Annotated in this window: 75 protein-coding genes, 1 other RNA gene and 1 pseudogene (1 of these 77 running past the window's edge); 35 read left to right on the top strand and 42 right to left on the bottom strand. The window is 39.1% G+C overall.

Annotated elements, in window-relative coordinates; translation table 11 throughout:
- Positions 1-411 precede the first annotated feature (411 nt).
- The gene (locus AC1D0K_RS06670; RefSeq protein WP_477399807.1) at positions 412-819 is read right to left on the bottom strand and encodes a GNAT family N-acetyltransferase; all 408 of its coding nucleotides are present in this window, start codon (positions 817-819) and stop codon (positions 412-414) included.
- A gap of 111 nt (positions 820-930) precedes the next feature.
- Here AC1D0K_RS06670 and AC1D0K_RS06665 point away from each other — a divergent pair, with 111 nt between their 5' ends.
- Positions 931-1,119, top strand: coding sequence for a hypothetical protein (locus AC1D0K_RS06665; RefSeq protein WP_477399805.1), 189 nt, complete (start codon positions 931-933; stop codon positions 1,117-1,119).
- A 53-nt stretch (positions 1,120-1,172) separates the two neighbouring features.
- On the opposite strand, the gene AC1D0K_RS06660 is transcribed toward AC1D0K_RS06665, so the two are convergent.
- The 7 genes from AC1D0K_RS06660 to AC1D0K_RS06630 form a co-directional block, all read right to left on the bottom strand.
- Positions 1,173-2,333, bottom strand: coding sequence for a glycoside hydrolase family 130 protein (locus AC1D0K_RS06660; RefSeq protein WP_477399803.1), 1,161 nt, complete (start codon positions 2,331-2,333; stop codon positions 1,173-1,175).
- Between the two features lie 10 nt (positions 2,334-2,343).
- The gene (locus tag AC1D0K_RS06655; protein WP_477463028.1) at positions 2,344-3,684 is read right to left on the bottom strand and encodes a sugar porter family MFS transporter; all 1,341 of its coding nucleotides are present in this window, start codon (positions 3,682-3,684) and stop codon (positions 2,344-2,346) included.
- A 58-nt stretch (positions 3,685-3,742) separates the two neighbouring features.
- Positions 3,743-4,792 (bottom strand): LamG domain-containing protein, encoded by a 1,050-nt coding sequence (locus AC1D0K_RS06650; protein ID WP_477398875.1) that lies wholly within the window; start codon positions 4,790-4,792, stop codon positions 3,743-3,745.
- Between the two features lie 25 nt (positions 4,793-4,817).
- Positions 4,818-5,375: a RagB/SusD family nutrient uptake outer membrane protein gene (locus AC1D0K_RS06645; RefSeq protein ID WP_477398873.1), complete on the bottom strand. Its 558-nt coding sequence runs from the start codon at positions 5,373-5,375 to the stop codon at positions 4,818-4,820.
- Positions 5,329-6,324 (bottom strand): RagB/SusD family nutrient uptake outer membrane protein, encoded by a 996-nt coding sequence (locus AC1D0K_RS06640; protein ID WP_477398871.1) that lies wholly within the window; start codon positions 6,322-6,324, stop codon positions 5,329-5,331. The genes AC1D0K_RS06645 and AC1D0K_RS06640 overlap by 47 nt, the downstream gene beginning before the upstream one ends.
- Positions 6,325-6,342: 18 nt before the next feature.
- On the bottom strand, positions 6,343-9,642 hold the full coding sequence (locus tag AC1D0K_RS06635) for a SusC/RagA family TonB-linked outer membrane protein (protein WP_477398869.1): 3,300 nt from the start codon (positions 9,640-9,642) through the stop codon (positions 6,343-6,345).
- A 258-nt stretch (positions 9,643-9,900) separates the two neighbouring features.
- Positions 9,901-10,998 carry a FecR family protein gene (locus AC1D0K_RS06630; protein ID WP_477398867.1) on the bottom strand — a complete coding sequence of 366 codons (1,098 nt, stop codon included), beginning with the start codon at positions 10,996-10,998 and terminating at the stop codon, positions 9,901-9,903.
- 142 nt (positions 10,999-11,140) lie between these two features.
- On the opposite strand from AC1D0K_RS06630, the gene AC1D0K_RS06625 reads away from it, so the two are divergent.
- The gene (locus AC1D0K_RS06625) at positions 11,141-11,692 is read left to right on the top strand and encodes an RNA polymerase sigma-70 factor (protein ID WP_295712015.1); all 552 of its coding nucleotides are present in this window, start codon (positions 11,141-11,143) and stop codon (positions 11,690-11,692) included.
- A gap of 124 nt (positions 11,693-11,816) precedes the next feature.
- Here AC1D0K_RS06625 and AC1D0K_RS06620 read toward each other — a convergent pair whose 3' ends face one another.
- From AC1D0K_RS06620 to AC1D0K_RS06590, 7 genes are all read right to left on the bottom strand, one after another.
- Positions 11,817-13,637: a glycoside hydrolase family 35 protein gene (locus AC1D0K_RS06620; RefSeq protein ID WP_477398864.1), complete on the bottom strand. Its 1,821-nt coding sequence runs from the start codon at positions 13,635-13,637 to the stop codon at positions 11,817-11,819.
- Between the two features lie 75 nt (positions 13,638-13,712).
- Positions 13,713-15,053, bottom strand: a complete 1,341-nt coding sequence (locus AC1D0K_RS06615; RefSeq protein ID WP_477463027.1) for a vanadium-dependent haloperoxidase — start codon at positions 15,051-15,053, stop codon at positions 13,713-13,715.
- Between the two features lie 4 nt (positions 15,054-15,057).
- A complete protein-coding gene (locus AC1D0K_RS06610; RefSeq protein ID WP_477463026.1) occupies positions 15,058-18,393 on the bottom strand; it encodes a VCBS repeat-containing protein in 3,336 nt (1,111 codons plus the stop codon).
- 96 nt (positions 18,394-18,489) lie between these two features.
- Entirely contained in the window at positions 18,490-20,346 is a 1,857-nt protein-coding gene (locus AC1D0K_RS06605; protein ID WP_477463025.1) for a RagB/SusD family nutrient uptake outer membrane protein, read from the bottom strand.
- Between the two features lie 10 nt (positions 20,347-20,356).
- Positions 20,357-23,689 carry a SusC/RagA family TonB-linked outer membrane protein gene (locus tag AC1D0K_RS06600; RefSeq protein ID WP_477399316.1) on the bottom strand — a complete coding sequence of 1,111 codons (3,333 nt, stop codon included), beginning with the start codon at positions 23,687-23,689 and terminating at the stop codon, positions 20,357-20,359.
- A 505-nt stretch (positions 23,690-24,194) separates the two neighbouring features.
- A complete protein-coding gene (locus AC1D0K_RS06595; RefSeq protein ID WP_477443344.1) occupies positions 24,195-28,301 on the bottom strand; it encodes a hybrid sensor histidine kinase/response regulator transcription factor in 4,107 nt (1,368 codons plus the stop codon).
- A gap of 383 nt (positions 28,302-28,684) precedes the next feature.
- The gene (locus AC1D0K_RS06590; RefSeq protein WP_477463024.1) at positions 28,685-29,485 is read right to left on the bottom strand and encodes a patatin-like phospholipase family protein; all 801 of its coding nucleotides are present in this window, start codon (positions 29,483-29,485) and stop codon (positions 28,685-28,687) included.
- Positions 29,486-29,716: 231 nt separating this feature from the next.
- On the opposite strand from AC1D0K_RS06590, the gene AC1D0K_RS06585 reads away from it, so the two are divergent.
- On the top strand, positions 29,717-30,406 hold the full coding sequence (locus tag AC1D0K_RS06585; protein WP_477398001.1) for a VIT1/CCC1 transporter family protein: 690 nt from the start codon (positions 29,717-29,719) through the stop codon (positions 30,404-30,406).
- A gap of 52 nt (positions 30,407-30,458) precedes the next feature.
- On the opposite strand, the gene AC1D0K_RS06580 is transcribed toward AC1D0K_RS06585, so the two are convergent.
- On the bottom strand, positions 30,459-31,760 hold the full coding sequence (locus AC1D0K_RS06580; RefSeq protein WP_295711990.1) for an NRAMP family divalent metal transporter: 1,302 nt from the start codon (positions 31,758-31,760) through the stop codon (positions 30,459-30,461).
- A 225-nt stretch (positions 31,761-31,985) separates the two neighbouring features.
- The gene (locus AC1D0K_RS06575) at positions 31,986-33,767 is read right to left on the bottom strand and encodes a hypothetical protein (protein ID WP_477397999.1); all 1,782 of its coding nucleotides are present in this window, start codon (positions 33,765-33,767) and stop codon (positions 31,986-31,988) included.
- 468 nt (positions 33,768-34,235) lie between these two features.
- Here AC1D0K_RS06575 and AC1D0K_RS06570 point away from each other — a divergent pair, with 468 nt between their 5' ends.
- The 9 genes from AC1D0K_RS06570 to AC1D0K_RS06530 all read left to right on the top strand — a co-directional run bounded on the left by AC1D0K_RS06570 (position 34,236) and on the right by AC1D0K_RS06530 (position 43,393).
- A complete protein-coding gene (locus AC1D0K_RS06570) occupies positions 34,236-36,626 on the top strand; it encodes a heavy metal translocating P-type ATPase (protein ID WP_477397997.1) in 2,391 nt (796 codons plus the stop codon).
- Positions 36,623-36,784 carry a cbb3-type cytochrome oxidase assembly protein CcoS gene (gene ccoS, locus AC1D0K_RS06565; protein ID WP_477397995.1) on the top strand — a complete coding sequence of 54 codons (162 nt, stop codon included), beginning with the start codon at positions 36,623-36,625 and terminating at the stop codon, positions 36,782-36,784. Before AC1D0K_RS06570 ends, ccoS begins: the two co-directional genes overlap by 4 nt.
- Before the next feature lie 85 nt (positions 36,785-36,869).
- Entirely contained in the window at positions 36,870-38,996 is a 2,127-nt protein-coding gene (gene ccoN / locus AC1D0K_RS06560; protein WP_295711978.1) for a cytochrome-c oxidase, cbb3-type subunit I, read from the top strand.
- 7 nt (positions 38,997-39,003) lie between these two features.
- Positions 39,004-39,195 carry a hypothetical protein gene (locus AC1D0K_RS06555; protein ID WP_295711976.1) on the top strand — a complete coding sequence of 64 codons (192 nt, stop codon included), beginning with the start codon at positions 39,004-39,006 and terminating at the stop codon, positions 39,193-39,195.
- Complete coding sequence (locus AC1D0K_RS06550) at positions 39,192-40,091, top strand: cbb3-type cytochrome c oxidase N-terminal domain-containing protein (protein ID WP_477463023.1); 900 nt, start codon at positions 39,192-39,194, stop codon at positions 40,089-40,091. Before AC1D0K_RS06555 ends, AC1D0K_RS06550 begins: the two co-directional genes overlap by 4 nt.
- A 10-nt stretch (positions 40,092-40,101) precedes the next feature.
- Positions 40,102-41,475, top strand: coding sequence for a cytochrome c oxidase accessory protein CcoG (gene ccoG / locus AC1D0K_RS06545; protein ID WP_477443536.1), 1,374 nt, complete (start codon positions 40,102-40,104; stop codon positions 41,473-41,475).
- Positions 41,476-41,478: 3 nt separating this feature from the next.
- Complete coding sequence (locus AC1D0K_RS06540; RefSeq protein ID WP_295711970.1) at positions 41,479-41,901, top strand: FixH family protein; 423 nt, start codon at positions 41,479-41,481, stop codon at positions 41,899-41,901.
- Positions 41,898-42,587, top strand: coding sequence for a sulfite exporter TauE/SafE family protein (locus tag AC1D0K_RS06535; protein WP_295711968.1), 690 nt, complete (start codon positions 41,898-41,900; stop codon positions 42,585-42,587). The genes AC1D0K_RS06540 and AC1D0K_RS06535 overlap by 4 nt, the downstream gene beginning before the upstream one ends.
- Positions 42,588-42,658: 71 nt before the next feature.
- Complete coding sequence (locus AC1D0K_RS06530) at positions 42,659-43,393, top strand: YoaK family protein (RefSeq protein WP_477398786.1); 735 nt, start codon at positions 42,659-42,661, stop codon at positions 43,391-43,393.
- 16 nt (positions 43,394-43,409) lie between these two features.
- On the opposite strand, the gene hemN is transcribed toward AC1D0K_RS06530, so the two are convergent.
- The 4 genes from hemN to AC1D0K_RS06510 all read right to left on the bottom strand — a co-directional run bounded on the left by hemN (position 43,410) and on the right by AC1D0K_RS06510 (position 48,133).
- Positions 43,410-44,780, bottom strand: coding sequence for an oxygen-independent coproporphyrinogen III oxidase (gene hemN, locus AC1D0K_RS06525; RefSeq protein WP_477398784.1), 1,371 nt, complete (start codon positions 44,778-44,780; stop codon positions 43,410-43,412).
- 3 nt (positions 44,781-44,783) lie between these two features.
- On the bottom strand, positions 44,784-45,815 hold the full coding sequence (locus AC1D0K_RS06520) for a 2-hydroxyacid dehydrogenase (RefSeq protein ID WP_477398782.1): 1,032 nt from the start codon (positions 45,813-45,815) through the stop codon (positions 44,784-44,786).
- An 81-nt stretch (positions 45,816-45,896) separates the two neighbouring features.
- Positions 45,897-46,949, bottom strand: a complete 1,053-nt coding sequence (locus tag AC1D0K_RS06515) for a response regulator (RefSeq protein ID WP_477398780.1) — start codon at positions 46,947-46,949, stop codon at positions 45,897-45,899.
- Positions 46,946-48,133, bottom strand: coding sequence for a PAS domain-containing sensor histidine kinase (locus AC1D0K_RS06510; protein ID WP_477398778.1), 1,188 nt, complete (start codon positions 48,131-48,133; stop codon positions 46,946-46,948). Before AC1D0K_RS06510 ends, AC1D0K_RS06515 begins: the two co-directional genes overlap by 4 nt.
- 320 nt (positions 48,134-48,453) lie before the next feature.
- Between AC1D0K_RS06510 and AC1D0K_RS06505 the strand changes: the two genes are divergently transcribed.
- The 3 genes from AC1D0K_RS06505 to AC1D0K_RS06495 all read left to right on the top strand — a co-directional run bounded on the left by AC1D0K_RS06505 (position 48,454) and on the right by AC1D0K_RS06495 (position 51,863).
- Positions 48,454-49,740: an acetyl-CoA hydrolase/transferase family protein gene (locus AC1D0K_RS06505; protein ID WP_477398776.1), complete on the top strand. Its 1,287-nt coding sequence runs from the start codon at positions 48,454-48,456 to the stop codon at positions 49,738-49,740.
- 150 nt (positions 49,741-49,890) lie between these two features.
- The gene (locus tag AC1D0K_RS06500) at positions 49,891-50,304 is read left to right on the top strand and encodes a hypothetical protein (protein WP_477398774.1); all 414 of its coding nucleotides are present in this window, start codon (positions 49,891-49,893) and stop codon (positions 50,302-50,304) included.
- 158 nt (positions 50,305-50,462) lie between these two features.
- Positions 50,463-51,863 carry a L,D-transpeptidase scaffold domain-containing protein gene (locus AC1D0K_RS06495; protein WP_477443268.1) on the top strand — a complete coding sequence of 467 codons (1,401 nt, stop codon included), beginning with the start codon at positions 50,463-50,465 and terminating at the stop codon, positions 51,861-51,863.
- 45 nt (positions 51,864-51,908) lie between these two features.
- Here AC1D0K_RS06495 and AC1D0K_RS06490 read toward each other — a convergent pair whose 3' ends face one another.
- The 8 genes from AC1D0K_RS06490 to AC1D0K_RS06455 form a co-directional block, all read right to left on the bottom strand.
- Positions 51,909-54,065, bottom strand: a complete 2,157-nt coding sequence (locus AC1D0K_RS06490; protein ID WP_477395087.1) for a c-type cytochrome domain-containing protein — start codon at positions 54,063-54,065, stop codon at positions 51,909-51,911.
- Between the two features lie 93 nt (positions 54,066-54,158).
- Positions 54,159-55,616: a DUF1501 domain-containing protein gene (locus tag AC1D0K_RS06485; protein WP_295711949.1), complete on the bottom strand. Its 1,458-nt coding sequence runs from the start codon at positions 55,614-55,616 to the stop codon at positions 54,159-54,161.
- Positions 55,617-55,621: 5 nt separating this feature from the next.
- The gene (locus AC1D0K_RS06480) at positions 55,622-57,940 is read right to left on the bottom strand and encodes a PSD1 and planctomycete cytochrome C domain-containing protein (RefSeq protein WP_477395084.1); all 2,319 of its coding nucleotides are present in this window, start codon (positions 57,938-57,940) and stop codon (positions 55,622-55,624) included.
- 257 nt (positions 57,941-58,197) lie between these two features.
- Entirely contained in the window at positions 58,198-59,070 is an 873-nt protein-coding gene (locus AC1D0K_RS06475; RefSeq protein WP_295711945.1) for an OmpA/MotB family protein, read from the bottom strand.
- Positions 59,071-59,193: 123 nt separating this feature from the next.
- Positions 59,194-60,420 carry an RNA polymerase sigma factor gene (locus AC1D0K_RS06470; RefSeq protein WP_477395081.1) on the bottom strand — a complete coding sequence of 409 codons (1,227 nt, stop codon included), beginning with the start codon at positions 60,418-60,420 and terminating at the stop codon, positions 59,194-59,196.
- A gap of 51 nt (positions 60,421-60,471) precedes the next feature.
- Entirely contained in the window at positions 60,472-60,831 is a 360-nt protein-coding gene (locus AC1D0K_RS06465) for a YciI family protein (RefSeq protein WP_295711942.1), read from the bottom strand.
- A gap of 203 nt (positions 60,832-61,034) precedes the next feature.
- Positions 61,035-61,370: a DUF6616 family protein gene (locus AC1D0K_RS06460; protein WP_477395078.1), complete on the bottom strand. Its 336-nt coding sequence runs from the start codon at positions 61,368-61,370 to the stop codon at positions 61,035-61,037.
- Between the two features lie 79 nt (positions 61,371-61,449).
- Entirely contained in the window at positions 61,450-62,655 is a 1,206-nt protein-coding gene (locus AC1D0K_RS06455) for a proline dehydrogenase family protein (protein ID WP_477395076.1), read from the bottom strand.
- 58 nt (positions 62,656-62,713) lie between these two features.
- Here AC1D0K_RS06455 and AC1D0K_RS06450 point away from each other — a divergent pair, with 58 nt between their 5' ends.
- From AC1D0K_RS06450 to AC1D0K_RS06405, 10 genes are all read left to right on the top strand, one after another.
- Positions 62,714-62,920, top strand: a complete 207-nt coding sequence (locus AC1D0K_RS06450; protein WP_295711937.1) for an RNA-binding S4 domain-containing protein — start codon at positions 62,714-62,716, stop codon at positions 62,918-62,920.
- Between the two features lie 3 nt (positions 62,921-62,923).
- Positions 62,924-63,982, top strand: a complete 1,059-nt coding sequence (gene aroB, locus AC1D0K_RS06445) for a 3-dehydroquinate synthase (RefSeq protein ID WP_295711935.1) — start codon at positions 62,924-62,926, stop codon at positions 63,980-63,982.
- Positions 63,983-64,906, top strand: coding sequence for a sterol desaturase family protein (locus AC1D0K_RS06440; RefSeq protein ID WP_477395073.1), 924 nt, complete (start codon positions 63,983-63,985; stop codon positions 64,904-64,906).
- Positions 64,907-64,980: 74 nt separating this feature from the next.
- Entirely contained in the window at positions 64,981-65,829 is an 849-nt protein-coding gene (locus AC1D0K_RS06435) for a PH domain-containing protein (protein ID WP_477443652.1), read from the top strand.
- A gap of 270 nt (positions 65,830-66,099) precedes the next feature.
- Positions 66,100-67,005: a prephenate dehydratase gene (locus tag AC1D0K_RS06430; RefSeq protein ID WP_477395069.1), complete on the top strand. Its 906-nt coding sequence runs from the start codon at positions 66,100-66,102 to the stop codon at positions 67,003-67,005.
- Between the two features lie 100 nt (positions 67,006-67,105).
- A complete protein-coding gene (locus AC1D0K_RS06425) occupies positions 67,106-68,233 on the top strand; it encodes a chorismate mutase (RefSeq protein WP_477395067.1) in 1,128 nt (375 codons plus the stop codon).
- Between the two features lie 10 nt (positions 68,234-68,243).
- Positions 68,244-69,551: a 3-phosphoshikimate 1-carboxyvinyltransferase gene (aroA, locus tag AC1D0K_RS06420; protein WP_477395065.1), complete on the top strand. Its 1,308-nt coding sequence runs from the start codon at positions 68,244-68,246 to the stop codon at positions 69,549-69,551.
- A gap of 200 nt (positions 69,552-69,751) precedes the next feature.
- Positions 69,752-70,846, top strand: a complete 1,095-nt coding sequence (gene aroC / locus AC1D0K_RS06415; RefSeq protein ID WP_477442982.1) for a chorismate synthase — start codon at positions 69,752-69,754, stop codon at positions 70,844-70,846.
- A 91-nt stretch (positions 70,847-70,937) separates the two neighbouring features.
- The gene (locus AC1D0K_RS06410) at positions 70,938-72,164 is read left to right on the top strand and encodes an MFS transporter (RefSeq protein WP_477395061.1); all 1,227 of its coding nucleotides are present in this window, start codon (positions 70,938-70,940) and stop codon (positions 72,162-72,164) included.
- Between the two features lie 14 nt (positions 72,165-72,178).
- On the top strand, positions 72,179-72,805 hold the full coding sequence (locus tag AC1D0K_RS06405; protein WP_477395059.1) for an HAD family hydrolase: 627 nt from the start codon (positions 72,179-72,181) through the stop codon (positions 72,803-72,805).
- 5 nt (positions 72,806-72,810) lie between these two features.
- Here AC1D0K_RS06405 and AC1D0K_RS06400 read toward each other — a convergent pair whose 3' ends face one another.
- Positions 72,811-73,317: a DinB family protein gene (locus tag AC1D0K_RS06400; protein WP_477395057.1), complete on the bottom strand. Its 507-nt coding sequence runs from the start codon at positions 73,315-73,317 to the stop codon at positions 72,811-72,813.
- Entirely contained in the window at positions 73,317-74,255 is a 939-nt protein-coding gene (locus AC1D0K_RS06395; protein ID WP_477395055.1) for a glycosyl hydrolase, read from the bottom strand. The genes AC1D0K_RS06400 and AC1D0K_RS06395 overlap by 1 nt, the downstream gene beginning before the upstream one ends.
- A 305-nt stretch (positions 74,256-74,560) precedes the next feature.
- Here AC1D0K_RS06395 and AC1D0K_RS06390 point away from each other — a divergent pair, with 305 nt between their 5' ends.
- Complete coding sequence (locus AC1D0K_RS06390) at positions 74,561-76,000, top strand: L,D-transpeptidase family protein (RefSeq protein ID WP_477442980.1); 1,440 nt, start codon at positions 74,561-74,563, stop codon at positions 75,998-76,000.
- Positions 76,001-76,049: 49 nt separating this feature from the next.
- Here AC1D0K_RS06390 and AC1D0K_RS06385 read toward each other — a convergent pair whose 3' ends face one another.
- The 3 genes from AC1D0K_RS06385 to AC1D0K_RS06375 form a co-directional block, all read right to left on the bottom strand.
- On the bottom strand, positions 76,050-76,835 hold the full coding sequence (locus AC1D0K_RS06385) for a murein L,D-transpeptidase catalytic domain family protein (protein ID WP_477395051.1): 786 nt from the start codon (positions 76,833-76,835) through the stop codon (positions 76,050-76,052).
- Between the two features lie 219 nt (positions 76,836-77,054).
- Positions 77,055-77,636 carry a nitroreductase family protein gene (locus tag AC1D0K_RS06380; RefSeq protein ID WP_477395049.1) on the bottom strand — a complete coding sequence of 194 codons (582 nt, stop codon included), beginning with the start codon at positions 77,634-77,636 and terminating at the stop codon, positions 77,055-77,057.
- A gap of 156 nt (positions 77,637-77,792) precedes the next feature.
- The gene (locus AC1D0K_RS06375) at positions 77,793-80,225 is read right to left on the bottom strand and encodes an alpha-ketoacid dehydrogenase subunit alpha/beta (protein ID WP_477395047.1); all 2,433 of its coding nucleotides are present in this window, start codon (positions 80,223-80,225) and stop codon (positions 77,793-77,795) included.
- A 136-nt stretch (positions 80,226-80,361) separates the two neighbouring features.
- On the opposite strand from AC1D0K_RS06375, the gene AC1D0K_RS06370 reads away from it, so the two are divergent.
- The 4 genes from AC1D0K_RS06370 to AC1D0K_RS06355 all read left to right on the top strand — a co-directional run bounded on the left by AC1D0K_RS06370 (position 80,362) and on the right by AC1D0K_RS06355 (position 85,111).
- Positions 80,362-80,760 (top strand): DUF1573 domain-containing protein, encoded by a 399-nt coding sequence (locus tag AC1D0K_RS06370; protein WP_295711907.1) that lies wholly within the window; start codon positions 80,362-80,364, stop codon positions 80,758-80,760.
- 136 nt (positions 80,761-80,896) lie between these two features.
- The gene (locus tag AC1D0K_RS06365) at positions 80,897-82,123 is read left to right on the top strand and encodes a pyridoxal phosphate-dependent aminotransferase (protein WP_295711904.1); all 1,227 of its coding nucleotides are present in this window, start codon (positions 80,897-80,899) and stop codon (positions 82,121-82,123) included.
- 577 nt (positions 82,124-82,700) lie between these two features.
- Positions 82,701-83,068, top strand: a transfer-messenger RNA (tmRNA) gene (gene ssrA / locus AC1D0K_RS06360).
- Positions 83,069-83,491: 423 nt separating this feature from the next.
- Positions 83,492-85,111, top strand: coding sequence for a S1C family serine protease (locus AC1D0K_RS06355; RefSeq protein ID WP_477395043.1), 1,620 nt, complete (start codon positions 83,492-83,494; stop codon positions 85,109-85,111).
- 302 nt (positions 85,112-85,413) lie between these two features.
- Here AC1D0K_RS06355 and AC1D0K_RS06350 read toward each other — a convergent pair whose 3' ends face one another.
- The 5 genes from AC1D0K_RS06350 to AC1D0K_RS06330 all read right to left on the bottom strand — a co-directional run bounded on the left by AC1D0K_RS06350 (position 85,414) and on the right by AC1D0K_RS06330 (position 90,093).
- Positions 85,414-86,334 carry a hypothetical protein gene (locus tag AC1D0K_RS06350; RefSeq protein WP_477395041.1) on the bottom strand — a complete coding sequence of 307 codons (921 nt, stop codon included), beginning with the start codon at positions 86,332-86,334 and terminating at the stop codon, positions 85,414-85,416.
- A gap of 6 nt (positions 86,335-86,340) precedes the next feature.
- The gene (locus AC1D0K_RS06345; protein WP_477399034.1) at positions 86,341-87,231 is read right to left on the bottom strand and encodes a rolling circle replication-associated protein; all 891 of its coding nucleotides are present in this window, start codon (positions 87,229-87,231) and stop codon (positions 86,341-86,343) included.
- 281 nt (positions 87,232-87,512) lie between these two features.
- Complete coding sequence (locus AC1D0K_RS06340; protein WP_477399032.1) at positions 87,513-87,902, bottom strand: helix-turn-helix domain-containing protein; 390 nt, start codon at positions 87,900-87,902, stop codon at positions 87,513-87,515.
- 51 nt (positions 87,903-87,953) lie between these two features.
- Positions 87,954-88,862, bottom strand: coding sequence for a hypothetical protein (locus AC1D0K_RS06335; protein WP_477399030.1), 909 nt, complete (start codon positions 88,860-88,862; stop codon positions 87,954-87,956).
- A gap of 1 nt (position 88,863) precedes the next feature.
- Positions 88,864-90,093, bottom strand: coding sequence for a site-specific integrase (locus tag AC1D0K_RS06330; protein WP_477399028.1), 1,230 nt, complete (start codon positions 90,091-90,093; stop codon positions 88,864-88,866).
- A gap of 939 nt (positions 90,094-91,032) precedes the next feature.
- On the opposite strand from AC1D0K_RS06330, the pseudogene AC1D0K_RS06325 reads away from it, so the two are divergent.
- The 5 genes and pseudogenes from AC1D0K_RS06325 to AC1D0K_RS06305 all read left to right on the top strand — a co-directional run.
- Positions 91,033-91,353, top strand: a pseudogene (locus tag AC1D0K_RS06325) (catalase); the annotation flags it as partial.
- Positions 91,354-91,525: 172 nt separating this feature from the next.
- Complete coding sequence (locus AC1D0K_RS06320; RefSeq protein WP_477399026.1) at positions 91,526-91,699, top strand: hypothetical protein; 174 nt, start codon at positions 91,526-91,528, stop codon at positions 91,697-91,699.
- A 15-nt stretch (positions 91,700-91,714) separates the two neighbouring features.
- A complete protein-coding gene (locus AC1D0K_RS06315; RefSeq protein ID WP_477399024.1) occupies positions 91,715-92,833 on the top strand; it encodes an AI-2E family transporter in 1,119 nt (372 codons plus the stop codon).
- A gap of 243 nt (positions 92,834-93,076) precedes the next feature.
- Positions 93,077-93,484: a response regulator gene (locus tag AC1D0K_RS06310; RefSeq protein WP_295711900.1), complete on the top strand. Its 408-nt coding sequence runs from the start codon at positions 93,077-93,079 to the stop codon at positions 93,482-93,484.
- Between the two features lie 14 nt (positions 93,485-93,498).
- Complete coding sequence (locus tag AC1D0K_RS06305; RefSeq protein WP_477399020.1) at positions 93,499-93,864, top strand: response regulator; 366 nt, start codon at positions 93,499-93,501, stop codon at positions 93,862-93,864.
- A gap of 48 nt (positions 93,865-93,912) precedes the next feature.
- Here AC1D0K_RS06305 and AC1D0K_RS06300 read toward each other — a convergent pair whose 3' ends face one another.
- From AC1D0K_RS06300 to AC1D0K_RS06290, 3 genes are all read right to left on the bottom strand, one after another.
- Positions 93,913-95,307: an undecaprenyl-phosphate glucose phosphotransferase gene (locus tag AC1D0K_RS06300; RefSeq protein ID WP_477399018.1), complete on the bottom strand. Its 1,395-nt coding sequence runs from the start codon at positions 95,305-95,307 to the stop codon at positions 93,913-93,915.
- A gap of 72 nt (positions 95,308-95,379) precedes the next feature.
- Positions 95,380-95,823: a GNAT family N-acetyltransferase gene (locus tag AC1D0K_RS06295; protein WP_477443637.1), complete on the bottom strand. Its 444-nt coding sequence runs from the start codon at positions 95,821-95,823 to the stop codon at positions 95,380-95,382.
- A 16-nt stretch (positions 95,824-95,839) separates the two neighbouring features.
- A protein-coding gene (locus tag AC1D0K_RS06290; protein WP_477399227.1) for a glycosyltransferase family 4 protein crosses the window boundary here: on the bottom strand, positions 95,840-96,895 show its 3' portion. It continues 90 nt past the right edge of the window; 1,056 of the gene's 1,146 nt are visible here — the last part of the coding sequence; the start codon falls outside the window, past its right edge — the gene reads right to left on this strand; the stop codon is at positions 95,840-95,842.

Genomic DNA, 96,895 nt, shown 5'->3' with positions numbered 1-96,895 from the left:
CTTCTTAACCTTTCTAAGAACAATCCCCGCTTCCTCGTTTGCGGGCTGCAAAGGTACGCCGATTTTACAATTACGCAAGCTGTTTTTAACAATTACTTAACCTGTAAGCTTAACTCCTTATTAATCAATCTGAAAAACTTTACCAATGGCTATTCAATAGGAATTATGCGGGGAAACGGGGGATTCTTCACAGGATACCATACCGTTATATATATAGTAAAACATTATTTCGCAAAGACGGAAAAGCAAAAAAGGATTGAAAGCTCACAATCCCTATTTCCTAGAGTTATTTTTAACTGCTACAAAATGCACGGATAAAAGCTATCCTTATTAGAGTAGAGTCTTAGAGTAGAGTCATGAAGAGAGCTGTACTGAATTGATTGAGATCAATTCAGTAACTAAGGATAACTACTATAATAATTTTTCCAAAATTATATACGGACCTTTTCTTTCCAATTCAATAAATCCCAACTTTTTACAAGCGTTCAACGCAGCCAGGTTGTTCGCTTTTACCTCAGTAAGGCATCTTTTAAAACCTTTATAAATTAAATCCACAAAACAAAAATCAACCAGCCTTCTTCCATACCCCATTTTTCGCGTTGATGGTGAAACTACCGCCATTGATAAAAAAGCAAGCTTATTTTCATAATCATTAGCGTAGTAGGCTAAAAAAGCAAGTAAAACATCGTTCTCCATTATAGAGATTAAACATCCCTTTTCGATGATTTTATCAATGTAGGCATTTAAATCACCAAGTTCATATGTTCCACTACCATCATTGATCAATGGATACATTAAATCATAAATTTTTGATTTCATTTGCGATTGGGCTTGAAACACAATTTATATCTATTTTTCTACACGATAAAAAAAATGCGAATAATGCACACAAATTGTAAAGTTTGAGCCGTTTTAAAATGCCTATTGCACATGATTACTCTGATAAACAATTCATACGATTTTGGAAGTAATATAAGTGAATTGCCCGAAAACTTTTATGGAGAATACACAAACGGCCTTAGCGATAACGCCAAAGCCGTTGTTGCACCACGGAGAGCGGCACGAAAAAATCTACTGGTAAAAACAGTCTATACTTATTTATATACGTCTGGCCTATGACTCAAAATTAGTGAGGCCGCATCTATCGTTAGTTTAAACCGTTGCCCTTGTTATTACTTATCTTCAACAGGATCTGCAGAAGCTGGCATGGATGGGTTATATATTGCAACAGCTACCCTTGAATCGGCACAGCCGTAGTATAGAAACCATTTCTTTTTAAAATAAACCATGCCTTCTATAAAAACTGTACCGTTAACATATTGTCCGCTTTTTTCAAATGGCTCCATAGGTCGCAGGAAAGGCACATCCAACCTGGTAATATTTTTAGAAGGATCCTTCTTATCAAACAAAGCTTGCCCTGCGCAATACGAATTAGCGTTAAACCTTTTATCCCTATTATCATCTGCTTTGTTTTTACCATTATAAAATAAGATGATACCTTTTTCTGTCATCAAGGCCGGCGGTCCGCATTCCGTTAAATCGCTGTCGAAATAACCATTGCGGGGGGATATCAATTGTTTCAATTCGCCATTTTTATCCACAACCGGCGCCCAGTCAACCAGGTTGGTTGATGTAGCAGCATAAACATGTTGCTCTCCCCAATACAGCCAGTATTTACCATTAATTTTAATCACTACTTGCTTTCCATTTACCACTTTTGTTAAAATGGATGCCGACTTACTTGCAATATTAAAAAACTTACCGTGGTAAGCGGTTTCAAAGATAGGACCATGTTTTTTCCAGTGCACCAGGTCTTTAGAGGTAGCAGCACCCAAACGAGGCAGCTTACGATTCCATTCGGTATAAAACACAACGTATGTTCCATTGGGCGTAACTGCTACACGCGGATCCTCACACCCACCAGGCCATTCATATTGCTTGGCAATATCATTATCCGGATAAAGTACCGGTGTTTTTTTTCGGTTAAAATGAATGCCGTCACTGCTTTCCGCATATCCTAAACGGGATGTGCGAAAACCGATTCCTATACCAAACAGGTCTTCCGCGCGATACATTACAACCACTTTACCGTTTTTTATAGCTGCGGCCGGGTTAAATGTATCATTTGCTTCCCACGGTACCATCTTGTTGCTTACCGGGTCTTTAAACCTCGTGCTGGTATCGGGTGCTATAATAGGGTTGATATTTGCAGGTCTTTCAAACCCGCCAAAAGCCCATGAGGGTAAAATATTTTTATTGGATTGACCTAAGCATGTCTGGGCCACTAATACAAGGGCCAAAATCTTTCCGATCTTTATTAAATTAATCAGCATAAATGGTTTGTTAAATATTGGCATATAATTCTTCAATTTTTTCAAGGGGCACACCTTTTGTTTCAAACACATAACGACTTACAAATAAAATCATGCTGATATTAATTATTCCATAAAGGCCAAATGTGATTACAGGCCCCAGTTGAGAAAGCATGAGCGGGAAAGTTAACGAAACAATGGAGTTTGCTACCCAGTTACCAAATACGGCAATGGAAGTTGCCGTTCCACGAATCTTATTGGGAAATATCTCTGCCACATAAACCCAAAGCACCACACCCCAGGTACAGGCAAAGCCACCGATGTAAATGAATATGGTAAGTAACACAAAATAATTTTGCAACAGATTAAAATAAAATAACGCAGCTAAGATGAACATACATAGCCCCATAATAACTGAGCCCGAAAGTAATAGCTTTTTACGGCCAAGTCTGTCTATCAACGGAAAGGCAAGTAAAGTAAATATCAGGTTAACAATACCTGTTAATATGGTTTGAAATAAAACACTCCCCCCAAAATGTATTTTTTCAAATATCAGCGGAGCATAGTAAAATATAATATTAATACCTGTAAGCTGTGCTATGGAGGCAAACACCAAACCTATTATCACCACCTTTCTGAAGCGTGGTGTAAATACATCCTTAAGTGCCGGAGTACTTTCTGGTTCGATATCATCTGTTACCATTTTTACCTGTGCCAAACTTTCCTCTTCTGAGTAAATACTGCCAAACACCTTTTTGGCATCAGCAATTTTGTTTTTGGATACCAGCCATCGGGGACTTTCCGGCACAAGTAATAAAAGGATAAAAAATATCACCGATGGTATCACGGCGGCGGCAAGCATATAGCGCCAATAATTATCATTATTTAAAAATGTATAAGAGGCATTTACTATCAAATAGTTGGATATAAAGGAAAGCAAAATACCGGTAACAATTGCTAATTGCTGCAACATACCTAACCTTCCCCTGAATGAGGGAGGTGCTACTTCTGATATATAGATAGGCGCAAGGGTTGATGCCATACCTATAGCTATCCCCCCGATAAAACGATAAATAACCAGTTGAACAAAGCTGCCGGCAATACCACTTCCTAATGCGGCAATAATATATAAAAGGGAAGTTACGATCATGAGATTTTTACGGCCGAACTTATCTGCCAAACCGCCTGCAAACAACGCCCCCGGGATACATCCAATAGATGCCATAGCTACAACTAACCCAATTTCCGCATCGTTAAGCTGAAAAAAAGGTTTTAAGTAATGTACTGCACCGGCAATTACAGCTGTATCAAAGCCAAATAACAGGCCGCCTAAAGCTGCTACAATGGATATTAATATGGTATAACTTTTCATAGAAGATTGGTTAAGATCAAAAAAGGGTGGCTTTATATTACCACCCTTTTGATATTAGCTATAAAGTACTTTCAATAGTATAGATCGATAACACCTCGGCATCTGTTAAGGCTCTGTTATAGAAACGGAGATCATCCATTGAGCCATTGAAGAATGAGCCACCATAGTAGGCATAATCACTTGACTGATCTGTGGTAATCAAACTTTTAGGAAGTTGTTGCCCTATTGTAAGATTAACAGGATTGGCAAGAGTTAACGGAGCACCTGTTACAGCTGCGGTTTTCACGAGGGCCCCATTAACATAAAACTTCATAGTGCCGTTGGTATAGGAAACGCTTGCATGAGTCCATACCTCTAATGGTACAGCGCCGGGATTATCATCCACATCATGGTAGCCGTTATCAGCATGAAAAGTCATGAATAAAAAATTATTGCTTTGCAGTTGGAATTTAAAACCGTTCCAACGATTTAAAGACATAATATAGTTGTCGGAGTAAGTGCTATGCCTTTTTATCCAAATACTTATTGTAAACTCCTTAGGGTTTAATGTGATGTCATACGGAACTTCAATATAGGCTCCGTTATTAAAATCGAAGGCCTTGTCTGTCCTGCCAAAACGGTCGGCAATCAACTTTGGCAGCGTATTACCATCTACCGGCGCATTACCGGGACCAATTATACCTGTTTTTAACATTCCGTTATGGCCATTTGTGGTAGCATCATTGGCATTTCCATCAAATTTCCATTGTGCAATAAGGTTAGCTGCAGATACTTCCTGGATAAGCCGGCTTTTAAACTGCGTTAAAACGCGATTAAGATTTGCCTGCGCATTATTTACCTGCTGTTGGGTAAATGTGCCTGTTTTAACACCTGCCGCAAGGTCAATAGCTGTTTTAAGATCGGTTCTTGCACCTACAGCGTACTGTCCTGGTTTACTGCCTTCAACCGTAGCCGTATACAATAAAGTTGCCGAATCAATGGCTAAGCCCAGCTTTGTTTTGTCAGAATTATAATTGGGTTTATCCGCACTTTTTGTACAGGATTGAAATATACTTATCAACGCTATCATCACCATGAAAGCTGCTGACGATTTTTTGAATCTACTCATTTTATAATATTTTTAAGTGTTACCGTTACTTACCTAATTTTAAATTGGTTTGCCTTTCGCTTAGCGGAATAGGGAAAAACTGATTACTGCTAAAGCTAAAGTTAGGCACATCTTTAAGTGCATCGTTGGCGTAAGCTGAACCATAACGTATAATATCAAAAAAGCGATGAAACTCCAGCGCCAGTTCAGAGCGTCTTTCCTTGCGGATAACATCCCGCAACTGACTTTGGTCGGTAATTGTTATATCTGGTAATAAACCAGCCGGAATAACTCCGCCGGCATATCCGGGCAGTGTTTTATCATTTACATAACTCTCACGTGCTCTTTTGCGCACAAGGTTCAAAGGCGCTAAAGCTCCGGCAGCGTCTCCTTTTTCATTTAAAGCCTCAGCCTCAATCAACAAAACCTCTGCAAACCTGATGGCCTGGTAATTTAAGTTACCATCACCTTTTATAGACGTTGGAATTTCGCTTAACGGCTGAATATCCTTTTTACTTAAATATCCGGTAGAAGTCCATGCAGGGTCAAAACTGGTATCAAACCATGGGTGCCCTGCCCACTGTGTAGTCAAGCCTTGGGTCATCAACGCCACCAGTTGATTTTTCAAAATTGTTGACCAGGCTTTGTGTTGGATAGAAAAATCCATAGCCATTTTGCGAACGCGGAGCGAACCATTGATTCAAGGTATTTCCGGCAAATGGCACCAAACCAGTTGCATGCTGAATAGAAAAAACAGCTTCCGCATTGTTTTTTGTCGCTGCCCTAAAGTTATCCGCAAAAATTGGCAGTAAGCTATAAATCCCTAAATCGTTAACTGATTTAGCTGTAGATGCTGCCAAATCCCATTTCTTTTCAAAAAGATAGGTTTTAGCAAGGAGTGATAACGCTGCACCCTTTGTTGCACGGCCCAGATCAGTAGTACCCCAGGTTGTTGGCAAGCTGTTGGCAGCTGCCTGGCAATCTTTCTCTATCTGCGCAAAAATTTGCGCCTGTGGCAATGCCGGGCTTTGTAGCTCCTCGGGAGTTTCTACTTTAAGATGCAATGGGATATCGCCATATGCAACAGTTAAATTAAAATAATAGTAAGCCCGTAAAAATTGAGCCTGTCCAATTACTTTTTTCTTAACATCATCAGATACTGCTTTATTTGCATCTGTTAATCCATCGGTAACTACGTTACATTTAAAAATGCCATCGTAATATCTTTTCCAAACGCCTTCAACTGCTGAGTTTGATGATAAGATGTTAAAATCATTAATGCTTTGAAAATCGGCCTGATCACCAGGGTTTCCTCCTTTTATCGCATCATCAGATGCCACATCGCCCAATACCCATATGGCATTAGAAGAAGCATCTGTGAAAGTAAGCGGATTATAGGCAGCATTTACAGCCAACGTTGCATTAGCATCTGACGTGAAAAATTTATCTGCCTGGTATTGTCCCGAAATAGGTTGCTCCAGATTCTTCTTACATCCCGTATTCATAAAAACAAGGACGGCGGTAGTATATATAATAATATTTTTTGCTTTCATCTCTTAATTAAATTTAGATTAGAAATTTGCGTTAACACCAAAAGTGATTGTACGTGCTGATGGGTAAGTTCCCCAATCAATACCTACCGCCCGGTCACCATCGCCAGAATTGTTGCTGTTGCTATACATTTCGGGATCAAGACCTGTGTATTTGGTAAAAGTGAGCAGGTTTTGAGCACTAACAAATATCCTTAAAGATGATATGCTAAGGCTACTTAAGGCATTTTTACCCAGTTTATATCCCAATTGGATATTTTTAAGCCTTAAGTAAGAGCCGCTTTCAAGGAAACGAGTTGATGGCATCTTATTATTTTGCCCCCCTGACCATGATAAACGCGGAAATTCATTTGTTGAATTTGGTCCTGTCCAGCTTTGGGTTGCTATTCTTTCAGTTATGTTAAATGGTCGGTAAAAACCTTCTATATCTGTAAGTACCTGGTTGTAAATCTTGTTGCCATATACTCCCTGGAAAAACAGGTTCAGATCGAAGTTTTTGTACTGGATATTAGCTGTAAGGCCATATGTGAATTTAGGAATTGGACTACCTACAAATGAGCGATCCTTTTCATCAATAACACCATCATTGTTAATATCCTTGTACATCACATCGCCCGGTTTAATACCAGGTCCCTGGTAAGCATGTGTGAACACCTGTTGAGCATTCTGAAAAATACCTTCTTTTTGTAAAAGGTAGAATGAGCCAATAGGTTGCCCCGCTTCCGTAAGTGTTGCATAATAGTTATTATCTATACGTCCACCAACAATTGGTAGTCCACCAGCAAGCGATGTAACCTTGTTAACCACCGTAGCAAAATTACCGTTTAAGGAATAGCTCCAGTCTTTATTGATATTACCACGATAACCAAGTTCCAGCTCAAGCCCGCTGTTGCGCACTTTTCCAGCATTTACTGCTGGGTTACCGCCATTTCCTGCACTACTTGGCTCAGGCAGCTTCAACAATACATTCGAGGTATTTTTGATATAATAATCTGCGGTAAGTGTTAGTGCATTCTGAAAGAAGCCCAAATCTACCCCCACGTCTTCCTGTGTGCTTGATTCCCATTTGATATTTGGATTTCCTTTCTGAACAATGCTATAACCCTGGTTGGATGTGCCGCCGAAAGGGTAATAAAAACCACCGGATACAAGCGATGCGTATGGATAATTACCGATGGAAGAATTCCCTAACTGCCCAACGCTTGCCCTTAATTTAAACGTTGATATGGGTTTAATATCCTTCATGAAATCTTCCTGATCAATACGCCAGCCTAATGAGCCCGAATAAAAGCTTTCATAGCGCGAAGCGGGAGATAATTGCGAAGACCCATCCCGTCTGTAGTTTACGCTTGCCAGGTACTTGTTATTGTACTGGTAGCCAATCCGTCCGAATAATGAAAAAAGGCCAACATCAGATCTGTTACCACCATTTTGTTGCGTACCGATACCACTATCCAGGTATTGAAAGGTAGACGATTGATCAATAAAGTTGGTACGGGAGGCTGATAAAGCCTGCACATCTGTTTTGATGGTTTCTGTACCTGCTAAAAAATTAATCACGTGCTTACCTAAGGTTAAATCATAGGTTGCTGTATTCGTCCAGTTATAATTCAGTTCGTTTTGATGCGATTGTGCGAGGGAACTTGGAGAATTAAAAGATCGGTCGATACCATAAGTTTCAAAGAATTGCTTATAATCCGTCAGGATCATATTAATACCGATGTCAGACTTAATTCTTAAATTTTTTATCGGCGTCACTTCTGCAAAAGCATCGCCTAAAATGGTATAGTTGTAGAAATTGCGGTTCGTGGCATCGGCCAGCGCTACCGGGTTTATACCATCGCCTAATACATCATAATGAGCGGGTAAATCAACAAATTGACCTGCCGCATTATAAACAGGGGTTGCAGGAGTACGGAATAAAGCATACCGAACAACGCTTGGCCCCGGGTTCCCATCTCCATATCCATCACCAGATGTACCTACCTGCCTCGTTTTAGAATAACCAAGGTTAATATTTGTACCTATTTTAAGGTATTTTGATAATGTGCTGCTTATTGCAGTACGCAGGTTAAAACGGTTAAATGATGAATTTTTTATTAATCCATCCTGGTTAAAATAATTGGCAGATACTATGTATTGCGAATTATCATTTCCACCGCTTACTGAAAACTGCGCATTGGTTACCGGCGCAGGCTTAAGTACCTGCTTTAGCCAGTTCACATCAGAAAATGTTTTGGCAAGACTATCAGAGATAGGTGCCCGTCCGTCATTTTTTGCGGCGGTATTGTAAGCTGTTACATATTGCGATGTATTAGCCATCTTAATAAGATTTTCTGCAGTTTGAACACCAGTATAAGCACTTACAGATAGTTTTGCCTTGCCAGAACTACCACGCTTAGTGGTAACTATTACTACACCATTTGATGCCCTGGCGCCATAGATAGCGGCAGAAGAAGCATCTTTTAAGATGTTAATACTTTCAATATCAGCCGGTGATATTTCATTAATACCATCTTTGGTAGGTACCCCATCAATAATATATAGGGGGTTATTATCATTTATAGTCCCTACTCCTCTTATCCTTACAGATATGGCATCGCCGGGCGCTCCCGTATTTTGGCTCACCGATATCCCGGCAGATTTACCCTGCATGATCTGGTCAACACCACCCACAGGTATCGCGTTGATGTCCTTTGCGCTAATTACCGATACGGCACCGGTCAAATCCTTTTTCTTTTGAGTACCGTAGCCAATAACAATAACTTCATTAAGGCTACCGGCCGCATCTTTAAGTGTAATGGTTAAAGTGGTTCTGCCTGCAACAGCTATTTCCTGTGATTGAAAACCTATATAGGAAATCACTAAAACCGCTGTTTCGGGTACGGTTACAACAAAGCTGCCGTTAACATCGGTAACAGCAATATTTTTACCGTTCTTTAAACCTACAGTAGCTCCTATTAACGGTGCGCCTGTTGCGTCAACTACTTTACCTGTAAATTTAATATCTGCCACGTGTGGTGCAGATAACTGTGTGATGACTACCAGCTTATCAGATAATACCCGGTATGATAAACCGGTGTTTCTTAATGTAAAATCAAGTATCTGCAGAACGGTGTAGTCTTTAACATCAATGTTGACGACTTTATTGGGTATAGCCTGATCGCTATACAAAAAGGTGTAACTACTTCTTTTTTCAAGTAGTTCAAAAAATTTCTCCAGGTTAACGTTTTTAACATTTAAATCGAGTTTTTCCTGAGAATGAACCCTTGCCGAAACATGGATAAGGGTAACTAAAAGCAGAATACATGTTAATTTCACGTACAAAAGAATTTTTTTGACACACGGAGGATTAATGAAAGAACTAAAAGTTTTTTTCATACTTTTGATTTGTTGAGGTTAGTAAAGTTTATAAAATTCCTGAGATCCGTCCAGATATTAGGTTGTATGCACTGGCCCCAATGAAGGAAGTGTTCCCGCACTTCCTTATTTTTTGGGACTAATAAAACATTTTGGTTGGTATGATTTATTTCATCTTATAGTTCCTTTCTTCTCTTTTTAGTTTATTTAATTGGCTGGTTACCATATATGAATCTGATTATTGGCTATTGAATAGTGGAATGGTTCGGTATACTGAAAAGCATGGATAACTTCGTTAATGCCCTGGTTGTTAAATGTTCCAGTAAATTTCTTTGTAGTATATTTATTATTATCAAAAACTATCCTGACGTTATACCAGCGCTCAAGCTGCACAGCAATCTCCTCAAAACTTTTTTGCTTAAATGACAGCCTATTATTTAGCCAGGCCGTTTCATCAATGGCGGTATCCGGTAAAGCAACCGACGCTGGAGTGGATACAATCATTGAATCTTTTATCGTGGCTTTATTGATCAGCAACACTTTTTTAGCCGTGTTTTTAATTGTATTTATAGTAATCTTTTCATTAGGATACATTACTATATGAGCAGATGGCGTGTTCTCGTTTAAGATCTCTACTTTACCCCTTATCAGGGTTGTTTCCACAAACTGGTCGCCATTGTAAGCTTTTACGTTAAAAGCGGTTCCTAAAACAACAACATTAAGTTTGCCGGCATGTACAATAAATGGATGTTGAGCATCATGCTTTACATCGAAATAAGCTTCACCGGTTAAAAAAATCTCTCGTTTACCAAGGTTGTTTAGATTGCTAACAAATTTAATTGATGATGCCGCGTTAAGCCAAACCGATGATCCATCAGGTAAAACAGTGTGTACCCTTTTTCCGTTTGGTGTTACAATGGCTTGTTGCTGGATAGGCGTATCAGTATGACCGGTATAAAATTTAATCCAAAGGCCTGCCATCAGTAAAATAGTCACAGAAGCAGCAATCATCCAGCTTTTACGGGTATTGCGCTGCAGCGGGTCAAGCCGCCCGTGGTAGATCAGTGGCTTTTCGGCGAAACCGCTTTCATTGTTCAGGGCCTCATCAAATTTTTCAAGGCCCCGTTCCATAGCCCGGCGCTCTGCCATAGAAAAACTTCCGGGAGCCGTTGTTTTAAGATTCCTGATACTCTCATGTTCAGCACGTAGTTCTGGCCTGGCCTGGAATATCAATTCCAGTTCATCAATCTCATCAGCAGAAATTTCTCCTGATACAGATCTTGAAATGAGCAGCCAAATCTTTTCTTCTGATGTCATATAATACAAGACACAGAGAAGTTTAAAAACCCCCAAATGAAAAATAAATATTTTATAAAAAAAGGTTTTTACTTGGGGATTAATATATCATTAAAAAAACTCTACCTTTATTAACCAATTATAAACAGGGTATCTCCTACTTATGCAAGTTATTCTCAACAAAAGTTTTGAGCGGACAGACCTTAAGGATGAGCAGGTTTTTAAAGACCTGTACAGGCAATATTTTGTTAAATTATACCGGTTTGCAACATCCCTGGTGCATTGTAATGAAACCGCGGAGGAGATAGTTCATGATGTGCTGATCAATTTGTGGAAGAAAAGGAACACTTTTACTGAGATAGAAAATTTGAATACCTATCTGTATGTATCTGTGAAAAATCTTTCATTAAATCATTTAAGAAACGAGCGCAAATACCTTTATGAGGATATTGAAACGATATTCAATGAAAACAACTACATTACTGTTGATCCGGAAAGTGTGATGATCAGTAAAGAAGGTGTTAATACCCTGAATGGCTTTATCAATAACTTACCTTCCAAGTGCAAACTTATTTTCAGACTTATAAAAGAGGACGGCCTTAAATATAAAGAAGTTGCTGTATTGTTAAACTTGTCTGTAAAAACTGTAGAAAACCAGTTGGCTATAGCACTGAAAAAAATCTCAGAATCTATAAAAAAATCTTCAGCAATATAGGTTCCACGTCCATACTAACGTTTATCATCCAAATATCAGGGCTGATGGATTAAAAACCACACTGCGATTTCTAATCCATCAGCCCTGCACCATCTATAATACCAAGCGAATTGTATTAGTTGAATTACAACAACTGGCTTAGTATGGGCTTACTTATTCCCGAAAGCTGATTTTGGCCGGGTTTCAGTAATTCCAGGATAACAATTTCATTATTCCCTTTTTTAAGCCACTCTGCAGGTAAATACACTGTTTGCTGTGGACCAATATTCCAATACCGGCCCAAATTGTGCCCGTTTACCCAAACTACGCCTTTACCCCAGTTGCTCAGATTTAAATAAGTATCAGCTACGTTGTTCAGGCTAAAAACACCTTTCCTTATTACCGGTGATTGTGAATTAACAGCCGCATTGTTAAATTTAATTTTGCTTAAGTTATTAAACGGAAGCGAATACATTTTCCAGTGGTTTAACTCGCCACCAGCAAAGTGCACTTTTTCGGTAATCCCCTTTTTATTTTGCAACAGGTATTTACCAAAGTTTATCCGCCCCAGGTTTTCAACTAATATTTCTAAAGTCACCTTTCCGGCTGGCAGTGTAAGTGTTAAACTATCCTGGTTTAACCGGCGGTCAAGCGTGCCTGCTTTTTTACCATTTACCATAACAATAGCGTAATCTCTTAAATCCTTAAGCTTAAGCACGCCGCTTTTCCCTCCTTGAATGGTGGTTTTATATAATACAAAACCGTAATCCTGGTGCAAATCTTCAAAAGTTAAGGGAGTTAGGTTTTCTTTCGGCGCTGGCAATGTTGCCAGTAAATTCACTGCCTGCGTTAGTTTAATTGATGGTATACTGATTACCGGCTTAGCCGCAGGAACCGCAGGCAAGTGTACATCAGATGGCAAGTATCTCTGTATAACCTCTCTGAATTTCATAAATTTTGGCGTGGCATTACCCGCCTCATCCAGGGGAGCATCATAATCATAGCTGCTTATTTGCGGCTCATAGGGTGTTCCGTCTTTGTAATTAGCGCCATTCATAAATCCACGGGTTGTGCCTCCATGAAACATATACATATTAATAGATATGCCTGCCGCCAAAACAGAATCAAGGTGACCGGCATAATCTTCGGCGGGCACAGTATGGTGTTTGGTACCCCACCAATCAAACCATGCCGGATACCATTCCGCTATATAATAAGGCCCCTTGCCTTCATGATTATCTTTTATAATTTTTTTGACTTTGGCTGGATTATCCAATCCATTAACAGCCGGAAGCAAGCCTGGTAAATAGCCTTTTACCAAATCGGGGGCAGGATCGCAGGTGTATAATAACCCATCGAAACCAGCCTCCTTAAACAACTTTTGATTAATGGCCAGGTACTCTTTATCACTACCATATGAACCATATTCATTTTCTATCTGCACCATTAATATATTACCACCATGGTTAATTTGTAACGGCGCCAGTTGTTTGCCTATTTGTTTAATATAGTTTTCATACTCTTTCAAATACGTTGCTTCTTTGCTCCGCACTACTAATCCTTTTTCATTTTGCAGCCAGTAAGGGTAACCTCCAAACTCCCATTCGGCACATACATAGGGGCTTGGGCGCAATATTATCCACAATCCCTCCTGTTGTGCTATACGTACAAACTCCGCAACATCATTATTGCCGGTAAAATCAAAAAGTCCTTTTTGCGGTTCGTGTAGGTTCCAAAAAACATATGTACCTATAACATTCAGCCCCATGGCTTTAGCCATTTTCATACGCGCCCGCCAGGCCTCGCGCGGTACCCTGGGATAATGCATCTCGCCAGATATCATCTGGAATGGTTTGCCATCAAGCAAAAAAGACTCATCGCCCATTGCAAACGTATGTGTCTGGGCAAATGTATTGATGACATTTAAAAAGAATATTATAAGTAGTATAAGGTGTTTGAGTTTCATGTTTGGGATTATTAAGGCTCTTTATATTTTACAACAGTGTAGTTGAATTATAATTTGTTAGAAGAAGAATGTCTTTTATTGGTGTTTAGCCTGACCATTATATTTGCTCAATACCCATTGGCCAACTTTAACACCCTGTATTATACCATTATCAATAGCATCTTTAAAATGAATGCCGCCCCAAAAGCGAGACATACCAGCTTCAGTAGCCGCCTGGTTAAATGAACTAAAGTTACGGGGGGTAAGTCCATATTTTACTTCCACATTATCTGTATAATGAAAATTGTCGCCAAAATAGTGGGTAAGAATTACTGCCGACGCTGATGATATCACAGAATGACCGCTGATGTACTCTGGGAAAGGTGGTGTTTGCAGCAGTGGTTTCCAGTTAACATCAATATACTTGCGGATAGCTGTTTCCGGACGGACACGATTAGTTCGGTATTTATCATCCCAGCAACATATAAAACCATCCAATAATGCTGTAGCCACCATGGTATGAATCTCCATTGCTTTTGAAAAGCTGGTTTTTGTTTGTTTGCACGCTATACCCGTGATTCCCATCCAGTGTGCTCCGGGTGAGATCTTTTTTAAGCCTATCAGCATGTGCCCGTTATCCTGAACAGCAAATGGATTGCAATCCCAAAAGCCCGCTATTGTTCGTTGCTCATCTGTTAACCCTTTACCGCTTGCTTTATAGTTCATCATCATGAATTTATAAAAAGCAGACTGTTTATCAGTGGAAAAAGGGATAGGCGGGGCTGGCAAAAATTGAGAGGAAGAATCCAGTGTAAGCGGACGGATGGTATTAAAATAAGGTTCAACCGGAGCCATATAAGCCGGAGGTGTGGGATCCCAGGCACCATCCTTTCCAAGCGGAGTATACCTGGTATAATTACTAATTCTGTTATATCTATCCTTTTTAACATAGGCGAGGATCTGCTTACTAATAGCCTGCCCATAATGTTTGGAGCTATCAATAACTTCATCTGTAAAACCTATTTTTTTGCACGAATCCAAAAAAGCCTGCTCATATTTAATCAACAAGCTCCCCGATGGCTGCAGCTTTCCTGCAGTTTCCATCATTGCTATTAACGCACTTAGCTGATAAGCATAACCGTTTGCAAATGCCGGTTTTTTTATAACCGGATATTCATTTAAAACGCCATGCATGCTTTTAACACTCTTGTCATTTTCTGCTATAACTTCATAACCGGCCAGGCAGGTATAAGAATAAAAACGTGCGGCCAAAGGCGGGTTTGTTACATCATGGATCATAATAACCGTAATATGATCAATCACTTTAGTAATATCGGCGCTCGTTAATGATGGTTGTACCTGTTTCTTATTACTGCAACTGTTATATAAAATAGTCGCCGTAAACAATATAAATGCTAAAAAAGCCTTTCTTTTCATATCCTTAAAATTCTTTATAGGCTTTTACTCCCTGTTGATTGATCCCGAACAATAAAGTGTGGTTAACTTCGATTGCACTTCTTACATCTCCCCATAATTTAAAACCAGATTGTAACTGAGGTATATATTCAAAATGGCCTTTACCATCCCCCTTTAACAAGGTTCCATAATTTGCATCATATTTACCCAAACGTAACCGGGCTTTATTAATGTTACCGCATAAAAGCAAATCCTGCTTACCATCATGGTCATAATCTAAAGAAGTGATGGTAAACACCGGGGAGAACTGCGCCTGTAACGGCAATGAAGATGAATGTAATTTGCCTTTACTATCGCTTAAGAAACAGGTAGTAGCCAGGTTATTAGCCTGTAAATGACCTGCTCCTTTTAACTCCAAAGCGGTGAAGATATCCGTAAGAGATGCATCGGCATAACTTTTATAATCAGGAAAACGCGAACGCATCATACTAATCTGCTCCAAAAGTTCATCCCTGGAAACGTAAGGATAACTTTGATGCTGTATGTAAAAGCAAAAGATAGGATCGACGGCACCGTTATCATCAAAATCTTTAAAGTACATTTCTGAGGGTTCTTTATCACTGGCTTTGCATTGGGTATTTAATCCCTGATTCCCAACAAGCAGATCTGGATGTCCATCATGATTAAAATCTTCAACAAGTATCTTATTCCACCAGCCACTATTGGGTTTATCAAAATAAGTATTAGTGCTGTTTTCCAATTTACCATTTTTATTGATCATGACAGTTACCGGCATCCACTCTCCTACTAAAATCAAATCAGGTACTTTATCCCCATTCATATCTACCCATGCAGCATCAGTTACCATCCCTATATGGTTTAATCCGGAGTTATATTTTATGGTTTCATCAGTAAAATGACCTTTGCCATCATTTACCATGATATAGCTTTGAGGCGCTTCGGGATACCTGCCTGGTATTACTCTACCGCCTACAAATAAATCCGGGTGCCCATCGCCATTAATATCGGCCATCCTTACACAGCTTTTACTGCTGCGCATTACAGGTAATGCATCTTTTGATTTGGTAAAATTACCCTTCCCGTCATTTAAATAAAGCCTGTCCTGTAATAAAGGATCATCTGGTATGTAATTATCATAACCACCAGAACATACATACAAATCTGGTTTTYCATCGCCATTGGCGTCAAAAAATAGCGCATCTGTGTCATTGCTTTTTTTATCAGCATCAAAAGCAGCTTCTGGTTTTGCATTGAAATTACCGCCCGGTTGCTGAAGATACAGCATGCCAGACACTCCATTGCCTCCGCCTATGTAAACATCTTCCAATCCATCGCCATTTACATCTCCTTTTGTAATACATGGCCCCGAAAACGATAGCGGGTTTACCATCAATGGCTGCCGTTTAAAATCATTAAGGCTATTTTTTTCCTGTTTATTAACTATAGGTGAATTAACCTCTGTAAAAATCGGCTTTTCTGTATTCAGTGTTTGATGGCTGTTAGCGGCATCGTTTTCATTTAAAGTTAGCAGCTGATTAGCTTTAATATTCTTTACAACCTGCTCTTTTCCCTGTTGCCATACTATGCGCAAAGAATCTATTACTTTATCTGTACCTAACCCAAAATGCAAAATTGGCGAAACGCTGGATTGAAATCCGCGGCTCGGCATTTGCTCCAGGTATTGCTTTTTATTTTTTATGTATATGGTAACTTTTGCTCCTATTCCTTGCGTGTTTTTTACTGCGCCATTCAATTTCAGTTGCAGGTAATGGTTATTTACTTGTTTATCAGATTCGTTTTGGTAGATGAATGCTGGTTGGTTAATATTGTTAGTTACCAGATCAAGGTCACCATCATTATCCAGATCGGCGTAGGCAGCGCCATTGCTGTTAGATGACTGCGTAATTCCCCATGGTGCACTTGTATTGGTAAAAGTTAGATTGCCGTTATTTTTAAAAAAGTAGCTTTTTACTTCCGATGATGGCATTTGTTGCACCAAATTGTATATATCCTTGCGCATCATTCTTTTATCCTTCAAAAAATCGCCCATATATTTCACAAAATCCATGTTCGTAAAATCGCGGGTATAACCATTGGTTACAAACAGGTCTTTCCAGCCATCGTTATCATAATCGGCAAATAATGGAGCCCAGCTCCAATCGGTATTTGAGATGCCCGATAGTTGTCCTATTTCACTGAAAGTGCCGTTACCGTTATTTATCTGCAGCATATTGCGCATGTATTGATAATAGAAACCTGTGCGAATAGTTAAGCCAAATTTTTCATAATTATCCGGCGCGAACAATAATTTTTGCCGGTGATTATCTTCCGGAAGCATATCAAGCGTAAAAATATCCGGTAAGGCATCGTTATTTATATCAGAAACATTATTCCCCATAGAAAACTGTGAGGTATGCCCCAGGGAAGATTGCAGTTTGTTGGTGAAGGTTCCATCTCCATTGTTGATGTACAGAAAATCGGGGATGGTATAGTCATTGGATATATAAATATCTGGCCATCCATCACCATTGATATCGGCTATTGCCGCTCCCAGACCGTAGGTAAGATCTGAGCTGCTAATTCCAGCCTGTTCCGTAACATTTTTAAAAACGTTATTGTCGTTTTTGTATAGTCGAACGCCGTTTGGCGAATTTGATTTTTTTAAGATAGCAGCCGTATTAACCTCATCTAAAACAGGTAACTGAATAGGACTATGATTTAATAAAAACATATCCAGGTCACCGTCCCTGTCATAGTCAAAAAAAACAGCTTGTGTACTATACCCGGCATCTGCTAATCCATATTGTTGAGCCTGTTCTGTAAAGTGTGGGATACCATCTTTGTCATTTCCGGTATTTATAAACAGTTGATTTTCGCGTTTCTCGGCTCTTACATTTCCAGAATAGCAAACATAAATATCCAGCTTGCCATCGCCATTTACATCAGCCATGGTAACTCCTGTTTTCCAGGGACCGGGTCTGCCTGCAACATCGGCCATGGCGGTAATATCTGTAAACTGCATATGTCCTTTGTTAAGGTACAGTTTGTTATCGGTCATATTGCCGGTAAAATATACATCCAGTAAGCCATCTCCGTTTAAATCGCCTGTAGCTACTCCTCCTCCATTATAAAAGTATTCATACATCAAGACATTAGTATTTAACCCCTCGGTTAAAGTGTTACTAAAGTCTACATGGGTTTGATCTTTTGATAGTAAGGTAAATAATGGGTTGCTGTTGTTTACACCGGATTCGTTATTTTCGGTTGGGTGACCGCAACTTGTTAATGCAATAATTACGATAAAAAGTAGATGTGGAAATAATTTAATGTTTGTATTCACCAGGTGCCGCTTAAATTGATGGACTAAAAATTTAAAAGAATGCCGGCATTTTACTACCGGCATTCTTCATTCTAATATATAAGTTTTTTATAACTTTTAATTATAACCTGGATTTTGGATTAACTTACTGTTTTTGTTAATCTCATCGCGGCTGATAGGTGGGAAATAAATTTTATCATCCCAGGTACGATTTTCAACTCCTGGATCAAGATCCTGAACCGTATATGTGTATTTGTAATTATCGGTACTATACCTATAAACACTTACCGTTTTACCTGGCTTTAAAGTAGCTGTAATTTTTATGATCCTTGCTTTATTGCCCAGCGTTGTTGGCGCAATCATCCAACGGCGTGCATCATAAAACCGTTGTTCTTCAAACATCAATTCTACATTACGCTCGTTTCTGTACCGCTGTAGCAGTGCATCACCGGCATCTGTAATTGCAGGCATTCCTGAACGGAAACGGATTTTATTGAGCCATGTCCTGGCCTCATCCTCCTTATTTAATTCAAGACATGCTTCTACAAAGTTAAATACAACTTCAGTGTATCTAATTAAAGGCGATGGCACTTCTGAACGGGTATTTTGATCAACAATAGCCGGGTTAGGATCCATAAATTTCCTGATGGCATAGCCTGTACGGGTTCCGTTCCAGTTTTCGATAGGGCCATTTCTCGTATCCAAACCAAAATAAGTTACCGGACTGGCGGAGCTGCCGGTTTGATAAGTACCCATTTGTATTTCATTAAAAGGGTCTATCCCTGCTCCATCTGATGTACGTGGTTTCCATGGGGCACCATCATATAAAATAGACGCATAAAAACGGGGATCCCTGTTAGCATAAGGTGCTGCTGCCTGTGCAGGGTTATTCCAGTCGAATTTAACTGCATTTCCAGTCCCATCTAATGCTTCATAATCATCTACCATATTTTGGGTGGGCTCGCTTGATGTCCAGCCATGATATCCGTTGGTACAATTGTTTCTGCCATACCACGCACCCCACTCATCTTTGCTATTGCTATAGTACCGAGCAAAAATTATCTCTTTTTCACCGCCATTTCTTGACAAATATGAATTTTGATAATTTGTAAAGCCATCGGCAGCGCTGGCAGGAGCAGATAAATCAAGGGCATAACCATATCCACCTTTAAGTATAAATGCCTTTGCCAAATCATAAACTTTTTGCCAGTTAGCATCATGAGCGGCGGTTGTATAACCTAAAAGCTCGGGATTTTTAAAAGAACCTAAGCTTTTTAATGAGGCCACTCCAGTAGGGGTATGCAGCTTACTGGCTGCATACATCAGCACCCTTATTTTTAAAGCCACGGCGGCATCGGCTGTAGCACGCCCTTTTGCCTGGGTAAGACCAGTTAACGATGTGTTGGCTGCATCCAACTCGCTCACTATAAAATCAACGCATTCTGCATAAGTATTCCTGGCAAAAGTATAATCAGGAGACGTAAGCGTATATGTATTCTTTACAAGTGGTACACCGCCATAATAGCGCAGCAGTTGATTGTAAAAATAGGCACGCATAAAATGAGCTTCGCCCATAAGCCTGCTAACTAATGCCTTATCCAGTTTAGACACGGTCAACTGTTCTAAAGCAAGGTTAGCTGATCTTATCCGGGCGTACATTTCATTCCACTCATAGGTATTGTTTACCCATCCTAAATGTGAAGGACTTATATTGGCCTCCATAATATCCTGCTTACCAAAATTATAGAGTGCATTATCTGTGATACAATCCATACTTTCCTGGTTAAGTTCGGCATCATGTAAGCCGTTATAAAGCTCGGTAACAAAGGCTTCGGAAAGGTTTGGATCGGACCATGTAAGCTCTGCTGATGCCTGATTCGATGGCTTTGTATTCAAAAAGTCCTTCTTACATGAAGTAAGCAGCACTCCAGACAGCATCGCGATTGTTGAAATATTTCTTATAAATGTTTTCATATCGTTCAAATTAAAATTTTACGCTTACACCCATATTCACGACTCTTGCCTGCGGATAATACTGACCGGATGAATTGGTTGATTCAGGATCGTAAATTTTCTCTTTAGAGAAAGTAAGCAGGTTAAGGCCATTTACATAAAAACGCAAATTGCTTATACCAATTTTTGAAGTTAATGCCGCCGGAATAGTGTAACCTAACTCGGCATTTTTAAGCCTGATATAATTTGTATTAAGTAACCAATAAGTGTTTCCATTGATAAGGGTTCCTGCAGAATTGTAGGATCCTCCAGAAAAATACTGGTTATTTCTATCAACTGTGCGGGGAGACACCGTGCTTGGATTGTCAACCGTCCAGCGATGGTCGTAACTGTATTGCGTGAAGTTACCAATTGTTCCCGACTCGGTTTGAAAGACAATCTGTCCGCCAGCGGCACCCTGGAATAAAACAGTCAAATCGAAGTTTTTATACTGAACCCCAAAATTGAAGCCTCCCTGGAAAGTGGGCTGATTGGTTTTATCACTCCTCACCTGGTCGTCCCCAGTAATTTTACCATCGCCATTTACATCTTTATACATCATGTCGCCCGGGTTAAGTTTACTCCCCCCAACACCGCTGTAATCAACCTTATTGGCATCAACCTGAGCCTGGGTAGAAAATATGCCGGTATATATGTAATAAAGTTGGCTTCCGATAGGATGCCCTGTTGATTTTTGCCAGGCCGGCGCTCCCGGTGCTTCATCCCATTTGTCAATTTTGTTTTTGGAATATCCACCGTTTACACCTACATTATACCTTACTGCACCAATATTATCATGATAATTGAATTGAAACTCCCATCCTTTATTGGTCACTTTTCCATAATTTACAGGGGGCAGCAGGGCATATGGTATAGCTGTTGCAGGCACCGAAGCCGTAGAAGGCCATAATATCTGGGTGCGTTTATTAAAAAATGCTTCCAGGGTAAAATCCAATTTCCCGTTTAAAGTAGTTCCTTCTAACGCTACATCGCTATTGTTGGCTACTTCCCAGGTAAAATTGGGGTTCGGTACGCCATTTTCGGTTAATGTTTGAGCTGGCGCACCATTAATTATATATGAACCAACATTATTTAATGCCAAATAAGCATATTCTGCTAAAGTAGTGGTACCAGGTTTAACAACATTATCGTTACCCATTTGGCCCCATGATCCGCGCAGTTTCAGATTTTGGAAGAATTTTACGTTATTTTTAAAGAAGCCTTCTTCTGAGATTCTCCAACCGGCAGATATACCCGGGAAAAAACCGAAACGACGGCTTTCCGGAAACATATAAGAACCATCTACCCGCCATAAAAACTCGGCTAAATATTTTTCCTTATAATTATATCCCACCCGGCCAAAATAATTTAAACGAGCCCTTTGCCAGGCGGTGCCGAAATTGTCTTTCTCGGAGTTACCACCCCAGTTTAATTGATCGATAGCAACCGAGTTAAAATATTTACGCGAAGCACCAAATTGGCTGTCATTTGATTTTTCTTTAGTTACACCGGCCAACAATACAATGTTATGGCTGCCAAAGCTGTGGTTATAACTCACAATTCCCTCAAGTAAACTACTAAGTTGATCATCAGATGCCTGGTTAAGGGTTGCTTGGGCTGGCCCGCGGGCTACTTTGGTAAGTACCGGGGTGCCGCTTGCATCTTTGGTAACATTGTCCCAACTGTACACATACCACGGCATTTGCCAGTCTTTGGTTTGTTGCATATATTTATTTAAAGCAACATTACCGGTTATTTTCAATCCTTCTACCCCGGGAATCAATATCTCAATTTTGCCATTCGTTTGTACATAATATCTTACATCCTTGCCATAACCGGTTTGGTTTGTAGTAATTAATACCGGCTGCTGGCCATTTTCAATATCCGGTCCGGGCAATCCATTTGGCCAATAAGCAGGCCTGTATGGGTAACCACGCATCAGCATCCTGAATATATCACCTGCACCGGTTCCGGTTGAAAAGAAATTTGTGTTGCTTCCGTTTGGAGATAAACGGTTTTCCTGGCGGCCAGATACACCTATAGAAGTACTCACATACTTATTAACCTTGGCATCAACATTTACACGAAAATCATATTGTTTATAACCTGAAGCCGAGTTTTTGTAGTAGCCCTCCTGGTTTTGATACCCTATTGATGTAAGGTACTTAATGTTTTCGGAACCACCTGATAACTGAATGTTTTGACGTGATTGAGGCGACCAGTCTTTTAATGTTGCTTTAAACCAGTCGGTGTTAGGGTGTCCCCAGGGATCAGAACCATCAGCAAATTTTGTGAAATCAGCTGGCTGAAACGTAGCTGTTGTAGTCGCTCCGTTGTCCGGCCTGGTGAATTTCCCTACTGTTTTAAATGCAGCAGAAGCGGCGGTCCAATAGTTTGAAGGCAAACCATATAGGTCTATCTCGTTTACCATGGTGGCATATTCTGTTGAATTAGCCATTTTAGGTATGGTAGTAGGCTGCCCCCATCCTTTATTATAGGTGTATGATAGCTCGGGTTTACCCGATTTACCACGCTTGGTAGTAATCAGAATAACACCATTAGCCGCCCTGGCGCCATAAATAGCCGCAGATGCATCTTTTAACACCGAGATACTTTCAATATCTGCAGGATTTAAACGGTCAATGTTCGTTTGGCCAGCAGGAGACGGCACCCCATCTAAAACAATTAATGCATCATTATTACCCAGCGTATTAGTACCGCGGATACGAATGCTTGAGCCATCATTACCAGGTTCGCCGCTTGCATTCACGGCAATAACCCCAGGCATACGGCCGGCTATAGAGTTGGAAAGGTTAATAGCTGGCGACTTTACTAATTCATCCCCTTTAACAGATGTTACAGAACCGGTAACGGTTACTTTCTTTTGTACACCGTAACCAACAACCACAACCTCATTCAGTCCTTTGGATGATGACTGTAGCTTAATATTAAGAATACTTTTACCACCTACAGGCACTTCTAAAGTGTTATAGCCAATATATGATACAACTAATACAGCATTATCGGCAGCTGTAACTGTAAATTTTCCGTTTACGTCCGTTACAGTTCCCGTATTTGAGCCCTTAATCAATATTGATACTCCAACCAGCGTTTCGCCTGTTGTTTGATCAATTACTTTTCCCGAAATTTTTATCGGGGCGGTTTCTTTGATTCTCCCCCCGTTTGTCTTTGTAAATTTTGTTTTTTCGATTTTTGCTACGCCGGCGTATGACAAACCAGCAAATATTAAGGCTATTAATATTTGACTTAGCGCAATTTTAAAGACCCTTAACAAGTTTACAGTCTTATGTAAATTGTATTCCATATTATCTTATTTAATTAATTAATATTTAATGCACACTATAAAAGCGAGATAATTTAGGAGCTAATTATTCTTATAATCTACCCCTGTTTGCGGGTTTCTTAAGTTTGTTTTTTTTCCATTTAGCGTTTTGAGGTTTATAATAAATTAAAAATTGGTTAAGTGCAGTAAACATTAAAAAAGCATATACAGGTAGGATTACTTATTGTAACCACTTAGTAATATTACCACGCGGTTACTCCTATAATTAATTGATTAATAAGAGCAACCTTGCAATTCCCGTATTTCATAACAGTATTATAGTTGTTAAACCCGTGTTTAATAACTCAATATTATCATATACTTTTTCTTCAATAAAAATAAATGTGGGTTTTACATTTATACTTGGCAGCACTAAGATGGGTAAAATAAAGGTTGCTAATGAGGGGTAAACTCATACAACTTAAGGGGGTAATTGGTAAAATCGAGTTTTTTTTACCGATGTGTATACTTTTACCCTATAGTTAAATTAAAATTTCCCTGTTTTTAATTTGACTGCGTTCCTGGTAATATTTGCGTGAAAAGGAGCACGAAATTTTTTGACATATTCTGAGGGATTCATTTCAAACAGCTTACTAAACTGTTCTCTAAAATATTTAGGGTCATTAATGCCCACATTGTAAGCTGCTTCAGAAACAGTGCAATTGGTATTAAGAAACATTTCAGCAGCTTTTCTAAGTCGTATAAATCTTATAAACCCATTGGCAGATTGCCCTGAAATCGCTCTGATCTTTTTATAAAGATTGGAATGGCTCATTCCAATTGCATCAGCCAGGGTTTTGATGCAGAAATCATTATCACCCAGGTTATCCTCCACTACTTTTATGCAGGCCACCAAAAATTCTTTATAATCAGGCGGAACCTTAAGGTCATTTGATTTTAAAGTTATCTCGTTATAAAAATATTTCTGAAGGTTATTTTTACTCTTAAGCAGGCCATTAACCCGGGCTACAAGTAATTCCCGTTCAAATGGTTTACTTATATAATCATCAGCCCCACCTTCTATTCCTTTAAGCTTAATTTCGGGTGATGAGCTGGCAGTTAACAACAATACCGGGATATGATTTAGTGCAGGGTCTTCTTTAACTCTACTACATAATTCTATACCTGTTAATCCTTGCATCATTACATCACTAATGATAATATCCGGTAAATATTGATATACCATATCTAATCCCTCTGAACCGTTTACTGCTTCAAAAATTTCAAACTCCGCAGAAAAAATTTGTTTTAAATAGGCTCTGATCTCTGCGTTATCTTCCACAATCAGCATTGATTTTGATTCAAAATTATACGGTTCTGCTTTTTTGTTCTTTACCGCAGTTAAATTTTTATTATTCGCGGGCATCCACTCATGACCATCAGTAAGCTCATCCAAAAAAACCGAGGTTTCTGCAACATCTTCAAAAATATAATTAGCGCCCAAATGGTCTTTACCTTTTAACAAGCTTATCTTAAACGTGGTTCCTTCTCCGCTTGTACTATGATAATTAACATTTCCCTTATGATTATCGATAAACTTTTTTACAAGATACAGACCTATACCAAATCCCCCGTTTAATGGTAGTTCATTTTGCACCTGGTAAAATTTATTAAATAATTGTTCGCCTATATTTTCGGCTATTCCACACCCGGTATCTTTTATTTCAATGTTAACCGAAGATTCAGTTTGGTAAATACAGCAACTTACCTTCCCATAATCTGGCGTAAACTTAAATGCATTTGATATTAAGTTAAATAAAACAATTTCTATCTTTTCCCTATCAGCGAATACTTCTATCGCATCGGTTTCTGAAACAAAATCAAACGAAATGTTTTTGCTTTTGGCCTGATGACTGAAACACAAGAAAACCTCTCTACTTAGATTTACAATATTTAGCCTTACAATTTTAAGTCCATCAGACTCACTTTCAGCTTTTCTGAATAACAATAATTGATCAACCAAACTTAGTAGCCGGCGTGCATTACGAAAAACAATATTCAAGTTACCTCTTTCTATCTCTTTTTCTTCGGGATTAAACAGTAATTCTTTAACGGGATTGATGATTAAAGTGAGTGGTGTACGAAACTCATGAGAGATATTTGTAAAAAAGGATAATTTACGCTCATTAAGCTCCTTTTCATTTTCGGCAGACATGTGGGCTATTTTTACTTCATATTTCAACTTCGCCTGGTTACTGCGATATAGTAAATAGTAATAAATAAGCGTTGCTATCATTAATAAATAGGCTAAATAAGCCCACCATGTTTTATACCATGGAGGTAATATTTTTATTTTTAAGGTAGCATAGTTTTCAAACCAGATACCATCCTGATTGGCTGCTTTAACTTTAAATTCATAGTCACCCGCCGGGAGGTAGCGGTAAGTAACTGACTTTTGATTTTTTGCAGAATTCCAATTTTTTTCTAATCCAACCAATTTATAGGTGAATTGGCTTTTTTCGGCATAAGCATAATTTAGCGCTACATATTGGATAGAAAAAACCGATTGATCGGGGTTTAGCGTAATATTATTTGACTCCTCAATAACTTCACTTAATATGCTATCCTTTTGGCCAACTTCAACCTCTTTACCAAACAACTGAAGGCCTGTTATTAAAACCTTGGGTTTAAACAGATTTTGCTTAACAGTAGCAGGGTAGAAAACATTATAGCCTTCGGTGCCACCAAAAACCATGTACTTGTTTTTACCGCAATACATTGATGAACCCGGGTTAAATTGACCAGTTTGTAACCCATCCGAGCTATCATAATTACTGATTTTGCTGGTATGTACATCAATCCTTGATAAGCCTTTGTTGGTGCTTATCCAAATATCGCCTGCCTCGTCTTTTTGTATTGCATTTACGGTATTATCCGCCAATCCATCTTTTTCGGTATACTTCGTAAACTGTTTATTTTTGATGTCGTATAAAACAAGACCATCTCCTTCGGTACCTATATAGAGATTCTCTTTTTCATCTAAATACAAAGAGTATATGAAGTGGCTTGGCAAAAACTTTTCAACCTGGGCCTTACTAAAATAGTTAACAAACTTATTTTGACTTTTTATATAATATTTAAGGCCTGAGGCATATGTCCCTATAAAAAGATTACCATATTTATCCTCTGAAAGCGCGCGAATATAATCTGAGCTAATATTACTATTTTGTGGATTGTAGTTGATAAACTTATTACTGCCCGCAGGTAATAAACTCAATCCCCCCCCATTTGTCCCAATCCACAAGTTATTTTTTGAATCTCCGAGAATCACCCTTACATCGTTTAAACCGATGCTTGATGGGTCATTTGTTTTATGAATAAAATTAGTAAATGAATCGGTTTTTTTATCATATCTGAAAAGTCCATGTGAATAAGAGCCAAACCATAACGTATTTGAATGATCTTTATAGGCACAAAGGATATTATTACTGGCTAAAGAGCCAGTTTGTCCGTTTGCTCTATAATATTTTACAACTTCACCATTTAGCTTTTTCTTATATATTCCATCACCGTCGGTACCCATCCACAAATAACCTTCATCATCAATACACATTCCATAATATCTTAAGAAACTGCTACCATAAGCATCTGTTAATTTATTTTGAAATTTTTTAAATTTTTCTGGAACGCTACTTAGTAAGTAAATACCATCACCATAGGTTCCGGCCCAGATATTTTTATCCCGGTCCTGAAACAGGGTTTGAATGGTACGGACTGTAATATTATAATTATCTTCCGATTTCACCGGATCAATAGTTATATTTTTGTATGATGATTTTTCTGCCTTTTCAAGATCTATATTATACAAACCTCCATCCTGAAGACCAACAAGGAGATTTTTATGATCATCCTCCAAAAGAGAATAAAAATAATTGCTTCTTAACTTACAATCAGATCCTAAAAAAACATGGAATTCATTTTCTTTTCTTCTGTAAAGTGCTAATCCTTTGCTGGTAGCTATCCACATATCATGATTATGATCTTCATAAATACATGTGATTAATCCTTGGGGAACCTGATTAATTGGGAATTGATTATTTAAATTTTTAAAAACGATTCCGTTCTTTGTGCTAAAAACATTGAGCCCGCCATCGCGCGTACCAACCCATAATACCCCGTATGTATCTTCAACAACATTAATAACTGATAAATCACCCAACAAACCTGGTAATTCCTTTTTGGTATAACTTTTAAACTGTCTGGTTTTTATGTTATAGGATGAAAAACCGGACGCACCACAAGAGAACCATAATTGACTCTTTTTATTTTCAAAAATGTTGTTTACATTATTTAAATAATTTGATTGAACACCAGGAGGGTTCAACTTTATAAAACGCTCTCTGTTGGTATCAAATTGATAAATCCCTCTTCTGGATGATATCCAGATATGCCCTTGTGTATCCTTATAAATAGTTTGAACATAATTGCTGGGCAGGCTATAAGGATTATTAGGTTCAAATTTAAACACTTTAAAATTTGTGCCATCAAACCGGTTTAAGCCATCACCGGTGGCAAACCACATAAATCCTTTATTATCCTGAGTTATACCATTTATTATCCCAAATGAAAGTCCATCTTTCAATGAATATTTCATTACTTTTTTTGTAAATAAGCTTTGAGAAAAACTAAAGAAAAAGGCTGTAACTCCTACAAGAGTAAATAAAAATCTTCTCATTAATATGAATAACCGGTTTATAAAGGATGAAGCTTTCTGTACAGAAACTATATATTCAAATGTAGTTTATTTATGTAAAATAAGTGTGCTAATGACAATAAAATTTTAAATAATGCGTTTGGCGAAATTGGCGGAATTATTTGCGTAATAAGCATCTTAATTTCCAATTATTCAATATTCCTTTCACAAAGCTGCCGAAACTAACATCAAAACATTCTCCTAAAGCCTTTTTTCGCTTTTCAAATACTTACACTATCTAAAAATAAAATAGTTAACCAAAGCGGTTCAACTATCAGTCTATTTTATTTCGCACAATATGTTTTCAGCTTTTCGTTCCCTTTAATTGTTTTCAAGCCTTCTTCATAGCCAATCATGTAAATTTCTTCGGCAGCGTTGGTATCAAATATTCCGTAGCCGCCCAACCAATGCGGCTCAATCACCACATCACACAAAATTTTATGTGTATTAAGGGTGGAGTTTATCAAGATCATAGCGGCCCTGTCAATCAGGCTCCCAAAAGATTTAATTTCTGTAACTGTAGGCAAATGATTACAAGATGAGCCAATAATCAGGTCGCAAATGCCTATCAATGGTTCAACCGGGAGATTATTTAGTATTCCGCCATCTACATACATATGATGGTCAATTATTATGGGTTTAAAAATACCAGGCAAACAGCACGAGGCTAAAACTGCCATATCAAGCTCGCCATCAGTAAAATAAACCAGCTTCCCCTCACCCAAATCTACAGCAGTAATAGTCACAGGAATTTTGAGTTGTTGAAAGGAATTGTGTGGAATATATTGTTTTATGAGGTAACGGGCTTTTAATATAGATATTAAACCGGCGCGGCCAAGTGAGGGGCGCAACAATCTGAGCAGGCTGGTATCCTTAATCATCTGTAAAATTTCTTTCGGAGCATAACCTTCAGCAAAAAAAGCCGCGGCAATTGCTCCGGCGCTTGTACCTGAGATATGTGAGAATTTAATTCCATACTCGGTTAGGGCCTGTATAACACCTAAATGGGCTACGGCTCTTATTCCACCGCCCGACAGTGCTAATCCTACTTTTTCAGACTTATTTTGATCGGTACTTGTATTCATCTACATCTTAAAAACTTAATATATAACCTTTCTATCTATAATTAAGTTTAAATCTTTGCGAACGTTTTAAAAAGCCACCCAATAATTCATTTCAAAAAATCTTTGAGAATGGGTATAAGACGCTGATACTATAAACCTGCATTTAAATAATTGGATTGCTTTGTTCATGTTTGTTTTTAATATTTTATCTTAAACGCACATTCTAAAAGTCAAACTATTAATATTATCAAAATGCACAAAGAACATCATGTTACCAGTTCAGAAATCATCAGAGATGTTGTTATAGGCATGTCGGATGGCTTAACAGTTCCTTTTGCCTTAGCGGCAGGGCTTAGCGGGGCTATTAGTTCTTCGGGGCTGGTGGTAACTGCCGGCATTGCCGAAATAGTTGCAGGTTCGATAGCGATGGGCCTGGGAGGCTTTTTAGCAGGCCGTACCGAGGTGGATCATTATAACTCTGAACTTAAACGAGAATATAACGAAGTAGAGACTGTGCCCGAACAGGAAAAAGCAGAAGTAAAAGAAGTTTTTGCAGAATTTGGCTTATCGAAGCATTTACAGGATGAAATTGCTGAGGAACTATCTAAAGATAAAAAGAAGTGGGTTGACTTTATGATGAGGTATGAACTTGGTTTGGAAGAGCCAAACGCCAACCGCGCATCAAAAAGCGCCTTAACTATAGGATTTTCTTATATAGCAGGAGGAATTATTCCTTTATCACCTTACCTCATTATTGACAATGCTCAGGATGCTTTAAATTATTCCTGCATTGTAACTTTAATTTGCCTGTTTGTTTTTGGTTATTTTAAAAGTAAATTAACAGGGCAACCAGCTTTAGGTGGTGCATTAAAAGTGGTTGTTATTGGCGCATTAGCAGCCGGCGCTGCTTTTGGAATGGCAAAACTTATAAATGGAAAGTAATTTCAATTAATCACTTTCCATTTATTAACACCCTAAAAACCAAACCACTAAGTTACTTAAATATGGTATAGAACATGGCAACCGCTGCGGCTCCCATTGCTAAAAACGTAACCCAAAGCAGGGTATTGGAAAGCCATTGGTTTTTATATTGCCCCATAATTTCTTTACTGCCCGCAATCCTTATAATCAAAAATAGTAAAGGTACAGCTGCAACGCCATTTAACACTGCCGCGTAAACAAGGGCCTTTACCGGATCGATACCAATAAAATTAATTAATAAGCCAATCATCGTAGCAATGCAGATTACCGAATAGAACGCGGGCGCCCTCCTGAATTTCAAGTTCAAGCCTGATTTCCATTCAAATGCTTCGCAAACGGCATACGCTGCAGAACCCGAAAGCACGGGAACAGCTAATAAACCCAACCCAATAATGCCAACAGAAAATATCAGTTTGGCCAAAAAACCTGCATTTGGAAAACTATGAACCAAAGGCTCCAAAGCCCTTGCGGCATCAGCGGCAGTTTTAACATCAGTTACACCACTTTTATGAAGTACCGTTGCTCCTACAACAATAATACTCCAGGTAGCAAATTCAGAAAAAAGCATACCAAAATTATTGTCTATTCTCATTCTGCTGATATGTGACCAGCTAACCTGGGGCTTGTTATGAAATATTCGGCCTTCTGCCTGTTGTTCTTCCACTTCCTGAGACGCCTCCCAAAAAAACATATAAGGAGATATGGTAGTACCTAAAACACCAGTTATTATAAATAAAAAACTGAAACTAAACTCAAAGTGAGGTACAATACTCGCTCTTAAAACAGTTCCCCAGGGTTGATGAACTATAAATAATGTTAAAGGGTAAGCCAGTAAAGCAATGGACAACCATTTCAATATTTTTGAATAGGTTTTGTAATTGGTAAATATTTCTAATAAAAGAATAACTATCGTAAATACCAGGGTTAAAACAACAAATGGAGCCGGAAATAACAATTGTGCTGCGGATGCCATGGCACCAATATCGGCCCCTATATTTATTGTATTTGCTACCACTACCAAACCCACCACGGCATATAAAACAGATTTACTATAATGTGCTTTAACAACGGCGCAAATACCTTTACCTGTTACCAAACCAATACGTGCGCATGCTTCCTGAACGGCAGTCATAAACGGCAACATATACAGCGCAGTCCATAATTGCCCATACCCGAATTGTGCGCCTGTTTGGGAATACGTTGCAATGCCGGACGGATCATCATCAGCGGCGCCTGTAGTAAGTCCCGGACCTAAAATTGTAAGGAATTTTAAAAATTTGTTTTTTGATTTCTTTTGCTGCCCCTTTGATTCCATATAAATATTAATATTGGCATTTCAATATACGGGTTTAAAATGAACCTAAAATAAATATTAGCCCGGGAAATAGGAAGCATTTAAGAAAACCAGATAAAACACTCTACATCAACCTAATTTTTACTTAAAAATCAACCAAAAAAGAACCTTCTCTCTCCGTTTATAAAAAAGGCAGTCTTCATATAATGCGACTGCCTCTTTTTTGTGTTGTTAATTTACTTCAATTTAGATATTTATTCCACTTAATTCTTTCTCCGAAGTGGTTAATTCATGTACCCATTCCTGTAATAGCTGTGAGGTTTGATTAGTCGATTCTGTAAAAAGTGCCTTATAGTAATTAATCCCCTCTTGCAGTTGTAGTTTAAATTTAGAAAGTTGTTTCTTTTTCTTATCCGTAACATCTTTAAGTTGAGCCTGGATATCGGTTTGAAGATAATCAATATAAAGGTTTAACTCTTTTATAAACATATGAGGCCGTTTTATCTTACCAAGCAGGTCTGTTGCCCCATAAATATGTTTTATCATATCCTCAAGAGAATAAATTCCGGAGAAATACGCCAGATTTGGACCTGGACAAATAGCCACCGCTTTATTTTCTCTCGGTTTCAACAGATCATACTTGAGATAGGCGGATGCGCACAACCCTTCACATAGGCAAATTTTCTCAGTAATTGTTTGGTATTGCCTATCATGTTCTGCCTGGGGTAGATCCAACGTTTCCAGTTGCTGTATTTTCAGGTTTTGATATTCCCTGGATGCCGTACATATCGGTTTTTCGGTAAACTCTGTATTGGTGCTAAGGTACTTTTTTATGCAGGGGCTACCTGGCCTTCCGGTTTCAAGACGCTTAAGCCGTTGAACCTCGGCAGTACTATTTTTAAAGTTATTGAAAAGTATACCCAACGGTGAAGAACCGCTCAAATAGAAATCACTTTCTACAGCATGCTCCAGCTGCGCAAGTGTACCTTTATCCACATTGGTAACTTCGGGAACCAACAGAAACGGACTACCCCAACCCGTGGCGTCTAATTGATAATGTTCAATCAAAAACCTATTTTCCTGTGCTGTACCTATCCCTCCCTGCACACTTAATTTTTGTTTAGGAGATACAGCGCAAATAATTCCTTTTTCAAGCAGGGCCGATTGATAGCTTTGGAATAACTCGTTCACCATTTCCTGTCGCTTTTGCTTAAATTCTTCCAGAATCGGTCCCAGCAAAAACCCTTCGGTAGCAAAGGCATGCCCCCCGCAGTTAAGTCCCGATTCTACCCGAAATTCTGATACCCACAAGCCCTTTTTGGCCAGGAATTTAGCCTGTATAAATGCCGAACGGAAATCACTGACCTTCAAAATCACTTTTTTATTGATTGTTCCGTGCTCATCGGGCAGGAAATCATTAAATGTTTCCAGGTAGCTGTATAACCTCGGGTTCATCCCGGCAGATAGGATCACAGAGGATGTAAGCTTGCTCTTAGCAAAACCACGAAGAGCAGCAAGCGCATCTGTGTTCTGCTCGCCCGTTGATTCACCCTGAACTGTATAATTCATTTTATCAACCTTCGACATGATATTGACGTCGATGGCGCCCTTGGTCATTTCTTTCTTAAGCAACTCCTGGAAAAACTGTTTTTGATTTCCTTCAGGATAATCCATCATCAAATCATAGCCTTGTTTTAAACGCGCGCTTTCGGGTAATAATTCAAAATACCTGCACAGATCATTACCGCTTTCAAAAGGCAGCTGCTTCAATTCTTCAAACTGTTTATCAACCAGGTTGGCAACCAAATCAAGATAAGCAGTTATTCGTTTAGCACGATAGTCCTCTTCTTTTTTTAGGATAGGAACATACGCCCAGCCATTAAGCTTTGTGTGATATCCGCGTATCCTTTCAATCAGTTCATCATCAACAATTGACATAACTGATGAAATGCCATAACGGGCAACCTTTAAAGGGGTATCAATGGAGTAACCCAATCCTAAAACCGGGATGTGAAATGTATGACTCATAATAGTATATATTTTAGGCTGTGATAGTTAATATATGGTTTGGGATCATGATCATTCTGAATTACAAATGATAATCCTTGCTTAAGTACGCCAAAACTTTCAAATACGCCAGGATGCGTTGAATGGGCTTCAACAATAGTTACATTTAAAATCTCTGGTATTTCCATTTAAACTAATAAGCCGCAAAACTATAGGGTAAGGCAGCTGCAATAAATGATGAAAGTCATTTGTTGGGGAAACTTTCATCATATATAATCTATAGCGGGCAGAGACACTACGGTGCTTATCGTTATCCTGGTGATCTGGATTTGCTAAAAATGCCGATCGGGTGTTGAAATGAAAGGTGGCAGGATGAAATGTACACCGTCAATTAATTAAAAAGGTGATCGAGATCACTTTTTTTAACAACACGCATCATTCTGCGTGAACTGCTGAAAGTTCATTTTTGGGCAACCCAAATTTAACAAAATGACGGAAGCCCTTACAATTGCAAAAACAACCTGCTACCATTGCGGTGATGAATGTTTAACTACATCATTTAGTATTGATGAAAAGCAATTTTGCTGCCACGGCTGTAAAAGCGTTTATGAAATATTAGCAGATAGCGGCCTTTGCAGCTATTATAACTACAATGATCATCCGGGCGCCACCAGGGCAAGAATCGATAAACGGTTTGATTATTTGAGTGAACCCTCTATTTTAAAAGAACTACTTGACTACACAGATGATCACATCTCGCTCATCACCTTTTATATACCACACATACATTGCAGCTCCTGCCTTTGGCTACTTGAGCAGCTAAATAGGTTCAACCCGGCCATCCATTATTCAAGGGTTGATTTTTTGAAAAAACAACTGGTTGTGCGTTTTGATCACCAACAGCTCGGGTTACAGCAATTGGTAGAGCTTCTTTATGATATAGGATATGAACCGCTCATCAGCCTGCAGGATATCATAAAAAAACAAAACAAGGCAGATAAAGGTAATCTTGTTCAAAAAATAGCTGTAGCGGGGTTTTGTTTTGGTAACGTAATGCTTCTTAGCTTTCCTGAATACTTTGGGCTCTCGGTATATGAACACAGCTTTAAACAGTTCTTTGGGTATTTAAATATACTTTTTGCGTTACCGGTGGTATTTTTCAGTGGCCGGGGCTATTTCATTTCAGCCTGGACAAATTTAAAAAGCAAAATACTGAATATTGATTTTCCCTTGGCCCTTGGTATCGCGGTGCTTTTTGCACGTACAGTGGCAGAAATATTAACACATACCGGTGCAGGCTTTGCAGATACCCTTTGCGGGCTTGTATTTTTTTTACTGGTAGGCAAATTTGTGCAGCAAAAAACCTATCACCATATCTCGTTTGAAAGAGATTACAGGTCCTTTTTTCCGGTTGCTGTTCAGGTTTTAACTGATGATATTGAAAAGCCCATCCCGCTTGCCCAGTTAGTAACCGGGCATCGTATGGTGATCCGTCATAATGAGATCATTCCCGCAGATGCCATTCTTTTAAAAGGCAAGGCATTGATAGATTTTAGCTTTGTTACAGGAGAAGCTGTACCTGTTAATAAAACATTGGGCGAAATAATTTACGCCGGTGGCCGCCAAACCGGCGAAGCAATAGAATTGGAAGTTGTTAAGCCCGTATCACAAAGTTACCTCACCCAGCTGTGGAACAATGAAGCGTTTACCCGCAAGCAGGATAACCGCATGAAAACCTTTAACGAAACGGTTAGCAAGTACTTTACAATTGTATTAATTATAATTGCCGTTGGCTCGCTGATGGCATGGCTTCCCTTTAATTTCAGAAGAGGAATAGATGCCTTTACTGCTGTGTTAATTGTTGCATGCCCATGTGCGCTTGCCTTAAGCACACCTTTCACCATGTCGGCCGCGCTGAGTATTTTCGATCGCAACCTTTTCTACCTGAAAAACACAGCTGTAGTAGAGCAACTGGCCCGTATTGATACCCTGGTTATGGATAAAACAGGTACCATAACCACCGGCAACAGCAAACGGATTGAATTGAGCGGAGAATTATCTGATGTACAAAAGCAAATGGTGTATAGTGCCTGCTCAAATTCCATTCATCCCTTAAGCCGAATGATATGCCAATTTTTAGGCGACATGAGGAAATTACCGGTAAACGAATATATAGAAATACCAGGTAAGGGCATTAACGCCAACATTGCCGGGCACCAGCTTCATATTGGAAGTGGCGACTTGATCTTTGGGTATTACATAGATACAAAGCAAATAACGCGCGTTCATTTAATGATAGACGGCTATTACCTGGGTTATTTTGGATTTGCTCATGAATATCGTGATGGCATGGATAAGATCAGTTCACTATCACCAGATTACCAGCTGTTCCTGCTTTCGGGAGATCAGAATCATGAAAGGAATGAGCTGATTCATTTTTTCCATGATGATTCCAGGATGCATTTTAATCAGTCGCCTCAACAAAAGCTTGATATGATCCAGAATCTTCAGCAAAAAGGGCATAAAGTGATGATGTTAGGTGATGGGCTGAATGACTCGGGAGCACTTAAGCAAAGTGACCTTGGAGTTGCTGTAACCGATAATGTAAATAACTTTTCGCCCGGGAGCGATGCCATCCTGGATGGACGTTCATTTGATAAATTACCGGCGTTTCTTCTTTTTTCAAAAGATACGGTTAACATTATCCACCTGTCCTTCCTCATCTCCTTAACATATAACATTATCGGTTTAAGTTACGCGGTTACAGGGCGCCTCTCCCCGCTTATAGCTGCTGTACTGATGCCATTGAGTACCGTTACCATAATATCCTTTACAACCCTGGCTACACATTTTACAGCAAAAAGAAGAAAATTAATATGAGCATCATTTATTTCCTCATCGGCTGCAGCGTATTGCTGGCCCTTGGATTTTTAAGTGCCTTTTTATGGGCACAGCGCAGCGGGCAAAATGATGACCTGTATACGCCGTCCATTCGCATTTTGCTGGATGATGAACAACCAGATGAGGATAAAAAGTGACTACGATCACTTTTAAAGCCAACTGTCATCATTCTGTCACCCGCCACTCCTCAATAGTTTTACAACCATAAAAAGACAACATTTTATGCAGCCCGAAAATTTTTATTATGACAACAAGATCGTCCGGAATTTTGGTATAGCTACCGTAATCTGGGGTATTATTGGAATGACTGTAGGCTTAATTGTAGCCATTCAGCTTTACCATCCTGCCGCCAATATGGGTAACCAGTATACAACCTATGGACGTATCCGCCCTCTTCACACCAATGCGGTTATTTTCGCATTTGTTGGTAACGCCATTTTTATGGGAGTTTACTACTCCTTACAACGCCTGCTTAAGGCACGCATGTTTAGTGATGCTTTAAGTCAGATCCATTTCTGGGGCTGGCAACTCATCATTGTTTCGGCCGTAATTACACTGCCATTAGGATTTACTACCTCACATGAATATGCCGAACTGGAATGGCCTATTGATATTGCCATCACCATTATCTGGGTAATTTTTGGCATCAATATGTTTGGTACGATATTTAAACGCAGGGAAAGACATTTGTACGTAGCCATTTGGTTTTACATTGCCACATTTATTACCATTGCCGTTTTACATATTGTTAACTCATTTGAGCTTCCGGTATCAGGTTTTAAAAGCTATATGGTTTATGCCGGCGTTCAGGATGCCCTGGTACAATGGTGGTATGGCCATAACGCGGTAGCGTTTTTCTTAACTACACCATACCTGGGCATGATGTACTACTTTTTGCCCAAAATGGCTAATCGTCCTATCTACTCTTATAAATTAAGTATTCTGCACTTTTGGGCCCTTATCTTCATTTATATCTGGGCAGGCCCCCACCACTTATTATATACTACCTTACCGGGTTGGGCACAATCTTTAGGTGTAGCCTTTTCTATTATGCTTATAGCCCCAAGCTGGGGTGGTATGATCAACGGATTGCTTACCCTTCGCGGTTCATGGGACAAAGTAAGGGATGATGTTATTTTAAAATTCATGGTTGTTGGCTTAACCGCTTATGGTATGGCCACCTTTGAAGGACCAATGCTTTCTTTGAAACAGGTTAACGGCATTGCTCACTTCAGCGATTGGATCATCGCGCACGTTCACGTTGGCGCCCTGGGCTGGAACGGCTTCCTCACCTTTGCCATTTTATACTGGCTTATCCCCCGTATATATAAAACAGAACTGTTCTCTAAAAAAATGGCTTCTTTCCATTTCTGGATAGGCACCCTGGGTATTTTATTTTATGCCATACCCATGTATTGGGCCGGCTTTACGCAAAGCCTGATGTTAAAAGAATTTACATCAGAGGGAATGCTGAAATATCCAAACTTTTTGGAAACTACTTTGCAAATCCTGCCCATGCATATGATGCGTTCTGCAGGTGGCGCCATGTACCTGTTAGGCGTTATTGTTATGGCCTATAACCTTACGCGCACCGCTTTACAAGGTAAACTGGTAGCTAATGAGGCAGCCCAGGCTATGCCCCTTGAGCCTGTACATACCATTGCAAGAGAAAACAGCTGGCACCGCAGGCTTGAACGTAAACCTATTCAGATGCTTATAGCCGCATTGCTTGTTATCCTTGTTGGAACTTTTATTGAGCTGATGCCTACCTTAACCATATCATCAAACATACCAACAATTGCTGCTGTAAAGCCTTATACGCCGCTTGAATTACAGGGCCGGGATCTTTATATAAGAGAAGGTTGCGTAAACTGCCACTCACAAACGGTACGTCCCTTCAGATCAGAAACTGAGCGTTACGGTGAATACAGTAAAGCGGGCGAGTTTGTTTATGACCACCCATTTCTTTGGGGCTCCAAACGTACCGGACCGGATTTAGCCAGGGAAGGACAGAAATATGGAAACGCCTGGCACTATAATCACTTAATGGATCCGAGGCTGATGTCACCGGGAAGTATCATGCCTAATTACGATTGGCTAATAACCCAAAATTTGGATACCACATCAACCCGGGTTAAAATAAACGCCATGCGCACTTTGGGTGTTCCCTATCCAGTAGGATACGAGAATATAGCTAACCAGGACCTGGATAAACAGGCAAAAGAAATAAAAGACAACCTGTACCAGGACCACATCAAGGTAAAAAGCAACAAAGAGATCATCGCCATTATTGCTTACCTGCAACGTTTGGGAACAGATATCAAAGCAAATAAAACAGCCAATAAATAATTACATTATGTTTAAGCAATTCACAGAAAACATTAACGCAAACCAGGCTTACCTGCTTTTCTCTTTGGGGATATTCTTTGTGTTTTTTATTGTAGTAACGGTTATGCTTATCCGTATCCGCAAACCGCATGTAGATCATATGAGTGATTTACCGCTACAAGATAGTTTAACCGATTTACAACAACCTTACCAATCATGAAATTTCACCGGATCATCATATCCTCAGCCTTAATATTGCTTATGCAACCGGCTATGGCGGCAAGCGATAGCCTGATTCCTACCGATATAATGAATTACATCGGCTATGGGGCTATCGTAACTATGCTTCTTTTATTCCTCATAGTTATGTTGATTTTACTGAAAACTTTTAAAGTTTTAACCAGGATCATTTTTAAATATGAGGGCTATACCGAAGAGCAGATCATTGCAGAAATGAAACCTGCAAAAAAAGAAAAGAAACCCAAAGCCGAGGTTTGGCAAAAACTGCTTTCCCTAAGGCCGATGGAACAAGAAAATGAGATACTGATAGCGCATGATTATGATGGCATACAGGAATTGGATAACCCAATACCCGGCTGGTTCATGTACTTGTTTTACGGCTCTATCGTTTTTGGCGTTGCCTACTTGCTTAATTACCATGTTTTTAAAACAGGGCAGTTACAATATGCAGAATATAAAACAGAAATGGTACAGGCTGATATAGAAAAGAAGGCATTTTTAAGCAAAGCTGCTAACCGGGTTGACGAAAACACTGTAAAACTGGTACATGATCCCGCGGTGATAGCGTCTGGGCAAACTATTTTTAAATCTACCTGCGCACCATGCCATGGTGACCACGCGCAGGGCAGTGTTGGGCCAAACCTTACAGATGATTATTGGCTGCATGGCGGCAAAATAAACGATTTGTTTAAAACAATTAAGTATGGCGTGCTGGCAAAAGGCATGCCCACCTGGGAAAAGCAATTATCACCCAAACAGATATCCGACGTGGCTAACTATATAAAATCTATACACGGAACGAAGCCTGCTGGGGCTAAAGAACCCCAGGGAACTAAAGAATCAGATGCGGATAACAAATTAGCATCTAACAATTAAAATACAGATCATGGACGGATTACTGGAAGGGAAAGAAACAGAGAAGCGTAAATGGATATATCCGCTGATACGGAAAGGTAAATTATATAAATGGCGTTCATGGATTAGCTATGCATACTTAATACTGTTTTTCACAGGTCCGTTAATCAGAATAAAAGGGCAACCTTTATTGATGCTGAACTTTATCGACAGGCAATTTGTAATCCTGGGGCAGGTTTTCTGGCCCCAGGATATCTTCCTATTTGTATTGGCTACCCTGGTTTTTGTAGTTTGTGTTGTTTTATTTACAATCGCCTTTGGCCGTATTTTTTGTGGCTGGATCTGTCCGCAAACTATTTTTATGGAAATGTTTTTCAGAAAAATAGAGGTTTGGATAGAAGGCGATGCAAACAAACAAAAAAAGTTAGATGCCGGTCCCTGGAACAAGGAAAAAATATGGAAAAAGACAGCCAAACACCTCCTGTTTGTTATTTTTTCATTCCTTATTGCAAATACTTTCCTGGCCTATCTGGTTGGCAGCGAAACATTGTTCAAGATCATCAGAGAGCCTGTTGAACTGCATTGGTCTGGATTTTTAAGCATCTGGATATTTACAGTTGTTTTTTACCTGGTATACAGCCAGGTACGCGAACTGGTATGCACTGTAATATGCCCTTACGGACGGCTTCAGGGAGTATTACTCGACCAGGACACCCTTGTTGTTGCTTATGACGAAGTTCGTGGCGAACCACGCGGCAAATTATCAAGAACCATTGAACCTGTTAATACTAAAGGCGACTGTGTGGATTGTGGTTTATGTGTATCTGTTTGCCCCACAGGGATAGATATAAGACAGGGAACACAAATGGAGTGTATTAACTGTACGGCATGTATTGATGTATGTAACGAGGTAATGGAAAAAATCCATAAGCCGCTTAACCTCATCGGTTTTTACTCAGAAAACATGATCCATAAACAGCAAAAACCATCTTTTACAGGAAGAATGGCTGGCTACAGCGGGATCATTGTTGTTTTGATCACCGTGCTGAGTTACTTCATTTTCAATCGTGGAGATATGGATATTACTGTTATGCGCAGCGCCGGCATGCTGTACCAGGAACAAAAGGGAGGTTTTATCAGTAATATTTATAACGCTGAGATCATCAATAAATCAAACCTGGACAAGAACATCACGCTCCAAACCGCCGACCCGGCCATCGGAATAAAATATATCCAGGCACCGGGCAAGGTTGCTGCCGGCGGATCTGTAAAAACTGTTTTTTTTCTCATGGTGCCCTCCCGGCAGATTCACGCTCCAAAAACAGATATTAAAATAAACCTGGTAGTGAATAAAAAAGTAATTAAAACAGTAAGCACCACATTTGTTGGGCCATTAAATGATTAAATTATGAATTGGGGAAAAGGAATTATTATTGGTATGGGTTTATTTATGCTGTTTATTATATTAATGTGCGTAAAGATGTTTGCTTTACCGGCCGACGAATACGACCATCATTATTATGAAAAAGGCTTAAACTTTGATAAAGATTTTGATAAGGAAAAGCAAGTGGTAAAGGATCATGCCCGACCGCTAATAAGCATTATCGAAAAGCAAGTAAGCGTCACTTTTGCAGAACCAGCCAAGGGGAACATTAAATTTATAAGGCCATCAAGTGAGGCCCTTGATAAAACATTTCAATTAAATACTGATACTGGCCTGGTAACACAAATATCGGCCAGAGCCTTAACAGAAGGCAGGTGGAGGGTAGTGTTGGAATGGCAAAGTAATAAAAAAGCCTATTTATACGAACAGGAAGTAGATATAAAATGAGCAGTAACCAGGTAGCTTTCTTTATTGGTTTATTTGGCAGTGTACACTGCATAGGAATGTGTGGCCCGCTTGCATTTGCTATACCATCATTTCATGCACGATGGTGGCTTGTAGCAACAGATAAATTTATTTACAATGCTGGCCGTGTTATTACCTATTCGTTTTTAGGATTACTTATTGGTTTTATTGGTAAGCAACTTTGGTTGGCTGGCCTGCAGCAAAGTGTGAGTATATTAACAGGTATACTTATCATAATGGCTGGGTTTTCACGGTTATTTAAAATAAAACTTATGCAAAGCCGGTTAATGCCTAAAATATTAGCGCCTGTTAATCGCTTAATAAATTATGCATTGAAACACAAAGCCGGGCATTTAGCAATTGGAATGTTAAACGGCCTTCTTCCATGTGGTTTTGTTTACCTGGCCCTTGCCGGGGCTGTTAATACCTCTTCGCCATTTTCTTCTGCGCAATATATGTTTTGGTTTGGTGTGGGAACATTTCCACTCATGTTGCTGGCGACGGTCAGTTCTGGCTTTATCGGTCCGGCTGTAAGGCGCCGTATTAATAAAGGAATGCCTTATCTCATGGTTTGCCTTGGGCTTTGGTTTGTTTTGCGTGGCCTTAATTTAGATATCCCCTATTTAAGCCCGGCTAAACAATCCTCAGGAATTAATGCCTGCCATTAAACACAGTTTCCTGTTATTTTAACTGATATTTAATTTCTTAAACACAATACCACTGGGTAATACTTTGAAGAATGTTAAGACACCTGGGAACAAAAAGAACCTATCAGCATAATGTAAAACTGGCATCATTGTTAGGTATTACTGCAGGCTTTGTTAATGCAGCAGGGTTCCTGGGATTTAGTGTTTTAACTACCAATGTAACCGGTCATGCTGCATTATTTGCAGAGCAGATTGCTTTGCAAAACTGGGGAACTGCAAGGGTAGTTGCCCTTTGGATGTTCCTTTTTTTAGCCGGAGCTTTTATATCAAGCTTAATTGTTTCCAGGATCGGCAAAAACCAGCAATATTCATACGTAATTCCAATACTGATTGAGACGACTATACTTATCAGCGTAGCCCTGGTGGGGTATAGATATGACCACAGCTTAGTTGCAAAGGAAATATTTGCGGGTAGCCTGCTTTTTGCAATGGGCCTGCAAAATGCACTTGTTTCCATGGTATCCGGTTCGGTGGTCAGAACAACGCACCTAACCGGCACATTTACCGATCTGGGCATTGAACTGGCTCAGTTTATCCAAAATAAACCCGAAGAAAATAAGGCATTAAAGCCAAGAATAAAGTTACGCATGGCCATTATTCTTTTCTTTATGTGCGGTGCATTGGGTGGTGCATGGCTTTTTCGCTCATTTAGCTTTTATTCTTTTTTTGTACCGGTTATCATACTTATATACACTTTAATATATGACGTGTTCCGGATCACGGTTAAACGCTATTACAGAAACGTTAAAGGCTTGTTTAATAAATGATCGGGAGTTAGAACAATTAAACAGCCATGCTAAATAATTGGGTGGCTGGCTTATCTGCCCACAGCCTTGCATCCAGGCACATGCAAATATTACGCAGGAAACGTTTTCCTTTTGGTGTAACCTTTAAACCCAACGAGTCCAGTTTAATTAAGCCATCTTCTTCAAGCGACTGAAGCTTCTCCATCCCCTCAAAAACGGCTTTACATGGCTCTGAATGATGGTTCCAATAAGTATATCCCTTACACATTATATTTAAAATATGCTTGCGTATAATAAGATCTTCGCTGGTAAGTACATGGCCTTTAAAAACAGGCAGCTCTCCTTTTTTTGTAAGTTCAAGGTATTCTTCAACTGTTTTAACATTTTGGGCAAAAGCATACCAAGAATCGCTTATAGATGATACACCCAGGCCAACCAATAATTGGGTATGCTGGCTTGTATACCCCATAAAATTGCGGTGTAAATGACCTGATGTTTCGGACTCCAATAACTCATCTCCCGGTAAAGCAAAATGATCCATACCAATCTCCTTATAACCAAAGCTAATGAGCAGGTTTCGCCCCGTTTCATGTAACTTACTTTTCATATCCGGGTTTGGTAAATCATTTTCTGTAAATCGCCTTTGCCCTGGCTTAAGCCATGGTACATGTGCATAGCTGTAAAAGGCGATCCTATCTGGCTTTAAGCCCGAAACCATATTCATGGTATTAATCAAACCTTCTAATGTTTGCAATGGGAGCCCATAAATCAAATCATAATTAATAGATGTATAGCCAATTCTTCGGGCTTGCTGCGTTACAGCCAATACCTGCTCAAAGGATTGACTCCTGTTGATAATGAACTGTACCTTTGGATCAAAATCCTGGATTCCTAAACTTAAACGGCGAAAACCAAGATCAAACAAGGTTTGTAAATGATCAACAGTAGTATTTGCCGGATGGGCTTCGAAACTAAATGCAGCGTCTTTATGAATGTGAACGCCTTGAAGCAATCCATCAACCAATTGATGTAAATTTTCAGCGCTAAAAAATGTTGGAGTACCACCACCGAGATGTATTTCACGAATCACCGGCGTACCTTCAAATACCTGCAAATACATTTGCCACTCTTTTAAAACAGCTTCAATGTAAGGCTTTTCTACACGGTGATTTTTTGTGATACGTGTGTTACACCCGCAATAAGTGCAAAGATTTTCGCAAAAAGGGAGGTGTATATAAAGGCTAATTCCTGACGAACTGTTGCTTTCGTCAAAAGAAAATTTGACAGATTGTTTCCAGAGTGAAGTGCTAAAAGTGTCACTATCCCAATACGGCATAGTAGGATAACTGGTATAGCGCGGAACAGCCACATTATATTTATCGGCTAATTGCTTGTTAATATTTTCCATAGCTTAAGAATGGATAACCTTTTCTGTAATTGGATTTTTTTTGCATTCCTGTGCACACGCGCAGGCTTTGCCAACACATTTGTTCAATTGCCAAAGATCAAGGCTTTTAATAGTCTGATCAGCTATTTCCTGTAAGGCTTCTTTAGTGAGATAGGCCTGGTGAGGGGTGATCAAAACATTGGGATAGTTCATCAAACTTTGTAATAACGAATCTTTAACGGGGTCATTTTTATGATCTTCAAAAAACAAACCTTTTTCAAACTCATATACATCAAGCCCCAAATAGCCTATTTTTTTACTTTCAATAGCTTTAAGCACATCTGCGGTATTAACCAGCATACCTCTTGAAGTATTGATCAACATCACGCCATTTTTCATTTGATCAAGCGTAGCTTTTTGGACGAAATGTTTGGTATCCGGCGTAAGTGGTATGTGCAATGAAATGATATCGGCAGTACTTAGGAGATTCTCCAATGATACAGGTTTCACATAGCGCAGATTCTTAGGAAAATAGGGATCATATCCTATTACCTGGCATCCCAAACCATGATATATGGATGCAGCTGCCTGCCCGGTATTCCCTAAGCCAATAATTCCAACCACTTTTCCGGAAAAATTAAAGCCAATCAGTCCATCGTTTCTGAAATCAAATTCATGGCTATGCTGGTCGGCCTTAACTACCTGCCGGTTTAGGGCAAATGCCATTGCTACGGAATGTTCTGCAATTGCCTGTGGGGAATAAGATGGTACATTGGCTACTTTTATACCATAAATAGCTGCTGCATCTTTATCAATATGATCTGTCCCGGCCGATCTGGTTACTATAAACTTTACTCCCAGGGCAGCCAGTTTTTCAATAACTGTTGCAGATACATCATCATTGGTAAAAACAATTACCGCATCCTTCCCTTCGGCATAGATAACCGTATCCGGCCCCAGGGGGTTGGAAATAAGTGTTATGTCGTGCTTCTTTTGATTGGCTTTCGCCAAATATTCTTTTTCAAAAGGCTTAATACTATAGGCTACCGCTTTCATCCGAAATACTTTTATAAAACAAAGTTATCGTTATGATTGCCCCGATAGTATGAGCCAGGTCAGTCAAAAAAATGACCTATATCAGTTTTTCATTTTAGCAAGTTTTTCAGGCTCCAAAATGGTGATCAGGCTGCCCTTTTTTTCAATCAAACCTTCATCCTTAAAATCTGACAAAGTACGACTAACAGTTTCTGTAGCCATACCAGCCATAGCGGCGAGGTCTTCCCGCGTAATTTTAAAGCCTTCTTTACCGTCGTTTTGTTGGCGATATAGCCTGATCATGGCCTCTGCCATTCTTTTTCGTACTGAATGGTAGGCCAGCTGCATAAGCTGATCTTCCTTATCCCTTATATCATTTGCTAAAAGCTTGATAAACTCGCGGGCAACTTCTGGATACAGGTTAAGCAATTGCTCCAATTGATCTTTTGGAATAAGGCACAATACGCTATTTTCCAAAGCGGTTGCCGTATCTGCGTAGGGCTCATTGGCCAGCAGCGCGTTAATGCCCAGGTATTCATCATGGGCGTAAATACCGGTCATCAATTCTCGTCCGTCTTCTGCAAGTTTAATTGTTTTTACCTTTCCGCTAATAACAAGGTAAAGGCCAGAACCTTTGTCCCCATCATAGTAAATAACCTGATTTTTTTTAAAGTGACGGCTTTTGCGATCCTGGATGATCTTTTTTAATTCAGAAAGCCCGTCATTTTTGGAGATAAGGTTATTTAAACGATCTAATGACTTGCTATAAAAGTTTTTTTGGATTTCCTTTTTCTTCAACCTGCTTTCAATGGCGTTCAGGAGGTCCATATCATCAAAAGGCTTGGTAAGATAATCATCCGCCCCCATTTCCATTCCTTTTCTTAAATCCAGCCTCTCGGCTTTTGCGGTTAAAAATATAAACGGGATAGCCGCGGTTTCCGGATTCTTATTCAGCATATATAAAACACCATAACCATCCAATTCGGGCATCATTATATCGCATAAAATAATGTCTGGAATTTCTTTTAACGCAATTTCGACTCCTTTTTTCCCATTATTGGCATCAAATACCTGGTAACCGGCAAGTTCAAGAATTTCCACCACGTTCTCGCGGATGTCGTTATTATCTTCAATAATCAAAACTTTTTTACTCATGATATTGGAAATGTAATAGTGAATAAGGTTCCCTGGTTAATATTACTCTTAAATTCTATATGCCCGTTCATCAAATTGGTATAACGTGCCACAATATTTAAACCTAAACCGGTTCCGGGAATATTGCCCGTATTATGAGCGCGAAAAAATGCTTCAAATAAATGCTTCTGGTCGGCATCTGGTATCCCAATACCATTATCTCTGATGGTAATAATGCATACATGATCAGTGATCTCCGTATTAAACTCTATAAAAGTATTCTCGCCCGAATATTTGATGGCGTTCGCGATAAGATTGATGACACAGTTTTTCAGCAGATTTTGGTCAAGGTTAACTATACTATGAGTGCCGGTATGCTGATAAATAATATTTTGATTTTGTTTGGCCACCACCTGCAGTTCTTCAGTTATTTCTTCAGCGAGTTTAACCAGATCAAACCGTGTGCATGAAGCCTCTACCCTTCCGGCCTCCAGTTTTTCCAGCGACAGGAAATCATTCAGGATGGTTGTTAAATTACCTACCGCATTTTTTATTTTCCCCACATGTTTCCTGATGTTTGGATTATCAAAGGGCTGTGCATATTTCTCTATTAATGAAGCAGATAACTGTACAGCACTTAAAGGCGTTCTGAATTCATGAGAAGCCATAGAAACAAAGCGACTTTTTAAATGGCCCAGCTCTTTCTCCTTTTCAAGCGAAATACTAACCTCTTCTTTTGCTTGTTGCAGCGCTTGCACCGTGTTTTTCAACGACATTGTACGCTGTTCAACCAACTCTTCCAAATGGGCTGCATAATCCCTTAACTGATCCTCGGCTTCTTTTTCCCTTGAAAGGTCATGAATAAATCCGGCATATATTTTTCTCTCGGCAAAAGGAACCTCACTTACACCAAGCCTGAAAGGGAATGTTGACCCATCCTTTTTCAATCCGGTTACTTCGCGCCCAATACCAATTATATGTGGACTACCTGTTCGTTGATAACGATTGATATATTCATCATGTTGCTCTTTATCCGGCGGAGGCATAAGCGTTGAAACATTTTGGCCTATCACCTCTTCTGGACTACACAAAAAAAGCTTACAGGCCGATGGATTAATACTTTCAATAATTCCACGGCCATTAATTGTAATAATACCATCAATGGCATTATCAATAATAGCTTTTAACAGGGCGGTGTTTTCCATAAGGCAGTTTTATCAAAAAATTGATATCCATCACAAATATTAACATAATGCTTCAATTAAAATATAACTGTTTTCATATAGAAATGTGATGATGGTCATTTTTTATAATATAAAGTAATTACGGACACTATTTAAAAGTCCTAAATGCAATGACAACAATTTCCCCATAATCATTTCGGTGAAGAATATCACAAAGAACTGCTTGATGCCATATTGTACATTTAATGATCACTGTCAGGTTTTAACATGTCGGCAATCAGCTTTTCAATGCCAAATTGGATTTAGTTTTGAAACGAAATTTAAATAAGCTTAAGATTTATATGATTGATATAAAATATATCTCTGCAGACGAAGCATTGAAATTGGTGCAGCCCGGTAACCGTGTCTTTATACATGGCAGTGCCGCTACTCCGGTGTGTTTAGTTGAAGCCTTACAAAAAAGGCACAATGATCTTTACAACGTAGAATTGGTTAGCATCACAACACTTGGTGATGTGAATTTTGACAGGCCCGAACATCGTAAATCCTTTTTCTTTAATTCGCTGTTTGTTTCGGCGGCCACCAGGGCCGTAGCTAATAGTGACGATGGAGACTATGTTCCGATATTTCTGAGCCAGATCCCCCAATTGTTCCGAAAAAACATTCTGCCAATAGATGTGGCCTTAATCCAGGTATCACCACCAGATATTCATGGTTATTGTTCCCTTGGTACTTCGGTAGATATTGCCAGGGCAGCAGTTGACACTGCCAAAATTGTTATTGCCCAGGTAAACCCGTTAATGCCCAGGACGCATGGAGAAAGTTTTGTCCATATAAATAAAATAGACACGATGGTTTGGCATAAATCCGAACTGCCGGAAGTAAATTATGCTTTTGAAACCAATGCTGTGGTTGAAAAAATTGGTTACCACGTAGCTTCGCTCGTTGATAATGGAGCAACATTACAATTAGGTATTGGCAGTATTCCTGACCAGGTACTAAAAAACCTCAGCACACATAAAAATTTAGGTCTGCATACAGAGATGTTCTCAGATGGCATCATACCACTTATTGAAGCGGGGGTAATAAACAATAGCCAGAAAAAATTAAATAACGGCCGCTCGGTAACCGCCTTCATAACCGGAACCCGTAAGTTATATGATTTTGTAAATGATAATCCAAGTGTAAGGGTAATGGATATAAGTTATGTAAATGACACCAGTATCATTCGTCAAAATCCGAAGGTTACGGCCATTAACAGTGCCATTGAGATTGATTTAACGGGCCAGGTCTGCTCCGATTCTATTGGTACCTATCAGTATTCAGGTATCGGCGGGCAAATGGATTTCATTCATGGCGCATCGCTGTCTGAAGGGGGTAAACCAATCATCGCATTACCTTCGCAAACAAACAAAGGCATTAGCCGCATAGTGCCATTTTTGAAACAAGGTGCGGGTGTTGTAACCACGAGAGGGCATGTGCATTGGGTGGTTACCGAGTATGGCATAGTTAATCTTTTCGGCAAAAACTTAAAGCAACGAGCCAGGGCATTGATAGAACTTGCGCACCCTGATCATCGGGAAATACTGGAAAATTCTTATTTCCAAAGATTTGAACATGCCCGATAAAACCTGTTTAACAAGCGGACGCCCAATTTAGCATTTGAAAATATGAGAACTGTCACCTTTATAAATGACGATCATCATCTACGTACCTACTAACAGTTTCGATATTTATAAATTACTTAACAGGAATTAAAAAATAAAACCTGAATTTATATGGAAACAACAACCGCCATGTCTGCAAGATCATTACAATATTATGTCATCGCTCGGCGATGGCTCTCAGATCTTGAGTTTTTCAAAATTGAAACTTCGTTCCTGCATCGTTTGCTGGATAGCAACATATCCCGCTTAAAGGACAATAACCATATTGATAAACTCATTACTACCGGAAAAACACTTCAGAAACTGGAACAAATGGAAGTTGATGACTTGCTTAACAAGCAAATAAAACAACTGGAGTTAATGGCCGAAGATATTATTCCTGAAGATACGGAAGCATTAGCCTCAACGCAGGTACAGTTAGAATATTTTATGACCAACCTAACCCGCGAATTCCGTTTAATAAAGCAGGAACTATTTAATCTTATACTTGATGTTGAGCATGAAGATAAGATGATTGTAAATTAATCTCACCCCATAATTAATAATTGAAAGAGGCTGCATCATACTGGTTATGAGCGGCCTCTTTTTTTGTCTTCCAGGTGCTTACTATCAATCTAAAATATGATATAGATCATTATTCGCCGAACCAGTTTAGCCGAACTTTATGGCACAATTTAATTGTTATGAAAAACACTTTTGTTAAACACTTTTTGTTAATAGGAATCGCTATCCTGGTAACGTTTAATAGCCAGGAAGCTTGCGCCAAAATCATTAATAATAATACAGATAAAAACGTATTCCAAAGCGATAGTTTATTTAGTAAAGAAATTCAGAAACAAGTAAACAGCAAAGATTTAAGCAGTCATTTATATTACCCTAAATCAGTGCTTCGGTTATATAAGCAAAATGGATTTACTCCTGTCTGGATAAAACCGCAAAACGGGGAAGGGCCCACCTGGCAGGCTATGCTCATGCTTGACTGCGTATTACAATTCGGACTTTCTCATGCTGATTATCACCCCAAAGAACTACTTTACGATAAACTGCATAATATATTAGACACACCAGGCAAAGTAAACCTGGATCAACAGGCCAGGTTTGACATTATGCTTACTGACGCTATTATAACATTCATGAACAACCTGCACTACGGAAAACTTAATCCTGATTATCCGGCCCGTAAGGTTGATGGCAATGTAAATGGCCGTTTTCAAGCTGATAGATTTTTGATACAGGCGCTTAAACAAACCAATACCATGGGAGCAATAGCGAGCGTACAGCCAAAATCAAAAGAATACAGGGATATGCAGCGTAAAATGCATTTGCTTGAGGGCTTATACCAAAATGATTGCTATGAAACTCCCCAGGCCGTGATCAGGAAGATTGCAATTAATATGGAACGCCTAAGATGGGTAAATATTGAAGACAGTGCCTATATCCATATTAATATTCCATCATATACATTAAAACTACACCTTCGGGATTCTACTTACTTTTTCAGGATAATAGCCGGCAAACCAGGAACCCCCACCCCAACATTGCAAAGTACTGTTGGTTACGTTACCACTGCTCCAAAATTGAAGATTCCGCCAAAAATGTTACCCGGAAAAATATTACCTAAAGTAAAAACGGATAACCTCCACCTGCAAAACAATCAACTGGCTACTGACAATAAAAAGGATACGAACATTCAACGATCTTTCATCGATGCCCCAGGTTCACTTGCTTTTCACTTCCCCAATATTTATGATATATATATCCATGATATAAAGGAACAGGCACTATTCATGAAAAAAGAAAGGGATCTGAGTAATGGATCTATCGGTGTTGAACATGCAGAAAAGCTGGGAACACTTTTATTAAAAAATGATAATTCTGAAAGTAAAATTGCTGCCCTTCATAACGGGATGCTCAATCATATTAATAAGAACATCGCTTTAAAAAAACCGCTGCCAATTAAAATCACTTACCTCACCTGCGAGATAAAGGACGGGGAAATAGTTACCTACAATGATATTTACAGTTTGGATAAAAGCCTTGAAATGAAGTTCTATAATGTTAATCAATCATTAAGTATGAAATAGGATTTTATAGATGAAAGTGCCGCCATTTTTTTTAGCCAGGACGTCTTAATTAACAAAAACCTCATCTATAAAAACCCAGCCCGGCTTGCCCTTAGCCGGATGCCAGGAGGGCACGCTTGCAAGTGGTTTAATTACCAACTTTACACAAGATACCGATTGGGTTGTTTTTAGTTTACACTCCAGGCTCATAATGCCGAACGCATCAGTTTTAAGTGGCATAGCAGGAGCTGCATGGCTTAAAAGCTTTAAATGATTTTGATCAGCTCCGCCCCATACTTCAATTTTAGAGGGAAAAAATATCTGTGGCCCCGTGTTACGCATCGCGTCGAGGCTAACAGAGTGCAAATCTACGGCCTTATTAAACCACAACAGCATTTCCATATCCTTTTGTGATGCAAGCCATTTACCATTACCAAAATTGTTTCCGCCCAGTTCTTTATCAATTATTGTTTTGGGGCCGTCGCCTTTGTATTTATCATCCGGGTATTTCAAAAAAGCCACACTATCTGGTGTATAAGTGCTTTTGTAAATATTGAATTGAACAGTATCACTACCTATCCATCCTGCTTTAAAAGCCCGCGCCCTAATCACTGTACTTTGTGTAAATGTTACGCCGGATTTATAGGATGCGGAATGGATACTATCAGGAGCAGTGCCATCGGTAGTGTATCGGATATCAACTCCCCTAATAGGATTGCTTAATTGCAGCTGGTAGCTTTGCTTAAATACAATTGCCGTATTTTTTAACTGCGGACTGGTTAATTTTATCGCTTTTCCATCATCCTTAAATCCTGTTAAAAGTTTAACACGCTTGTTGGCTTTTTGAAAATTTTCCAGCTCGGCAATTTTTAAGCCGGTATCCCATACTGCCAGTTCAGTTAAGCTTTTAATGGCTGTTAGTTGCTTTATATCGGCAAAGCTTAATTTTATGCCCGCCAGCGAAAGACCTTTAAGATATTTAAGCGCCGCGAGTTCTTTTAAACCATTACCCGTAACATCGCTAAAATTAAGGTTAAGCTGACGAAGGTTTTCAAACCTGGCAATAATTTTCAGGTCGGCATCCTTTACCGGCATTTTATTGAGGTCGAGTGCTACAATCTGTTTTTTAATGGCACCTAACTCTTCTAAAGCCTTAATATTGTAAGTGCTTTTATTGTAGATATTTACCGCCAATGCCGGCGACTCATTAGCCAGCTGATAAATGACCCGGTAATTATTATTCAGCTTTTTAATATCCTTATCATCTGCAGCAGAAAAATCATAAACCTCCTCAGTGCTTTCAACGGGCTTTAGCAGTTTTGATGCAATCATCCTTAAGGAATCTGTTGCTGGCAGGCTGATAACTTTTTTCTTAAAGTCGGGATTGCCCTTTACCCACAGATAAAGGAGCATTTTCTCCTCATCGGTAAGTTGTGGTTTACCAACTGGCGGCATATGTTTTTTTTCGCCCTCGGGCAAATGCACGCGCTGAAGAAGTAAGCTTATTGCCGGGTCGCCGGGCACAAAGAGTTTCCCGCTTTTACCACCCTTCAGTATCGCCTCCTGGCTGGTAAGCATAAGCCGGCCCTTCATTTTATCGGGGTTGTGACAGCTTTGACACTTCGCCATGAAGATTGGGTTTATCACATCCTGATAAACTAACGCCTTATCAATCGGAACCAGATTTTTCTCTTTATCCATGATCGGTCCCAAAACAAAATCTTCGCCATGGGTAAGATTCCCGCCAAAGTGCCCGGCAACTATTAAGCAAAACACGGTAACTAATGCCCCCGTTTTGGCCAGTGTAGCTGTATATTTCGGCGTATTTCGAATAAGGTATACCCCATAACCCATAAACGCGACACTCACCCCAAACCATTTGTGCCACTGTAACGTGTTACCTTCATAACCAGCCTCTTTAGATAATAACAAACCCATGATAACTGTTACAGACGATAAAAGAGCCCCTAACAATAACAGGTAATCGGTAAAACTCTGGTATAGCTTTTCGTTGGCAAACTCAACGCGAAAACGAAAAAACTCCATCACCATAGCCAGCATAAGTATCACTATGGGAAAATGCAGTATCAAGGGATGCAACCTCCCTACCGGCTGAAGCCATTGCGGCACAACCAGGTTATTGCCGGCAACAACTAAAACTACTATGAAAATATTTAGCGCAAATAACGTTCCGTCTGCAAAACCTTTATGGTTGCCTTTCATATATTAGCAATGGTGCTTTTAATTAAACTCTTATAAAATATTCCAGGCGCCCAATGCCTTAAAATCCCGTCCATTCTAAAAAACAAAATGGTGTTATGTTATAATCCCCTTTACCACATTGCCTGCAACATCAGTTAACCTGTATCTTCGGCCCAGGCTTTTAAAAGTTAATTTTTTATGGTCGATGCCTAACTGGTTGAGGATGGTGGCATGAAAATCATGTACATGCACGGGATCTTTCACTATATTATAACCAAAATCATCCGATTCGCCGTAAACCAATCCTGGTTTAATACCACCGCCGGCCATCCAGATGCTAAAGCAACGCGGGTGATGGTCACGACCATAATTGGCTTTTTCCAGCTTACCCTGGCTATAATTGGTACGGCCAAACTCTCCGCCCCATATCACCAATGTTTCATCAAGTAAACCGCGTTGTTTAAGATCGGTAACTAATGCTGCGGATGCCTGGTCAACATCCTTTGCCTGTCCTGCCATTTCCTGCGGCAGGTTGCTGTGCTGATCCCATCCCTGGTGATATAGCTGTACAAAGCGTACCCCATTCTCTGATAGTTTTCTCGCCAATAAACAATTGGCCGCATAGGTACCCGGAATAAGGCAATCAGGGCCATACATCTTTACAATATCATCCGACTCCTTTGATACATCCATAATTTCCGGAACGGCGGTTTGCATCCTATAAGCCATTTCATATTGCTGTACTTTGGTATTTATCTCGGGGTCGCCAAATTCTTTATAACTGATGTCATTTAGCGCTGCCAAATTATCGAGCATTTTACGGCGTTCGCGTCGATCCATCCCATTAGGGTCATTCAAATACAGGATAGGATTTTCACCACTGCTAAATTGTACACCCTGGTGAATGGAATCTAAAAAGCCATTACTCCATAGTTTAGAGTAAACTCCCTGGCCATTGCCTTTACCTTTTGATAGCAGTACAGTAAATGCCGGGAGGTTTTTATTTTCGCTTCCCAGACCATAGCTTACCCATGAACCCATGCTTGGGCGATTGCCCTGCTGCGCCCCGGTTTGAAAAAAAGTAAGCGCCGGATCATGGTTAATAGCATCAGTGTTCATTGACCTGATGATACAGATGTCATCGGCAATTTTACCAATATGCGGGAACAGGTCACTTACCCACGCCCTTGATTCGCCATATTGTTTAAAGTCATAAAATGAGCCTACAAGCGGGAATGAAGCCTGTTTGGCCGTCATCCCGGTGAGTATCTGGTTACCACGCACCGATGCTGGCAACTCCTGCCCCATCATTTCACGTAATTTGGGCTTGTAATCAAATGATTCTAATTGCGAGGGCGCTCCATCCTGGAACAAATAAATAACTCTTTTAGCCTTAGGTGCAAAGTTGGGTATACCGGGTATAAACTCAGCCTCACTCTCACCGCCACTTCCGCTAAAAAGATCAGGAATAAGTAACGATCCTAATGCAATACTGCCAATGCCCAGGCTTAATCTTGAAAGAAACCTGCGCCTGTTTATATTGAGCCTGCTTTCTAAAAAATCTTTTTCCATATCAATCAGGTTTTGGTTATCGCTTCTTCCAGGTTATAAATTGTATCTACTACTTTCATCATCGCCGCCAGCGTTATTTTATTGAGGTTTTCAGGCACAGGGTATTCGCCTACGCTTAACAATTTTTTGGCATCATCTGCCTTCATGTTTTTTAATTCATCATTATAATAAGCAGTTAATATGGTCAATTCCTTTTCCTGCGGATGACGGCACATAATTAAGCGAAAGGCCTTGATTATTTTATCTTTCGGCACGCTGTTATCCTGCAACAATTTGGCAGCCAATACCCGGGCAGATTCCAATACTGTAGGATCGTTAAGCATCACCAACGCTTGCAGCGGCGTGTTTGTTCGCAGGCGTTTCACCTCGCATTGGTCGCGGTTACTGGCATCAAATATCCCTAAAGATGCCGGCGGCACGGTTCGTTTTATGAGGGTGTACATGCCACGGCGGTAAAGGTTGGGACCATGTACCTGCTTATAATTAGCCAATATTCCACGCCCTGATGTCGCGTTTTCCCAAAGACCGGGTGGTTGATAAGGATTTACACTTGGCCCGCCAATGGTACGGTTAAGCAAGCCGCTACTTGCCAGCACCAGGTCGCGGACAAACTCGGCAGGCAAGCGATTACGCACGCCACGCGATAGCAAAGTATTTTCAGGATCGGCCTTTAACTTTTCGGGGCCAATCACTGCCGATTGGCGGTAGGTAGCCGACATAACAACTTGTTTTACCAGCCTCTTAATATCCCAGCCATGATCCATAAAATCAACTGAAAGCCAATCAAGCAATTGCGGATGTGACGGCAAATCGCCCTGCATACCAAAATCGCCCGAGCTTTTTACAATGCCCTTGCCGTAAAACTCCTGCCATACCTGGTTTACAAATACCCTTGCAGCAAGGGGGTTGCTTTTATTGAACATCCATTCGGCCAAACCCAGTCTATTTTTTGGATAGTTGGCTGTAAAAGGTAATATTGATTTTGGTGTCCCCGGCTCAACCACATCGCCATGCGCATCATAATTGCCGCGTTTAAGGATATAAGTTGGCCGTACTTTATCGCTATCTGCCATTACAGATACAATGAGTTTACCAGTATCCTGCTTGTTTATAAACGTAAGTATTTTTTTAACATCTTCATTACTGATCTGCATCATCGGCCGCTTGGCATAAGTTTCCGGACCGCCAACGGTAGATTGAAGGCCCACTTCCTTTACATTATTAAAAAAAGCGAACATTTGATAATACTCCTTCTGCGAAAAGGGATCATATTTATGATCATGGCAATGGGCACATTCCAGTGTAATACCCAGCAAAGCCTTACCAAACGTATTGGTACGATCTGTAACATAGCTTACCCTATATTCCTCATCAATTACGCCGCCTTCTTCGGTAATTTTATGGTTGCGGTTAAAGCCTGTAGCCAACAGTTGTTCTTTGCTCGCATTCGGCAATAAATCACCGGCTAATTGCCAGGTGATAAATTTATCATAGGACATGTTTTCATTAAAGGCATGTATCACCCAATCCCTCCATGGCCATTGGGTACGATAATTATCATCCTGGTAACCATGAGAATCGGCATAGCGGGCAACATCAAGCCAGTGTAGCGCCATTTTTTCGCCATATTGAGGAGTTGCCATTAGCTCATCAACCACTTTTTGGTAAGCATCAGTGCTTTTATCAGCCAAAAAGCTATCCATCAATTGCAGGCTTGGGGGCAAACCGGTAAGATCAAGCGACACCCGTTTCAAAAGCCGTTCTTTATCAGCTTCGGGATTTGGACTAATACCCTTTTGTTCCAGTTTTTGAAGTATAAAATTATCTATGGCATTTTTAGGCCAGGCGCTATTTTTTACCTGTGGGACAGGAGATAAATGTGGCGGAACAAAGGCCCAGTGCTTTTCATATTTAGCGCCTTGTTTTATCCACTTTTCAATCAAATCCACCTCATAAGGTGTTAACTTTTTTAGGTTTGATGATGGCGGCGGCATTTGCTCTGTGGTATCCTTTGTTGAAATGCGTCGATAAACTTCAGACAGCATCGGGTCGCCTGGTACCAAAGCGTGGGCTGATGGGTTGTCTTTTAATGCTCTATAAGCACTTTCCCGAATATCCAGCCGCAGATCTGCCTCCCGGTGCGTAGCATCAGGACCATGACATTTATAACATTTATCTGATAGTATGGGCCGGATGTTAAAATTATAACTGATTGTATCAGGTATTTGTTCAGCATCACCCTGGCCAGATGAATTGCAGGCATGAAGCGTGTACAAAACACAAGCGGCTATCACCAGCCACACATAATACAACTTCCGGAACATTGGTTTAAAATTGGTTAATTGATCTTCAGAAATTAAAATTAATAATTTCCAACACAATTTACAACAAGAATTTAAAATATGTACAAACAATTAACACTCCCTCGTTTAGTAAAAATAAATTCAAATGACGAGTCAAAACCGTATTTTCAAATATGTACAAACAAGTGACCCAGTATTTTGTATATTAAATATAACGCAACAAAAAAGGCCTTAACGAATTAGTTAAGGCCTTTTATTTAAGAAACGCGTTAAAACTTTTATTGTTTAGGCGGCGTTTTTGTTTCCGGGGCTTTGCCTATCAGATCCATAAACTGATCCAGTTTTGGTGTTATGATAATTTGCGTACGCCTGTTTTGGCTTTTACCACCTGGTGTTCCATTATCGGCAATTGGGTTGTATTCTCCCCTGCCACCAGCTGTTAAACGTTTAGGATCAACATTATAAGTATTCTGCAACGCCTGTACTACTGATGATGCTCTTAAAGCACTTAAATCCCAGTTATTCCTGATATTGGCTTGTTTAATAGGCACATTATCAGTGTTACCCTCAATTAATACGTCGTAACTTGAATAATCAGAAATGATCTTGGCTATTTTGCTCAGCGTTGCTCCTGCCTTATCAGATATTTCATAACTACCTGATTTGTAAAGCATATTATCTGATAATGAAATATACACTACGCCTTTAAGTACTTTCACATCCACATCCTGTATTTCTTCCTTGCTTAATGAGCGGGTAAGGTTGTTTGTTAAAACCATGTTAAGCGAGTCGCTTTTGTTTTTGGTTTCAACCAGGTGCTGGATGTACTTATTAGATGCATTAATTTCATCTACCAGTTTGGAGATATTTACATTCCCCTGGTTGTTACCGGCTAAACATTTATTTAGCGCATCCTGCAAAATGGCAGCATTTGATCTTTCCGCGGCTATTTGTTCTTCCAGGCTTTTTACCCTGCCAGTGCTTACGGCAAGCGCCTGCTCACTGGTTTGATATTTTACACTGAGGTCGCGGGTGCTGTTCTGTAATTGGGTGTAGTTACCCTGCAATTCGTTGTATTTTTTGTTGCTAACGCAACCTTGGGTTACTGTTGCTATAATAATTATCAGCAGTAATGAATGGTAAATTTTCATAGTCTGTAATTTGTTTAAAATTGAACGTAATATTACGGACAACTTAGCCGTATCAACAATATACCATTCGAAAAGTTTACATTATTCAATCAAATGAGATTTTATTTTAGATAAAAAAAACGCTCACAGCTCATCCATCTTCTTCTTAATACTTTGCTTATCCCCTTCTGATTTTGCAAGTAAAAGCGCTTTTTCAAAGTTACCTTTCGCTTTCAAGTTGTCTAGATCTGTATAAAGTTCCCCAAGCAATGCAAAGTAAAAGTGGCTATCTTTTATTTCCAGCTTTTCGACTTCAATAATCGCTTCTTCCTTGCCATTCGCTTTTGAAAGTGCATACGTTCGGTTTAAAGCCGCTATAGGTGAGTATTCTATCTGCAGCAAAAGATTGTAAAGTTGCAGAACGCTTTCCCATTTTTCTTTTGTATCCGCCTGCCGGGTACTACAATAGGCAATTTCGGCCTCGATGTGATATTTTGATAATTTATTACCGCTTGCCGCGCAACTTAAAAAATATCCCCCTTTGCTAATTAAATCGGTGTTCCATAAGCTGGTATCCTGTTTCTCGTACAAAATATGCTCACCGTTTTTATTGAAGCGAGCTTCAAACCTCGAAGCATGAAAACACATGAGCGAAAGCAGCGCGTTTACATCGGGCTTATTGGTATTTTGATTTTCTATAAGCATAGTACATAACCGCATTGCTTCAAGGCAAAGATCTTTCCGCAGTGTTTTATCCTGGCTAACAGAGTAATACCCTTCATTAAAGAGCAAATAAACGGTTGTCAGTACAGGCGCCAAACGCTCATCAATTTCTGATGATCCGGGGAGCTGTATCTTAATCTTTAACGCCCTGAGCTTTTCTTTGGCTCTAAATAATCGCTTATTGATAGTTTCCTTATTAGTCAAAAAGGCATCCGCTATTTCCTGAACCCCGAAACCGCAAAGGATCCGAAGAGATAACCCAACCTGCGCCTCCGTTGAAATTACCGGGTTGCAAATAGCAAACATCATTTGTAGCTGACTATCATTTATATTTTCGGGCGACAAGTCGATCTCCGTTTCGTAAAAATCGGGAGTGCTATTTATTATTTCGGGCGAGACCTTGCTTTTAAAAGTGGAACCGCGCTGCAAGTAATTTTTAGCTTTGTTTTTGGCAACGTTATAAAGCCAGGCTGGTGGATTTGGCGGGATACCTGTAATTCCCCAGGTTTGCGTAGCCGTAAGAAAAGTTTCGCTGGCTATATCCTCTGCCATTTCTATCTGGTCGAAACCAAAGCGCCTGCAAAGTACAGCTACAATTTTCCTGTATTCTGTTCTGAATAAATGCGGTATGAGTTCTGCAGTATTCATAATGAAAATGCCGCCAAATACTGCATGCAAACAGTTTTTGGCAGCATCATTTTAATTGTTATCCTGATGGCTTCCTGTTATCTGACGTACTTCAATACTATTACCATCGCCCAACAATATCGGGCAAGTTTTAGCCATGTTTACAGCATCGTCCATATCCTTCGCTTTTATGGTTACAAAACCTGCGATCGATTCTTTCACTTCGGCAAAAGGCCCATCGGTTATCACATTATTGGGTTTTATAACTTTGCCTTCCATGGATAAGCCCGTACCACCAACAAATTTATTCTGGGCCGCAATACCACCTACCCAATCGTGATATTGTTTCATGTATCCTTCCATTTGCTCGGGCGATGGCTGGGCCTCCTTAGTAATCAGATCCAGGCGCATTAAAATTAAATACTCGTTCATTTTGCATTGGCTTTAATTGGCTGCCTACAGGCAGACGGGTTAATAAATATATGAATTATACCCCGATAACAAATGAAATGGAAGCTATTGGACAGTTGGCTAAAAATTTTTACATAAAATATTGAAAACGATCCATTCACAAAACTTTAAAACAAAAAAAGCGGCTATTTGAACAGCCGCCTGAAAGAAATATTTTAAAAATGTTACAGATTTATAAGATGTCCAATAATTTCATTAGGGCTTGCAGGACTTCCTTTTATATTAATCTGTTCAAAATAGGCATACCATCCGGCAGCTTCAACAAGTTCTTCAAACGTTTTGGCAAGTTCGGCTGTTGGGAATTTCCAAACCGCAAAAAAATCCATATCCATGCGGTTAAAAGTATCGCCATCATTGCTGCCCCAGGTTATAATTTCTGTACCCTGCTCACTTAACTGCTGTATGGCAGGACCAAGCTGCGCCATGTATGCCCCCCTTTGTTCATGGTTCATATCAATCCACGCCTGCTTAGCTTTCCAGGCCTCAATGTAATACTTCATAATTATTTGGTTTTAAGTTGGTTATAACTGAAAACAATAATAGCTATTACAATTGATTAAAAAGGACTTGTTAAAACAATTACTTTGTACTTCTTCTTTTACGCTCTTTTACTATCAGGCTCAACTCGCGGCTCATCTGCCCGGCAATAGCGGTATTTTCCTGCGCCCTGCGAAAAAGGTACGGTAAAACTGCTTTTATAGGCCCATAAGGCACATATTTTGCCACGTTGTATTTTGCATTGGCCAGGTTAAAGCTTAAATTATCGCTCATACCTAATAGCTGCGAAAAATAAACGTGAGGGTGTTTATGATCTATTTGCTTACTATCCAATAATTCGGCCAGCAAACGGCAGCTTTCTTCATTGTGGGTTCCGGCAATAAAAGCTATCTGATCAATATGACTTGTACAATAATCAAGCGCCGAATCATAATCCAGGTCTGTTGATTTTTTATCAGTTTGAATAGGAGAATTATAACCCATCTCCAAAGCCCGCTTACGCTCCTTTTCCATGTAGGCGCCACGTACAATTTTGGCTCCCAAAATAAACCCTTCACTCTGGGCTATCTCATGATCGTTTAATATAGAAGCCAACTTATCATGCCTGTACATTTGATAGGTATTATAAACAATAGCTTTTTTTGTGTTAAACTGGGTCATCATAGTTAAGGCCAGCAAATCGATGGTTTCCTGTATCCAGCTTTCTTCGGCATCAATCATAACCGGTACATTGCTGGCATGGGCTTTATCACAAATGGCCAATACCCTGCTTTGAACCCTTTGCCATTCTTGCTCTTCTTCAGGTGTAAGCGTTAAGCGCGCATCAAGTTTCTCCAACAAAGCAAAACGGCCAACCCCTGTTATTTTAAATACAGTTAAAGGAACAGCTTTATCTTTAGATGCCCTTATTACCGTCTTGATGATCTCATCACGGGTGCTGTCAAAAACAGCCTCATCATCTTCACCTTCTATAGAGTAATCCAAAATGGTACCTACTCCTCCGCTGTATAGATTTTTGATCGTGTTATCGCACTCCGCAATGGCTTCGCCGCCGCAAAAGTGTTTAAATATGGTGGCCTTAATGATACTTTTAATAGGCAAACCTATTTTTATAGCAAAATTGGTTACGGGTGGACCGATCTTCACTAAAAAGTTAACGTTAATTATCCTGAACAGCCAGTAAGCGCGGCTAAGATCGGTATTGGTTGAATGACGAAAAGCGATTTCTGTATTTTCAAAAGAGAGCTTAGCGTGTTTGGAATTGTTATCGGTTTCGTTAGAAAGCATGTGCAAAATTATAAAATGATAACTCATTATTCCATGAATAGTTTATTTTTGCGTTTCCATGATTGAATTTAAGTTAACAGGCGACTTCATCCCGATGATACAATTACTAAAAGCTGCCCATTTAGTACAAACAGGCGGTGAGGCGCAAATAGTTGTAAGTGAGGGCGAAGTGACTTATAACGGCCAGGTAGATTACCGCAAACGCCTTAAAGTTAAACGAGGCGACCTGGTTGAATTCAGAGGAAATAAAATCGTGGTTATTTAAATTATGGACACCATTCAGAGCGACAACTACCCTATTTATTTTAATAATAGTATTGATGAACTGGCTAATTTTGTAAAGCAAGGTCATTATTCAAGGTTTTTTATTTTAACAGACGAAAATACAGCAGAGCATTGCCTGCCGCTTGTGAAAAGTAAAATTGAAGATCAGGACAATTTTGACATCATTGAGATAAATGCCGGTGAAGAAAGCAAGGATATTGATTTCTGCATAGGCGTCTGGAAAATGCTGATCGACTTTGGCGCTGACCGTAAAAGCTTACTCATTAATTTAGGTGGTGGTGTTATTAGCGATCTGGGCGGCTTTGCTGCATCTACCTTTAAAAGAGGGATTGATTTTGTACATGTCCCTACTACCCTGCTATCCCAGGTTGATGCCTCTGTGGGCGGCAAAACAGGTATCGATATTGATAGCATCAAAAACATCATTGGTACCTTTACCCAACCAAAAGCTGTATTTATTGAACTAAGCTTCTTAGAAACTTTACCGCCAAGACAAATACTATCCGGCCTGGCCGAAATGCTGAAACACGGCCTTATCCAGGACGCGGACTACTGGCACCAATTAAAGGCAAGCGACCTTACTAAGCCATCTGCCGAATTGGTTCATCGTTCTGTAGCCATAAAAAATAAAATAACGATTGAGGATCCACATGAAAAAGGAATCCGTAAGGCGCTAAACTTTGGCCATACCATTGGCCATGCTGTTGAAACCTATTCGTTGATCAATGATGAAGATCATTTATCACATGGAGAAGCTATTGCTATAGGCATGATCTGCGAATCATACCTTGCCCATAAAAAAACAGGGTTACCTGCTCAAGACCTGCAGGAAATAACTGAAACATTGAATACCCTTTATCCGCGCTATACTATTAAAGAATCAACATTTGATGCTTTATTGGAAATCATGAAAAAGGATAAGAAAAACCAAAACGGTAATATAAATTGCACCCTGCTGACCAAGATTGGTCAATGTAATATTGATAATATCTGCACAGAAGCCGAACTTTGTGATAGTTTATTATATTACATAAATTTATAAATGCAGCATTTAGATAAAACACAATTAAGTGCAATTGTAATACTTTGCCTGCTGGTTGTTTTAACCCTGGTTGAAATGGGCTTGAGCTATTGGGAAGACAGGCACTACTATAAAACACGCGATACACTTACCAATATCTATCTTACCTCGCTTGCCGTTATAACAAACGTGATAGTTAAAGGCAGTACATTTATAATACTGACTTTTACTTATCAATACCGGCTGTTTCAAATACATAATACCTGGCTGTATTGGACTATTTTAATTGTTTTACAGGATTTCCTATACTGGGTTTTGCATTACATAGGCCATTATTGCCGCTTTTTTTGGGCTATACACGTAACCCACCATTCATCAGAGCAATTCAACTTTACCACTGGATTCAGGTCGACGGTTTTTGAGCCCTTGTACAGAGTATTTTTCTATTTACCACTTGCACTGATGGGTTTTACCGCGTTGGATATTTTATACGCCTATTTGGTTACCCAATTTTACGGCAACCTGGTACATACACAGTATAAAGTACCATTACCCAAATGGTACGGGTGGATATTTGTTACCCCGGCACATCACCGGGTACACCATGCATCAAACATTCCTTACCTGGATAAAAACATGGGCATGGTATTAATTTTATGGGATAGGCTTTTTGGAACCTTCCGTGATGAGGATTTACCCGAGCCTGTTAAGTATGGCATAACCAAACAACCCGAAGATATGGGCCCTGTTAATGTAATTTTTCATGAATGGAAAGCCCTGATGCACGATGTTAAACATGCACCCGGTTTTAAAAATAAATTGGGTTATTTATTTAATCCGCCGGGCTGGAGCCATGATGGCAGCACGCAAACTGCTAAGGTGATGCAACGGGAGTATGAAATACAGCACATTACTCCCATTGTCGAACAAAAATATTCTGCTTAAATTTATTATCGGCTGGATTAATATCAATGTTATATTTGAGGCTTAAGCAGAAAACGCTTAACCCAATATACCTTATGCCACAATTTATATCCAAGCTTCAGCACAACACCTATGAAAAAGGCGAATTCTCTGACGAGCAGCCAAGAGATTTGGATGAAACAATTCAACTAATAAAAGATTTTCCCTGGGATTTAGAACGCTCTTTAACTGACATTCAATTAACGGGTCCATCGGTGACTATACAAGACGACGATATAAACTATCTGAAACTTGGACTTTATTTCGGTGGAAAATTTTGCATTTACTATCTGGATAGGGATAATCATTTGTATGAATACCACACCCCTGATATTGAGGCTGCAAAAAAACTCGTTACAGCTTTCTTTAACCAAACATTAGACATAAGTATATTTGAAAAGCACTTTTTTAACATTGGGAATCAGCCCCATTTTATAACCGACGGCTTTGAATACGGGATAAAGCCTCGTCGGATTGCTGTAGTTATGAGCATTCCAATTATCTATGTGCTTTTGTTTGCCGGAGTTGTGCTAGATGCTTCTAAAAACAATAAGGATATCGTGGTTCCTTCTTTATCTATGTTAGCAATTGGAGGTGTTATTTTATCTATATTTTATAAGGTTTTTGAAAACCGGCGACAATACCTTCAAATTTCGCGTGGCAATGATAGGTTTTCTTTTGGGCAAGATAAAAAAAGCATTGTTGTTTGCTATAAAAGGGATATTAAGGAGATAGTTATTTATGGTGGCCGAGGTTCGGGACGATCAAGTATGTTTGAAGTTACCGGTATTGTATTTAACAATAATCAATGCCTTAAACTTTCAAACCTGCTAATATCTAGACAAGATCTTTTAAGCAAATTCCCCGACAAGTTGAGGATTCCTGTTATTTATGACCGCGATTAAGTATTTAAAAGTAGGTAAAATCAATTTTAACAATATAAAATTTGGTTCACCCACAATTTTTCACAAAAAATAAAATTATCTATTGACAAAATCATTTTTTACCGTACATTTACAACATAATAAAAACAAATGAAATTTAACAGTGCATATTTTTATGGTTACTACTTTTACTTTAACAGTGAGAGCCGGGACTAATATGTACTAAACACACATAAAGAATTTAAAAAGTCCCGGCACAAAATGCCGGGACTTTTTGCTTTAACAGGGGTTATGAAAATAGAAAAACCAAGAGTTGCTATACAAGGGATCCGCGCTTCTTTCCACGAAGAGGCAGGGTTAAAATATTTTGGCGAAAACGCCCAGATGATTGAGTGTAACTCTTTTAAACAAACTTTTGAAAGTTTGAAAAAGAGGGAAGCTGATTATGTAGTAATGGCTATTGAAAACAGCATTGCCGGAAGTATCCTTCCAAATTACACCTTACTCCTTGATTATGGCTTCCCGGTAGTTGGTGAAATATATCTGCCCATACAACTGCATTTAATGGCGCTGCCTGGTGTAAAGTTTGAGGATGTAAAGTATGTTACCTCGCACCCCATAGCCTTACGCCAGTGTGTTGATTTTTTTGATGAATACCCACATTTAAAAATTGTGGAAAGCAGCGATACCGCCGCTTGTGCCAAACGTATCAGGGATGAACAGCTGACAGATACTGTGGCTATTGCAAATTCACTTGCTGCAAGTCTTTACGGGCTTGATGTGTTAGAGCGTCGGATTGAATCAAACAAAAGAAACTTTACACGTTTCCTGATACTTACCCATCATGATAATGTAGAGAAGAAAAGTGTTAATAAAGCATCGCTTTGTTTCCAGGTGAGTAATAAAGTTGGTGCATTGGCTAAAGTGCTTAATATTTTTGCCGAAGAAGGCTTAAATATGAGCAAAATCCAATCAATGCCAATTTTGGGTAAACGCAACGAATACAATTTTTATGTAGATGTTGAGTGGGACGAGCAAAAAAGCTATGATAACGCGATAAGACAGATTCTGAAATACACACAAAACTTTAATATACTTGGCGAATATGAAAGACACGAAGACGAGCTATCGGTGACCCCTAAGCCCCAAAGAACTGAACGGGTACGGAGATATATCAATATCCGGAGGAACATTTAAGATCCTGCAGATCGACAACAATAAACAATAATTAAACAAGCAAAAAATATAATAACAACCCCGACTTATAAAATCAAAAAGCCGGACAAACAATAAAACGATGAAACTAAATTTAAACATACAGCCGCTTCATACCTGGATTAAAACCGGTAAAGAACCATTGGTAATAGCAGGCCCTTGCAGTGCCGAAACTGAAGATCAGTTAGTTGCCACAGCTCATTTATTAGCCCAAACTGGTAAAGTATCTGCTTTACGTGCAGGCATCTGGAAACCGCGTACCCGTCCGGGAGAGTTTGAAGGTATCGGCAGTATTGGCTTAGAGTGGTTAAAACGCGCTAAAGCAGAAACAGGTTTGCCAACTGCTATTGAAGTAGCAACAGGTAAGCATGTTGAAGAGGCTTTAAAAGCAGGTGTTGATATTTTATGGGTTGGTGCCCGTTCAACAGTTAACCCTTTCACCGTACAGGAAATTGCTGATGCTTTACGTGGTGTTGATATCCCGGTGATGGTAAAAAACCCGGTAAATCCCGATCTTTCTTTATGGGTTGGCGCTTTAGAGCGTATCAACAATGCAGGTATTACTAAATTGGCTGCTATTCACCGCGGGTTTTCATCTTATGAAAAATCTGCTTTCCGTAACGAGCCAATGTGGGATATCGCTATCGCTTTAAAAACTTTAGCTCCTGAATTGCCTATCATTAACGATCCAAGCCATATCTCTGGTAACCGCGATCTGATAGGTTACATATCACAAAAAGCCTTAGATCTTGATATGCAAGGTTTGATGATCGAATCGCATATTGACCCAAGCGTAGCCTGGACAGATGCCAAACAACAGGTTACTCCTGCTGCCCTTGCAGATATCATTGATCATTTAGCTTTACGTAAACCAGAGATCCGTAACGCAGAAGTAAACGATAAACTGGCCGAATTACGTAACCAGATCGACAAAATTGACGATTTAGTTATCCAAAAAATTGCAGAGCGTATGCAGATTGCTGACAAGATCGGTCAATACAAAAAAGACAACAACATTACCATTTTACAAGTTGGCCGTTGGGACGAGATCCTTCAAAAACGCACCAACTATGCAAAAGCTCTAAAATTAGGCGACGAGTTTACTGAGAAATTATTGGAGCTTTTACATGCCGAATCTATCAGCAGACAAACAGCTATCATGAACACCAGCGAAGCCGGACAAGCAGCAGAAAAACTAACACACGCATAATTATATAGTGATGCAAAACATCATCCTGAATAAAAGCAATAAACAAATAAGTGGCACGGTAAATCTTACCGGGTCCAAAAGCGAATGTAACCGGGCACTTGTTATTGAAGCGTTAAGCAACGGCAAGGTACGGGTAGAGAATGTTTCAGATGCGGCAGATGCCGTGTTATTGGCAGGGATTTTAAGGAACAGTCAAGAATCAAGAGCCCGGAATCAAGAGGTTTTGGCAGGCGATGAAGCTACCCCGCATCCCGCAACAGAAACCCCGAACCTGGTTGACATCGGCCCTGCCGGTACGGCTATGCGCTTTTTAACTGCTTATTATGCTATTCAGGATGATGAAGTAATTTTAACCGGCAGTCAAAGGATGAAGGAAAGGCCAATTGGTGTATTGGTTGATGCGTTGCGGGAACTGGGTGCCCATATTGATTATGAAGAAAAAGAGGGCTATCCTCCTATAAAACTAAAAGGCAGTTTCGAGCAGCTCACTAGTAAGATCAGTATTAAAGGTAACATTAGCAGTCAATACATTACGGCCCTGTTACTCATCGCTGCCCGACTGCCTTTTGGTTTGGAACTACATATTGAGGGCGAACTAACTTCGCGCCCATATGTTGAAATGACTTTAGCAATGTTGCAAAGTGCGAATATACAGCACGTTTGGACAGATAACGTCATTGCAATATCAAATCAGGACTTTGCAACAACATCATTATACATTGAGCCCGATTGGAGCGCGGCATCGTACTGGTACGCTATTGCTGCTTTAGCAGATGAAGCCGAATTATTCCTGACCGGCTTAACACCTTACAGCCTACAGGGCGACAGCGTGATCACCGAGATCATGGCCAACTTTGGCATCACGTCGCAGTTTAAAGATGGTGGTGTGCATTTGTTGAAAGAGGCCAAACCATTAAGCAGGAAGATCTTTGATATGAAGGAATGCCCTGATTTGGCGCAAACAGTTATTGTTGTATGCGCAGCGTTAGGTCATGAAGCCACATTTACAGGCCTTGAAACTTTAAAGATTAAGGAAACCGACCGTATCCTGGCCCTTCAAACAGAACTGGCAAAAATGGGCGTTAAACTGATCGAAAAAGGTCAGGTTTATAAATTGGATTGCAGCGAAAAGTTTATTCCGGAGCGTATGTTTATCAACACCTACCATGATCACCGTATGGCAATGGCTTTTGCGCCACTTGCTTTGATAATTTCTCAGCTGGAATTTGAGAACGGGCCGGTAGTTGACAAATCATATCCCGCTTTTTGGACTGATCTTGAAAAACAAGGGTTTACAGTGGAGGAAACGCAAGGGTAAAGGGGGAAAGGCGAAAGGCAAAAGGTTTAAGGCGAAAGGTTTAAGGCAAAATGCGAACCCCCATAAACCCTACCGTCATTGCGAGGTACGAAGCAATCTCTACACAGGCAGTTCGTACTTGTAGAGTATCTCTGTATAGCAAAGAGATTGCTTCGTACCTCGCAATGACGTATTAATTATAACATCTCATATCTAATAAAATGGCAGGTAATTCATTCGGGCAAATATTCAGAATAACCACTTTTGGCGAATCGCATGGCGAAGCTATTGGGGTAATAATTGACGGCTGCCCGGCACAGTTGGTAGTTGATCTTGATTATATACAAGGCGAGCTGGATAAACGCAAACCCGGTCAATCAAAAATCACTACGCAACGTAAAGAAAGCGATACGGTAAAAATCTTATCGGGCGTATTTGAAGGTAAAACCACAGGTACCCCTATTGCCATGCTGATCCCGAATGAAGACCAGCGTTCAAAGGATTACACCCATAATGTGGATGTTTTCCGCCCGTCGCATGCTGATTACACCTATCAAACCAAATATGGCATTCGTGATCACCGTGGCGGAGGTCGTTCCTCAGCACGTGAAACTGCGGCGCGGGTTGCTGCAGGGGCATTGGCAAAGCTATTGCTTAAAAGCCAGGGTATAGAGATTGCCGCACACGTAAGCAGCGTTGGGAAGATAAATGCACCCAATGTAGAAATAAACTCCATCCAGGAGTTTATTGATGAACGTGAAAAAAACATTGTTCGCTGTGCCGATCCGGCTACTGCCGAAGAAATGATTGAATTTATTGATAGCGTACGCAAAGATGGTGATACCGTTGGCGGTAAAGTAAGCTGCTACATCAAAAACTGCCCCGTTGGCTTAGGCGATCCGGTATTTGATAAACTGCATGCCGATTTGGGTAAAGCCATGTTGAGTATTAACGCTGTACACGGTTTTGAATTTGGATCAGGCTTTTCCGGCAGCGAAATGCGCGGTTCTGAGCACAATGACATCTTTGTTAAATCGCATTTAGGTACGGTGAGTACCATTACCAATTACTCTGGTGGTATCCAGGGAGGTATCAGTAATGGTATGCCAATAGAGTTTAAAGTTGCATTTAAACCGGTTGCTACTATTATGAAAAACCAGGCCACCATTGATAGCGAAGGCAATGCTGCCGAAATATCGGGCAAGGGCCGTCATGATCCTTGTGTGGTGCCTCGCGCTGTTCCTATTGTTGAGGCTATGGCTGCTTTGGTGTTAGCCGATCATTGGCTAAGAAACAGGAACTCCATTTTAGGCTAAAAATCCTGAATCTAAATTTATTACAAGCCCGAAGCAAAAAAGCTTTGGGCTTTTTGCTTTTGGTTTTAAGCTTATATTTATCTTTGATTAAATGCTTACCCTTCTCATCCAATCATACAAACAAGCCTATAGCGGACTTTCTAAAAACAGCTGGTACCTTAGCCTGGTAATGTTTATTAACCGGAGCGGAACCATGGTTGTGCCCTTTATGAGCATTTACACCATTCAACAACTACATTTCACCATTGTGCAATCGGGATGGATCATGGCTATTTTTGGCGTCGGCGCTATAACGGGCGCATTTATTGGCGGGCGGCTATCAGATAAAATTGGTTTTTATGATATCCAGGTTGGCGCTTTGCTGCTCGGCGGCGTCATGTTTATTATTTTAGGTTTTCAGCATACATTCATAAGTGTGGGTATAGGCACTTTTATATTGAGCATTTGTAATGAATCCTTCAGACCAGCAAACTCCGCCGCAATAGCGCATTATAGCAGCGAACAAAATACAACCCGCTCCTATTCTTTAAACCGCTTGGCTGCCAACCTGGGCTGGGCATTCGGCGGTGGCCTGGGCGGCTTATTAGCTTCATACAGTTATCATTCGCTTTTTTGGGTTGATGGCTGTACCAATATTTTTGCCGGATTATTACTATTAACGTTAATGCCCCGTTCAAAGATCAGGAAATCGGTAGAAGCCATTAAAGAAGTCATCGTAGCAAAATCTGCCTACTCTGATCATATTTACCTGGTATTTATCGCCCTGGGAACATTATTCTCCATCTGTTTTTTCCAGTTTTTTATAATGCAGCCTGTATTTTATAAAATTCAATGGCATTTTAGCGTCAGGTTTATAGGTTTTTTGCTGGCGTTAAACGGAATAATCATTGTACTTATTGAGATGATATTGGTGCATAAATTAGATGGCAAAAGAGATCCGCTCACCTACATCAGGATAGGTGTTTTAGTTTCGGGGTTAAGCTTTGTGTTATTAAACATACTGCCTCATACGGCTTTTGTTGCTATATTCATTGTATCGCTGATGACCCTTGGCGAAATTATCAGCATGCCTTTTATGAATACGTTTTGGCTCAGCCGCACCACCAACAGTAATCGTGGCGAGTATGCCGCGCTCTACAGTATGTCATGGTCTGCGGCGCAAATCATTGCGCCGGCAGCAGGTAGCCAGATCATCGCTTATGGCGGCTTTGATACCTTGTGGTGGATATTGGGAGCCGTGTGCCTGTTTGTATCCACCGGATATTATTTTTTGAAAAAATTCAATATAAAAAAACAAAGCAGCGGCCATCATCACTGATCAATCTATTTAACATGAAAAAAGCTATCATATTAGACCTCGATAATACTATATACCCGGTAAGTTCAATTGCCGATAACCTATTTAATAAAGTTTTCGGATTTGTGGATAGCCTTGCCGAAGAAATAGGTTTGGAAGAGGTAGAAAAGGTAAAAGAGGAAATGAAAAGAAGGCCTTATCACCAGGTTGCTGAAAAATTCAATTTTAGCGACGCGGCAAAGAACAAGGGTCTTGAAATGCTTAAAAATCTTGAATACTCCCTGCCTATGCAACCTTATGATGAGTATAAATATATCAGTGAAATTAAAATAGATAAGTTTTTAGTAACTACAGGCTTTACCAAATTGCAGTGGAGCAAAATAAAACATTTAGGTATCGAAGACGATTTTAAAGCAATTTACATTGTTGATCCCGAAGTATCCGCCACCACTAAAAAAGATATTTTCACCATGATAATGGATGCTCACAATTACCTGCCCGAAGAATTGTTGATTATCGGCGATGATCCTGAATCAGAAATAAAAGCGGCAATTTCTTTAGGTATTGATACCTTTTTATTCGATCCCGAAAGCAGGCATCAAAATGCGCCGGCAACGCACTCGTCAAAAAACCTCAAAGATGCAGTTGTAATATTCTCCTGATTGAATTAAACGGTAAGCACTTTAACAGTAACTAATAGCTGCCCCAAGTGCCGCATAGTGTGCTCTGCAGCATGCGTATAAAGGCCGATAACGGTTGACGGAATTTGCGAGCGACCTACTCCCCTCACCTCTTTTAATACAGACTCGTCTGTTTCATACAATTGCTTTAACGCTTTATCAACCTGCAAGTTAAATTGTTCAACAAGTACTGTCACTGTTATATTTTCAGCAGGTTTTCCTTCACCCGATAAATACTCCAACTGTTGTTCGATAAGTCCTTCACCTTTTGCATATGTAAAAAGCCGGTCTAATACCCCAGATAAATGTTGCAAATGAAATCCAGGCGACGCCATGCCTGCAACTTTATTCCACAATAAGGCTTCAGGAAATTTGTTCATCAATTCATTCAGCTCCTCCCTGGCCTGCAGGAGTGCATGCGCCACCGGTTGCACCAGGGAGGGCATATTGCTTAAAGGGCCACGGAGCCAAACTTCCGGTAATTTATTTGCCATTATTTTTTTTGGAGCATTGTTTTAACTTCATCATGATTTAGGGTTTGTGGTAGTCCATAAATCTCTTTTACCCTATCATGCGTATTATCTGTCCATAACCAACTTGTCCACACCATGAACCAGGCCCACTCGGGTTGCGCCGCAAGAATTTCCGGTTTAGGTAATTCACCTGTTTCGCCAAGCACTATTAATTTGCCGTTGGCAAGCTTAAGCAATTCATTATAATCTTTCTGCTCATAATCAAAATGGTACACATCCGATCCTAAAATATCCACGTAGTTGGCGCCAGGATAATACGACTTATAATCATTGGCTTCATCCTTAGGAATATCACGTAAGCCGTTTGCGCCCCAAACCCATACCAGGTTGTTTAAATGGTGATAATTGGTATACCGGTCATACATCATTTTCCAAAGCTTTATGATGCCATTCTCGCCTTTTTTATCGCCCCACCAAAACCAAACTCCATTCATTTCATGATATGGCCGCCATAAAACAGGCACATGCGCATCCCGCAATTGTTTAAGATAACCGGCTTCCTTATCAATATCTGCAAGCCATTTTTTATTTAAAGGTGTATTTGGTGTAGTTAATTCCGTCCATTGAGCATCTGTCAGTTTCCCCTGAATACTTTGCTTCCAATCATAAGGAGGATTGTCTATTGGCCGCCCCTCATGCCACATAATGGTAACCAGGTAACCATCGGCCCATTTCTTTATAGCCTCATCAACCAGTTTCTGGCCAAGGTCTTTATCTCCCCATAACATGAAATCAGATCCCCACAAAGCCGGGTATTGTCCGGAAATAGCCTTTGCACTGTCCGAAAATATATTCAGATCACTATTGTAGTTCTGCTGGCCCGATAGGATGTGCTTTCCTTTGATATCATATAGAAAAGATAATAACTTAACTGCCTCAGGGGATGCATTCTTATTCACTGGTTTAAAGCTTTGAGAGAAAGCGCAAACTGGCAGCAAACAGATTAAAGTGAACAATAAACAATTTTTCATTTTGTAGTGACTGGGGTGATTGGTTCAATATTGCTGATAATTTGTCTGATTTCAAATTTAATTAAAAACTTACACGCTTTGTGGTACGGCTATTGCTATTGATGACACGTATTTAACTGAATTACATTTTTATGCCTTCTGTCACGACAAATAAAGCCCCTCTCTCCCTAATATTACTTTCCTTATTTGTGTTAGCGCTTACTTTTCAAAGCTGTAAAAAAAAGCACTCTGAAATGGCCGACGAGCTTTTCAAAATAACGAAAAACAAAGTTTTTAAAGATGTTGACCCCGAAGCTTATGCCGAAGTATTTAAAAAGGAATTGGCTGCCGAAAAATCGAACTTGGCTAATGAACCAGTTATAGAAGCATATTATAAGGCTAATGACTATCAACCTACGTTTGTATTAAACCATTTAAGCAATGGCGATCTGGATGCAATACCCCAGTATTATAATAAAGCTAACCAACACGGATTAGATTCAAGCTTATTTAGCCCTAATGAGCTTAAAGCTTTGATAGCTAAATTTCATGATGATAAGAAGATAAAAACAATTGATGAAGCATATCATGACCTTGCAAAGCTGGAATTACTTACCGCAAGCACACTAACCAAATACGCCAACGCAATTCAGTTTGGGGTAATCAATCCTAAAAAAATATATTCAAGATACTTCGTGGCAACCAAACGTCCTGATAGTACATCCACGAAGGCCGTGTTTACAGCTAACAGCATCCAAGCCTATCTTGACAGTATCCAGCCTAAAAACCCACAATATGTTGCCTTACAGAAAGCATTTGTTAGTGGCGAGGCATTACCCGGGCTATCAAAAGAAGAAACACAACGTTATTTAATGGTTAACCTGGAACGTTTGCGCTGGAGAAATAAACCTTATGAACCTAAATATGTATACGTTAACATACCCGACTATCGCCTTGATGTATTTGAAGATGGTAAATCGGTATTAAACATGAAAGTTTGTGTTGGCCAGGGACGTAACATGAACAAGGAAGAATCACTGATCCGGTTTGGAGATACAGCTAAAATTGACAAACCTTTTCCGCGCGAAACGCCACAGCTTAATAGTTTGATACATAGTGTTGATGTAAACCCTGTTTGGAATATACCGCAAAGCATAGCCACCAAAGAGATCATTGTTGAAGCAGCCAAAGACAGGTATTACCTATCAAACAAAAATATTGATGTATATAAAGACGGCAATTTAGTGGAGGATCCTGAAGATATTGACTGGTCGACCATAACCAAAGATAACCTGGAATATGATTTTAAACAACGCCCGGGTGATGATAATTCATTGGGTAAAATCAAATTCCTGTTCAAGAATAAGAGCAGTGTTTACCTTCATGATACGCCTGCTAAAGCTGCTTTCAGGCAAAGTATGCGTGCCGTGAGCCATGGTTGTGTGCGATTGGGAGATCCACAGGCATTGGCTAAAAATCTTTTTGGAGAGGGCGAAGACCTGGATACCATAATAAAGGACATGAGCGAGGATAACCCCGAACCTACAAGCATCTCTCTGCCCAAAAAGACGCCTATTTATATAACTTACGTTACTTGTTGGGCAGACGAAAATGGCACGTTGCAATATCGCCCGGATGTATATGGATTGGATATTGTACTTTACGCTCATCTTCAAAAAATCATGGGCAAATAAAAATGCCCGGCTGATTAAAGCCAGGCATTAAATTTAAAAGGATAAGTATTTAAAGTTTCGTTATATCAAATGATGTTGTATCGGCCGCAACCTGGTTTAAGGGAGCGGTTTCATCAAGGTATTTTGAGGTATATGTATTATCATTACCATTGATAAAAAACACCGATTTACCCTGGATTGTATTGATCACAAAATCAGCAACCTCAGGAGACACGGCCGGGCAACCAAAACTACGACCTAAACGTCCCATTTGGTTAATTGCGTCCTGCCCAACATAATCTGCAGCATGAACAACAATACCACGTTGACGTGCACTAATATTAAACCCTGTATCCATACCATCCAAACGTAATGAACGGCCGTGTTTCCCCATATAAATATCATCAGCCAGATAAAATCCCAGGCTGCTTTGATGCGAATCGTTACGATCAGAAAACTGATTTGCCATTTCCATTCCGCTTCCCTGGCCGTGAGCAACCCAGGTATTAAGAAGCAATTGTTTGCTAAATAGATTAATGATCCACATGCGCTTTTCGCGGCTCGATTTGGTAAAATCAACAACCGTAAGCACTGCGTTATTTTGCGAAAGTTTATGGGCAAGTTTTAAGTTAGTGTAACCCGTAACCGCTTTTTCAAACACATCAAACGTTAATCCTGATTCCTGTAAGTTAGCTGCAATATATAGGCTATTAACGTACTGGTTAAATAATTCTTTTGCAGAAAGGCTTGAATTTATCCCTCCTTTTATTTTGGTCGAAGCCGGAGATCTCCAACCAATAATGGTTGCTGAGAAAAATAAGACCGCTAACGTTATACACCAAAAATACTTCCTCATACTTGTTTTTGAGTTTAATTTTAATCAAATAGTAAAATCAGTAACAGGCTTAGAATTTAGGAATTGAACAGCATTAGGAACCGAACAATTACAAATGTATAATTTTCTATTTAAAAAAAAGTCATTTTAATATTCTTTTTTACTAAAATGAAATTTAATTATTAATGAAGAAATTAAGAGTCACTTATACGACGCTAAAATAAAAAGGTTTTAATTACTTTATTTTACCCATTTTATTTTGCTTTCGAGGGGAATGTTTCTTTTTCCTTCCGGATGCTGATCTGCATAACCAAGGTATAGTACACCTATTACCTGATCCTCATCCCGTAATTGTAAGAAACGCTTCATGGCAGGTTTTAGTATTAAGCCTCCCGTACTCCACAATGAAGCCATACTTAATGCAGTAGCGCCGAGTAGTATGTTTTGAACAGCGCTGGAAACCGCCGCGACTTCCTCAAACGGGGGAATTTTTGGCAAATCGCCACGCTGCATAATGGCAATAATAGCATGCGAAACTTTATCCCCCTGGTGCAACATATTATTAAAAACAGTTTCGTTAAAATCTTCCGGGCTTACACTTTGTTTGTATAATTCGGCATGTTGATGGCAAAACTCCGCCGGGTTTTCATATACAACAAAACGCCAGGGCTCTGTAAAGCCATGAGTTGGCGCCCAATCTGCAAGCTCAAGCAAGGCTGCAATATGACCATTAGGCGCTTTATGCCCATTCATCATGTTGGGCTTAACGCTGCGGCGGGTTTGTATGATATTAGATATTGTTGCGAAATCTGTAGAATGCATGGTAAATGAGAATCAAGAGTTAAGAGTCAAGAATTAGGACTAAAAAAAGGATTGTTTGTTGAAGTAATTTGGAAATAAGTAAGAATTAAGAGTCAAAAACCTATAAATCGCTGGCGCGCTTCTCTTGATTCCTGACTCTTAATTCTTGATTCTTCTTTAAAATATCGGTGGAAATTTAGCAGGATTTGCTTCGCTCATAATGGCATAAACAGCTTCCACAATATCATCAAACGATGGTTTGCTAAAGTAATCACCATCAGAACCATACGGTGGGCGGTGTTCTTTAGCGGTTAACGTGCGTGGTTGCGAATCCAATGAATAATATCCTTTTTGACCTTCCACTATTTGCTGGATGATATAGGCAGAGGCAGCTCCGGGTACATCTTCATCAACAACAAGCAGCTTGTTGGTTTTCTTTAATGAGGTTCCGCAAACAAACCCTTTATCAAAAGGATACAGTGTTTGAGGGTCAATAACTTCGATGTGAATGCCCATTTTTTCCAACTCTTCGGCAGCCTCTAATACGATGCGTAAGGTTGAACCGTATGATACAACAGTAACATCGGTACCTTCCTTCATTACTTCGGCCACACCTAAAGGCACGGTAAACTCACCAACATTGGCAGGTAACTTTTCTTTTAACCTGTAACCATTAAGGCTTTCGATAACCAACGCGGGTTCGTCGCCACGAAGTAGGGTATTGTACATACCGGCTGCCTGGGTCATATTACGCGGTACGCAAATATGGAAACCCCGCATCGAACTTAATATCATCCCCAATGGAGAACCGGAATGCCAGATACCTTCCAGCCTGTGTCCGCGTGTACGTATGATGAGCGGCGCTTTTTGCCCACCGAAAGTACGGTAGCTTAAACTACCAATATCATCACAGATAACTGTTATGGCGTAAATAAGATAATCAAGGTATTGTATTTCGGCAATTGGCCTTAAGCCGCGCATAGCCAGGCCCATTCCCTGCCCTATAATAGTAGTTTCCCTGATACCTGTATCGGTGATACGCAGATCGCCGTATTTGCTTTGTAATCCCGAGAATCCCTGGTTAACATCACCAATGGCGCCCACATCTTCGCCAAAGGCAACAATAGTTTTATCGCGCTCAAAGTTGGCATCAAAACAGGCATTTAACACCTCTCTCCCATCAATCAATTTTGCATCCTCACTATAAGTAACAGGTACTACCGGAACATTCAGGGGTGATTGTGGAGTATCAGAAAACAACCTGGTATTATAGCGGGTTTTGTTTTTGGCATTTTCGGCATTTAACCAATCAATCAATATTTGTCGTTCAGCAGAATTTTCATGTACGGTAGCTCTTAGTGTTTTACGTATAGCTGATACTATATCTTTACGCCCGGCATCGTAGCATTTGCGTAATGTATCTACAATTTCGTCAATGGTATTTTTAACTGAAACGCTTTCGGCAAACTGTTCTAAAAGGTTCGCGGCTTCCTCCAGTTCGGTACTAATAATAACGTTTAGTTCACTTGCCACTTCCCGCTGGCAATCACGCACATATTTCTTTGCTTCGGCTTCCAGTTCATCCAATTCCTGCGGCGTTGAAATAGCCGATGTTATCATCCATTGACGCATTTTTAGCAGGCAATCGTTCTCATCTTCCCAATTTAAACGATCTTTAGTTTTGTACCTTTCATGCGAACCGGAACTGGAGTGGCCCTGCGGCTGTGTCATTTCGATAACGTGTATCAACACCGGCACGTGCTCTTCCCGGCATAATTTTATTGCCCGTGCATATGTTTCGCAAAGGGCGATGTAATCCCAACCTTTTACTTTAAATATTTCAAAACCATTTGAACCATTTTCTCTTTGAAACCCTTTTAATATTTCTGAAATATCTTCTTTAGTGGTTTGTAGCTTGGCCGGAACAGAAATGGCATAAGCATCATCCCAAATAGAAATAGCCATGGGTACCTGCAATACACCGGCTGCATTAAAAGCTTCAAAAAAAACGCCTTCGGACGTTGCACCATTACCTATGGTGCCAAAAGCAACCTCATTACCATCAACAGAAAATTGTTTAAGGTATTCCAGTTCTTTATTCTGTCGATATAATTTTGAAGCATAGGCTAAACCCAGCAAACGCGGCATGTGGCCGCCTGTGGTTGATATATCCGATGAGCAATTCATGGTTTCGGCCTGGTTTATCCAGCTACCATCTGCATTCACAAAACGGGTTGCGTAATGGCAGTTCATTTGCCTTCCGGCAGATGAAGGATCCTTCTCCACATCGGGATGAGCATAAAGCTGAGCAAAAAACTCTTTCAGGTTGCTCATACCTGTAGCAAACATAAACGTTTGATCACGATAATATCCTGCACGCCAATCGCCGGCACGAAATGCTTTGGCCATAGCCAATTGAGCAACTTCCTTACCATCACCAAAAATACCAAACTTAGCCTTACCCGTTAAAACCTCTTTCCTACCTATTAAACTGGCTTGCCTGCTTTGGTAGCCAATACGGTAATCATCAATCACAATTTGTTTAAAATCATCAAAACTGAGCTCAGCTGAATCAAATTTACTGGTTGCACGTATTACAGTTTCGGGCATATAAAATTTTGTTTAGACGGTAAAATTATAAAATTCTATTCTGTAATTGGTATAGTAACAATTAAAACATGAAGTAATGCTAATAGTTTTGTTATTACATTAAACCTTTTATATTTGTGATAATCAAATATAGCATATGAAAAAGATATTAATGATTTGCGCAGTGGTATTAGGTTTTGCCTTTACCGCATCGGCACAAGATAACCAAAAGGCCGAGTTTAAATTTAACGAGGAAAAACACGACTTTGGTAAAATACCACAAGGTACCCCCGTTACCACTGTTTTTGAATTTACCAATATTGGTAAAGAGCCACTTATACTTACCGAAGTAAGGCCAACCTGTGGTTGTACCATTGCCGATTATACCAAAACTCCTGTAAAAAGTGGTGATAAAGGCACCATAAAAATTACATATAATGCTGCTGTTGCCGCGCCATTTAACAAAACAATAGTAGTTAAATCAAACGCTGTTACGCCCGAGAAATATTTAAATATAATTGGCGAAGTTGTTGCTAAACCAGCTTCAAGCAAGTAATCAAGCTGCAATTACGCTCAAATATCACTTATTAAATACAGCGTGAATAAAATATTAAGGAAGACCCAATTTGGGTCTTTTTTTGTTTATGGGTGGTAATAAATTGAGCTGTCCTATCTTTTTACTAATTTTGCACATGCCAAAAATATCTCAAAAAGGGCAACGCATGCCCGCATCACCTATACGTAAATTAACACCTTATGCCGATAAGGCTAAGCTGGACGGCAAAAAAGTGTACCATTTAAACATTGGCCAGCCTGATATTGAAACGCCCGAAGGCATGCTGAATGCCATTAAAAATATTGATTTTAAGGTTTGGGCCTACACTCCGTCTGAGGGTACCTTAAGCTACAGAAAAAAGCTTACAGAATATTATAACAAACTGGGCTATAACATTACGCCAGATAATATTATTGTTACCACGGGTGGATCTGAAGCTATTACCATTGCCATGATGGCTTGTTTGGATTCGGGTGATGAAGTGATCATTCCTGAGCCTTTTTATGCCAACTACAACGGCTTTGCCAGCCAAAGCGATATTGTGGTAAAACCCATTCTATCATACATTGATAACGGATTTGCCCTGCCCCCCATCAGTGAGTTTGAAAAACTGATCACCAATAAAACCAAGGCGATCATTATTTGCAACCCCAATAACCCTACAGGCTATCTTTATTCGCAGGAAGAGCTGGATGCCCTAAAGGTACTGGCTCTAAAGTATGACTTATATCTCTTCTCTGATGAAGCTTACCGCGAATTTTGCTACGATGGCCGTACATTTATTTCGCCAATGCACCTGGACGGACTGGAAGAGAACGTTGTGGTAATGGATACTGTGAGTAAACGGTACAGCGCCTGCGGCGCACGCTTAGGCTGCCTGATTACCAAGAATAAAGAACTGCATAGCGCAGCATTAAAATTTGCGCAGGCAAGGCTAAGCGCAGGCATGGTTGAACAAATTGCCGGCGAAGCTGCAGTTGATACTCCTGATGAATATTTTGAAACTGTAAATAAAGAATATACCAGCAGGCGGGATACTTTGGTTACAGCATTAAATAAAATAGACGGCGTTTTTTGCCCTAACCCCGGAGGCGCATTTTACGTGGTGGCCCAGTTACCTATTGACAATGCCGATAAGTTTTGCCAATGGATGTTGGAAACCTTTAGCTATAACAATCAAACCGTGATGATGGCGCCCGCAACCGGCTTTTACAGCACACCCGGTGCAGGCATTAACGAGGTACGCATGGCTTATGTAATTAATAATGACGACCTTAAAAGCGCCATGATTTGCCTTGAAGAAGCGCTGAAAGTGTATCCCGGCCGCACAGTTGGCAGCGAACACCTGTTGGCTGGCAAATAGTTTTTTAGCTCGCCTTCATCAATTACCCCAACCAAATCCGGCTTTTTAGTTTGGTTTAGTTGGGGTTTATTATTCCCTTTATTTTCTGTTTGTGCCTTGTTAAACTGGTAATCATGTTCAAAAAATGCTCCGCACATCATTGTCTATTATTAGCTTTTTTTGATTAATTCAATCATTTTTATGCCTTATTATTGCCCATCTTTGAACATAATTAAGCAGATATTTACAGATTCTGATGGGCTTAATCCTCCGCCCATGCCTCATCAATCTTTTGGCTTTTAATTAAACACAAGTGTTCGGTTTTTTAAAAGCAGGTGTTCGGGGTGTGTTCGGACCCAATCCATTAAAAACACAACTAATTAATTATCAATAAATTACCAATTTGTTTTTTTTCAAGAACACTCAATTTGCTGACTATCAGTCATTTTATTTTTATTGAATTTTGCTTTGTGTGTATTCCTTCAAAAAACCGAACACTTTTGATTATTGCAAATTGTAAACTAACTAAGCCAACTTTTTACTTATATTTGTACCCTTAACAGCAAACTGCCACCGGCAAATGCGAACTCAAAAAAATGGGGTCGACCGGAATTGACAGGATGGAGATAAGTAGGTAAGCATGCAGCGCGTTGGGTGAATTAGCGCTTAAATCTGAACGCTCAAACTTACAAATGGCGAAAATAACTACGCCTTAGCTGCTTAATTTAGAATTAAATAGCTTTTGTCCCGCCGGTTCTACGTTTCATTGGATCGGCAACCGGGGCATCGAAAAATGAAACTGGCCTGCTTAAGGTGTGCATAGCGGGTGAGATAAAGCACCTAAGGAAAACGGTACAGGTACGCGACTGACCTTCCATTTCCCTACAATTAAACAGAAGCTAAGCATGTAGAAAGCTTACCTTATACCATGTTTGGACGAGGGTTCGAATCCCTCCGGCTCCACGATTGATCTTTTTAAATCCCTGTAAATTAACAATTTACGGGGATTTAAATTTTCAGGGGACATTTCAGGGGACAAATAATTAAAGATATTACTTCTTTTTTGTTTGGGCTAAATCTGATGCAGCTACACTCTTCGCTGCTTTACTGGATTTAGGATTACTTAAAATCTTAGACGCGATTGAAGCAACCTTTTTTGACGTTTGTTTTGAATTTGGCATTATTTAAAATGTAGTTTGTTTTATGCTACATATCAAATATACCCATAGTTATATTTTGCTAATATATTTAGTTTTCAACAATCAATATTATTAACACCCCCCCGCACCGTTCAAGCAGAACACGTGGACAGCTGTGGAGCTTGATTTATAAAGCTGCATCCTTTATACAACGCATAAATGTAAAAATGGGTGTTTTAACAGTCTTTTTATGATACGACGGGCTGGAAATTCCGTACTTTTAAATTTCCAAAAGAAAAAGCTTGACCTTAATTTCACTTATAAGAATACACCAATGAGACCACAATTTGTGCTTTACGTAATAATGATGTTTTTAGCTACGTCTTTATTTGGGCAAAACAATGTAAAATCAATCAATGGGTTTAAGTATGCCTACGTAGTAATCGCCTCATATGGCGCTAATAACCAACAAGATATATATGGAATTACGCAGTATTTAAGGGATAGATTATCGAATAAAGGACTAATAGTTTTAGATTATAATCCGAATATATGGCCTCAAGAAGCTAAAAACAATCCGTGTTTGATTGGGACTTGGAATCCAACTAACGAATCAGGGGCGTTTTACACAGCCAAAGCTGGCTATACAGTAAAAAATTGCAAGAATGAAACAGTTTACCAAAATTTTTCGAAAGCATCAAGAATTGGCAACTATTATCCTGCAAATGTCAAGGTTGCAATGGAAAAGGCTTATGAACCAATTGAAAAATTGAAATATAGTTTTGATGAAAACTTGACATCTAAAATAGAATTTCCTCCCGTTGAAACTACAACGGAAACTGAGCAATCAATCAAAAAATATCTTGATAATAATAAACTCGATGCGTTAGAGGGAATTTATAAGTCATACCAAAATGAAACTTTGGGGTACTATAAGTTTGCAATAATCAAAACTGGTGATAGTTATAAAGCAATAATCATTGAAAGTGGCCTAGCGCAATGGAAACAAGGTGAAGTTAAAGCATATTTCGAAACAAGTTCAATGAGGGGCATTTTTTCAGTAAAATGGTTTTTAGGGAATAAAACGTCGACAGAAACATTTGCAACTTTGGACAACGATGCCATTCTTTCATTAGAAGGTAAAAACTTAGCCAGCGGGGAAAAAATTGTAAGCAAGTTCGTTAAAGTCTACCCGTCCATAAGTGGAAATACATCCATAAAATCCGATCAACCAAAAGCATCGGGTAGTGGTTTTTTCATTTCCACAAATGGCATTATTGCCACCAATGCCCACGTCATAGAAGATGCGTCTAAAATTGAGGTAATCGTTTCAAATGAACTTGGAACGTACACTTATAAAGCGAAAATATTATTAAATGACGGAAAAAATGATGTTGCATTAATCCAAATTGCCGATACTACTTTTAAAGGGTTGACGCCTTTGCCGTATTCATTGAATGAAACTGCAGATGTTGGTGAAAAGGTATTTACTATTGGCTATCCGTTAAATAATATTATGGGTTCGAATTACAAAGTAACCGATGGTATTATTAGTTCAAAAAGTGGAATTGCAGACGACTTAAGATACTATCAAATCTCCGTGCCGCTTCAACCAGGCAATAGTGGTGGACCACTATTTGATAAAAACGGTAGTGTAATTGGAATTACCTCCGCCAAGCTAAATGGTCAAGCCGTGGGAACCTCAATTGAAAATGTAAATTATGCAATTAAAGTTTCCTATCTCTTAAGTTTATATGGAATGCTTCCAAATCCATCTAAGCTACCTACCTCGTCAAAACTTGTGGGAGAAGAGTTACAACAGCAGGTTAAAACCCTTAAAAATTTCGTTTGCTTAATAAGGATTTATTAATAATAAAATACTAATTTTTAATTCCCATCAAACATGTATTTTAAAAAATTTCCCTTTCCGTAGGTTGTCTAACTTAGCCTTTCCGCTTAACTTCTATTGATGCGATCATTAACCCTGTTGTATCTCATATACTGAAAGCATAATCTAAGCAACCGAGGGTTGCAAACTCGCGCGGTGAGGATGCAATATGATTTTTTGAAATATTGTTTGCTAGGGCCACAGTTGACACGAATAAGACGATGACATGAAAGGCTTGCAAAAACTACACTTTAATCGAAGAACGTACAATTTAATCAGGTAAATTAGACACTGTAAATTCTGTTATAAGTATTGATCAAAAAAACAAATTTCTGCTCAATGCTTGCCTCATCTTTAACGAAAAATAATTGAATTGAATTTTTTATAAAGATAATAACAAGGTTTACACAGTGCTTATAAGTATTCAATGTATAATCAACATCGGAATTTACTAAGTGTATTGTATTCGGACTAAAATGCTGAAACTGGGAGTAATATTTAAATAAAAATTTTAGTTGAAGATGATTTTCAAAATTTATTTCCTTTAAAAACTTAATTTTTTCATTTTCAGAAATAAATTTTGCATTGCCGTTGACTCCAGCAGCCTTTAGTTTTTGAACCAATGACGGATTTGTAGTTTCTCTTAAAACGGCATTTTTTTTCCATTCACCGTTCTCATCTAACAAATTTGAAGTGGCTTTATAGGCTTCAATGGCTTTTGATTCATCGATGATCGGCTCGAATCTTTGTTGATAATCATTTTTGTTATAATCATTTTCTGCCGTCAAACCCTCCATAACTCCTAAAAAATATTCCTTGTTAAAAATATTCAATTCATTGCCTAACGAAACTTGATTAACATCCAATAAATCTATAAATCCCCTTAAATAATTAAGTGTTATTAAATCCCCTACAATACTTCTATATAACAAGCTAGTGCTTGTTTTAAATCTATAATCATCATGAAGCAAATGCAGTAGTTGGTTAATTGCCTCTATGTTAAGCCTTATCGTTCCTAATAAGTTTAGGAAGCTTGGCAGATGGTTCGTTTGTTCGACATCAGAAGCAGATACCAAAAAATCCGATAGAAAATCATACAATAATTCTTGGATAAGGTGTAGGTTATATAATTCTTTCTTACTTTTTTCTAAATCAGCAGGATAAAATTTTTCATTAAAATTCATATTGGTTGGATTAATATCCATAACATTTTACACTTTTATATTCGGTAAGGTTGCAACTTCTTTATTTCTCTCGTCTAATTTAATATAAAATTTAATCGATTTTTGATTTAAAGGAATGAAATGTATTGTACATCTTTCGGAATATGTTTCATAAATATTATCTCCTTCTAATTTATAGGCGTTATCCAAAAAATCAGCATTAGTATAGAAGTCGGTATACAGTTGCGAAATCTTTTTTGAACAATTCCACACTTGGCAGTTAAATTCATCCTTATTTTTAGATATATACTTGGTAAGGTATAATTGAATAGCTTTTATGTTTTCTTTGTTTATACGCTTTATATCGAAGGCGGAGGAGGGTTTAAAGCTATCCTCCCTTGGTAAAATGCCATTATCTTTTTGAAGGGTTAGCCAATAGTTCCAATACTTGTTTATATCCCAACTTTTATTCGTGATGATATGAAAATGGATATTTCCTACAAATGCAGTATTCTTTAATTGCCTTTCAGCAACCCATATATATTGAAAGTCCTCACTCCTCTTTTTAGTGTTATCTAAAAACTTTCTAAGTATAACTATTGCTTTTAAATCCTCAACTTGATTAACAAAAGTTAAGGTAAGAAAATTGAGCTTATTGTATACCCTTGAAAAAGCTATTAATTTTTTGCGAATCTTAGTTTTAGTACGTTGAGACATTTTAAATGTTTTTGCAGGCTGTTGAACTTTATTTTTCTTTTTATCCTCAATATATTGCCTTTCTGCCTTAATTCCCTCTACTGAAAGATCATATTTTGTAGGGGTTTCTTTTTTATGAGTTTTTCTTCCAATCGAAGAGCCGGTAAATTTATCTTTAAAGCTTTCATCCCCTTCCGGGGAATCAAGCACAAGAGTACATCCGTAAGTATTTTTTAATATCATAGAATCTGAATAGTTGCAGGTTTATTAAAACCATAAAGGTTTAAAGGTGGATTAAAGGTTAAAAAAAAGCTACTGGTTAGGTAGCTTATAAATAAGATGGCGGGTCTGTACCCTTTCTTATTCGTTGGACGTACTCTCTCGTTCGACGATCGTAAACGTTAATGTATTCCCAGTTACCAAATTTTTCATTTAAAAACTTAACGAAGCCGTCAAGCTTATGAACATAATTCCACTTCTTAGCCGACTTGTCAGGAAAGAAAGCGATAACCGTATAATCATTTTTATGCTGCACGATTCCCGCCTTTCCTGTTTACGGCTTTAAAATTACGTTCGGTTAAGGCAAGTTCTATTTCCTGGGCTTTGTATCTAACTTTGCCACCCATGCGATAGGACTTAATTAAGCCTTCTTTTGTGTAATTGTGGAGAGTGGGAAGCGAGATTTGAAGCTGTTTGCATACCTCTCCCCTAGTCAGGTAGATAGTACTGTCTTTTTCTTTTGAAATTTTTTTAGTAGAATTACCCGTTCCAAATCCATGAACGAAGAATTCAGAGCCATCATTTAACTTTCTGCCAAGCTGTTCTTCTAAAATTTCAGTAAAAAAATATTTTAAATCTCCGAGGCTAAGACCTGTAAACATAACAGGTTCCTTATAATTATTATTTGTTTTCATGCCACGAAGAAAGGCACGAAACAAAGCCGGAGGGGGTAGCCGTGGGGGATACTATTTTCCTTGTTTTAATTTATCTTTCTCATTCTTAATAATTTCTGCCGTTTTATCCAGCCCAACTTCTAAAAATAGATTTTCAATGAATTGGTAGTTGTTTACCGTCTTGATGTCATACAACATTGCCTTTTTAGGAAGGTTCGTGAGCGCTTCTTTAATGCTTTGCTCCCCACGATTCAGCATCGAAGCCAAAAGCTTTATAAGGTTTTTATTTAGTTTCACCCCATTTTTCGATTCAACTTCTAACCTTTTTTCTAAAACTTGCAATAGACCGAGTGATTCAAGAATTAATACTTGTTGCTTCACAGTGGTTGGGAGGTGGTTACCAAACTCCCTGTTATTGTTTAAATCTCCTGTAAGTTTATCCAAATACTTAAAGTACTCGCCAGTGATATAACCATTGTTAAGTTGTATTAAATTTTTGGCCTCATAAGTACCCTTAGATAAGTCCAATTCTTCGTGATTAATATACGATTGGGTATAGCCAGTTATCCAAAATTGGTTTTCGTGAAGTTTAAAAATATCATTTTCGGATTCTTGATGTTTTAATATATCCTCTGATATCAGTTTGATTTCATTGTCAATAATTACCCTTTTATTTTTAGCAGAGGATAATTTCTGTTCAAAGTCCTCAATCTTGTCATTTATGTTCAACAATTGAAGGTTAAAAAAAAAGCCATATTTCCTTATATCTTCAAGGGATAAGCTATTAATCAAAAAGTTATCTTCTTCCGATTTAGCTTTAATCAGAAAGTCCAAAATAGTTTGATGATCCTCATACGAATTAAAATAATATGGTTTGTTCAATTTTTTAAGCCAAAATTCAAATTTTTCTTCGATTGAATTTAATGACCTAAAAGCAGCTTTAAGTTCGGATAATTGTTCTGTTGATAATCCTTCTAACATCTTATTTAAAAAAGGCGTGGTTTAATAATTTATTCGCGTTTTGTTCTTGAGTAACTCTTATGTATTGCAAAAAGACTTTTTCAGACTTGTGACCGGTGATCTTCATTATTGTTATTGCAGGGACATCTGCCAAATATAAGTTTGTTGCAAAACTTCGCCTTGCGGTGTGAGTGCTTATTAAATCATATTTTTTTGAAACAGTTTTTTGCCTGACACCGCCCTTGGTTATCCCCGTTTCAATTTCAGTGTTAATCTTGGCATCCTCACCGATTATTTTCAAATACTGATTAGTATTTTGATTAGAAATGGGCTTTGGTAATTGATAGTTATATTTCTTTAAAATATCACCGACGACCTTCCCAATTGGAATAACAACTATTTCTTTTGTTTTCTGAGTGCTGATCTTCAATTTATTATCCTCAATTATATTCTCCTTTTTTATCTGGGAATAGTCTGAGAACCTCAAGCCGGTAAAACATCCAATCAAAAACAAGTCCCTTGTCCTTTCTAAATAAGGTTGTTTCGATAAATCCAATTCTGTAATCTTTTGAATTTCATCCTGGCTCAAATATATCTTATCAGAATCTTCTCTAAAGCCTCTAAATTTCTTCTTCTTAAACTCAAGGTTGGTATTTAAGCCACGTTCGGTAGCTTCATTAAGAAAGGTTTTCAAGGTTTTAATATTTTTCCCGATTGTATTAACGGACAAATTAACCTCCTTCATTAGATAAATCACATAGTCATTGTAGAAGTCTAAATCTATCGTATCAAAATCAATCCTTTTCTGTTTAAGCTTCGAATAGCTTTTCAGGTGATTGTAAGTAGTCGTGTAAATTTTAACGCTTCCAATGGCTTTAAAGGACTTACTATCTTCAATGTACTTTTCAATGAAGTTGAACAAGGTTACTTTCTTCTTAGCCTCCCTTATCTCCAATTCGATTTCTAACTGCTCTTTTAATCTATCTGAGGTGATCTCTACGCCATCATTTAACAGTTTCCTATAGGAGTTATTAACGGCTGTTTCAATGGCTCTTAAACGGGAATTGAATTCTAAATATTCCGGATTTTGTTTAATCTCCTTCGCTCGTTGACTTTCCGGATTCCAAAACTTTGGATTTATTTTTTCGCCGGTGGAATACTTCAATCTTTTATAATTGAAATTATAAAACAGGTAGACTAAAGTCTTATCAGTTGCTTTAGGTTCTTTAAGCACAAATTTTGCTTCTGCCATTGAAATTAGATTTCACGCAATATAGAAACTTAATCTATAGGGGACAAATGAGGGGACAAAATTCATTTATTAGACGTTATTTTTCTTTATTCGCCTTTATATTTAAAGGTTAAAAAAAAGACCATTATAGCTGATTATGAGTATAATTAAGCAAGATTTAACAAAATTAAAAAAATAACATTCGAGTTCCTCCGGCTCCACCCGAAGGGATAATCATTTGATTATCCCTTTTTTTTCTACATTAACAAACATTTTACACTCATTATCAATTCATTAAGTTCGAACACATCCATCATTGTGAGTGTTCGATAGACGCCATTTTTATAGTATAAATTGCTGTCGAACACCTGATTCTGATTTAAAGTGGCGGTGCCAAAAAGCATTGAATCTTATCAATCAAGCGTTAAACGCTTGATTGCATTTCGAAGGATACTTGAAAAACCTTTCCTCATAATCCAGCAGGCCCGTTGATAGCCTTCTATTTACTTTTTGAGCGTATTTTTCTGTGTAGTGAAGCGGATCAGTCTTTTGAATCGTTGGGACATGATGGGTTGGTTTACAAATGCGACCAAGCTTCCAGTAGCCGGGTTTGTCCAATTGGAGAAACGCTAAATGTTTTTTTCCGTGCCATTTTTAAGGGTTTTGTTTGCAAGCAAAGGAGCGGAAGTAATAAATATTTGAAAACTATTTAACCTAACAAAAAAAAACAAAAACGCTATCAGCTGCTTCTTAGGAGATAAAGTTTATTCAATAAACAATGGTGCTGACAAACACTTGCTGGATAAAGGTGGGCTATCGGTGCTTGATCTGGCTATTTAACAAGGTAACTTAGATGCAATTAACTTGTTAATTTAAAAGCGCATTAGTTAAATTATTCCTCTATAATGAAACAAAGGGGATTTCCAAAGGTTATTTGTATTCTGACCAATTAGAACCAAAATGGCAAAAACACCGGCTCCTCTCGAAAATTCAAATAGAAAAATCGAAGACTTGAACAGTGACAAAGAGACCAGTAACGGCGAGTTCATCACTACCGACCGGGGACTAAAGATTAACGACGATAATAATTCTTTAAAGGCCGGGAAACGCGGCGCAACCTTACTGGAAGATTTTATTCTTAGAGAAAAAATCACCCACTTTGACCACGAACGTATTCCTGAAAGGATTGTACACGCTCGTGGTTCAGGAGCACACGGTGTATTCCAGGTTTATGAATCGATGGCCAAATATACTAAAGCAGGATTTTTACAGGACCCTTCGGGCGTCATCATGGGCAAAACACCTAAAGATTTCATACATGCTATTGCCCAGCACCGTTTTTGGGAAAGGCAAAAGAAGGATAAAGTGCCTGCTTAGTGTTTATTGTTACCTACTAAAGTAACCAGTTCGTCTTTTGATAATCTGATTACATTACCTTTAAGAAATAATTAAAATGAAAAAAACTTACCCATCATTCTTATTGCTGTTATTACTAACCTGTCTCAATAGCTGCACAATAATTGGCGACATATTCAAAGCAGGCGCCGTTGTTGGCGTGATCGCCGTAGTTGTTGTAATTGCTATCATTATCTGGATCATCTCCATGTTTCGGGGTAAAAACCAATAATCCCCTATCACGCTTATGGATATTCAACAATTTAAGGGACTGCCGTTTTACTTGAAACTGGCTTCGGTTTTGTTTAGCCTGATCGCGATAGTTTATATCGTAATCGTTGCCAAAGAGATCCTGTCTCCCATCATTTTTTCCTGCTTATTCTCGATCCTGTTATTGCCGTATGCTGCCTGGCTGGAAAATAAACTGCATCTGCCGCGAAGCGCAGCTTCGATGTTAGCAGTGCTTTGTCTTTTGGCTTGTATCGGTGGCTTGCTATATGTGATCGGTTCACAAATATCTAATTTAGCCAGCGATTGGCCACAGTTCCAGGATCAGTTGCACAAATCACAAGATGACATTATGGGTTGGATTCGTTCCAGCTTCCATGTAACCAAGCACAAGCAACTGACCTTTGTAGCCAATACCACTAACAAAGTGGTCGCTTCCGGCGGATCGGTGGTGGGTGCCACCCTCCTATCCTTATCGTCAATCTTGCTATTTCTGGTCTTTACCTTTATTTATACATTCTTCTTTTTACTGTACCGCAAACTTATTATGCGGTTCTTTGAGTCCGTTTTTCAGGAGGACAATAAAAAGTTGGTGCATGACATCATCGAAAACGTCCAGTATATTATCCGCAAATATATTATCGGCCTGCTGATCGAAATGGCTATTATCGCCATCGTAGTCAGTGGGGCTTTTATGCTGCTGGGTGTAAAATATGCCATTTTGCTCGGCCTCATTACTGCCTTATTCAATATCATTCCGTATATCGGTATTTTCACAGCGCTGGTGATCAGTGCTGCCGTAACACTCGCTACCGGACCTCAAAGCACCGTAATCTATGTAATGATCACCCTGATTGTAACCCATCTTATCGACAGCAATATTTTATTACCGGTAGTTGTTGGATCTAAAGTCAGGATCAATGCCCTGATCACAGTATTAGGTGTGATCATTGGCGAAATGGTTTGGGGGATACCCGGTATGTTCCTGTCTATTCCGGTAATAGCTGTCCTTAAGATCATCTTCGACCGTGTAGAAAGTCTGAAATCCTGGGGAATTATACTTGGCGACGAAGATTTTAAACAGAACCGGTTGGCTAAAAAGCTCAGGGTTAAAAAGAAAGTGGTACTGTCCCCATAATGGAGGTAGTCAGGCATTTCAAATTTATAAGCCATTTTCCATCCTAACAGTCAATAAAATATCTAACAATTAGTTTATTGATTGTTAGCTACGATTTATTGTTCAATATCCTGGAATACCTAAAGCTTCTTCAATGTGTCCGGGCCTGTAAAGAGGTGTCCTCTCCCCGATCTATCAAAGCATCCACCATTTACTATCGTGCGATATTTTAAACAATAAAGTAATTTAAGTGTTTAAAAGTTAATGAATTTGAACGAACCACAGCCCACGATCATGCTTATCGATGATGTTGAACTTGATAACATAATCTTCAAAATGGTGCTTCAGCGCTTACTTCCAAACCCCACCATTGACACATGTGCTAATGGCCAAAGGGCGATTGAAAAACTAAGATTACTTACGGATAATTCATCTTCATTGATGCCTGATTATATTTTTCTCGACTTAAGGATGCCGGTTATGGATGGTTGGCAATTCCTAAAGGAATTCGCGGAATTAGCGATTACGCCTGAAAAAAGAAGTAAGCTGTTTGTACTATCCTCCACAATTGATAAGAATGAAATCCAGGATTCCATTGAGAACCCACTTGTTTCTGATTTTTTGTCCAAACCAATCGGACTAGACAAGCTCAAATCTATTTTTACTACCTAATTTTCGCGATATTTATGCCAGGTCATATTCTAATTATTGAAGACGATGCCGATATTTTAAACGTACTCGAACTTGCATTACGCTTCAGCAATTTTACTGTAAGCGGAGTTTCCGAAACACATGATATTTTTAAAACCGTTGAGAAACACAAGCCCGACCTGGTGATAACAGATTATATGATGCCGGGGTTAAATGGCGGCCAGATTTGCAACCTCCTCAAAAGCCAGGAAGCTACCCGTCAACTGCCGGTAATATTGATATCAGCCTATCATAAAATGGCGATATCACTGGGGAATTTCAGTTATGATGCATACGTCCCTAAGCCGTTTGACGTCGATAAATTGATCTCTGTTATCGACAACCTACTTATTAAAGAATAATTTGATAGCGCAATAAAAACACGTTATTGAAACTATGTAGAAATTGTACTAATAGGCATATTTATCTCCCCCTATTGTTTTAAGAAATGTAGAAAAGATGATTTTTATATCAAGGTTAAAACGCCAGTTCTCCATATACCACACGTCAGCTTCAACACGTGCCTTCATATCTTCCACCAGTTTAGTTTCGCCGCGATGCCCATTGATCTGGGCCCACCCAGTAATGCCCGGTTTTATAAAGTGGCGCACCATAAATTGATCTATCAAATTAGAGTATTGTTCTGTATGGTTTAACATGTGTGGCCTCGGCCCCACCACCGACATATTCCCAATTAATACATTAAAAAATTGCGGCATTTCATCTAAGCTCGACTTTCTCAGAAACGCACCAATTTTAGTTACCCTTGCATCTCCTTTGGTGGCTTGTGACGAGTTTGCATCATTGTTGATCCGCATACTTCTAAACTTATAACAATTAAAAGGAACATTATCTCTGCCTGACCTGGGTTGTACAAAAATGGCCGAACCTTCTGACTCCAGTTTTATCAGTAAATAAATGATAGGATATAGCCAGCTTAGAATAAATATAATTACGAATAATGAAAATGCAATGTCAAACACACGTTTCACCAGCCGATTTACTAAATTTTCAAGCGGTTCAACCCTTATAGCATATGCATTAGTTTTGTTTAAACTTTGTTCTAATAAGGTACCCTGTAAAAATGCGTAATGCTCAGGCACTAATTTAAACCTAATCATATTTTTGTCCGATTCTTTAATCAATTTTTCGATGATATGTTTCTGTGAAAACGGAAGTGTGCAAAAAATTTCTGCAACGCTATTCTTACGCGAAAAATTTATGCAATCTGCAATATGACCAAGATGTAACTCTTTTAATGTTTCTTCTAGGGGACCGTCATGAAAAATTCCCAATATTTGGTAGCCTAAACTATAATCATTTTTAAAACGATTGTAAAGTTCAATTCCGGTGCGGCTACCGCCAACTATTATTGCAGTTCTTAATGGCTGACGAAAAACGTTTAAATGGGCTACGGTTTTTACCAAACTAACTTTCCACAGTCCTAACAATACTCCGTATAAACACATTGACGCTAACAAATACTGACTGTTTGTATTGTATGAAGCGATATTGTTCAAGTACATGACAATGTAGGATACCAGAAAAACATATAGGAAATATGCTTTAAATGATTTTTTATAAATATAACCGAATGCTGTTATACTGTATAAACGAATAATGTTGGTAGCCAGTAACCAAACAAGATTAAAAATAAGGATAACATGTACATAACTTTTATCGCCTGCCCAATTCAAATAACCGGTATGAAATAGGTTATAGACTATTATTAACGAAAAATTCAGAAGCAAATAATCAATAAGAGGATTTAGTGATCTGATTAAGTTAGTACGAGTTTGCTCCATATATTAATTTTCGTTAAACAAATGCAAAAACAATGCTACAATTGCTAAATATTAATTAATCACCTTTTTTAATTAAACAGATAGCTGTTTAAACATAAAAACGTATTGATCTGCCGCAACATAGTCCATACGTTCGTAAAAATCGAATACCGGCAGGTACTTGTTAGTCATTAAACCCAGCAATTCAATCTGATTTTTGATGGCGTAGTCTTCAAACAACGTTAATAACTGCTTTCCGTACCCGCTTTTCTGAAACGCTGTTGAAACAAATAATTCATCAACAACTAATTGCTGATTAGTCCACCATGTTTTTTTATGTCCTAAAATGGCTCCAACGGCGTTGTTATTTTCATATACTATAAGGCCCACGAAATCGGCATTGGTAATAAGTTCAGACAAATATTGATTTGCTTTCTCTATAGTCCAATGGCAGTTCCACGGGGGAGCGTTGTAAGCGCTCACAAAAACGCCCACACAATCATCCAAATGTTTTTCTGTAATAAAAAAGCTTTCCATAATAGATCAATAAATTTTAATTGAATAATTTCTTCTGCGGTATTGTGCTACCTGTATAAGCTGTTAAGAGTTGCTGCTTAAGCACATCCTGATCGTAAACTTGCAGGTAGTATGACGTCCCCTCAGCTTTAATCTTTTCAATATCTCTTTTTTCCAAGTCCAGAATAATTTGTATAAGGGCTTCCGGATCATTATTGCTGAAACTAATACTTGTTATATTATCTACTATAAATTCTTTAAAAAAAGCAATATCAGAAACCAGGGATGGAACCTTGAAATAATATGGTATTGATAAAATCCCAGATTGTGTACCTGAAATGTATGGAAAAACCACGCAAAAGGCGTTGATAAATAAATTCCTAATTTCTTCGTCATCTATATACCTGTTAACAAAAAATACATTTTGTTCCTTTGTTAAGTCCCTTTCGAAATAGATATGACCTTTTCCAGCAATTACCAATGGCTGTATTAACCCATCATGAGTATTGTTAATATAAGCATTATATAAAAATGCTATCCCTTTATATTGTTCTATCTGCCCAAAAAATAAAATGTAATTATTTACGCCGGCTAATTCGGGGACGGTAGCTTCGCCAGATTTTATACTATCTGTAACAAGCGTTGGAAAGTTATGATAGTATATTTGCTTTTTTTTGAACGATTTCAACATCCACTCATATTGGGATACACTGCATGTTACCAGGTTATCAGTTTGCTTTATTAAATGAGTGACCCTCATCTTTACAAGTACCGTTCTCAATAACCAGCTAAGGGCATTTTTATAAACCTTTTCATGAAAAAAAAGGTCGTGAACGGTATAATAGACCTTAGCCAATCTCTTTAGTTTTTTTACATGTAAAGCCAGTGAAGAATCCTCGGTTAAAAGGTGAATAACATCAATTTTGTTGGCTTTACACACCTCATCAATTGCTTTTAGCAATTGCCTGGGGTATATATTATGTAATAAACCGTTAATCTTGCCTTCGGGAAAATCTAAAAAAACATAGTTATCACCGTTAGGGATAATGGCCTTTCTATAATCGCATTTTGCAGTACAAATAAATATGCCATA

This window comes from Mucilaginibacter sp. P1_A3 (assembly GCF_056406855.1).
This window is presented reverse-complemented; position numbering and strand designations above follow the sequence as displayed.

What these genes read in the sequence shown, in the direction of transcription:
- AC1D0K_RS06670 (WP_477399807.1), bottom strand. Translation starts at nt 819, where the DNA reads ATGAAATCAAAAATTTATGATTTAATGTATCCATTGATCAATGATGGT.
- AC1D0K_RS06665 (WP_477399805.1), top strand. Translation starts at nt 931, where the DNA reads ATGATTACTCTGATAAACAATTCATACGATTTTGGAAGTAATATAAGT.
- AC1D0K_RS06660 (WP_477399803.1), bottom strand. Translation starts at nt 2,333, where the DNA reads ATGCTGATTAATTTAATAAAGATCGGAAAGATTTTGGCCCTTGTATTA.
- AC1D0K_RS06655 (WP_477463028.1), bottom strand. Translation starts at nt 3,684, where the DNA reads ATGAAAAGTTATACCATATTAATATCCATTGTAGCAGCTTTAGGCGGC.
- AC1D0K_RS06650 (WP_477398875.1), bottom strand. Translation starts at nt 4,792, where the DNA reads ATGAGTAGATTCAAAAAATCGTCAGCAGCTTTCATGGTGATGATAGCG.
- AC1D0K_RS06645 (WP_477398873.1), bottom strand. Translation starts at nt 5,375, where the DNA reads ATGACCCAAGGCTTGACTACACAGTGGGCAGGGCACCCATGGTTTGAT.
- AC1D0K_RS06640 (WP_477398871.1), bottom strand. Translation starts at nt 6,324, where the DNA reads ATGAAAGCAAAAAATATTATTATATATACTACCGCCGTCCTTGTTTTT.
- AC1D0K_RS06630 (WP_477398867.1), bottom strand. Translation starts at nt 10,998, where the DNA reads ATGACATCAGAAGAAAAGATTTGGCTGCTCATTTCAAGATCTGTATCA.
- AC1D0K_RS06625 (WP_295712015.1), top strand. Translation starts at nt 11,141, where the DNA reads ATGCAAGTTATTCTCAACAAAAGTTTTGAGCGGACAGACCTTAAGGAT.
- AC1D0K_RS06620 (WP_477398864.1), bottom strand. Translation starts at nt 13,637, where the DNA reads ATGAAACTCAAACACCTTATACTACTTATAATATTCTTTTTAAATGTC.
- AC1D0K_RS06615 (WP_477463027.1), bottom strand. Translation starts at nt 15,053, where the DNA reads ATGAAAAGAAAGGCTTTTTTAGCATTTATATTGTTTACGGCGACTATT.
- AC1D0K_RS06605 (WP_477463025.1), bottom strand. Translation starts at nt 20,346, where the DNA reads ATGAAAACATTTATAAGAAATATTTCAACAATCGCGATGCTGTCTGGA.
- AC1D0K_RS06600 (WP_477399316.1), bottom strand. Translation starts at nt 23,689, where the DNA reads ATGGAATACAATTTACATAAGACTGTAAACTTGTTAAGGGTCTTTAAA.
- AC1D0K_RS06595 (WP_477443344.1), bottom strand. Translation starts at nt 28,301, where the DNA reads ATGAAATATTCATTGAAAGATGGACTTTCATTTGGGATAATAAATGGT.
- AC1D0K_RS06590 (WP_477463024.1), bottom strand. Translation starts at nt 29,485, where the DNA reads ATGAATACAAGTACCGATCAAAATAAGTCTGAAAAAGTAGGATTAGCA.
- AC1D0K_RS06585 (WP_477398001.1), top strand. Translation starts at nt 29,717, where the DNA reads ATGCACAAAGAACATCATGTTACCAGTTCAGAAATCATCAGAGATGTT.
- AC1D0K_RS06580 (WP_295711990.1), bottom strand. Translation starts at nt 31,760, where the DNA reads ATGGAATCAAAGGGGCAGCAAAAGAAATCAAAAAACAAATTTTTAAAA.
- AC1D0K_RS06575 (WP_477397999.1), bottom strand. Translation starts at nt 33,767, where the DNA reads ATGAGTCATACATTTCACATCCCGGTTTTAGGATTGGGTTACTCCATT.
- AC1D0K_RS06570 (WP_477397997.1), top strand. Translation starts at nt 34,236, where the DNA reads ATGACGGAAGCCCTTACAATTGCAAAAACAACCTGCTACCATTGCGGT.
- ccoS (WP_477397995.1), top strand. Translation starts at nt 36,623, where the DNA reads ATGAGCATCATTTATTTCCTCATCGGCTGCAGCGTATTGCTGGCCCTT.
- ccoN (WP_295711978.1), top strand. Translation starts at nt 36,870, where the DNA reads ATGCAGCCCGAAAATTTTTATTATGACAACAAGATCGTCCGGAATTTT.
- AC1D0K_RS06555 (WP_295711976.1), top strand. Translation starts at nt 39,004, where the DNA reads ATGTTTAAGCAATTCACAGAAAACATTAACGCAAACCAGGCTTACCTG.
- AC1D0K_RS06550 (WP_477463023.1), top strand. Translation starts at nt 39,192, where the DNA reads ATGAAATTTCACCGGATCATCATATCCTCAGCCTTAATATTGCTTATG.
- ccoG (WP_477443536.1), top strand. Translation starts at nt 40,102, where the DNA reads ATGGACGGATTACTGGAAGGGAAAGAAACAGAGAAGCGTAAATGGATA.
- AC1D0K_RS06540 (WP_295711970.1), top strand. Translation starts at nt 41,479, where the DNA reads ATGAATTGGGGAAAAGGAATTATTATTGGTATGGGTTTATTTATGCTG.
- AC1D0K_RS06535 (WP_295711968.1), top strand. Translation starts at nt 41,898, where the DNA reads ATGAGCAGTAACCAGGTAGCTTTCTTTATTGGTTTATTTGGCAGTGTA.
- AC1D0K_RS06530 (WP_477398786.1), top strand. Translation starts at nt 42,659, where the DNA reads ATGTTAAGACACCTGGGAACAAAAAGAACCTATCAGCATAATGTAAAA.
- hemN (WP_477398784.1), bottom strand. Translation starts at nt 44,780, where the DNA reads ATGGAAAATATTAACAAGCAATTAGCCGATAAATATAATGTGGCTGTT.
- AC1D0K_RS06520 (WP_477398782.1), bottom strand. Translation starts at nt 45,815, where the DNA reads ATGAAAGCGGTAGCCTATAGTATTAAGCCTTTTGAAAAAGAATATTTG.
- AC1D0K_RS06515 (WP_477398780.1), bottom strand. Translation starts at nt 46,949, where the DNA reads ATGAGTAAAAAAGTTTTGATTATTGAAGATAATAACGACATCCGCGAG.
- AC1D0K_RS06510 (WP_477398778.1), bottom strand. Translation starts at nt 48,133, where the DNA reads ATGGAAAACACCGCCCTGTTAAAAGCTATTATTGATAATGCCATTGAT.
- AC1D0K_RS06505 (WP_477398776.1), top strand. Translation starts at nt 48,454, where the DNA reads ATGATTGATATAAAATATATCTCTGCAGACGAAGCATTGAAATTGGTG.
- AC1D0K_RS06500 (WP_477398774.1), top strand. Translation starts at nt 49,891, where the DNA reads ATGGAAACAACAACCGCCATGTCTGCAAGATCATTACAATATTATGTC.
- AC1D0K_RS06495 (WP_477443268.1), top strand. Translation starts at nt 50,463, where the DNA reads ATGAAAAACACTTTTGTTAAACACTTTTTGTTAATAGGAATCGCTATC.
- AC1D0K_RS06490 (WP_477395087.1), bottom strand. Translation starts at nt 54,065, where the DNA reads ATGAAAGGCAACCATAAAGGTTTTGCAGACGGAACGTTATTTGCGCTA.
- AC1D0K_RS06485 (WP_295711949.1), bottom strand. Translation starts at nt 55,616, where the DNA reads ATGGAAAAAGATTTTTTAGAAAGCAGGCTCAATATAAACAGGCGCAGG.
- AC1D0K_RS06480 (WP_477395084.1), bottom strand. Translation starts at nt 57,940, where the DNA reads ATGTTCCGGAAGTTGTATTATGTGTGGCTGGTGATAGCCGCTTGTGTT.
- AC1D0K_RS06475 (WP_295711945.1), bottom strand. Translation starts at nt 59,070, where the DNA reads ATGAAAATTTACCATTCATTACTGCTGATAATTATTATAGCAACAGTA.
- AC1D0K_RS06470 (WP_477395081.1), bottom strand. Translation starts at nt 60,420, where the DNA reads ATGAATACTGCAGAACTCATACCGCATTTATTCAGAACAGAATACAGG.
- AC1D0K_RS06465 (WP_295711942.1), bottom strand. Translation starts at nt 60,831, where the DNA reads ATGAACGAGTATTTAATTTTAATGCGCCTGGATCTGATTACTAAGGAG.
- AC1D0K_RS06460 (WP_477395078.1), bottom strand. Translation starts at nt 61,370, where the DNA reads ATGAAGTATTACATTGAGGCCTGGAAAGCTAAGCAGGCGTGGATTGAT.
- AC1D0K_RS06455 (WP_477395076.1), bottom strand. Translation starts at nt 62,655, where the DNA reads ATGCTTTCTAACGAAACCGATAACAATTCCAAACACGCTAAGCTCTCT.
- AC1D0K_RS06450 (WP_295711937.1), top strand. Translation starts at nt 62,714, where the DNA reads ATGATTGAATTTAAGTTAACAGGCGACTTCATCCCGATGATACAATTA.
- aroB (WP_295711935.1), top strand. Translation starts at nt 62,924, where the DNA reads ATGGACACCATTCAGAGCGACAACTACCCTATTTATTTTAATAATAGT.
- AC1D0K_RS06440 (WP_477395073.1), top strand. Translation starts at nt 63,983, where the DNA reads ATGCAGCATTTAGATAAAACACAATTAAGTGCAATTGTAATACTTTGC.
- AC1D0K_RS06435 (WP_477443652.1), top strand. Translation starts at nt 64,981, where the DNA reads ATGCCACAATTTATATCCAAGCTTCAGCACAACACCTATGAAAAAGGC.
- AC1D0K_RS06430 (WP_477395069.1), top strand. Translation starts at nt 66,100, where the DNA reads ATGAAAATAGAAAAACCAAGAGTTGCTATACAAGGGATCCGCGCTTCT.
- AC1D0K_RS06425 (WP_477395067.1), top strand. Translation starts at nt 67,106, where the DNA reads ATGAAACTAAATTTAAACATACAGCCGCTTCATACCTGGATTAAAACC.
- aroA (WP_477395065.1), top strand. Translation starts at nt 68,244, where the DNA reads ATGCAAAACATCATCCTGAATAAAAGCAATAAACAAATAAGTGGCACG.
- aroC (WP_477442982.1), top strand. Translation starts at nt 69,752, where the DNA reads ATGGCAGGTAATTCATTCGGGCAAATATTCAGAATAACCACTTTTGGC.
- AC1D0K_RS06410 (WP_477395061.1), top strand. Translation starts at nt 70,938, where the DNA reads ATGCTTACCCTTCTCATCCAATCATACAAACAAGCCTATAGCGGACTT.
- AC1D0K_RS06405 (WP_477395059.1), top strand. Translation starts at nt 72,179, where the DNA reads ATGAAAAAAGCTATCATATTAGACCTCGATAATACTATATACCCGGTA.
- AC1D0K_RS06400 (WP_477395057.1), bottom strand. Translation starts at nt 73,317, where the DNA reads ATGGCAAATAAATTACCGGAAGTTTGGCTCCGTGGCCCTTTAAGCAAT.
- AC1D0K_RS06390 (WP_477442980.1), top strand. Translation starts at nt 74,561, where the DNA reads ATGGCCGACGAGCTTTTCAAAATAACGAAAAACAAAGTTTTTAAAGAT.
- AC1D0K_RS06385 (WP_477395051.1), bottom strand. Translation starts at nt 76,835, where the DNA reads ATGAGGAAGTATTTTTGGTGTATAACGTTAGCGGTCTTATTTTTCTCA.
- AC1D0K_RS06380 (WP_477395049.1), bottom strand. Translation starts at nt 77,636, where the DNA reads ATGCATTCTACAGATTTCGCAACAATATCTAATATCATACAAACCCGC.
- AC1D0K_RS06375 (WP_477395047.1), bottom strand. Translation starts at nt 80,225, where the DNA reads ATGCCCGAAACTGTAATACGTGCAACCAGTAAATTTGATTCAGCTGAG.
- AC1D0K_RS06370 (WP_295711907.1), top strand. Translation starts at nt 80,362, where the DNA reads ATGAAAAAGATATTAATGATTTGCGCAGTGGTATTAGGTTTTGCCTTT.
- AC1D0K_RS06365 (WP_295711904.1), top strand. Translation starts at nt 80,897, where the DNA reads ATGCCAAAAATATCTCAAAAAGGGCAACGCATGCCCGCATCACCTATA.
- AC1D0K_RS06355 (WP_477395043.1), top strand. Translation starts at nt 83,492, where the DNA reads ATGATACGACGGGCTGGAAATTCCGTACTTTTAAATTTCCAAAAGAAA.
- AC1D0K_RS06350 (WP_477395041.1), bottom strand. Translation starts at nt 86,334, where the DNA reads ATGGATATTAATCCAACCAATATGAATTTTAATGAAAAATTTTATCCT.
- AC1D0K_RS06345 (WP_477399034.1), bottom strand. Translation starts at nt 87,231, where the DNA reads ATGATATTAAAAAATACTTACGGATGTACTCTTGTGCTTGATTCCCCG.
- AC1D0K_RS06340 (WP_477399032.1), bottom strand. Translation starts at nt 87,902, where the DNA reads ATGAAAACAAATAATAATTATAAGGAACCTGTTATGTTTACAGGTCTT.
- AC1D0K_RS06335 (WP_477399030.1), bottom strand. Translation starts at nt 88,862, where the DNA reads ATGTTAGAAGGATTATCAACAGAACAATTATCCGAACTTAAAGCTGCT.
- AC1D0K_RS06330 (WP_477399028.1), bottom strand. Translation starts at nt 90,093, where the DNA reads ATGGCAGAAGCAAAATTTGTGCTTAAAGAACCTAAAGCAACTGATAAG.
- AC1D0K_RS06320 (WP_477399026.1), top strand. Translation starts at nt 91,526, where the DNA reads ATGAAAAAAACTTACCCATCATTCTTATTGCTGTTATTACTAACCTGT.
- AC1D0K_RS06315 (WP_477399024.1), top strand. Translation starts at nt 91,715, where the DNA reads ATGGATATTCAACAATTTAAGGGACTGCCGTTTTACTTGAAACTGGCT.
- AC1D0K_RS06310 (WP_295711900.1), top strand. Translation starts at nt 93,077, where the DNA reads ATGAATTTGAACGAACCACAGCCCACGATCATGCTTATCGATGATGTT.
- AC1D0K_RS06305 (WP_477399020.1), top strand. Translation starts at nt 93,499, where the DNA reads ATGCCAGGTCATATTCTAATTATTGAAGACGATGCCGATATTTTAAAC.
- AC1D0K_RS06300 (WP_477399018.1), bottom strand. Translation starts at nt 95,307, where the DNA reads ATGGAGCAAACTCGTACTAACTTAATCAGATCACTAAATCCTCTTATT.
- AC1D0K_RS06295 (WP_477443637.1), bottom strand. Translation starts at nt 95,823, where the DNA reads ATGGAAAGCTTTTTTATTACAGAAAAACATTTGGATGATTGTGTGGGC.